Source organism: Pseudomonas sp. R4-34-07 (assembly GCF_003852375.1).
Lineage (GTDB): Bacteria > Pseudomonadota > Gammaproteobacteria > Pseudomonadales > Pseudomonadaceae > Aquipseudomonas.
This window is the reverse complement of the sequence record NZ_CP027760.1, coordinates 3,549,955-3,661,387: the sequence shown is the minus strand read 5'-3', so window position 1 is coordinate 3,661,387 and position 111,433 is coordinate 3,549,955. Positions and strand designations below refer to the sequence as shown.

The following is a 111,433-nucleotide window of genomic DNA, read 5'->3' as shown; positions in this document are numbered from 1 at the left end:
CTCGGACGCTACCAACATGGCCGCCCGCGCCGAACGCCAGGGCGATGAATGGGTGATCAACGGCAAGAAGTGGTGGACCTCCGGCGCCTGCGACCCGCGCTGCAAGATCCTGATCTTCATGGGCCTGAGCAACCCGGATGCGCCACGCCACCAACAGCATTCGATGATCCTGGTGCCGGTGGACACCCCCGGCGTAAAAATCCTGCGCCCGCTGCCGGTGTTCGGCTACGACGACGCGCCCCACGGTCACGCCGAAGTGCTGTTCGACAACGTGCGCGTGCCGTACGAAAACGTACTGCTGGGTGAAGGTCGTGGGTTTGAGATCGCCCAGGGCCGCCTCGGCCCTGGCCGTATCCACCACTGCATGCGCTCCATCGGCATGGCTGAGCGCGCGTTGGAATTGATGTGCAAGCGCTCGGTCAGCCGCAGCGCATTCGGCAAGCCGCTGGCGCGCCTGGGGGGCAATATCGACAAGATCGCCGACTCGCGCATGGAGATTGATATGGCGCGGCTGCTGACCTTGAAAGCGGCGTACATGATGGACACCGTGGGCAATAAAGTCGCGAAAAGCGAAATCGCCCAGATCAAGGTGGTCGCGCCGAACGTGGCGCTGAAGGTGATCGACCGTGCGATCCAGATTCACGGCGGTGCCGGTGTGTCCAATGACTTCCCGCTGGCCTATATGTACGCCATGCAACGCACCCTGCGCCTGGCCGACGGCCCGGACGAAGTGCACCGCGCGGCGATCGGCAAGTTCGAGATTGGCAAGTATGTGCCCAAGGAGTTGATGCGCGGCGGGCAGTAGCACCGCGTCGCCTGCCATCGGGAGCAAGCCCCCTCCCACACTTAGATTTGTGAATACAGTCAAAATGTGGGAGGGGGCTTGCTCCCGATGAGGCCAGTCCAAGCACCACAAACCCCAAGATTCAGTACACCCAAACCTCCACCCGCCGATTCTTGATCCGTCCCTCATCCTCGGTATTTGCCGCCACCGGCATCTGCGCGCCAAACCCGCGAATATCGCGCAGCACCACGCCGCTTTTCACCAGTTCCCTGCGTACCGCCATGGCCCGCAACTTGGACAGCAAGGCCGCCCGCTGCGGATCATTCTTGGCATCGCCGAAGCCCACCAGCGTCACCTGCTTGTGCAGTTTGTCGTGGCTTTGCAGATACGCCACCACCCGCTGCACATCCTGGCGCGCCTTGTTGTCCAGGCTGGCGCTGCCTTCCTCGAAGCGAAAATTCACCGTCAAGCGCTGGGCGTTGCGCGCAATCGCCTGATACGCCTCGGGCATCGAGGCGCGTGGGGCTACGCCAATCGCCTGCACGTGCTGGGCTACAAAGCCGTTGGCCGCCACGATCGCCTGGCCCTGATCGCTCTGGGCAAAGTCCACCAAGGCTTTGGCCCAAGGATTACGCGTCGCCGGTGGCAGATAAAAGTACAGCCGCCGTGACAGCGGGTAATCCTCGGTGGCGATCAGGCTGTTCAGCGCCGGCATCGGTTGCGAGTCGCCATCGACAATCGCCACGGCCTTGGCTTGGCGGACGTAGGGCAGGCCGATGAAACCGATGCCTTGGGGGTCTTGGCTGACCGCATCGGACAACGCTTCGCTGGACTCGAAACGCTGGGCTGACGCGGCCAGCGGTTTGCCGCGTCGGTTCAGCACCAGCTCCTTGAAAGTGTCATAGGTGCCGGACTGATCGTCCCGCGCATACAGATGAATAGCTGCGCCACTGCCGCCGAGTGTTTCCCAGGTGCTGATCTCGCCATTGAAAATCTGCGCCAGTTGCTCGGTGTTGAGGCTGTTCAGCGGATTACGCGGGTTAAGGATGATCGCCAGGCCATCAATGGCAATCACGTGTTCGGCGCCGGGGCTTTTCAGGTCGCCGAGGGGCGCGAGGTCTAGCCGTTCGCTGTCCTTGATCGGGCGGGACGAGGCGGCCAAGTCAGCGCTGTGGTTTTTCAGCGCGGCAAACCCGGTGCTGGAACCATGGGCGGCGACGTCGACCCTCACGGTCTTGCCCTCATGGGTCTTGCCGGTCACACGCTGTTCATTGGCGCTCTCGGCGGGTTCGCTCTGCACGCCTTGCAAACCCTGCTGCTCCATCAAGCCCCTGACCAATGCCGGGACCAAACCCGCGCCAATGGTGTTGGAGCCCTGGATACGCAATGCCGGGCCTTGGTCAGGCAGGGGCAGCGGGGCGGACACTGCGAAGAAAGGGAAAAGGGCCAGCAGTAATAGAACGCGCAGCATCATGCCGACACCTTCGTCAGCCAAAGGGAGTGCCGCGAGATTAAGTCAGTTGGATTGCAGCAATGTGACTGACACACCATGGGGCAAAATGTGGGAGGGGGCTTGCTCCCGATGGCGGTGTATCAGCTACAGATCAGCTGGCTGACACACTGCTATCGGGAGCAAGCCCCCTCCCACATTGACCGAGTAGAGTCAGAGAAATCAGCTCAGCTCCAACCAGATCGGCGCATGGTCCGACGGTTTTTCCAACGCGCGCAAATCGTAATCCACTCCCGCGTCCTTGAGCCGAGGCACCAGGCCGTTGGAGGCCATGATCACGTCGATGCGCAGCCCGCGCTTGGGCTCATCCTCAAAGCCACGGCTGCGGTAATCGAACCAGCTGAAGCGGTCGGTCACCTCAGGGTTCAAGTGCCGGAAGCTGTCCACCAGGCCCCAGTTTTTCAGACGGGCCATCCATTCGCGCTCTTCCGGCAGGAAGCTGCACTTGCCGGTTTTCAGCCAGCGTTTGGCATTGTCGGCGCCGATGCCGATGTCGCAGTCCTGCGGGGAAATATTCACGTCGCCCATCACCACCAGTGCCTGGTCATTGCTGAACTGGCTCTCCAACAGCTGTTGCAGGTCTTCATAGAAACGCTGCTTGGCCGGGAATTTGGTGGGGTGGTCACGGCTTTCGCCTTGGGGAAAGTAGCCGTTCATGACAGTGACCGGGTGGCCGTTCTCGTCGGCGAAGGTGCCCCAGATGAAACGGCGCTGGGCGTCTTCTTCATCGCTGGCAAAGCCTTTGTGCAGGCTCAACGCCTCTTTGCGCGACAGCAGGGCCACGCCGTAATGGCCTTTCTGGCCATGGTAATAAACGTGATAGCCCAGCGCCTGGACTTCGGCCAACGGGAACTGGTCATCGTGGACCTTGGTTTCCTGCAGGCCGATGACATCCGGTTGATGCTTTTCAATCAGCGCCGCCAGCTGATGAGGGCGGGCACGCAGCCCGTTGATATTGAAGGAGACGATTTTCATGGTCGGCGGTCCAGTCTGGCAAAAGGGCGATGCTAGCCGACAAGTCGGACGGGGGCCAGCGTGGCGGTAGGGCGTATGCACTGCTAATGTCTGGGAACGACTGGCGCTGCGCAGGTTCGTACCCATAAGAACGCCACCTTTTTGAGTGGCGTCCAGGAGATTGACTGTTATGCCTGACACTTCGACGGCCGCTGCCGAAATCCGTGTGCTCAATAGCGGCTATTCCCGCGAAGCGCGTTCCCTGCTGTACCAGGCCTACCGTCACGAACCGACCTTCGCCTACATCTTCGAAGCCGAGCGCCCCGGTTATGAACAGCGGGTGCGCGCCACCGTGCGCGAGCTGGTCAAGCAGCATTTTTTCCAGAAGCTTCCGGCCATTGGCCTGTTCGTCGACGACCGTCTGGTCGGCGTTGCCCTGATCGCCCCGCCGCAACGGCGCCTGGGCATCACCGAGAGCTGGGCCTGGCAAATCCGCATGTGGCTGAGCACCGGAGTACGCGGCACGCGGCGTTATCTTGAATACCATCAGGCCGTCCTGGCGTGCCTGCCCAGCGAGTCGGTGCATGTGTTGCCATTGCTGGGCATTCACCCGCAATTGCAGGGCCACCACTACGGCGAACAATTGCTTGAAGCGGTTCACAATTGGTGCGCCGAAGACCCGCACTCATCGGGCGTGGTGCTCGACACGGGCAATTCCCGTTACCTGGAGTTCTATAAGCGCCAGGGCTATGAGGAAATCGGTGAAATTGCCGTAGGACCTGTACTGGAGCATGTGTTTTTCCATCCCAACCCCCAGCCGTTAAGTGCTGCAGCGACTTGAGACAGGATTATTCAGACAAATCCGGGTTCAAAGTTCCTCTCTCGCTCGTGTAGCATCCGCGCCTATGAAGTTTCCAGGAAGATTTACCAGCGGCTTGATCCTGCTGTTCACAAGCTGCGGCGCATGGGCGCAAAGCGAATTGGACGTGCGGATCAAGCCCTCTAACGACGCGCTGAAAGCCAACATCGAAGGCTACATCGGCGGGGTGGGCGATCGTGATGAAGAAGCGCTGCTGCGGTTCAGCCGTGGCGCCGAGGAGCAGGCGCGCAAAGCGGCCCAGGCCCTGGGCTTCTATCAGCCACAGATCGCCAGCGATGTGCAGGGCGGCAAGAACCCGCGCCTGATTCTCACCATCGACCCCGGCGAGCCCGTGCATTTGCGCAACGTCACCCTGCGGGTCGACGGCCCGGCGGCGAACCTCAAGGCGTTTCGCGTGCCTGCCAGTGACGATCTCAAGCCCGGCGCGGTGCTCAACCACGGCCATTACGATGATGCCAAGCGTCTGATCCAGAACCAGGCCTCGCGCTACGGCTTTTTCAGCGGGCGCTTTACGCGTCAGACACTCTCCGTCGATCCCCAGGCAGGCGTCGCCGATATCGAGCTGGTTTACGACAGCGGCCCACGCTACAGCATGGGCAAGGTCAGCTTTAGCGGCGACACTCCATTCGATGAAGAACTGCTGCAACGCATGGTGCCCTTTGAAAGTGGCACCCCTTACGACTCCGAACTGATCGCCGAACTCAACCAGAACCTGCAAGGCAGTGGCTTCTTCGACAGCGTGCGCGTGGACGCCAGCCCCACGGCCTCGACCAACGACGTAATTCCGGTGGCCGTGCAACTGGACACGCGCAAGCCACGCACGATGGGCCTGGGCCTGGGTTTTTCGACGGACGTCGGCCCGCGCGGCAAGGCCAACTGGACGCGGCACTGGGTCAATCCCCAGGGCCACAGTTATGGCTGGGAGGCCGAGCTTTCGGCGCCACGGCAGAACGTCGGCCTGTGGTATGACGTTCCGCTCGACCCACCGCTCACCGACAAATTGCGCTTCGCCGGCGGTTACCAGAATGAAGAGCTGGCCAACACCGACACCCTGAGCAAGCTGCTCACCGTCGGGCCCGAATGGCACAGTAAATTGCCCAGTGGCTGGACACGGGTTATCTCGCTCAAATACCAGCGTGAAGAGTACCGCCTGGGCAATGACTCGGGCCTGAGCAACCTGGTGATGCCGGGGATCAGCTACTCCTACCTGCGCAGCGACAATCGCATCGATCCGCACAACGGTTATCGCCTGATGTTCGACAGCAAGGTCGCCAAGGAAGGGCTCGGTTCCGACACCAATCTGCTGTACGGCACGGCCACGATCAAGGGCTTGACCACCTTGTGGGATAACCACCGGTTCCTGGGCCGCGCGCAGGTGGGCGGCAGTGCCACCAACGGCTACAAGTCGGTGCCGCCGTCGCTGCGCTTCTTTGCCGGTGGCGACCAGAGCGTGCGCGGCTATGAATACCAGACCCTGTCACCGGAAAACGATCGCGGTGACCGCATCGGCGGCCGCTATATGGTGGCGCTGAGTGCCGAGTATCAATATTCCATCGCCGACAAATGGCGGATCGCGACGTTTATCGACCAGGGCAACTCGTTCAATACCCTGGAAATGCCCAGCCTGAAAACCGGTGTGGGTGTGGGCGTGCGCTGGGTCTCGCCGGTTGGCCCGATCCGCCTCGACCTGGCCCATGCCCTGGAAGATCCGGGCGGCATTCGATTGCACTTTTCCATGGGGCCTGAGCTGTGATGCGTGGTTTGAAAATAGCGGGGCTGGTCCTGATGGCCATCCTCGCCGTGGTGGTCCTGGCGCTGTGGTCGGTATTGGGAACCCAGGCGGGCAGTCGCTGGACACTGGGCCAGGTGCCGGGTTTGAGCCTGGAAAACTTCCAGGGGCGCCTGAGCGGACAGTGGAGCGCCGATCACCTGCTATGGCAGCAAGACAGCAGCCGCGTCGAACTTGATGCGCCCACGTTTGAGTGGTCGCCGGGGTGCCTGTTGCGTATGACCCTGTGTATCGATCGCCTGGATGTGGAGCGGGTCAGCCTGCAATTTCCCCCCAGCGCCGAAGCGAGCAGCAGCGGGCCCATCGCGTTGCCCGACCTGAAACTGCCGCTGGCCATCCAGTTGGGCGACGTTCGCGTCGGTAGCCTGTTGTTCAACGGCAGTGAAGAACTCAAGGGCCTGCAACTGGCGGCGCACTGGACCTCCGCAGGTATGCAGATCGACGCCGTGCACCTGCAACGGGACGGCCTGGTGCTGGACCTCGCCGGCCTGCTGCAACCCGTCGGCGATTGGCCTTTGACGGCCAGCGGTAATCTCAGCCTGCCTTACGCGCCGGGCGGCGCACCTTGGACGGTGGCCCTCAAGGTCGATGGCGACTTGCTCAAGACCCTCAAGCTCGACGCCGACAGCAGCGGCTATCTGCCGGCCAAGCTCAGTGGCGAGTTGCAGCCGCTGGTGGACAATCTGCCGGCGCAATTGCGCATCACCGCAGACGCCTTCAAACCCAGCGCCGACCTGCCCGACACCCTGCAACTCAATCAATTGGACCTGAGCGCCGAGGGCGACCTGAAACACGGTTACCAATTGCTGGGCAAAGCGGTACTGCCGGCGGAAAAAGGCCCGGTGGACCTGCTGCTGCAAGGCAAGGTCGACGCCAAGGGCGCACAGATCGCCGGCCTGGACCTGACAGCCGGCGACCAGCAAAGCCTCAAGCTCAGCGCCAACCTGGACTGGCAACAAGGCTTCAGTGCCGATGCCAAGGTCGCCTGGCTGGACTTCCCCTGGCATCGTTTGTACCCGCTGATCGACGAACCGCAGGTGACCTTGCGCACCTTCAACGGTGAAGTTTCCTATAAAGACGGCAACTACCTGGGCAACCTCAAGGCCGATCTCGACGGCCCGGCGGGCAAGTTCAACGTGGTTACACCGTTCAGTGGCGACCTCAAGCAAATCTTCCTGCCCGAGCTGAAGCTGACGGCCGGCCAGGGCAAGGCCGAAGGCCGTTTGAACGTACAGTTCGCGGACGGCATCGCCTGGGACACCGCGTTGGATTTGACCGCGTTGAACCCGGCCTATTGGGTCGCCGAATTGCCCGGCACCCTGGCTGGGGCGCTGCGCAGCAAAGGCGAATTCAGAAACGGGCAACTCAAGCTCAACGCCGACCTCGACCTCAAGGGCCGTCTGCGCGGGCAAACCGCCGTGCTGGCCGCCAAGGCCGAAGGCGCGGGCGAACAATGGACCCTCGCCAACCTGGACATCCGCTTAGGCGACAACCGCATCAACGGCAGCGGTAGCCTGCAGCAACGCCTGGCCGGGCAGATCGACATCAAGCTGGCCCGCCTGGCCCAGCTCTGGCCGCAACTGCGTGGGCAGATCAACGGCCGCGTCGATGTCACCGGCACTTTGAAGGCGCCGCAAGGCAAGCTCAACCTCAAGGGCCAGCAACTGGCATTGGCCGACAATCGCCTGCAAAACCTCAGCCTCGACGCGACACTGGACAGCGCCCAGCGCGCCAGGATCGACCTCAAGGGCAGCGGCATCCAGAGCGGCGAGACCCAGGTCGGTACCCTCACCGCCAGCGCCCAGGGTGATATCAAGAGCCAGAAGGTCCAGCTGGATCTGGCCGGTCCTTTGCTCAAGCTGGCCCTGGCCCTGGACGGCAACCTCGATAAAGGCAACTGGCGCGGGCGCCTGGCCAATGGTGACGTGCAAGCGGGTGGCCAGGACTGGAGGCTGCAAGCCCCGGCGAAAATCGAGCGCCTGGCCGATGGCAAGCTGACCTTTGCCGCCCATTGCTGGGTGTCCGGTGGCGCCAGCCTGTGCGGCGAAGACCAGCGCCTGATGCCCGAGCCGAAGCTGCGTTACCACCTCAAGCAATTCCCCCTCGACAGCCTCGCGGCCTTTTTGCCCAAAGACTTCGCCTGGCAGGGCAGGCTCAATGCTGACGTGCAGCTCGATCTGCCGGCCAGCGGCCCCAAAGGCGTGGTGTCGGTGGACGCGGGTGGCGGCACCCTGCGCGTCAAGGACAAGCACCAGTGGCTGGATTTCCCGTACGACACCCTCAAGCTGGAAACCACCCTCAACCCCAAGCGCATCGACACCCAGTTGAACTTCCGTGGCGGCAAGCTCGGCGAGTTGCTGTTGCAGGCGCAGATCAATCCGCTGCCGGCCAACAAGCCGATCACCGGCAATTTCAGTCTCACCGGGCTGGACCTGGCGGTAGCCCGGCCGTTTGTGCCGATGGTGGAAAAACTCAGCGGCAAGCTCAATGGCAACGGGCGGATTTCCGGCGGCTTGCTCGCACCCCAGGTCAACGGCAGCGTCAATCTGGTCGATGGCGAAATCTCCGGGCCCGAGCTGCCAGTGAGCCTGGAAGGCCTGAACGTGCAAGCGCTGATTGCCGGCGAAAGCGTGCAGCTCAATGGCGCCTGGCACAGTGGCAAGGCCGGGCAGGGCAGTCTCAAGGGCCAGATCGACTGGGGCCGCGCGCTGGTGGTGGACCTGAGCCTCAAGGGTTCGCAACTGCCGGTGACGGTCGAGCCCTATGCCGTACTGGAAGTGGCGCCCGACCTGAAGATCAGCCTCAAGGACGACAAGCTGGCGATTGCCGGCAAGGTGCACATCCCGCGCGGCGATATCACCGTGCGCGAGCTGCCGCCGTCGACGGTCAAGGTGTCCGATGACACGGTGATCGTCGGCAGCCAGACCGAAGAGGGCAAGCCGCCGATGGCGATGGCCATGGATATCGACGTGGAAGTGGGCGAAGACCAACTCAACTTCGCCGGCTTCGGCCTCACCGCCAAAGTGCAAGGCCATGTGCATATCGGCGACAACATGGACACCCGTGGCGAACTGTGGCTCAACGATGGCCGTTACCGGGCCTACGGCCAGCGCCTGAATGTGCGCCGTGCGCGCCTGTTGTTCGCCGGGCCGTTGGATCAGCCGTTCCTGGATATCGAGGCGGTACGCGTGACCACCGAGTCCTCCCGCACGGTCACCGCCGGCATTCGGTTGAGCGGCAGCGCCGAGCAGCCGACCACGCAGATCTTCTCCGAGCCCGCCATGGCCCAGGAAGACGCGTTGTCCTACCTGGTGCTGGGGCGTTCGCGCACCAACAACGGTGAAGACAACAACATGCTCGCCGAAGCCGCCCTGGGCCTGGGCCTGATGGGCAGCGCCGGAGTGACCTCGGACATCGCCACCAAGTTGGGCATCCAGGATTTCGACCTGGATACCCAAGGCAGCGGCAACAGCACGGCGGTGGTGGCCAGCGGCAAGATCAACGAAAAACTCAGCCTGCGTTACGGGGTTGGGGTGTTCGAACCGGCCAACACCATCGCGTTGCGCTACCTGCTGAGCAAGAAGGTGTACCTGGAAGTAGCCACGGGCGTCGCCAGTTCGCTGGACATCTTCTACAAGCGCGATTTCTAAACACCGCGTGGTCAAAAATGTGGGAGGGGGCTTGCTCCCGATAGCAGTGTGTCAGTCAGCTAATCTGTACCTGACCCACCGCTATCGGGAGCAAGCCCCCTCCCACATTGGTATGTATTTCACTCAAGTTTTCATGTGATTACCAAGCAACCTAACTATTCCATTTGACATTCGCTGCCTAAGCAGTAATATCTCGTCACACATTCACTGCCTAGGCAGTAATAAGGTGACTTCCGATGCCGCATTTCACCCCTGAAAACTTCCACAACTGCCATCTCGGGCTGTTGCTGGGCCGCGCTGCGATCCTCAAGGACCGCATCATCGACACCCATATGGAACCCCACGGCATTACCGCCGCGCAGTTCAAGGTGTTGATCATCATGGCCCAGTTCGGTGTCGACACACCGGCCGAGCTATGTCGCAACCTGTCCCTGGACAGCGGCTCGATGACGCGCATGCTCGACCGGCTGGAGCAGAAAAAGCTGCTCAGCCGCAAGCGTTCCGACCTGGACCGCCGCCAGGTGCAGTTGGTGCTCACCGCCGACGGCCAGCGCCTGGCAGACATGCTGCCGCAGATCGGTGCCCAGGCCCTTAACCAACTGGCCGGTGTGCTTGAGGCGGGCGAGCTGGAAACCTTGGAGCGGATCCTCAAGAAAATTCTGATAGCTGCGGGTGATCCCATCACCCTTCAGCGGGTAGGACAATGATGAACACACGCGCATTCAGTCTGGTGCTGATGGCGATGACGTTGGCCGGTTGTGCCAACTACAGCGGCCTTGATACCCAAGGCAAACGCCTCGACGCCAATAGCTTGCACACCGGCAAATCCCTGAGCAGTGTGAGCCTTTCCAGCGCCGCCTGGCCGGCCGCCGACTGGTGGAAAAGCCTCGGCGACCCACAGCTCGACGGCCTGATCCAGGAGGCCCTGCAACACAGCCCCGACATGCAGGTCGCCAGTGCCCGTGCGCACCAGGCCGAAGCTGCGGCCTATGCCGCCAACGCCGCGCGCATGCCCACCGTGGATGCCAGCGCTGGTGTCAGCCGTTCGCGGCTGGCCAAGGACCAGGACCCGCGCGGGGAGGGCGATGCCTATTCGACGGTGCGCAACATCGGCGCCAGCTTCAATTACAACTTCGACCTGTGGGGCGGCCAGCGCGCCGCCTGGGAAGCCGCCCTGGGCCAGGCCCGCGCCGCCGAAGTCGACCAGCAGGCCGCGCGCCTGACCCTGGCCGCCAACGTCGCCAAGGCCTACAGCGATCTGGGCCAGGCGCATATCGTGCGTGACCTGGCTGCCGACGACCTCAAGCGCACCCGCCAGATGCTCGACCTGAGCAAGCGCCGCCTGAGTTCCGGCATCGACAGCGAATACCAATACCAGCAAACCGAAAGCCTGGAAGCCAGCTCCCAGTCGCAGTTGATCGATGCGGAAAAACAACTGCAAAGCGCCAAGATCGCCCTGGCCGTGCTGCTCGGTAAAGGCCCGGACCGTGGCAACGAACTGGCGCGCCCGAATGTATTGAAACCCACGGCGGTCGCCGTGCCGTCGGTGTTGCCCGCCGAGCTGCTCGGCCGGCGCCCGGACCTGGTCGCCGCGCGCTGGCGGGTGGAAGCTGCGAGCAAGGACATCACCGCCAGCAAGACCCGTTTCTACCCCAACCTCAACCTGAGTGCGAGCGCCGGCGCCGAATCGTTGTTGGGCGACGCCATGTTCGGTTCGGCCAGTCGCTTCTTCAATATCGCGCCGACGATATCGCTGCCGATCTTCGACGGTGGCCGCCTGCGCGCCGACCTCGACGCCCGCGACGCCGATTACGACCTGGCCGTGGCCCAGTACAACAAAACCCTGGTGCAAGCCCTGGGCGATATCGGCAGCACCCTGTCGCAACTGCGCGACACCGGGCGGCAGATCCAGGCGCAGCAACACGCCGCCGACATCGCCCAGCAGTCTTACGACACCGGTGTGCAGCGCTACAGCTCAGGCATCGGTAACTATCTGGATGTGCTCAGCATCGAGCAGCAATTGCTGCAGGCCCAGCGTCAGTTGGCGACCTTGAATGCTGCGCAGATCGATCTGTCGATTCAATTGATGCAGGCCCTGGGTGGCGGGTTCAACGCCAGCAACGTGGCCGCGACCACCCCAGCCAACCGCACGGAATAATTTGAGGTATTTGTCATGGCCACTGCCGACAGCAACACCGCACCCGAACAAACCAAAGACAACAACCCGCGCAAACGCAAAGTCATGCTGATCGGCCTGGCGCTGATCGTCATCCTTGGCGTCGTCGGCGTCTGGGCCTGGTACGAGTTCTACGGGCGCTTCAACGAAAGCACCGATGACGCCTACGTGAATGGCAACGTGGTGGAAATCACCCCGCTGGTCACCGGCACCGTGGTCAGTATCGGCGCCGATGATGGCGACCTGGTCCACGAAGGCCAGGTGCTGGTGAACTTCGATCCCAACGACGCCGCCGTCGGCCTGCAAAGTGCCCAGGCCAACCTGGCCCGTACTGTGCGCCAGGTTCGCGGTTTGTACAGCAACGTCGATGGGATGAAAGCCCAGGTCAACGCGCAGAAAGCGGACGTGCAGACCGCCCAGGACAACTACAACCGGCGTAAGACCCTGGCTCAGGGCGGGGCGATCTCCCAGGAAGAATTGTCCCACGCCCGTGACAGCCTGACCGCCGCCAAAAACGCCTTGACCAACCTTGAGCAGCAACTCAAAACCAGCAATGCCCTGGTGGATGACACGGTGATTTCGTCCCACCCGGATGTGCAGGCCGCCGCCGCGCAACTGCGCCAGGCGTACCTGGCCAATGCGCGCAGCACCTTGATCGCACCGGTCACAGGCTATGTGGCTAAGCGCACCGTGCAACTGGGCCAGCGCGTGCAACCGGGTACCGCGCTGATGGCGGTGATTCCGCTGGACCAGCTGTGGATCGATGCCAACTTCAAAGAAACCCAGCTGCGTGATATGCGCATCGGCCAGCCGGTGGATATCGAATCGGACATTTACGGCAGCGATGTGAAGTACAGCGGCACCGTCGACAGCCTGGGCGCCGGCACTGGCAGCGCGTTTGCCTTGCTGCCCGCGCAGAACGCCACCGGCAACTGGATCAAGATCGTGCAGCGGGTGCCGGTGCGCATCCATATCAACGCCGAAGAGCTGGCCAAGCACCCGTTGCGGGTCGGCTTGAGTACTGTGGTCAACGTGGACCTGCATGACCAGAGCGGCCCGGTGCTGGCGCAACAGGCGCCGCAGAAGGCGTCGTTCACCACCAACGTGTATGACCGCCAATTGGCCGAAGCCGATGCCATGATCAACCAGTTGATCCATGACAACAGCGTCGCCGCTCCCAAGGCTGCGCAACGCTGATGAGCAATAACGCCTCGTTCACGCCGCCCAGCCTGGTGATGGCCACCATCGGGCTGTCGCTGGCGACCTTCATGCAGGTGCTCGACACCACCATCGCCAACGTGGCGTTGCCGACCATTTCCGGCAACCTGGGCGTGAGTTCGGAGCAGGGCACCTGGGTCATTACTTCGTTTGCGGTGAGCAACGCCATTGCCTTGCCGCTCACCGGTTGGTTGAGCCGGCGCTTCGGCGAAGTGAAGCTGTTTCTGTGGGCGACCCTGCTGTTCGTGCTGGCGTCGTTCCTGTGCGGTATTTCCACCTCGATGCCCGAGTTGATCGGCTTTCGCGTGCTGCAGGGCCTGGTTGCCGGGCCGCTGTACCCGATGACGCAAACCTTGCTGATTGCGGTGTACCCGCCGGCCAAGCGCGGCATGGCTCTGGCGTTGCTGGCGATGGTCACGGTGGTGGCGCCGATTGCCGGGCCGATCCTCGGCGGCTGGATCACCGACAGCTACAGTTGGCCATGGATCTTCTTCATCAACGTGCCCATCGGCATCTTTGCGGTGATGGTGGTGCGTTCGCAGCTCAAGAAACGCCCGGTGCAGACCAGCCACCAACCGATGGATTACGTCGGGCTGCTCAGCCTGATCGTCGGCGTCGGCGCCTTGCAGATCATCCTCGACAAGGGCAATGACCTGGATTGGTTCGAGTCCAACTTCATCATCATCGGTGCGGCCATTTCGGTGATCGCCCTGGCGGTATTCGTCATCTGGGAAATGACCGACAAGCACCCGGTGGTCAACCTGCGCTTGTTTGCCTACCGCAACTTCCGTATCGGCACCATTGTGTTGGTCGGCGGCTATGCGGGTTTCTTCGGCATCAACCTGATCCTGCCGCAATGGCTGCAGACCCAGATGGGCTACACCGCCACCTGGGCCGGCTTGGCGGTGGCGCCGATCGGTATTCTGCCGGTGCTGATGTCGCCGTTCGTGGGCAAGTACGCGCACAAGTTCGACCTGCGCCTGCTGGCGGGGCTGTCATTCCTGGCGATGGGCTTGAGCTGTTTCATGCGTGCGAGCTTCACCAACGAGGTGGATTTCCAGCACATCGCCCTGGTGCAGTTGTTCATGGGTATCGGCGTGGCGCTGTTCTTCATGCCGACCTTGAGCATCCTGATGTCCGACCTGCCGCCGCAGCAGATTGCCGACGGCGCCGGTCTGGCGACCTTCCTGCGGACCCTGGGCGGCAGCTTTGCGGCGTCGCTGACCACCTGGATCTGGATTCGCCGGGCGGACCAGCACCATGCCTACATGAGCGAGAACATGACCGTCTATGACTCGACCACGCGCGATGCCGTGCAGGCGCTGGGTGGGGCAGGGCACAAGGCCTATGCGCAACTGGACCAGATTCTCACCAGCCAGGCGTACATGATGTCTACCGTGGATTACTTCACGTTGATGGGGTGGGTCTTCGTGGGGTTGATGCTGCTGGTGTGGCTGGCCAAGCCGCCGTTTGGCGCCAAGGCCGGGCCGGAGGCGTCCGGGCATTGACCCGCAGAGGTTGGAATGCAATCCAATGTGGGAGGGGGCTTGCTCCCGATAGCGGTGGGTCAGTTACAGATTGGCTGACTGACCCGCTGCTATCGGGAGCAAGCCCCCTCCCACATTTTGATCTCTGTTTAAATCAATAGGTGGTGTTTGACGTTTAGGCGCCAGGCAATGCCAACTGCGGGTTGACGAAGTCAAACGCCGCCAGTTGAAAGCCTTGCCCATCCACCTGCAGCGCCCACCCTTGCTTGTCCCAATCCCCCAGCACAATGCGCCTGGCCGCCTGGTCACCAATCTGCAGCTTATGAATGGCGGGGCGGTGGGTGTGGCCGTGAACGAGGGTGCGTACGCCAAAGTGTTGCATGACCCGTGGCACTTCCTCGGGGGTCACATCGACAATGTCGTTGGCCTTCATGCGCGTTTGCGCCCGGCTTTCACTGCGCAGCTTGCGTGCCAGCCGGTGGCGGGTGCGCAGGGGCAGGTGGCGCAGGATGAACAGCACCATCGGGTTGCGCAGGATGCGCCGCAGCTTCATATAGCCGAGGTCGCGGGTGCAGAGGCTGTCGCCGTGCATCAGCAGCACGGGTTCGCCGGCGAGCTGCACGACACTCGGGTCCTTGAGCAGCGTTGCGCCTGCCGCTTTGCAGAACGCCTTGCCGATCAGGAAATCGCGGTTGCCGTGCATGATGAAAATCGGGGTGCCGCTGTCGCTCAGTTCGCGCAGTGCGGCGCAGATCGAGCGCTGGAACGGTGTCATCCCATCGTCGCCAATCCAGGCTTCGAAGAAGTCGCCCAGAATGTACAACGCCTGGGCGCCACGGGCGCGGCCGTGGAGCAGATCCAGAAACGCCCGGGTGATGTCCGGGCGCTCCTCTTCCAGATGCAAATCTGAAATCAGCAATATCACGCTTCGATGATCTCGGCTTTCTCGACGATCACGTCTTCGGCTGGAACGTCCTGGTGGCCGGCCTTGGAGGTGGTCGACACACTTTTGATCTTGTCGACAACGTCGGTGCCTGCGGTGACTTTACCGAACACCGCGTAACCCCAACCCTGCACGTTCTTGCCGCTGTGGTTGAGGAAGGCGTTGTCGGCCACGTTGATGAAGAACTGCGCGGAGGCCGAATGCGGCTCCATGGTACGGGCCATGGCGACGGTGTACTTGTCGTTGGAAAGGCCGTTGTCCGCTTCGTTCTGGATGCTTGGACGCTTGTCTTTCTTCTCTTTCATGCCGGGCTCGAAACCGCCGCCCTGGATCATGAAGTTGCCGATGACACGGTGGAAAACGGTGTTTTCGTAGTGGCCGGCTTTGACGTACTCGATGAAGTTGGCGACGGTGATCGGCGCTTTCTCGGCGTTCAGCTCGATGACGATGTCACCGTGGTTGGTGGTCAGTTTGACTTGAGTCATGTTCACTACTCTTTTCAGGGAATTCGTGGGGTTGGGCGAATAAACGCTTTACCTGCCTGGCTAAACGGCGGCCAAGTCGCGCAGTTTAGCGTGCCCTGCAGGAATTTCGAGGTGGTTTTTTACCGCCAAGACAATTAAAGCAGCAGTTTTTGACCGCGCTCTGTCAGGCGGTTGACAGGTTCGGCTATGATAAGCCCTTTGTTTTATCTGGCCTCACCCGGCCACGAACCTGTCTGTTCAAGGATCCTATGAGCAAGCCCACTGTCGACCCTACCTCGAATTCCAAGGCCGGACCTGCCGTCCCGGTCAATTTCCTGCGCCCGATCATCCAGGCGGACCTGGATTCGGGCAAGCACACGCAGATCGTCACCCGTTTCCCGCCAGAGCCCAACGGCTACCTGCACATCGGTCACGCCAAGTCGATCTGTGTGAACTTCGGCCTGGCCCAGGAATTCGGCGGCGTCACGCACCTGCGTTTCGACGACACCAACCCGGCCAAGGAAGACCAGGAATACATCGACGCCATCGAAAGCGACGTGAAGTGGCTGGGTTTCGAATGGTCCGGTGAAGTGCGCTATGCCTCGCAATATTTCGACCAGTTGCACGACTGGGCCGTCGAGCTGATCAAGGCCGGCAAGGCCTACGTCGATGACCTGAGCCCGGAACAGGCCAAGGAATACCGCGGCACCCTGACCGAGCCGGGCAAGAACAGCCCGTTCCGCGACCGTTCGGTAGAAGAGAACCTCGACTGGTTTGCCCGCATGCGTGCGGGTGAGTTCCCGGACGGCGCCCGCGTGCTGCGCGCCAAGATCGACATGGCCTCGCCGAACATGAACCTGCGCGACCCGATCATGTACCGCATCCGCCATGCCCACCACCACCAGACCGGTGACAAGTGGTGCATCTACCCCAACTATGACTTCACCCACGGTCAGTCGGACGCCATCGAAGGCATCACTCACTCCATCTGCACCCTGGAGTTCGAAAGCCACCGTCCGCTGTACGAGTGGTTCCTGAGCAACCTGCCGGTGCCGGCACAGCCGCGCCAGTACGAGTTCAGCCGCCTGAACCTGAACTACACCATCACCAGCAAGCGCAAGCTCAAGCAACTGGTGGATGAAAAGCACGTATTTGGCTGGGACGACCCGCGCATGTCGACGTTGTCTGGCTTTCGCCGTCGCGGCTACACCCCGGCGTCGATCCGCAATTTCTGCGAGATGGTCGGCACCAACCGTTCCGACGGCGTGGTCGACTTCGGCATGCTCGAGTTCAGCATCCGCCAGGACCTCGACGCCAATGCCCCGCGTGCCATGTGCGTGTTGCGTCCGTTGAAGGTCGTGATTAGCAACTACCCGCAAGACCAGGTCGAAAACCTCGAACTGCCGCGTCATCCGCAGAAAGAAGAGCTGGGCGTGCGCAAGTTGCCATTCGCCCGTGAAATCTACATCGACCGCGATGACTTCATGGAAGAGCCGCCAAAGGGCTACAAACGCCTGGAACCCAACGGCGAAGTGCGCCTGCGCGGCAGCTACGTGATCCGTGCCGATGAGGCCATCAAGGACGCCGATGGCAACATCGTCGAACTGCGCTGCTCGTACGACCCGGACACCCTGGGCAAGAACCCCGAAGGCCGCAAGGTCAAGGGCGTGGTCCACTGGGTCCCGGCCGCTGCCAGCATCGAGTGCGAAGTGCGCCTGTACGATCGGCTGTTCCGCTCGCCGAACCCTGAGAAAGCCGAAGACAGCGCAAGCTTCCTCGACAACATCAACCCAGATTCGCTGCAAGTCCTCACGGGTTGTCGTGCCGAGCCATCGCTTGGCGACGCACAGCCGGAAGACCGGTTCCAGTTCGAGCGCGAAGGTTACTTCTGCGCGGATATCAAGGACTCCAAACCTGGTGCGCCGGTATTCAACCGTACCGTGACCTTGCGTGATTCGTGGGGCCAGTGATTCTCTAAGGAAGCCGTTGTGCTAACGATCTACAACACACTCAGCAAGACCAAAGAAGTCTTCAAGCCGCTCGATGGCAACAAGGTGCGCATGTACGTGTGCGGCATGACCGTGTACGACTACTGCCATATCGGCCATGGCCGCAGCATGGTTGCCTTCGACCTGGTGACCCGCTGGTTGCGTTTCAGCGGCTACGACTTGACCTATGTGCGCAACATCACCGACATCGACGACAAGATCATCAACCGCGCCAATGAAAACGGCGAGGCGTTCGACGCGCTGACCGAGCGCATGATCGCCGCCATGCATGAGGACGAGGCGCGCCTCAATATCCTCAAGCCGGACATGGAACCGCGCGCCACGGACCACATCCCTGGCATGCACGCGATGATCCAGACCCTGATCGACAAGGGTTACGCCTACGCCCCGGGCAACGGCGACGTGTACTACCGCGTCGCCAAGTTCATGGGCTACGGCAAGCTGTCGCGCAAGAAAATCGAAGACCTGCGCATCGGCGCGCGCATCGAAGTCGACGAGGCCAAGCAGGACCCGCTCGACTTCGTGCTGTGGAAAGCCACCAAGCCCGGCGAGCCGAGCTGGGAGTCGCCGTGGGGCGCCGGGCGTCCGGGCTGGCACATCGAATGCTCGGTGATGTCTACCTGCTGCCTGGGCGAGACCTTCGACATTCATGGCGGCGGCAGCGACCTGGAGTTCCCGCACCACGAAAACGAAATCGCCCAGAGCGAAGCGGCCACCGGCAAGACTTACGCCAATGCCTGGATGCACTGCGGCATGATCCGCATCAATGGCGAGAAGATGTCCAAGTCCTTGAACAACTTCTTCACCATCCGCGACGTGCTGGAAAAGTACCACCCGGAGGTTGTGCGTTATTTGCTGGTGTCCAGCCACTACCGCAGCGCGATCAACTACTCGGAAGACAACCTCAAGGACGCCAAGGGCGCCCTGGAGCGGTTCTACCATGCGTTGAAAGGCTTGCCTGCCGTGGCCCCCGCCGGCGGCGAAGCGTTTGTGGCACGGTTTACCGAAGTGATGAACGACGACTTCGGCACGCCGGAAGCCTGTGCGGTGCTGTTCGAGATGGTGCGTGAGATCAACCGCTTGCGTGAGACTGATCTCGACGCGGCGGCGGGTCTGGCGGCGCGCCTGAAAGAACTGGCGAGCGTGCTGGGCGTGTTGCAGATGGAGGCCGATGACTTCCTGCAAGCCGGCGCCGAAGGGCGTGTGGATGCGGCGCAGGTGGATGCGTTGATCCAGGCGCGTCTGGCGGCGCGTACCAATAAGGACTGGGCGGAATCCGACCGTATCCGCGACCAACTGACCGCGATGGGTGTGGTGTTGGAAGACGGGAAGGGCGGGACTACTTGGCGGTTGGCTGATCAGGCCTGATCGGTAAACGCTGAACGAAAAACGCCCCGACTGGTTCGGGGCGATCGTTCCCATGCTCCGCGTGGGAATGCATCCCGTGACGCTCTGCGTCACCCGTACGCATAGAGGGACGCGGAGCGTCCCAGGCGGCATTCCCACGCAGAGCGTGGGAACGATCAATTGTGTGAGCAGGCTTTGATACTTGGGCCTGCCTCATACTTACTTTGCAGTAAGCCCATTACCTTTTCGTGCGTTCTTGTGGCGAGTCGTGCCGGTTTCTATGCTGGAGTCCTATCCAATCTTCAGGAATACCCACCATGACCCTCGCGCTTGCCCCAGCCATCGCCCTTTACTTCGCCGCCGACGCCGCCAAAACAGGCGATTTCAGCGAATGTTTCACCGCCGACGCGGTGGTGAAGGATGAGGGCCATACTTATATTGGGTTGCCAGCTATCCAGGCCTGGAAGGACGGCACCGCCGACAAGTACACCTACACCAGCGAACCCTTCGCCTGTGAAGTACAGGGCGACAAAACCGTGGTCACCAGCCATCTGGTCGGCGACTTTCCTGGAAGCCCGCTGGACTTGCGGTATGTCTTCGGCCTGGAAGACGACAGGATCGCTGTATTGGAGATTCTGGTATGAGTTCGACCGCTGCGGGGTGCGCGGTCACTACAATCAGCGGCACCGAGTACGTGATCGACGGCGGTACCGTGCCCACGGTCTAAATCGCCGGCTTGACCGCCTGCCATTTGAGCAGGCCATCGAGCACCGGGCACAGGCTCTGGCCCCATTCGGTCATGCGGTATTCGACCTTGGGCGGCACCACCGGGTAGACCGTGCGGTGCACCAGGCCGTCGGCTTCAAGCTGGCGCAGTTGTTGAGCGAGCATCTTCTGCGAGATATCCGGGATCAGCCGCTCCAGGTCGGAATAGCGCTGTACCTGGCCACCGAACAAGTGGAACAGGATGATCAGCTTCCAGCGCCCGCCGAGCCAGGCGAGGGTGGTTTCGACGTCGGCTGCGGCGGTGGCGGGGGTGTAGGCGTTGCTCATCGCTCGATTCCTGGAAGGTGGCAAAATGGGCGGCACGAATGCGATCCATCGCCTGGCATCGATTGCACATTTTACATCAGGCGTAAAAAACGCCCGCTACCCAGGTGCGGGCATTATGCGCTCGGAGTTTAACCGGGCCGCGAAACGCGGTCGATGAATTTGCAGCAACCGCCGAAGGGTGTGCAGCCATTTTCCAAGCAACACCCTAAACACTCTCGGAACTGACTGGCGGTCAAAATGTTGACTTTCGCTTTGATTATAGTCTTGCCGAATTAACCCGAGGTTTCAGAGTTTCCTTACAGTCTCCCCTCAAGCAGGGCAGCTAATGTTTTGTCTATTACTTGTCGTTGTAAGAAGGGAAACTATATGCAAATGCTTACAGAAACCAGAGACGCGGGTTCAGGCTTGCCGCCGCATGGCGGTAAGTTGATCGTCGGCCTCGCCAGTACATCAGAGCAACTGCGAGAAGTACAAGCCCTTCGTTATAAAGTATTCAATGAAACTTTTCAGGCGCCAGCACTTACGAACGCGCAAGGTTTGAATGCCGATGCGTTTGATGATTATTGCGACCATCTTATAGTACGGGACATCACGACTGGCTGTGTGGTCGGTACCTATCGTTTAATGAGTCCTACGGCAGCCCGACACCTGGGATACTACTCGGAAAAGGAATTCGACCTGAGCCGATTGGATCATTTGCGCGATCGTATTACCGAAGTGGGGCATGCCTGCGTGCACCCTGACTACCGCAGCGGCAGCGTGATCATGATGCTGTGGTCGGGCTTGATAGCCTACATGCAACGTAAAGGATGTGATTATTTAATGGGGTGCGCCAGCGTCAGTTTGGCCGATGGCGGTTACCAAGCGTCGGCCATTTATCGTGCAATTACACCCAAACAATTCGCGCCGTCTGAATACCGTGTTACCCCTCATATACCCTTTGCACTTCATGACGTTAAAAATGAAAAACCTGTGCCCATGCCACCCTTATTAAAAGGTTATTTGCGCGGTGGTGCCTGGGTATGTGGCGACCCGGCCTGGGACTGTGATTTTCATACGGCTGACTTCTTTGTGTTGATGCCGTTATCGAATATAGATCAGCGCTATGCGCGCCATTACGTGAAGTAAATAAGCCGCCACTCCGTTAGTGTGAATCGGGATGCTGCATGAACCATCGAAGGGGTTAACGCTATGTTGTTGACAGAAGAACGAACCACTGCATTTGAACTGCTACCGCAATTGGCAGCCTTTCTTGAGTCCGCATCGCTTTTGGAACTGGAACAGGGCCCGTCCCAACGACTGGCCGATCTGTTTCGCACCGTTGGCCGGCCTGGGCTTGCCATTGCCGAAGCGCTGGGTGGTGGGGGTGTCAGTGCACGCCAATTGGCGCAGTTGCACACGTGGGTCGGCGCACATTGCCCTTCACTGGCAGTGATGATGACCATGCACCACCACACCATCGCCGGCATGATGGCCGCCAGTTATTTCTTTCCTGATCTTGAGAAGTTGTTGAGCCTGGTTGCACGCAACGACTTGTTGGTGGCGTCCGGGTTCGCCGAAGGGCGTGCGCATTCGGATATTCTGGCCTCGACCATGACCGTGGAAAAAACCGCCGACGGCTATGTCGTGAATGGCAGTAAGAAACCCTGCACGATGACCCATCACTTCGACGTGATCACGTTTGGCGTCAATTACATCGATCCAGAAGGCCGCACGCATCTTGGCATCGGCGCGGGGTTGGCGGGTGATCCACGTATCGAGCGTAAGAAGTTCTGGGGCGTTCCTCATCTGCAAGCGGCGGACAGCCATGAGGTCATCTTCAATAACCTGGTGGTTCCCGAGTCCATGATGCATTTCAGCAACACGGTGGATGAGCAGCTCGATGAGGATCAACAGGGGATGGGTAACCACCTGTTTGCGATCTGGTTCCAGCTGCTGGCTGCGGCGTCCTACCTGGGCATGGCGTCCGCGTTGGTCTCGCGTGCTTTGACGGCGGGTAAAGGTTCGCCGGAAGACCGGGCACTGTTGCTGATCGACCTGCAAGGGGCGACGATGGCGTTGCAGGGGTTGGCCACTTCGATAGACGAAAACCGCTTCTTGCGCGCCGACCTGGCGCGTGCACAGGCCACACGCTTCTCGGTGCAGGAAGCGGTCAATCGTATCGGCACGCGTGCCTTCGAACTCATGGGCGGCATGGCGTTCATCTCGTCGGAAGAAGTCGCCTATCTGCTGGTGGCAACGCGTGTGTTGGCGTTCCACCCGACTTCCAGGGTCGCCAGCAGCGCATTTCTATGTGAGCAACTGGGCTAAAAAGGTTGGGGGGAACCAGATCTTTCGCCTGACACAAAACCAAATGTGGGAGGGGGCTTGCCCCCGATGGCGGAGTGTCAGTCACAGAGGGTCTGACTGAACCACCGCCATCGGGAGCAAGCCCCCTCCCACATTTTAAATCAACGGCGGCTGCTGACCTCGGCGGGCACGTCGTCACCGGCCATGCGCTTGCGGAACAGCGCGGTGCGGGCCAGCAGCAAGGTGGTCACCGGCACGGTGATCGACAACAGAATCGGGATCAACCAGCCGTGCAACACCGGCCCGGACTTGAGCACCGAAAAGTAGATGATCGAGGCCAACGCCACGCACCACGCCCCAATGGTTGAGGCAAGGGCTGGCGGGTGCATGCGCTGGAAGAAGTCTTTCATCCTCAGCAAGCCAATCGCTCCGATCAACGCAAACACGCTACTGAGCACCAGCAGTATCGCCACGACGATTTCCATCCACAACGGCATCATTCAATCACCTCCCCACGCAGCAGGAATTTGGCCAGGGCGAACGAGCCGACGAAGCCGAACAGCGCGATCAACAGCGCCGCTTCAAAGTAGGTGTCACTGGCATAGCGAATGCCCAGCACCAGCATCATCAGCATCGCCAGGATGTACAGGTAATCCAGAGCCAGTACCCGGTCCTGGGCCGAGGGGCCTTTGAACAGGCGGATCAAGGTCAGCACCATGGCCAGGCTGAACAGGAACAGGCTGAACAGGATCGCGTTGGAGAGCAGGGCGCTCATTCGAAGATCTCCATCAGGGGCCGCTCATAGGTGGCTTTGAAGTGCTCGATAAACGGCGCCTCCTCGTCCAGGTCGAACACGTGCAAGAGCAGGATGCTGCGGTCCAGCGCCAGTTCGGACCAGATGGTGCCGGGGATCACCGTGGTGATCATCGACAGCGCCGCGAGGCCGTTGGGGCTGCGCAGGTCCAGGGGGATCTTGATAAAGCGCGAACGCGGCGCGCGTGAGCCACAGGTCAAGACGCCCCAGGCCACTTGCAGGTTGGACACAATCACGTCGCGGCCCACCAGCAGGAACAGGCGCAGGATCACGCCGGGACGGCGCAGGCTGATCGGTTGCGGGCGCAGTGGCGCCATCATCAACGGCGCAAGCACGCCCAGCAGCGCACCGAGCAGCAGGTTGCCGGGGCTGATGGACAGGTTCAGCACCAGCCATAAGCCCAATAACGCCAGCGACAGCCACGGCGCGGGAAACAGGCGTTTCATGGCTGCACCTCCAGGGCCGCGGCCTTGGCTTCAGGGCTGAGGACCGGACGCGTCGCCATCACTGCCATTACGTAATGCTCAGGGTTATTCAGGCTGTTGGCGGTGGCCAGGGTGTAGCGCATCAGGGGCTCGGCCTTGAAGGTCAGCGCAATGCTCAGGCCCAGCAGCAGGAAGATCGGTATACATTCGTAACGGCGCAGCAGGGGCGATGGGCGCTCTTCGGGTGTCCAGAAGCGCTGGATGCCGAGCCGTGCGAAGGCGATCAGCGAGGCCAGGCCAGACAGGATCAACAGCGCCACCAGGCCCCAGGCCGCCGGGCGAATGGGTTCATCCAGCGCATTTCCCAGGCCCAGCGGGTTGACCAGCGCGCTTAACAAACTGAGCTTGCCGATAAACCCGGACAGCGGCGGCATGCCGATGATCAGCAGCGCGCAAGCGACAAAGCTCAAGCCCAGGAACGCCATGGTCCAAGGGATCACCTGGCCGACCACGGCTTTCTGTTCATCGTCGAGGTTGACGCCGGGCCGTGGATGCAAGGATTCCATGGCCTTGGGCAGTGCGTCGATCTCTTCATCCAGCGGCAGGTCATTGGCCGAGCGCGAACGTTCGATCAATTCAGCCAGCAGGAACAGCGCGCTCAGCGCCAGGGTGGAGCTGACCAGATAAAACAGCGCACCCGCCGTCAGGCTCGGCTGGGCAAAGCCCACCGCCGACAGCAGGATGCCGGCCGAGACCAGAATGCTCAGGCTCGCCATGCGTTCCAGGCGCTGCGCCGCGAGCATTGCCAGCGCCGCGCAGACAATCGTGGCCATGCCGCCGTACACCAGCCAGTCACCGCCGAACAACGCCGAAGCGCCGGCCTGGCCGGAAAACAGCAGCGTCCACAAGCGCAGCACGGTGTACACGCCCACTTTGGTCATGATCGCGAACATCGCCGCCACCGGAGCACTGGCCGAGGAGTAGGCCGGGGCCAGCCAGAAGTTCAGCGGCCACATACCGGCCTTGGCCAGGAATGCGGTGGCCAGGATCGCCGCACCGGCGTGCAGCAGGCCGCGATCGGCCTCCGGCACCAGCGGGATTTTCAGCGCCAGGTCAGCGAAGTTCAGCGTGCCGGTGACCCCGTAGATCATCGCCGCGCCGATCAGGAACAGCGACGACGCCAGCAGGTTGATTGCGATGTAATGCAGCCCCGACGACACCCGCGCGCGGCCCGAACCGTGCAGCATCAAGCCGTAGGACGCCGCCAGCAGCACCTCGAAAAACACGAACAGATTGAACAGGTCAGCGGTGAGGAAGGCGCCGTACAGGCCCATCATCTGCACCTGGAACAGCGCATGGAAACTGGTGCCGGCACGGTCCCAGCGGGCCATGGCGAACAGCAGCGCGCTCACGCCGATAATCCCGGTCAGCACCAGCATCAGCGCCGACAGTTGGTCCACCACCAGCACGATGCCGAACGGCACTTGCCAGTTGCCCGGCAGGTACACGCCGATCGAGCCGGGGCCGCCTTTTTGCGTCCAGTACAACAGCAGCACGGCGATGCCCAGCCCCAGCATGCTCGAAACCAGATTGATTTTCGCCTTCAGCGGGCGGCGTTTCTCGCCGAGCATCAGCATCAGCGCGGCGGTCAGCAAGGGCAGCAGGATCGGCGCAACGATCAGTTGATTGACCCAATTCATGCCTTGGGCTCCCGGCCATCCACATGGTCGGTACCGGTCAGGCCCCGGGAGGCCAGCAGCACCACCAGGAACAACGCGGTCATGGCGAAGCTGATCACGATCGCCGTGAGCACCAGCGCCTGGGGCAAGGGGTCGGTGTAGTTGAGCAGGTCCTGGGGCACGCCGTCCTTGATGATCGGCTCCTTGCCGATAAACAGGCTGCCCATGCTGAAAATGAACAGGTTGACGCCGTAGGACAACAGGCACAGGCCCATCACCACCTGGAATGTCCGTGGCCGCAGGATCAACCAGACGCCGGAGGCCGCCAGCACCCCAATGGCAATTGCAATGACTTCTTCCATCAGGCGGCAGCTCCTTGTGGGTTGGCGACGGCTTTGAGCTGGTTGCTCGGTTTGTGCGCGCGCACCGATTGGTGACCGAGGGCGGTGAGCATCAGCAGGGTCGAACCGACGACCATGGCGTAGACGCCGACGTCGAAAAACAATGCGCTGGCGACATGGATATCGCCCAGCACCGGCACGCTCAGGTGCCAGGTATGGGTGGTGAGGAACGGGTACCCGGCGAACAACGCACCAAGCCCGGTGAGGGTCGCCGACAGCAGGCCGAAGCCCATCCAGCGCATCGGCCGCAGGCTCATCTGCGCCTCGACCCACTGCGTGCCGGCCACCATGTATTGCAGGATGAACGCCACCGACATCACCAACCCCGCGACAAAGCCGCCGCCCGGTTGGTTATGGCCGCGCATGAACAGGTAGAACGACACCACCAGCGCTATCGGCAACAGCAGGCGCACCAGCACCGCCGGCACCATCATGAAGCCCAGGGCGGTGTCGCTGGCCTGGCGCGGGTTGACCAGGTCGGTGGCGACATCGGGCGCGAGCTGGCGCTGTTGAGGCGGCAGTTCCATGCTTTCTTTCGACGGGCGGAAGCGCCGCAGCAGCGCGTACACGGTCAGCGCCACCGCGCCGAGCACGGTGATCTCGCCAAGGGTGTCGAAGCCGCGGAAGTCCACCAGCATCACGTTCACCACATTGCTGCCGCCGCCCTCGGGCAGGGCGCGGCTGAGGTAGAACGAGGAGATATCGTTGGGCGTCTGGCGGGTCAGCATCGCGTAAGACAGCAGCGCCATGCCGCCGCCCACCACGGTGGACAGCAGAAAGTCGCGCAGGCGCCGGATACGCGCCTTGCGCAGCGAGCTGGGCAGCGGCGAGACTTCTTCGATCCGCCGTGGCAGCCAGCGCAGGCCGAGCAGGATCAGCACGGTGGTCACCACTTCCACCACCAGTTGGGTCAGCGCCAGGTCCGGCGCCGAGAACCACACAAAGGTAATGCAGGTCATCAGGCCGCATACGCTGACCATGGTCAGGGCCGCCAGCCGGTGGTACTTGGCCTGCCAGGCGGCGCCCAGCGCGCAGGCAATCGCCAGCAACCACAGGGTGACGAACACGATGGAACCGGGGATTTTCGGCCGGTCGCCCCAGCTCAGGCCGCTGTTGAACATGGGGATCATGGCGCCGATCACCGCGACGATCACCAGCAGGAACAATTGGGTTTGCAGGCGCTTGGTGCTGATGCGTTTTTCCAGGCGACGCACGCCGCGCATCATCAGCACCAGGCAGCGCTCGAAGCCACGCTTGCCGTTGAAATAGCCGACCAGGGGCGGGTAGGCGAAGCGGCCACGCTTGAGTTGTTTGCGCAGCATCAGGTACAGCACCACACCGCCGCACATGGCCACCAGGCTCATGATCAACGGTGCGTTCCAGCCGTGCCAGATCGCCAGGCTGTACTCGGGCAGCACGCCGCCCACCACGGGCAACGCGGCGGCGGCGAGGATCGAGCCGACCATCTGGGCCGGGAAGATCCCCACCAGCAGGCAGGTGAACACCAACAGTTCAACCGGCGCGCGCATCCAGCGCGGGGGTTCGTGGGGCGTGTGGGGCAAGTCGGTGGCAGGCGGACCGAAGAACACATCCACGGTAAACCGCAACGCATAGGCAACGCTGAAGGTGCCGGCGATGGTTGCGATCAACGGCAGGGTGATTTCCACCCATTTTGTCGCCGAGATAAACACCGTTTCGGCGAAGAACATTTCTTTGGACAAGAAACCATTGAGCAACGGTACGCCGGCCATCGAGGCGCTGGCCACCATCGCCAGGGTCGCGGTGAACGGGATCAGGCGCACCAGCCCACTGAGCTTGCGGATATCCCGCGTGCCGCTTTCGTGGTCGATGATGCCCGCCGCCATGAACAACGAGGCCTTGAACGTGGCGTGGTTGAGGATGTGGAACACTGCCGCGACAGCCGCCAGCGGGCTATTGAGGCCCAGCAGCAGGGTGATCAGCCCCAGGTGACTGATGGTGGAATAGGCCAGCAGGCCCTTCAGATCGTTTTGAAACATGGCGCAGTAAGCGCCGAGGAGGAGGGTGACGGCGCCGGCGCCGCCGACGATCCAGAACCATTCTTCGCTGCCCGACAGCGACGGCCACAGGCGGGCCAGCAGGAACACGCCGGCCTTCACCATCGTGGCCGAGTGCAGGTAGGCCGAAACCGGCGTTGGCGCCGCCATGGCGTGGGGCAGCCAGAAGTGGAAGGGGAACTGCGCGCTTTTGCTCAAGGCGCCGATCAGCACCAGGGCCAGCATCGCCGGGTACAGCGAGTGCGCGCGAATCTGTTCGCCCGCCGCCAGCACCTGGTCCAGGTCATAACTGCCGACGATATGCCCCAGCAACATCACGCCCGCCAACAGGCACAAGCCGCCCGCGCCGGTGACCATCAGCGCCATATAGGCCCCACGGCGCGCATCGGCGCGGTGGTGCCAATAGCCGATCAGCAGGAACGAGAACAGGCTGGTCAGTTCCCAGAAGAACACGATCTGGATCAGGTTGCCGGAAATCACCAGGCCGAGCATGGCGCCCATGAACGCCAGGAAAAACGCGAAGAAACGCGGCACCGGGTCGTCCGGCGACATGTAGTAACGCGCATACAGCGACACCAGCGCACCGATGCCCAGCACCAGCATCGAGAACAGCCAGGCGAAGCCATCCAGGCGCAGCACGAAGTTCAGGCCCAGGCTGGGCAACCACATGAATTCTTCACGGATAACGCCGCCATGGGCGATCTGGGGGTAAAGCATGGCGACTTGTACGGTGCCGACCAAGGCCACCAGGCCAGCCAGCAGGGATTCGGTGTTACGCGCGTTGTGCGGCAGCAAGGCCGCCAGACAGCTGCCAACGAATGGCAGAAGCAGTAGAACTATCAGGGACATAGGCTTCTAATCTGCGGGAGTTTGGGATGCATCATACGTGCCGCTTTCTTGATCACCAAACGGCAAGATGTGGCAGGATCCTACAAGAGCAATAGAATACAGCTACAACGTGGACGCGGAGCGTCCAGGTCGGCGTTACCACGCGGAGCGTGGGAACGATCAATCATCCGACCTTAGCCCTGGCGCTCCTGTTCCATCTCATCCTGCGCTTCGAAAGCCTTCTGCCCCTTGATTTTCATCTCACTCACAATCACCGCCAGCACAATCAACGCCGCTCCTACCATCGCAATCGGCGGGAAGCGCTCGCCGGCAAGCCGCCCGACCACGCCCGCCCACACCGGCTCGCCGGCATAAATCAGGGTAGCCCGGGTCGGCGAAACACTCTGCTGCGCCCAGTTCATCGCCACCTGGATCACCGCGCTGGTCAAGCCCAGGCCCACCGCACTGAACAACAGCAACCACGAAAAGCCCGGCAATGCCTCGCCCATCGGCACCACCATCAGGAACGACAACAGCGACGCCGTGGCCAGCTGCACCACGGTTACCCGACGCACATCCACTTGCCCGGCATACGCGCTGATCAGAATGATTTCGGCGGCTACCGCCATTGCGCAGATCAGCGTGGCGATTTCACCGGGGCTGAAATTGAAAGAAGCGCCGGCCGGCCCGGTCAACAGCATCAACCCGGTAAACGCCAGCATGATGCCAATACTCGGCAGCAGTGCCGGGCGCCGCCCCAGTACCAGCCATTGCAATAACGGCACGAACGGCACATACAACGCGGTGATAAACGCCGACTGACTGCTCGGAATGCTCTGCAGGCCAATAGTCTGCAAGCCGTAGCCGAACATGATCGCCACGCCGATGAACACCCCGGCCTTCAACTCGAACAGGGTCAGGTCGCGCAAAGTACGCAAGGAAAAAAAGCCGACCACAATAGCCGCCGCCGCAAATCGCAGGCCGACGAAAAACATCGGTCCGCTGACGGTCATGGCATGCTGCACCAGCAAGAAGGTGGCGCCCCAGATCATAGTGATCACCACCAGGATGCATTCAGCTTTGCTGAAGCGATTGAAACGCGAAAGAGAGTTCGGGGCAGTCATGGCGGCTCGGTCTTGCAAGGGAAAGGCACGGACCGCACAATGCGCCGCACGCTGGGCAGTATACTGCGCACACCCACCCATTGAGCAATATAGTGCACAAAGAAAATCCACACCGGGCTTCGGTCCTGCAACACGTCAGCCAGAACGTGCGTCGCCTGCGTCATGCCGCCGACCTGAGCCAGACCGCGCTGTCGGAAAAGTCCGGGGTCAGCCGGCGCATGCTGGTGGCGATCGAGGCGGGGGAGAAGAATGTCAGCCTGTCGACCCTTGACCGCGTGGCCGAAGCGCTGGAGGTGGCTTTCAGCGACTTGGTCCAGGCGCCGGATGCGCCCGACCACAGCCGCATCAACGAACTGGCCTGGGCGGGCGAGATCGACGGCAGCAAGGCGGTTTTGCTCGCCAGAGCTCACGCCCGTCGCGAAGTCGAGCTGTGGGAAATGCGTCTGGAGCCGGGAGATCGCTACAGCCCCGAGCCGGACCCGGAAGGCTGGAGCGTGCAGGTGTTCGTGTTCGAAGGCAGCTTGACGTTGGTGGTGGGCGAGCAGGAAAACGCCATCGATGCCGGCGAATTCTTCATGTTTCCCAGCCACCAGCCTCATTCTTATCGCAACACAGAGGGTGTGGTAGTGCGGTTCGTGAGAAATATAGTGATCTGATTTTCACTTTTATTTATATCTGTCAACTGTCAGATTTCACAGCTTATATTCTTTGGGGAATGGAACTAGAGTCGGTGCTGCCACTCGATAAGTTGATTCATGCCAAACCAGTGAATGTTGGGTGGTTTTTATCATTTTATGGAGAAAATACTGATGAAATCCAAATACCTATCCAATGAAGAGCTGTTACTCGCTCCGCAAATTAGACCATCCGATGGCAAAAATGTGAAGTACAGCGAGGTGATCGGTGGCAACGGTCGGATTGTTATTCTACAATATTCAGGGATATGTGTAGGGCATACGGTTTTCTGGCGTGTGAGAGGGGACGGTACTGAACTTTCCTCCTTTGTAGTTGAGAAGTTGGAACCCGAATATGAGGTTGTTCTACGTTTTGATAGGGTATTCGATAAGGAGTCCGTGGTTGCCAGTTATACAGTTAGGGACACTAATGATAAAGTCTTTGGTTACTCTGAGGAACGTCGATATAAGGTGTTGAGGTAATCCTTGCTTACTATAGGCTGTGTTTTCAATACTCGGGGCCATCGCCCTGAGTATTCAAGTTGGGTATCGAATGAATCGGAACAAGGTCGTCGTCTTTCGAAAGGTCCAACTGTTTGTCCGGCAACAGTGGATGCACACTTTGCTGGTTTGAACCGCGCTATACGGGGTTAGTTACCAGCAATCTACTGATTTTACTGATGATTAAATTCAGGCACGACTCCTGCAAACACTCCTGTATCCCATCGGAGCCTGGAGTCGGCCCATGTCAGCCCACCCTCAACACCCTGCCCATCTCATCCGCTCGGACGCGGAGGCCATCGAGGTCGCCACTCGCCTGGCCGAACGCTTTGCCGTCGACGCCAGCGTACGTGACCGTGACCGTCGCCTGCCCGTTGCCGAACTCGACGAATTTTCCGCCAGTGGCCTGTGGGGCATCACCGTTCCCAAGGCCTATGGCGGCGCTGGGGTGTCCTATGTGACGGTGGCCGAGGTGATCAAGTTGATCTCCGCCGCCGACCCGTCCCTGGGGCAAATCCCGCAGAACCATTTGGGCGTGGTGGACATCCTCTTGCAAACCGCCACCGAGGAACAAAAACGTCACTATTTCGGCAAAGTCCTGGCCGGCTATCGGTTCGGTAACGCCTTTTCCGAAGCCAAGAGCAAAAACGCCGGCACCTTCGATACCCAGATTCGCTTTCATGGCGACACCGCGCAAATCAATGGCGAAAAGTTCTACTGCACCGGCGCGCTGTTCGCCCATATCGTGCCCACCGTCGGCAACAACGAACACGGCCAGGCGTTTATTGCCTTCATCGAACGCGATGCGCCCGGCCTCAGTGTGATCGACAGCTGGGATGGCTTCGGCCAACGCACGACCGCCAGTGGTGGCGTAACCCTCGACGGTGTGAGCGTGCCCTCGAGTGCGGTCATCCCCGCACACCTGGCGTTCGATCAACCCACCGCCAACGGCCCGATCTCGCAGATTATCCAGGCCTCAGTCGACACCGGCATCGCGCTGGGAGCTCTGGAGCAGGCGAAGATTCACGCCCGCCAGGCACGACCCTGGATCGACAGCCAGCAGGAGCACGGCTGGCAGGACCCGTTCACTATTGCCGCCATCGGCGACCTGGAGTGGCGCGTGCACGGCACCGAAGCGATCCTCGCCAAGGCCGGCAGAGCGGTCGACCTGGCCCTCGCCGAACCGACTGAAGACACCGTCGCCCATGCCTCCGTGGTCGTTGCCCAAGCCAAGGTGCTTTCCGCCGAAACGGCGTTGCTCGCCAGCAGCCAACTCTTCGAACTGGCCGGCACCCGCTCGGTGACCGGCAAGCACAACCTCGACCGCTTCTGGCGCAACGCACGCACCCACACCCTGCACGACCCGGCGCGCTGGAAGTACCACCTGATCGGCAACTTCGTGCTCAACGGCGTGAAGCCTGCGCGCCACGCCTGGAACTGAGGAACCCTGCCCATGACCGCACTGAATCAGGCGCGCCAACTGCTGGAAAGTACCCGACGTTTTGTCGCAAAAAGTGATGACCCTTACGTAATCAGCCGCTTCGGTGATTTGCAGATTCGCGTCGACGTGGCCGCCGCTTTGTTTGAACGCGCCGAAACCCATCCGAGCCCGGTCGCCTTGGCCGAAGCGCAAATCGCGGCTGCCGAAGCCCTCATCGTCGCCAGTAATGCCGAATTCGAACTGACCGGTCAACGCACCGCGCTGCCACCCACACTCGATGACCCGCTGCGTTGGAAATACCAGATTGTCGGCAACTACCACCTCAACGGAGTGCTTTGATGTCCCGTGAAATCCGCTTGAATGCCTTCGACATGAACTGTGTCGGCCACCAATCCCCCGGCCTGTGGGCGCACCCGCGTGACCGCTCGTGGCAATACAAAGACCTGGAATACTGGACCGACCTGGCGAAGATCCTTGAGCGCGGCAAGTTCGACGGCCTGTTTATCGCCGACGTGCTGGGCATCTATGACGTGTACAACGGCAACGGCGACGCGGCGATTCGCCAGGCGACCCAGGTGCCGGTCAATGATCCGTTATCGCTGATCACGCCGATGGCGCTGGTCACGGAGCACCTGGGTTTCGGTCTGACGGCGTCATTGTCGTTCGAGCATCCGTATCCGTTCGCCCGCAGGCTTTCCACCCTCGATCACCTGACCAAGGGCCGCATCGGTTGGAACATCGTTACCTCCTACCTGGAAAGTGGCGCCAAGAATCTCGGCCAGAAAGCCCAGACCGAACACGACGCACGTTATGACTACGCCGAGGAATACCTGGAAGTTTGCTACAAACTCTGGGAAGGCAGCTGGGAAGAGGGCGCCGTGCTGCGTGACCGCGAACGCCGGATTTTCAGCGACCCGAGCAAGATCCACGAAATCCGCCACGTCGGCAAACACTTCCAGGTACCCGGCATTCACCTGTGCGAGCCGTCGCCGCAACGCACGCCAGTGCTCTACCAGGCCGGGGCATCCAGCCGTGGCAAGCAGTTCGCCGCCGAACAGGCCGAGTGCGTATTCGTGGCGGCGCCGTCCAAGGTGCTGCTGAAAAAGACCGTGGCCGATATTCGCCGGCGCGCGACCGAGGCCGGGCGTGATCCGCGCAAAATCCTGGTCTTCAACCTGCAGACGGTGATCGTCGGCGAGACTGATGCGCAGGCCAAGGCCAAGTTCGACGACTACAAGTCCTATGTCAGCTACGAAGGCGCGATGGCGCTGATCTCCGGCTGGACCGGTATCGATTTCAGCCGCTTCAGGCCCGACGAACCGCTCAAGCATGTGCATACCAACGCCATCCAGTCGGCGGTGGAAGCCTTCTCCACGGCGGATCCGAACAAGGTCTGGACGCCGAATGAACTGGCCGACTGGGTCGGCATCGGTGGCTTTGGCCCGCTGTTTGTCGGCGGGCCGCAGACGGTCGCGGACCTGCTCCAGGAATGGGTGGAAGAGACCGATGTGGACGGCTTCAACCTGGCCTATGCGCTGACCCACGAAACCTTCATCGACGCGGTGGATTTGTTGGTGCCGGAGTTGCAGAAGCGCGGGGTGTACAAGACCGAATACGCCCAGGGCACCTTGCGCGAGAAGTTGTTTGGCGAGGGGCCGAGGTTGGGCGCCAATCACCCCGGCGCCGGCTACCGCGACCTCTCTACCCTACACAAAACCAATGTGGGAGGGGGCTTGCTCCCGATAGCAGTGGGCCAGTCAAAGGTGGTTTAACTGAACCACCGCCATCGGGAGCAAGCCCCCTCCCACAGTTGATTTGCATTGCCTGATAGAACCCAGCCAGCGGACCACCGCACGCCCACCCCTGATAGGAGCATCACCCCTATGAGCGTGCCCGAACCCAAAGCCGCCCTGGAACGCCTGCACCACTGGGCACAGCTCACGCCGTTGCACATCGCCCTGCGCCACAAGCGCCAGGGCCAATGGCATGCCTGGCGCTGGATCGACGCGTTGCGCGACGTCGAACGCGTGGCTGACGGATTGCGCCAGCAGGGCTTCAGCGAACAGTCGCGGCTGGCACTCAGCGGCGCATTTGAGCCGAACCTATTGTTGCTGGCGCTGGCCGCCCAATCCGTGGGCGGGCAGGTGCTGACGCTGGCCGACAGCCTGGAGCCCCAGGCCTTGCAGCAACAGCTGTGGCGCATTCGCCCCAGCCACGCCTACGTGCAGGGTCGCCAACCCGATTGGGAGTTCACCCAGCGGTTGGACTTCGCCCAGTTGCTTGGCCCCGTAGACCCCGCGCAACGCATCAGCCGCTGGTGGCACCCCAGCGGCGAAACCCTGCTGTGGAGCGAGGAGGGCACCCACTGGCAAGGTGGCCTCGCGGTGGTGTTGGAACAATGGCTGAACAGCGGCCACGGTCTGGCCTTCCCGGAAAGCCTGGCCTCGGCGCGGCGTGATCGCAGCGAAGTCGCCCCCACCGGTCTGCTGCTGTCGCCCGAACGCTTGCAGCACCTGGCCGACGACATCGAAAACCGCCTTGCCCCACGCGGCACCTGGCGTCGACGCCTGTGTGACTGGGCCATCGCCCATCCGCAAAGCGGCCTGCGCCGGTTGCTGAAGAATCGTGTGCGTACGCTGCTGGGCTTCCAGCGCCTGGGCTACATCTGGCAACCGCTTAAAGCCACTGCCGAGCCTACCTGGCTGGCCGAATTCAAACGGGACATTGCATGAGCCAGGCCATTCTCCAAGTGCGTGATATTTCGCTGTCGTTCAAAGGCGTCAAGGCCATCAACGCGTTGTCTTTCGAGGTGCGGCGCGGTGAGATCTGCGCGCTGATCGGCCCTAACGGCGCCGGCAAAAGCTCGCTGCTTAACGTGCTCAATGGTGTGTATCGCTTCGATGCCGGCGAGATCCTGTTCGAGGCGCAACGCTTGCATCGCATCGACCCGCTGAGCGCTGCGCGCAGAGGCATTGGCCGTACGTTCCAGAACAATGCGCTGTTCAAGAAAATGAGCGTGCTGGACAACCTTCTCACCGGCCTGTCGCGGCATATGCGCAGCACCTTCATCGAACAGGCCCTCGGCTTGCCCCGCGCGCGGCGTGAAGCCGAAGCGTTCCGTGAGCGCGCCCAGGGCATCCTGGACTTCCTGGAGTTGCAAGCCCATCGCGAGGTGCTGGTGGGCAACCTGTCCTATGGCTTGCAAAAGCGCGTGGAACTGGGCCGAGCGTTGATCGCCGGGCCCAGCCTGTTGTTGCTGGATGAGCCCATGGCCGGGATGAACGCCGAGGAAAAACAGGAAATGGCGCGCTTCGTCGCCGACGTGAACCGTGACCTGGGCACCACCGTGGTGTTGATCGAGCACGACATGGGTGTGGTCATGGGCCTGTCCGACCATGTGGTGGTACTCGATTACGGGCGCAAGGTCGGCGACGGCACACCCGCCGAGGTGCAGGCTAATCCCGAGGTGATTGCGGCCTACCTGGGAGTGACACATTGATGACCTTCTTCTTCGAAACCCTGCTCGGCGGCCTGCTCGCCGGCACCTTGTATTCGCTGGTCGCCATCGGTTTTGTGCTGATCTACAAGGCCAGTGGCGTGTTCAACTTTGCCCAGGGCGCGATGCTGCTGTTTGCCGCGCTGACATTCGTCAGCCTGCATGACCAGGGCGTACCGTTTGCCTTGGCGTTGCTGCTGACAGTGATCGTGATGGTCGTCGGCGCCTTGCTCATCGAACGCCTGGTGCTGCGGCCGCTGGTGAACCGTTCGCAGATCACCCTGTTCATGGCCACCCTCGGCCTGTCATTCATCATCGAGGGCCTGGCGCAAGGCTTGATGGGCTCGCAGGTGCGCGCGCTGGACCTGGGCATCGATGACGTGCCGCTGTTCGTCGGCCCGCTGATGCTCAGCCAGTTCGACCTGATCGCTGCGGCCACCGCCGTGGTGCTGGTGACGGTGCTCGCGCTGCTGTTCAACAAGACCCGTATCGGTGTGTCGTTGCGCGCGGTGGCGGATGACACCACGGCGGCGTTGTCCATTGGCATCAACCTCAACCGCATCTGGCAGATCGTCTGGGCAGTGGCCGGCATCGTCGGGCTGGTGGCCGGGCTGTTGTGGGGCGCGCGTCAGGGCGTGCAATTCTCCTTGTCGCTGGTGGTGCTCAAGGCCTTGCCGGTGCTGATCATCGGCGGCTTCACCTCGATTGGCGGGGCGATTGTCGGCGGGCTGATTGTCGGCGCGGCGGAGAACCTCGCCGAGGTGTATATCGGCCCGTGGATCGGCGGCGGCATCACGCCGTGGTTCGCCTATGTCGTGGCCCTGGCCTTCCTGTATATCCGTCCCGCCGGCCTGTTTGGCGAGCGCGCTATCGAGCGAGTCTGAAGCCATGTCGACCTCTGTTGCACAACCCACCGCGCCGCTGCTGCTGGTGCCGCGTCGCTTGCCCTGGGGCCTGTTCGCCTGGCTGGCGCTGGCGTTTATCGCGGTACCGCTGTGGGGCAATGATTATTGGCTCAATGCGATTCTGGTGCCCTTCCTGGTGCTGTCGCTGGCCGGGCTGGGCCTGAACCTGCTCACCGGTTACACCGGGCAGACATCGGTCGGCGCGGCGGGCTTCATGGCGGTCGGGGCCTTCGCCACCTACGGTTTTCTACTGCGCCTGCCGGAGTTGGGCTTGCCAGTGGCGTTGCTCGGCGGCGGGATTATCAGCGCGCTGGTGGGCCTGTTGTTCGGCCTGCCCAGCTCGCGGATCAAGGGTTTCTACCTGATGGTGACGACGCTGGCGGCGCAGTTTTTCCTTGAATGGTTGTTCGTCAAATTCCCCTGGTTCTATAACTACGGCTCTTCCGGGACTATTTCCGCCCCGCAGCTGACGCTGTTCGGCCACGACCTCAATACCCCGTTGGGCCGCTACTGGCTGACCCTGGTCACGGTGCTGCTGTTGACCTGGACCGCCGTCAACCTGGTGCGCAGCCAAGTGGGGCGCAACTGGATGGCGATCCGCGACATGGACACCGCCGCCGCCGTGGTCGGCATTCCGGTGGTGCGCTACAAGCGCCTGGCGTTCGCGATCAGCTCGTTCTATTTAGGCGTAGCCGGTGCGCTGTGGGCTTTCGCCTACCTGGGCACGGCCAGTGCCAGCAGTTTCGATATCAACCGCTCGTTCCAGATCCTGTTCATCATCATTATCGGTGGCATGGGCAGCATCGCCGGCAACTTCGTGGGCGCGGCCTTTATCAGCTTGCTGCCGATTCTGCTCAGCCACGCCGGGCAGGCGCTGTTCGGCGGCGCGGTGGATGCGGGGCAGTTGCAGAACCTACAGAAAATCATCTTTGGCGTGTTGATCATCGTGTTCCTGATCAAGGAACCCGAGGGCCTGATTCGCCTGTTGCACAACCTGCGTGAGCGTCTGCGGCAGTGGCCGCTGCGCTTCTAACCTTCCCTCAAGAGAATCTCCATGCGTGCATCCCTGAAACGTTCCCTGGTCGGCACCGCATTCGCGCTGGCGGCCTTGACCGGCGCCGTGCCCCAGGCCATGGCTTCGCCCGACCAGCAATTCATTCCCCTGGCCACCTACCGGGTCGGCGCCTATGCCTCCAGCGGCGTGCAGGTGTGGGCCGGGATGATCGACTACCTGCGCTATATCAATGAAGTCGAAGGCGGCATCAACGGCGTGAAGCTGGTGTGGCAGGAGTGCGAGACCGAATGGACGGCGGAGAAGGGCATCGAGTGCTACGAGCGCTTCAAGAATGGCTTGGACGGCGCGCCGGTCGCGGTGTACCAGCCCAACGGCGCGCCGGCGGCCTACGCACTCAGCGAACGGGCGGAAGTCGACAAGATCCCGCTGATCACCTTGGGTTACGGGCGCACCGAAGCCACCGATGGCACGGTATTTCCCTACAACTTCCCGGTGATGCTGACCTTCTACAGCGAGGCCTCGACCCTGGTGAACTACATCGCCGAGCGCGAAGGCGGCTTCGACAAACTCAAGGGCAAGAAGATCGCCACGGTCTATCACGACTCGGCCTACGGTCGCGAAACCCTTGGCCCATTGAAGCTGCTTGCTGAAAAGTACGGCTTTGAAAATATCCAGATCCCGGTGGCCGACCCCGGCAACGAGCAGTCGGCGCAGTGGCGCCAGGTCCGCCAGGCCAATCCGGATTGGGTATTCCTGCGCACCTGGGGCGTGTCGACCCCGGTGGCGGTGAAGACGGCGGCGCGCTTCGGCTTCCCGGTCGACCATATCATCGGCGATATCTGGGCCAGTTCCAGCGAGGACGTGTTACCCGCCGGCGTCGCCGCCAAAGGCTACCTGGCGCTCACGCCGTACCCTGCAGGCAGCGACTTCGAGATCCACAAACGCCTCAAGCAATACGTCCTCGACAAGGGCCACAGCGACCTCAAGGACCTGAAAAACTTCGGCAGTGTTTACTACAACTCAGGCCTGGTGAACGCCGCTGTGGCGGTGGAGGCGATCCGCACGGGCCAGGCCCGCTTCGGCAAGCGCCCGCTCAATGGCGAAGAGGGCCGCTGGGGCCTGGAACACCTGAATATCGACGATGCGCGCCTCAAAGACATGGGCTACCTGGGCCTGATGCAGAACCTCAAGCTGTCCTGCCGCGACCACGAGGGCGGCGGCTCGGCGCGGGTGCAGCAGTGGGACGGTGCCAACTGGGCGCTGATCAGCGACTGGATCGCCGCTGACCGTGCGCTGTTGCGTCCGCTGATCGATGAAAAATCCGCCGCGTTCGCCAAGGAAAAACACCTGACGCCACGCACCTGCAACGGGGATGAATAAACCATGAACCAGCCTGCCATCGAGCCAGGGCGCCCGGCGCTGCTGACGGTCGACGACATCGAGGTGATCTATGACGGTGCGATCCTGGCGGTGGCCGGGGTGTCGCTGAGTGTGCCCAAGGGCGCCATCGTTGCGTTGCTCGGCGCCAATGGCGCCGGCAAGAGCACCACCCTCAAGGCCATTTCCGGGTTGGTGCGGGCCGAGCGCGCCGAAGTCAGCCGTGGCCGCATCGAATACGCCGGCCACGACCTGGCGGGTGTGGACCCCAGCCAGCGCGTGCGCCAGGGCATGGTGCATGTGCTGGAAGGCCGTCATGTGTTCGGCCAGCTCACGGTGGAAGACAACCTGCGCAGCGGCGGCTTCGTGCGGCGCTTGAGTCGCAAGGAACTGGCCAGCGACCTGGAGCGCATCTACACCTGGTTCCCCAGGCTCAAGACCAAGCGCCACACCCGCGCCGGGCTGACTTCCGGGGGCGAGCAGCAGATGGTCGCGATTGGCCGGGCATTGATGACCCGTCCTGCGTTGGTGCTGCTCGACGAGCCATCGATGGGGTTGGCGCCGATGATCGTGCAGGAGATCTTCGCGATCATTGCGCAGCTCAACCGCGACGAGCAGGTGAGCTTTCTGATCGCCGAGCAGAATATCAACGTCGCGCTCACCTATGCGTCCCAGGGCTACGTGCTGGATACTGGGCGAGTGGTGCTGAGTGGCAGTGCCGCCGAGCTGTTGGCACGGGGTGATTTGCATGACATTTATCTGGGTAAACGCTAAGGGCGAACGTGCATGAGTGAATCCATCCGCAACGCTGATGTACTGACCGTCGGCGGCGGCCTGAGCGGTACGATGCTGGCGGTGCAGTTGCTGCGCCTGCCAGGCCGGCGGCGCATCCTGGTGATTGAGCCGCGCGCGGAACTGGGGCGGGGCGAGGCCTACAGTGCGGTCGAGCTGGGCCACACCTTGAACGGCAATGCGGCGCGCATGAGTGTCGACCCGGACAATGCCGATGACCTGACCCAATGGCTCACCGCCTACATTGGCGCCGGGGGGTGGCCGGAATCGGCCCAACAGCCCGTGCCCATCAGCGAACTGTTCCCGCCACGCGGGATTTTTGGCCTGTACGCGCAGCAGCGCCTGGCTGAGGCCAAGGCGCTGTCGGCTTCCACGGTCGAGCATGTCCGTGCAGAGGTGGTCGACTTACAGGTTGAGGCTGCCGGCACCTTGGTGTCCCTGGATAACGGCGAACGCCTGCGTGGCACCTTTGCGGTATTGGCCACCGGCATGTTCCCGGCGGCCCGCACGCCGCAGACCGAATCCAGCGGACTGAACGCTGCGGCGCTGGACCCGTGGGACGTGCAGGCCATGACCCAGCTCGACCCGCATGCGACCGTGCTGATCATCGGTTCCGGGCTGACCATGGTGGATGCCGTGGTGTCCCTTGAACAAGCCGGGCACCGTGGGCCTATCGAGGTGTTTTCGCGTCACGGTCTGTTGCCCCATGTGCGCCGCCAGCCGCCGGGCTGGGACGATTTTCTTGGCGCTGATCAGCGGCTGCGCAGCCCTCGGCAACTGGTGCGTGAGGTGCGGCGGCAATGCCGCATCGCGCTCGAGCAGGACGTCGATTGGCAGGCGCCGCTGGACACGGTTCGGGTGCATATTGCCAGGTTGTGGAGCCAGGCCAGCGACCGCGAGAAACGCCAGTTCGTGCGGCATGTGCGGCCGTGGTGGGAAAGCCATCACCACCGTTCGCCGCCGTTGAGTGCGCAGTTGGTGGAACGCTTGCACGCGCAAGGGCGCCTGCAGATTCACGCGGCGTCGTTCAAGGGGCTGGTGCCTTCGGCCAGCGGTGTGGCGATTCGCCTGCGCCATCGCGGCGAGCAGGCGCTCACCCAGGTGCACGGAGCGGCGCTGATCAACTCCAGCGGCATCGAATACGACTGGCGCCGCGTAGCCCGGCCGTTGCCGCAACAACTGCTCAAGCGCGGGTTGATCCGGCCGGGGCCGTTGGCGCTGGGGATTGCGGCGGATACGTCTGGCGCAGTGCTGGATGCCCAAGGCCAGGTGAGTGAGCGGCTGTTCGCCATGGGCCCGCCGTTGCGGGGTATGTGGTGGGAGAGCACCGCCGTCACGGACGTGGCGATTCAGGCCAAGGCACTGGCCTTGAAACTGACCCAAATCTAAATGTGGGAGGGGGCTTGCTCCCGATGGCGGTGGGTCAGTTAAAGCATGTGTGACTGATTCACCGCTATCGGGAGCAAGCCCCCTCCCACAGTTGGATCTTCATTTATCTTGAGGTCTTCACAAATCCTGGCTTGAGGCCGAACACCTCGACGCCTTGCGGCGTTGATTGCCCGGTCGTCACCTTCACCCGCTCCAATGGCTGGTCCATCGCCGCTCGGTACTCGACGGTGCTGTCCGGGCCGAGTGCCTCGCTCGGCACCACAATCGCCTGCGCATTGTTGTAAGTCACAATGGTCAACCGCGCGCTCATTCCCAGCCGCACCCGCTGCAATTGCTGCGGCGTGAGCCTGGGGATCGACAAGGTCACCGCAAACTGCGCGCTGCCCTGGCTGTCGTTGGCGATCGCCAGGCCACTGACCACGCTTACCGAACCGGTCAGGCGCTCACCGTCAAACCCATCGCCCATAACTTCCACCGCCTGCCCTTGATGCAGTTGGTTGATGTCCAGTTCAGAGACCTTCGCGACGATTTTCAAACGCTCGATATTGGCCAGGCCGAACAGCACCTGGCCCTGGCTGACCTTGCTGCCGGCTTGTACCGGTGCGTTGTTAGTGCTGCCGCCCTGGGACGAGGTGCTGATGCCGGGCGCGGGCACCACGATGCCGGAGAAGGGCGCCTTGACCTCCTTGCCTTCGAGCAGGGTGTGCAGGGCGTCATATTTGACCGTGGCGTTGGTCAGCTCCATATCGGCGATCTGCCGGTATACGCCCTTGCCCTGCTCCAGCGCCTGTTGCAGTTCACTGCGCGCCGCTGTCAGGTCCAGCTGTTGCTGCTGGGTCTGTTGCTTAAGGTCGTCGAGCTCGTTGCGCGGGATGATGCCGCGCTTGAACAGGTTTTCGCTTTCAGTGAGTTTGCGCTGGGTATTGCCGGCGGTCATTTCTGCGGTGCGCAGGCTGCGCCGGGCCCGGCTGACGGCGGCGCTGCTGTCCCAGTCCTGCATTTCCTGCACGGTGCGCCGGGCCTTGAGCTGGGCCGAAAGGGCTTCGCGCAGTTGCACTTCCAAGGTGGCCGGGTCCATGCGCAACAGCACCTGGCCGGCCTCGACGCGTTGGCCTTGCTCGACCAGGTTGGCCAAGACATTGCCGTCGAACGGCGCGGTGAGCGTAACGGTGGTGTCGGGCTCGATCTTGCCCACCAGGCCGATCTGGTGCACCAGCGGGTCGGGCTTCACCGCCAGCCATTGTTCACGGGTGGCCGGCCCTTCGGCCGGGCTGCGCAGCGCCAGCCCCACCGCTGCCAGCAGCACGATCAACACAGCACCCAGCAGGCGTTTGCGATTAGTAGTCATTGAGGGCGATTTCCCAGCTTTCCAGGGTCATGCCCAGCGTCAAGTCAAGCTGGGTCTGAGCGTTCAAATAGGCGATCAGCGCATTGAGGCGCGCGTTTTCGGCGTTGCGCAGGTCAGTCTCGAAGCTCAGCACCTGAAAGTTGGTGGAGCGCCCGGCGCTGAGTTTTTCCCGTTCGATCTCGATCTTGCGCCGCGACAGCTCCACGGCGCGCTGGGAGATTTCATATTGGCGCCAACGGGTGCCGAGGTCGCGCACCACGTCGTTGACGTTGCGTTCCAGTTCCTGGCGGGCGTCGGTGATGCGAATTTCCTGGTCCTCGACATTCACCCGCGCGCGTACTTCTGCCTGGCGCGTGCTGATGTCACCGATGGGGATCTGCACCTGTACCCCGGCGTAGCTGTCCCAGGTGCGGTTATTGGTACGGCCGTTATCGTTATCGTAGGCGTCGCGCACCTGATTCGCACCGGCCACCAGGTCCACTTGCCAACGCCCGGAATCCTTGGCGATCACCAGGTTCAGGTCGGCTTGCTGGCTGCCCAGCAGCGCGGCGAGGTATTCCGGTTGCTGGGTTTGCGCGAGGTTGAACGCCTGGCGCCTGTCGATTTCCATGGGCCTGGCCTCCAGGGCTTCGGTGGCGCGAATCGGCGTGGACAGGTCCAGGGCCAGCAGGCGCAGCAGGGCCAGGCGACTGGTATCGAGTTGGTTCTGCGCTTCTTCGACGCCCAATTGCTGGGTGGCGATGTCGGCTTCGGTCTGCACGATCTCGAACTCGGCCATGCGCCCGGCGCTGATCAATGCTTTGTTCACCTCCAGCAGGGTGTTGGAACGCTTGAGCGCATCTTGGACGATCACCTGTTGTTCCTGGGCCCGCAGCAGCTCGCGGTAGGCCGCGATGATCTGGCTGATGGTTTGCGCCACGGTAGCCTTGAGGTTGAGGCGGTTGGCCTGCTCCGCCAGGCGCGACAGGCGCAGCGGCGCCGTGGTGGCGTCCCAGCCGGCGCCGCGCATCAGCGGCTGGATGACGGCCAGGTCAAGGCCGTCGCTGCGGTAACGGCCGGCACGGTCGGCGTTGTTCAGTTGCTGGGTCCAGGCCATGCTCAAACGGGTGCCGTATTCGCCGAGCAGGCTGGTGGACGGTGCGAGGTTGGCGTTGCGCGCGCTGTCCTGGGAACCGCGTGTGCCACGGTAATAACTGTTGAGGGTGAGCTTGGGGTTGAACACGTCTTCGGCGACCCGCAGGTCGAACTTCTGCGCGACCCGCTGCAGGTAAGCGCTGCGGATCGCCGGGTTGTTGCGCAGGCCCAGGTACACGGCGTCGCCCAGGGTCAAGGTCGTCACCTGGGCGTTCAGCGATACGCCGCGGTCATAGCCGCTGCGGGTGCTGCTGGGCGCCGAGGGTTTGACGACCACGTCGGCCGCCATGCCGGGCAGGCTGACCAGCGCCAGCAGCAGTAGCCCCTTATTCATCGCGCAAGGCCTCCACCGGTTGCAACCGTGAGGCCGAGACCGCCGGGTAGATGCCGAAGAACAGACCCACCAGCAACGTACTGCCGACGCCCAGGGGCAGGGCGGCCACCGCCAGGGAAAATGCCCAGCCCGACAGCCACGCGTAGAACCAGGCGGCGGTCATGCCCAGTACCGCGCCGCACAACGCGCCGACGGCGGTCAAGGTGACGGCTTCGAGCAGGAACAGGTTGCGGATATCCCGCTGGCGCGCGCCCAGGGCCATGCGAATGCCGATCTCACGGCGCCGCTCCGATACGTTCATCAGCATCACATTCATCACCCCGACACCGCCGCCCACCAGCGAAATCGCGCCGAGGGCCAACAGCAGATAGGCGAAGGTGCGGCTTTGGCGGGTCATGCCATCGATCATTTGCTGGGGTACGGTGATGTCGACCGTGTGCTCGGTCAATTGCGGTTGCAGCGCGGCGGCGGCGTCCCGCGCCACACGTTCCATGTCTTGTCCAGGCTGGGCGCGGATGATCACATTGTTGATCTGCGGGCTGGCGAGGATACGCCGCATGCCCTCGACGGGAATGAACAGCGATTCATTGGCTTGTACCGGCATCAGCATCGCGCGGGGCTGGTTGTGCAGGATGCCGATGATCAGGAACAGGTAGTCGTTGATGCGCACGCGGTCGCCCAGTTTGAGCGGCTCACCGGGTGCGCCGAGCGCCTGGGCGACCTGGTCACCGATCACACCATAGGTTTCATTGGCATCGAAGGCGGACAGGAAACGCCCCTCGCGCAGCGCCAGGCGCATGGCGGCGTGTACATCCGGGGTGCTGCCGACGAAGTTGGCATTGGCGCTGCGGCCATGGAACACGATGGGCCCGCTGAACAGGCTGAGCGCGCCGATATGGGCGATGCCCGGCACAGCCTGGCGCACCGGTTCCAGGTCGATCTGGCTGCGCATCGCTACGTTGCTGGTGCCTTTGGGCGGGAACTGGACGACCAGGGTGTCGGTGCCCATGTCCTTGAAAATCATCGCGGCGTCGGTCGCGGCGTTATGGCCGATATTGATCAACGCCACCACCGATGAGCTGCCGATCACGATACCCAGCAGGGCCAGCACCGAGCGTTTGCCCAGGGTGCGCAGGCTGATGAACGCTTCATGCAGCAGTTGGCTCAGGCTCTGCTCGACCCGCAGGCTCATCGGCGCTGGTCCTCGTGCACCACGCCGTTGCGCACCCGGATCTTGCGCTCCAGCCGCTCGGCGATCTGCGCGTCGTGGGTGACGATGATCAGCGTTACCTGTTGCTCGCGATTGAGGGTGAGGAGCAGGTCCATGATGTCTTGGGCGGTGCTGCTGTCGAGGTTGCCGGTGGGTTCGTCGGCGAGGATGACCGAGGGCTTGCCGACCAGCGCCCGCGCGATGGCGACGCGCTGGCGTTGACCACCGGAGAGGTCAGCGGGACGATGATGGGCGCGCTCGGCCAGGCCGACTTGCTCGAGCATGCGCAAGGCCTGCTCCACCGATTCATGGCGAGATACGCCACGATAACTGAGCGGGAGCGCGACGTTGTCGAGGGCGCTGAGGCGCGGCAGCAGGTTGAAGCTCTGGAATACGAAACCGATCTGCTGGTTACGGATCGCCGCCAGTTCATCCGCCGTGGCGTTGAAAATGTCATGGCCGGCGAAGTGGTACTGGCCGCAGTTGGGCAAGTCCAACAGGCCGAGGATATTGAGCAGGGTGCTTTTGCCGGAGCCGGATGCGCCGAGGATGCCGCAGCTGTCACCGCTGGCGATGGACAGGCACACGTCATTCAGAATCGACAGCTGTTGCCCGGCAAGCTGATAGCTTTTGCCGATGCCTTGCAGGGAAATCAAGCTGGGGTGCGCGGGGGTCTCGGTCATTATGACTACGCCTGCAGTCTCGACGGTCTTGGGTGGCCCTGCAAATCTTTGTAACAAGTTTGCGGGGCTGCCGATGCCGTCACCGACTAGTTTAATTTCTTGTTTTTAAAAAATTGTTTGAATAGTAACCGCGTTCAATCCGCTTCGCCAGCTGTGGATGTAGAGCGGTTTGTTGCGTTGAGATGACGTTTGCGCAGGCCTCGCGAAGGGTTGAAAATCCGTTGGCGACCATGAATATTCTCGCATGCAAGGCTTTTGCTCATATGGCACCGTGTCATTACTTGCTTTCGAACGAAGGCCCCGGTATAAAAAATCAAATTATTTTTTAAAACAATATTTCCCCCGTGGAACCCTTATGGCCGCGAAGAAGCTCAGCGCTCCAAACATTACCAAGACTCGACTGCTGGATGCGACAGAGGCGCTCTTTATTAAGTACGGATATGACGCGGTTTTATTACGGCAGATTACCGAGCGCGCCCAGGTCAACCTGGCTGCGGTGAACTATCACTTCGGGGACAAAGACTCCCTGATGAAAACCCTGCTGATGCAGCGCCTGGAGCCGCTCAACGAGCAGCGCCTGGAATTGCTGGCGCGTTGCGAGGCCGAGTCCGATGGCCCGCTGGACTGCGACACGCTGCTCGGCGTGCTGTTCGCCCCGGCCATGGGCCTGGAACGCAGCGATCCAGCCAGCGGGGAAGGGCGTTCCTTTATCCGTTTTCTCGGTCGGGTGTACAGCGACACCTCGCCGTTTATCCAGGAATACCTCAAGGTGCATTACCAGCCAGTGTTCCAGCGTTTCTTCGAGGCGTTCGCCCTGGCATTGCCGGATTTGCCACGCAATGAACTGGGCGTGCGCCTGCAATTTGCGCTCAAGGCGATTTCCGGGGTGATGGCCGGCACTGAATTGCGCCTGCTGATGAACTCCATGAGCCTCGGGCGCCCGGCGACGGATGCCGAAGTGATGGCCAAGTTGATCACCCTGGTATCGGCGGCCATTCGTGTGCCGCAGCAGAGCGCTGAGGCCGAAACGGCCTTGGCCAAAGTGCTGGAGACCCAGCGGGCGATTCGTGAGCAGGCAACAACGCCTGCCGGCAAGGTTGCGCGCTAGGTCAAATCCAGGGCAAAAAAAAGCCCGCTGGGGCGGCGGGCTTGATATGCAACGTTTGTAACGGATGAGGCTTCACACTACGTCTCGGCTTGTGAATAAAACGTGAAAAATATGTAAGAGAAAGTGTGAATGCGTTAATGCGAGCAAATTTACCCAACGGCCTTCTCTAGATGTTCCAGCGAGGGGCACTTTTCGCCAGCCGCTGGCGCATCTGATCCACGTTATCCGCCAGTTGTACGGTCAACAATCGATAACCATCCAGCGCACTGTATACCGGTGCATCCAGTTTGGTTTGGGTGCCGCTGGCGGTATGGGGGCGTTGCAGACGCTCCGTAACGCCCGATTTCAACGCCCGTGCCATTCCCACCAACTGCACCCGAATCTGCCGATGCTCGGCCTTGAGCATCACGCGCATCCGCGCGCTAGCTTGCTCATCACGCGGGTCCGGTCGGGTATTGCCAAGAATCTCCAGGGTGCTGATGCACATGCGCAGGTGCCGCTGGAGTTTATCCAGCTCGGTCATGGAAATTCGCACTTCCTTGGACACCGACGGCATCAGCGAGCGCAGTTGCAGCATGGCCGCGTTCAAGCGGTTGAGCAGTTTGAGGTGTTCGTCATCGGTGACCGATTGGCCATTGATGATCCGGCTGTAGATCGCTGCACAATCGCGCAAGGCACTGGCCAGGTTGTAGCGCCATGAGTACACCGCGTACAACGGCAGGGCGAAGGAAAACGCCAGGGCCAGCGCGATGCCGATCAGGATGTCGACGGTGCGCCACAACCCATCCGAGATCGGGTTGTCGCCGTGCCCGGCCACGATAAACACCGTGATCGCCGACAGCAGCGCGATATAGCCGCCCTTGCCGATGGCGTGGTAGGAAAAGAACCCACACACCGCCGACATCAATAAGTAGGTGAGCAGCGGCATACCCAGCCAGGCATGTTGCACCACCACCAACAAGCCAACGCTGGCCCCGATCAACGTACCGTAGGCGCGTTCCACGGCTTTCTTGCCGATATTGCCGTGGTGCTGCAACCCGCCGATCACGATCAGCATGGTCACCGACGCCCACTCACCATGGGGCAGGTTGATGCCGGTGGTCAGCAGGATCGTTGCCAGCAAGCCGATGGACACGCGTACCGCGTGGATCAGCTTGGCATGGCGATAGCGCCGGTACGGGTCGAGCACAGGGCGCAGCAGGCGCCGGGCGAGCATAGGCAGGTTCATCGGTAGTAAAGGGGCCTCGATTGCAGGAGCGCGCGCGGTGCGCTCAAAAAATGTAGTCGGTGCTGATGAAGCTCGAGTCACGGTTGCGCAGGATATCGCTGAGCAACGCCTTGTTGCTCTCCTGGAACTTGGTCGCGACCAAGGTGCGGATCGAGAACACACGCAGCGCGTCATGTACCGACAACGTCCCCTCGGCCGAGTTCTTGCGCCCGTTGAAGGGGAAGGTGTCCGGCCCGCGTTGGCACTGAGCGTTGATATTGATCCGGCCGACCTGGTTGGCGAATGTATCCACCAGGCGTCCGACTTCGACGGGGTTGGTACCGAAAATGCTCAACTGCTGGCCGAAATCCGAGTCCAGCACGTAGTCGATCACGGTATCCAGGTCACGGTAGGGCACGATCGGCACGACGGGGCCGAATTGTTCTTCGTGGTACACGCGCATCTGCGGGTTCACCGGGTATAGCACCGCCGGGTAGAAGAACGACCCACGGCTGCTGCCACCTTCGGCGTTGACAACCTTGGCGCCGTGGCGCGCCGCATCGGCCACCAGTTCGTTGAGATAATCCACCTTGCCCACTTCCGGCAGCGGCGTCAGCGCTACGCCATCGTCCCAAGGCATACCGGGCTTGAGCGTCGCTAGCTTGGCGTTGAACTTCTCGATAAAGCTATCGACCACATCCGCGTGCACAAACAGGATTTTCAACGCGGTGCAGCGTTGGCCGTTGAACGACAGCGAGCCGGTGAGCGCTTCGCTGACCGCGTTATCAAGGTCGACCTCGGGCAGCACGATGCCGGGGTTTTTCGCATCCAGGCCCAATGCGGCGCGCAGGCGGTGGGGTTTTGGATGCAGTTTTTTCAGGTCGCTGGCGGCTTTGTTGGTGCCGATGAAGGCAAAGATATCGATCTTGCCGCTGGCCATCAGCGCGCTGACGGTTTCGCGGCCGCTGCCGTAGATCACGTTGATCACCCCGGCCGGGAAGCTGTCGCGGAACGCCTCCAGCAACGGGCGGATCAACAGCACGCCGAGCTTGGCCGGCTTGAACACCACGGTATTGCCCATGATCAGCGCCGGGATCAGCGTGGTGAAGGTCTCGTTGAGCGGGTAGTTATAAGGCCCCATGCACAGCGCCACGCCCAGCGGTACGCGGCGGATTTGCCCCAGGGTGTCCTGTTCCAGTTCGAAGCGGCTGCTGCGCCGGTCGAGTTCCTTGAGGGCGTTGATGGTGTCGGTGATGTAGTCACAGGTGCGGTCGAACTCTTTCTGCGAGTCCTTGAGGTTCTTGCCGATCTCCCACATCAGCAGCTTGACCACCGCGTCGCGCTGTTCGCGCATGCGCCGCAGGAAGGCTTCCACATGCTGGATGCGGTCGGCCACGCGCAGGGTCGGCCATTCACCCTGGCCCCGGTCATATGCGCGCACGGCCGCGTCGAGGGCGGTAAGGGCGGTCTCGGCATCCAGCAGCGGGGTGCTGCCGATGTGCACGCGTTCATCGCCAAGTTGCACCGGGCTTTGGATGCGCGCCAACGGGCCATTCCACACCCGCAACTGGCCGTCGACCAGGTAATCACGCTGTTCAATCGGCGCGCCCAGGCGAAATGGCTCGGGAATGTCGGCGGTGGAGGCGGGAAACAACTGGGCGAGCAGGTTACTGGTGGTCATGGCGCTACCCCTGGAATAGTTGCAAAACATGACTAGAGAGTCACCCATACCAGGGTTCTATGGCAAGGCTTGCGCGCTTTCCCCTGCGCATTCCGGGTGCTTCGGGATAAACTGCGCGGCTTTCTTGAAGGAGTTCACATGAGTCAGTACCAGCCGGGCATTCTTGCCGCACCGGTGCCGTTGCAGGCACGCCATCTGTTTTTTGCCATTGAGTCCCTGGACGCCTTGCCCGCTGCGCTGGACGCACTGGTGCAGTTGACGGACTCCGCGGCGGTGGTCGGTTTCGGTGAGCCGCTGGTAAACGCATTGGGTGCACGCATCGAAGGGCTGCGTAGCTTCCCGGCCCTCAGCGGCCCGGGCGCGCATAACCCCTCCACCCAGCAGGCCCTGTGGGTGTGGCTGCATGGCGTGGACCGGGGTGAGTTGTTGCTGCGCAGTCGCGCGTTCGAAAAAGCCCTGGCGCCGGCGTTGCGCCTGGTACAAATGACCGAAGGCTTTCGCTACAAGACCGGTTTCGACCTGACCGACTACGAAGACGGCACTGAGAACCCTCACGACGACGCGGCCGTTGAAGCGGCCCTGACGGACAGCGGCGCCAGCTTCGCCGCTATCCAGCAATGGCAGCACGACCTCGACGGTTTCGCCGCGCTGCCGGCCCAGGAGCGCGACCACATCATCGGCCGCCGCCATGGCGACAACGAAGAGCTCGACGACGCCCCCCAATTTGCCCACACCAAGCGCACCGCACAGGAAAGCTTCACCCCGGAGGCCTTCGTGGTGCGTCGTTCGATGCCATGGGCCGAGAACGGCCAGGCGGGGCTGATGTTTCTCGCGTTCGGGCATTCCTTCGATGCATTCGAAGCGCAACTGCGCCGCATGAGTGGCCTGGAAGACGGGATTGTCGATGGCTTGTATCGCATCAGCACACCGTTGACCGGCGGCTACTATTGGTGCCCGCCGTTGAAACAGGGGCATTTGGACCTGAGCGCGATTACCCCGGCTACGCCGATCCACAGGTGACAGCTTGCCCCCTGAAGCCTTGGAACTGACCGATAGTCGCTGGCCACAGAACAGCGACCTCGGCAAACTTCCAGGAGCACTTAACCATGCTGATCTCAAGCATTTGCGTGTCGCACGTTTCACCGGCACGTCCGTCCCCCGGCAATTACTCGAAGATGTCGGATTCGGATCTGGCCAAGGCGTTTGGTGACAACTTCCAGGCGTTCAAGCACCCGACGACTCCGAATGCAACCACGGACAAAATCCGTGAAGTGGCGGGACGTTCGCTGACGGGCGACGCGCAAAAAGACAATGAAACCCAACTGGCCCGCGAAGTACTCAAACGTGACAACGTCCTGAAGGCACTGGATTCAGTGGATGACAACGGCAAGCGCGACGGCGTGATCGGCCCTTGGAATCCGCAGATGGCGGCTGATCAGTTAGCCTGTAATCACTGCATGAGCCCGTCCGTTACCACCGTCCAAATCACCTATTGAGCCGGGCCAGGCCAGGCCTCGGCGAACATGAAAAAATTGACAGCCACGCCAATGACCGCTGAAAAAAATCTGCACTGGTCGTAATCTAAGCGCCCTTGCCACCCGTGCGGATCGTTCATGTCTTCTGTTGCCGATGGGCTGCCCCTCAATAAACGCTTGCCGGCCGTGATTGCCCTGTCCTTGGGGATCGGCATGGCGACCCTCGACACCGCCATCGTCAATACCGCCTTGCCGACGCTGGCGGAGGGTATTGGCACTGACTCGGCTTCGGTGATCTGGGTGGTCAACGCCTACCAGTTGGCGATTGTCGCGACGGTGCTGCCGTTCGCGGCGCTGAGCGATGTACTGGGGCATCGCCGCGTGTACCTGGGCGGGTTGCTGCTGTTCATTGTTTCGTCGTTGTTGTGCGGGCTGGCCGATTCGCTGCTGACCCTGACTGCCGCACGGGTGGCGCAAGGCCTGGGGGCGGCGGCGCTGATGAGCGTCAACACCGCGTTGCTGCGGCATATCTACCCCGCAAACATGCTCGGGCGTGGCCTGGGCTATAACTCGCTGGTGGTGGGGCTGGCGTTCACCTTGGGCCCCACCGCCGCATCGGCGATCCTCTCGGTCGCCACCTGGCACTGGCTGTACCTGATCAATGTGCCGTTGGGGCTGCTGGCCCTCGGCCTGGGCCTGCGATCGTTACCCGTGCTGCCAATCATGGGGCACGCCTTCGACCGGTTGGCGGCGCTGTTGTGCGCAGGCTTGTTCGCCTTGCTGGTCCTGGGTTTGGGCGCTGCCGTGCATGGCGCACAGGGCACGCTGACCCTGGGGCTGATCGCGCTGGCGCTGGTGTTCGGCGCGTTGCTGCTGCGCCGCGAGGCCGGGCACCCGGCGCCGATGCTGGCGGTGGATTTGTTCAAGCGCCCGGTGTTTGCATTGTCTTCGCTGACCGCGATCTGTGCCTTCAGTGCCCAGGGCCTGGCGTTTGTGGCGCTGCCGTTTCTGTTGCAATCGACGCTGGGCCACAGCCAAGTGGAAACTGGTTTTCTGATGACACCGTGGCCGGCCGTGGTGGCGGTCATGGCTTTGATCGCAGGTCGCCTGGCCGATCGTGTGTCACTGGGCCTGCTGTGTGGCATTGGTTTGTTGATGCTCAGCGTCGGCATGGCTGCGCTGGCCACCTTGGGCACTGACGCCTCGGCCTTCGAGATCGGCTGGCGCATGGCCCTCTGCGGCGCCGGTTTCGGCTTTTTCCAATCGCCCAACCTCAAGGCCTTGATGACCAGCGCACCGTTGGCTCGCAGCGGCGGGGCCAGTGGCATCGTGGCGATCTCGCGGCTGCTGGGGCAGACGCTGGGCGCATCGTTGGTAGCGTTGTGTTTTCATCTGTTCGTGGACAGTGGCCCGCAATACGCACTGTGGCTGGGGTGCGTGTTCGCGCTGGCCGGGGCCGTGGCCAGCGGCCTGCGTTTATTGCCCTATAAACGTACGGATCAGTCTTTATAGCTGTAGCCACGCCGGATCGAGGCGGGTCTGTTCGGTATCGATGCCCAGTGCCTGCATTTTCGCCGCATGCGCGTCGATCTCATCGGCCAGTTGCGCCTGGGCGCTGGAGTTGGCATCCAGGGCATGCATCTGCGTCAGGCCCAGGTGGTAGAAGCGCAGCAGCTTGATCGCGCTGGGGTCATTGGCCTGGACTCGTTCGCTGACCTTATGCATCACATTGGTCACGCTCATCAGGCTACGCTTGAGCTGCCAGCCGTATACCGCCGGCGCCAACCACGCCTGGTTCCAGAACGGGCCGCGCACCAGGGCGACGGTGATCAATACCCCGGCAAACACCCCGCCGACATTGAAGCGTAAGTTATCACCGCCCGGTTCACCGAACAGCATCACCGCCAGGCTCGACAGCAGCATCGCCAGGGCCAGGAACACCACAGCGACGATCAGCGTGCTGCGGCGGGTCTGCTGTCGGTAGACAGCCGGGTCACAGGGTTTGAGTTCGAACATTCGGGTCAGGTCTCCAGCACGGGAGGGCATCTTCTCATGCTTGAAGCAATCAAGTTGAACGATGGCCACAAGGGGTTCCTCTAAATCCGTGAAGTCCCCATGAGGTAAGCCATCATGTCCGAACACAAGCAACCGCCGCCTGGCACGCCTGATCCTGATCGCACGCCCGGTGAAGAGGAGCGCGATAACGATGCACTGCGCCCCAATGATCCGGCGGAGCGTCAAGACAACGACGATGTGGAGCGGGTCGAACACGACCTGGAAAACCTTCACGACAAAGCCCGCCCGCTGTAAGCAAGGAGGTCTTCATGAGCAATCCCCCGAACGGCCCGCGTTCCGACGAACACGCCAGCGGTAACGATGAGTTGGGATTCGATCCCGATTCGCCTGATTTGGCTGACCCGCAGGTCGACCCCGTCGGCCCGGCCATCGCGCCGCTGGACAAGCAAAAGCCGCCGGAAAAAAAGCCGCCCTACGATCCGCTGGGCGACTTGAAGAAGTGAACCAGGCCCCGCACTTTGCGGGGCTTTGTTTATTTGGAGGGGGTTATTTTGGAGGGTTCCAGCTCACGTCAGTGATGCCGTACTTTTCAGCCCAGGGCCGGGTGGTTTTCTTTACTTGCTCGTGCCCCACGCGGCCGATGCGGCTGACGTGCGCGATGTCGGCATCGACGGCCGCCCAATGCCAGGCTTCGGTGCTGTTCATCACCTCGGCGCGTACCACGAAAGACTTGGGTTTACCGTGTAGTTGATAGTGGATGGTGTAGATCTTAGCGGTACTCATGTTGCCTCCCTGTCTTGTTATAGATGGATAGGTAGGCGCGCGGAAAGGTTCATTCAAAATCACAATTCGCAGCGGCACTTGCGCGGTGACTTGAACACTGGCTCCTGGCCGATAGCGAAGAGTATTGACCTAGAGCCTTCGCTGAACCGTTTTTTGTCCATTTTGGTGCAAATCCGTTCGAACTTTTTGTAAACGCCGAGGTTCGAACCGATTCCTGAATACTTTGCCCACTCAAAAATGGAGATGTAAACGATGTCCAGACTATTCGGAAAATTTCTCAAGAACACCTCGTTGCTGGCCCTGGTGGCCGCGCCAACCGTGGTGTTCGCTGCGCCGTCCACCGACCCGATTTCCACCTTCGGGATTCTCGGCAGCTATAACGACTTCAAACTTGAAGGCGGTAGCGACAGCGACAAGGAGCACATGCCCGAGGCGGGCCTGTTCTACAACTTTGGCAACAAGCTCACCGCTGAATCCGGCTTTATCTACCAGGCCGGTATCGAAGCCAAGTACGGTGAGAAAAGCGACAACAAACTCAAGGAAGGCCAGGCCGACCTCGACCTCGGCTGGCGTGCCGCGCTGGATGCGCGCAACTTCGTCGACGTGATTGTCGGCGGTGGCTACACCTGGACCCGTTATGAGCCGGACACCAATGGCTACGACATGAAGCTCACCAATAAGTCGCCGTTCGCCAAGGCGGCCCTGGGCTACAACCACCAGTTCGATGACATGACCCTGCGCGTTGAAGCCGGCGCCCGTCATACCATTGATGGTCGCGCCAAACTCAAGGTGGATGGCGTCGGCAGCGACAGCGTGGACCTCAAGGACCGCACCAACCCTTATGCCGAAGTCAGCCTGCTGATGAACCAGAAGGGCGACCTGCCGGTAATGGCGGGCCTTTACTACACCCGCACCGAGTATAAGCTCGATGACGACTCCTATGTGGCCGACAACACCAAGCTCAAGCGTGATGAGTATGGCTTCAAGGTCGGTATCGCGTTCTGACGCTGTAGCCCTGTAAAAAAACGCCCCGAACATTCGGGGCGTTTTTTTTGCAGCTGTTTCAGATCAGCCCAGTTGATCGTTCCCCCGCTCCGCGTGGGAATGCATCCCGTGACGCTCCGCGTCACCCTTGCGCAAGTGCCGGATCTTGCGCTTAAAGCAGGACGCGGAGCGTCCCGGGTGGCATTCCCACGCAGAGCGTGGGAACGATCATAAAAACGCTCCGATATGGGTCGGGGCGTTTTTTTGCCCGTGGCCGTTAGCCCAGAGTATCTCTCCCTGTATTGAGTCAGACAGTTTTGTCGCGAAGCCCTAATGCCAGTCAGTTAAGCGTACACCGCCGTCTGTAGGAGCGAGCTTGCTCGCGAAAAGCGTCAACGATAACGCGTGCTTTCTGAATGAACGCGGTGGCTGTGAGTTTTTCGCGAGCAAGGGCTAGCCGCCCGCCTCGTTCCTACAAAAAGCCTTAACTGACTGGCATTAGCAGGGCAAGCCCACTTCCCCTAGGGGAGTGCATTCCAAATGTGGGAGTGGGCTTGCCCGCGAAGACGATAGTGGTTGCACTGCATCTCTATTGTTTCACTCTGAGACGCAAAAACGGCGCCCGAAGGCGCCGTTCTGTTTACTGCATCAACTTAAGCGATCAAACCCCCAGCACCGCATGCTGCACCAGCGTCAGCAACGGTTGCGGGTACACGCCCAGGAAGAAGGCGAGCAGGGCGATGGCCAGCAGCATCACGCCGCCTGCCTTCTGTTCCCAATGCAGCTCGGCATCCACACGGCGCAGGTTCGGCTCGATCAGGTACAGAGTGACCATCACGCGCAGGTAGTAGAACACGCCGATGGCGCTGCCCAGGACCAGGGACGCGACCAGCCACCACTGGTGGGCCTCGACGCCGGTGGCGACGATGTAGAACTTGCCGATAAAGCCGGCAGTCAGCGGGATACCCGCCAGGGACAGCATCATCACGGTGAGTACGGCGGTCAGGTACGGACGGCGCCAGAACAGGCCGCGGTATTCGTACAGGGCATCGGCGTCACGGCCTTTGTACGGCGAGGACATCAGGGTGATCACCCCGAATGCGCCAAGGCTGGTGATCACGTAGGTGACCAGGTACACGCCGATGGCCTCCACGGCCAGGCCTTTGCTCGCCACCAGGGCGATCAGCAGGTAGCCGAAGTGAGCGATGGACGAGTAACCGAGCAGACGCTTGAGGTTGTTCTGGGTCAGCGCCAGCAGGTTGCCGAACAGGATCGACGCGATGGCGATCACAGTCAGTACATTGCTCAGCACGCCGGTATTGGCGGCAGGCGAGATCTGGAACAGACGCACCATCACCGCAAACACGGCCACTTTCGACGCAGTGGCCAGGAACGCGGCCACAGGCGCCGGGGCGCCTTCGTACACGTCCGGGGTCCACAGGTGGAACGGCACCAAGGAGAGCTTGAACGCCAGGCCGATCAGCATCATCGCCAGGCCCAGTTGGGCAATCGGCGCCGGGCTGTTGGTGGCGGCCAGGGCGTGGCCGATACCGGTGAAGCTCAAGCTGCCGGCTTCGGCGTAGAGCAGGGCCATGCCGAACAACAGGAACGCGGAACCGGCAGCCGACAGCACCATGTACTTGATGCCGGCTTCCAGGGAGCGCTTGTTGAAGAAGGCATACGCCACCAGGCCGTAGGTCGGGATCGACAGCAGCTCCAAGCCGATGAACAAGCCGGCCAAGTGCTGCGCGCTGACCAGCACGATACCGCCGGCCGCTGCCAGCAGGATCAGCAGGTACAGCTCTTCCTTGTTGCCTGGGTAGCCGGTGCCGCCTTCGCCGAGGTAGGCGTGGGCGAGAGTGACGCAGGCCAGGGTCGCGACCAGGATCAGCGCGATATACAGCAGCGCGAAGTCATCGACCATCATCAATGGCGTGACCGCCAGTGGCGCGACCTTGAGGGCCGGGATGATCGACAGCAGGGCCAGGTTCAACCCGGCGCAGGACAGCAGGAACGTTTGCGAATGATTGCGGCGCCAGGCGATCGCCAGCATCACCACCACGATGGTGAGGCTGGTGATCAGCAGCGGCGCAAGCGCGATAAAGTGTTGGATCGTGAATTCCATAGCGCTCTTACCGGGCCGAAGCGAGTTGAGAGAAGGCGGTGCCGAACCACTGCTGCACGCCATGCATCGTTGCGGCAGAAGTGTCCAGGAACGGCTGTGGGTATACGCCGATGTAGATCAGCAGTACCGCCAGGCCGAGCACCATGATCAGTTCGCGCGCATCCATCCCTTGCAGGACGGTGTCGGACTTGGCCGGGCCGAAGTAGGCGCGGTGGATCATGATCAGCGAGTAGACCGAACCGAACACCAGACCGGAGGTAGCAATGGCGCTGATCCACGGCGTCTGCACGAAGGCACCCATCAGGATCAGGAACTCGCCGATGAAGTTGCCGGTACCCGGCAAGCCCAGCGATGCAGCGGCGAAGAACAGGCTGATTGCCGGCAAGTACGCGATGCGCGACCACACCCCACCCATTTCACGCATGTCACGGGTGTGCAGGCGCTCATACAGCTGGCCACTCAGGATAAAGAGTGCAGCGGCCGAGACACCGTGGGCCAACATCTGGATCACCGCGCCCTGCAGCGCCAGTTGGCTGCCGGAGTAGATGCCGATCAGTACGAAACCCATGTGGGAAACGGACGAGAAGGCGATCAGACGCTTGATGTCGGTTTGCGCGAAGGCCAGGAACGCACCGTAGAAGATCCCGATCAGACCCAGGGTCATGGCGATCGGCGCGAACTCGGCCGAGGCATTCGGGAACAGCGGCAGGGCGAAACGCAGCAGGCCGTAGGCAGCGGTTTTCAGCAGGATACCGGCCAGGTCCACGGAGCCGGCGGTCGGCGCCTGGGCGTGGGCGTCAGGCAACCAGGAGTGGAACGGCACCACCGGCAGCTTCACCGCGAAGGCGATGAAGAAGCCCAGCATCAGCACGTACTCGGTGGTCAGGGACATCTTGGTTTTCAACAGGTCGGCGTAGTTGAAGGTAATCACGCCGGTGTTGTTGAAGTTGACCAGTACCAGGCCCAGGATCGCCACCAACATGATCAGGCCGGAAGCCTGGGTGAAGATGAAGAACTTGGTCGCCGCGTAGATCCGGGTTTTCTTGCCGTCCGAAGAACTGTGACCCCAGAGCGCGATGAGGAAGTACATCGGCACCAGCATCATTTCCCAGAAGAAGAAGAACATGAACAGGTCCAGCGCCAGGAACACGCCGACCACGCCGCCCAGGATCCACATCAGGTTCAGGTGGAAGAAGCCCACGTGACGCTGGATTTCTTTCCAGGAGCAGAGTACCGAGAGGATACCCAGCAGGCCGGTCAGCAGGATCATCAACAGCGACAGGCCGTCGAGGGCCAGGTGAACGTTGATGCCGAAGCGCTGGATCCATACGTGCTTGAATTCAAGCGCGAAGGTCGGATCGACACCCGGAGCGGGGGCGAATGAATAGTCGCCATGGGCCCACAGCCAGAGGCCGAGCGCGAGTTCCAGGGACATGGTCAGCAACGCAATCCAGCGGGGGAGGGTGGCGCCGAAGCGTTCACCCATCCAGCAGAGCAGGCCGCCGATAAAGGGGATCAGGATTAGCCAGGGCAGAATCATGACGGGCTCGTTTCCTTTCGCAAGTTCGCAAAGTACGCAGTGCACTTAAACATAGTCAGACCGCTACCACGACGATGGCGCCGATCACCAGCACGGCACCCACTGCCATGGACGCCGCATACCAACGCAACTGGCCGGTCTCGCTGCGGCTCAGGGCGGTGTGACCGGCCTTGGCGGCGCGCGGGATCAAACCGATGGTCTGGTCGAGCGGGTCTTTGCGCAGCACGTGGCTGATCGCAAGGTAAGGTTTGACGAACAGTTTGTCGTAGATCCAATCGAAGCCCCAGGCAGCGAACCACCAGGCCGACAGGAAGCGGCCAATGCCACTGTTGGCCACGGCGGTGACGAAGCGACGCTTGCCGAGGAACAGCAGGGCCGCCAGCAGGATACCGGCGATGGCAATGGCGCCGGAGGCGATTTCCAGGCTGTGCTTGGCTTCGCCGCCGGCATGGCCGACGCTTTCCGGCAGTACACCGGCCAGTGGCGGAGTGATCAGGGCGCCGATGAAGGTCGACAGGATGATCAGCACCGACAGTGGCAACCAGTGGGAGATGCCGTGGCCGGCGTGCGCTTCGGTCTTGGCTTCACCGTGGAAGGTGATGAAGATCAGGCGGAAGGTGTACAGCGAGGTCATGAACGCACCCACCAGGCCTGCGTACAGCAGGTTCTGGTTACCGCTGGCAAAGGCTTCCCAGAGGATCTCGTCTTTGGAGTAGAAACCGGCGGTCACCAGCGGCAGGGCGGCGAGCGCGGCACCACCGACGATGAAGCTGGCGTAGGCCAACGGCAGTTTCTTCCACAGGCCACCCATCTTGAAGATGTTCTGCTCGTGGTGGCAGGCCACGATCACCGCACCGGAAGCAAGGAACAGCAGGGCCTTGAAGAAGGCGTGGGTCATCAGGTGGAAGATCGCCGCGTCCCAGGCGCCAACGCCCAGGGCCAGGAACATGTAGCCGATCTGGCTCATGGTCGAGTAGGCGAGGATACGCTTGATGTCGGTCTGCACCAGCGCGGCGAAGCCGGCCAGTACCAGGGTCACGCCACCGACGATGCCTACCAGATGCAGGATGTCCGGCGCTAGGGTGAACAGGCCGTGGGTACGCGCGATCAGGTAGACACCGGCGGTCACCATGGTAGCGGCGTGGATCAATGCCGATACCGGGGTAGGACCAGCCATCGCGTCCGCCAGCCAGGTTTGCAGTGGCAGTTGCGCGGATTTACCCACGGCGCCGCCCAGCAGCATCAGGGTGGCCAGGGTGATCCAGAAATCGCCGACCTGGAATTTCTGCGGCGCCAGCACCAGCAGTTCCTGGATGTTCAGCGTGCCCACCTGTTGGAACAGGATGAACAGGCCAATGGCCATGAACACGTCGCCGATCCGCGTGACGATAAACGCCTTGAGTGCTGCGTTACCGTTGTTGCGGTTGCTGTAGTAGAAACCGATCAACAGGTACGAGCACAGGCCCACGCCTTCCCAGCCGAAGTACAGGAACAACAGGTTATCGCCGAGCACCAGGAACAACATGCTGGCGATGAACAGGTTGGTGTACGAGAAGAAGCGCGAGTAGCCCGCTTCACCGCGCATGTACCAGGACGCGAACAGGTGGATCAGAAAGCCTACACCCACCACCACGCCGAGCATGGTGATCGACAGGCCGTCGACGTAGAGGGCGAAGTTGGGCTTGAAGCCTTCCACCGACATCCACTGCCACAGCACCAGGGTGTAGTGACCGCCTTCCGGCGGCGCTACGTTGAATTGCCAGATGACGTAAGCGGCCACGATGGCCGACAGGCCGATCGAGCCGACGCCGATCAGGGCCGAGAGGTTTTCCGACCAGCGTCCGCGAGAGAACGACAGCAGCAGGAAACCGATCAGGGGAAATACGAAAGTCAGAAAGATCATGTTCATCCGCGCATCTCACTGGCAGCGTCGATATCAAGCGTGTGGAAGCGACGATACAGTTGCAGCAGGATCGCCAGGCCGATACTGGCCTCGGCGGCTGCCAGGCTGATCACCAGGATGAACATGACTTGTCCATCCGGCTGGCCCCAACGCGCACCCGCCACGATGAACGCCAGTGCGGCAGCGTTCATCATGATTTCAAGGCTCATCAACACGAACAGAATGTTACGGCGAACCATCAGGCCGACCAGGCCAAGGCAGAACAGGATGCCGGCAACCGCCAGACCATGCTCCAAAGGGATAGCAGGCATCGTCATTGCTCCTTGGCTTCGTTGCGGCCCAAGTGGAAGGCGGTGATGGCTGCGGCGAGCAGCAGCATCGAAGCCAGTTCGACCACCAGCAGGTACGGGCCGAACAGGCTGACGCCCACGGCTTTCGCGTCTACGGTGGTGTGGCCGATGGCCTGGCCGCTCTGGTGAGCGAACAGCACATACAGCAGTTCACCCAGCAGCAGCGCTGCCAGCACGACCGGGCCGAGCCAGATGCCGGGCTTGAGCCAGACGCGTTCCTGGGCGACCGAGGCCGGCCCGAGGTTGAGCATCATCACCACAAACACGAACAGCACCATGATGGCGCCGGCGTAGGCGATCACTTCCAGCACACCGGCGAACGGTGCGCCGAGGGCGAAAAAGGTCATGGCCACGGCGATCAGCGAAATGATCAGGTAGAGCAGGGCGTGCACGGGGTTGGTGTTGGTGATCACGCGAAGCGTGGACACCACTGCAATACCCGATGCGAAATAGAAAGCGAATTCCATCTTTCTTCCTTAAGGCAGCAAGCTCTTCACGTTGATCGGCTCGGCTTCGTTTTGTGCGGCGCCCTTGGGCTTACCGGCAACGGCCATACCTGCAACACGATAGAAGTTGTAATCAGGGTTTTTACCGGGACCGGAAATCAAAAGATCTTCTTTCTCGTACACCAGGTCCTGACGTTTGAACTCGGCCATCTCGAAATCCGGTGTGAGCTGGATCGCGGTGGTCGGGCAAGCTTCCTCGCAGAGGCCGCAGAAAATGCAGCGCGAGAAGTTGATACGGAAGAAGTCCGGGTACCAGCGACCGTCTTCGGTTTCAGCTTTCTGCAGGGAGATGCAACCCACCGGGCACGCCACGGCGCACAGGTTGCAGGCTACGCAACGCTCTTCGCCATCGGGATCGCGGGTGAGCACGATGCGGCCGCGATAGCGCGGCGGCAGGTATACCGCTTCTTCCGGGTATTGCAGGGTGTCGCGTTTGCGAAAGCCGTGACCGAACACCATCACCAGGCTTCGCAACTGGGTACCGGTACCCTTAACGATGTCGCCAATATATTTGAACATGGGTCAAATCCTCACTGAACCGCGGCTGCTGGCGTGTTCAACAACACGACGGCGGCCGTCACCAGCAAATTGATCAGGGTCAGCGGCAGGCAGAATCTCCAGCTGAAATCCATCACCTGGTCATAGCGCGGGCGCGGAATCGAGGCGCGCAGCAGGATGAACAGCATGATGAAGAACGCGGTCTTCAAGAAGAACCAGAAGAAGGCCAACTGCGGCAGGATGCCGAACGGACCGTGCCAGCCGCCGAAGAACAGCGTGACCAGCAGGGCCGAGATCAAGATGATGCCGATGTACTCACCGACGAAGAACATGCCCCATTTCATGCCGGCATATTCAATGTGGTAACCGTCGGCCAGTTCCTGCTCCGCTTCCGGCTGGTCGAAGGGGTGACGGTGAGTCACAGCCACGCCGGCGATGAAGAAGGTGCAGAAGCCAAAGAACTGCGGAATGATGAACCACAGGTTCTGCGCCTGGTACTCGACGATATCGCGCATGTTGAACGAACCAACCTGCACCACGATGCCCATCAGCGCCAACCCCATGAACACTTCATAGGAGACGGTCTGCGCCGAGGCACGCAAGCTGCCCAGCAGGGCGAACTTGTTGTTGCTCGACCAACCGGCGAACAGCACCGCGTACACAGACAGGCCAGCCATGGCGAAGAAGAACAGCAAGCCGATGTTCAGGTCCGCCACGCCCCAGGTCGGGGTGATCGGAATGATCGCGAAGGCGATCAGCAAGGCGCTCATGGCCACCACCGGTGCCAGGGTGAAGATCACCTTGTCGGCAAACGGCGGGGTCCAGTCTTCCTTGAAGAACATCTTCAGCATGTCGGCGGCGATCTGGAACATGCCGAACGGGCCAACGCGGTTCGGACCGTAACGGTCCTGCCACCAGCCCAGCAGGCGACGTTCGACGAAGCTGAGCAGGGCGCCCGCGACGACCACGGCCAACAGGATCACGATGGCCTTGACGACCGAGATGATCACGTCGATCACTTCAGGGGTGAACCAGGTCATTGCGCTGCCTCCTGCAGACCGTCAACGGTTTGGCCAAAGATCGCTGGAGGAATACCGGCGATGCCTTTAGGCAGTGCAACCAGGCCGGCACCCAGCTCGTCATTGATGCGCAGCGGCAGGCGCAAGGTCTGGCCGGCCACGTTCAGGCTGAGCAGGGCACCGTCGTTGACGCCCAGGCGGTCGGCTTCGGATTTGGCCAGGGCCACGTAGGCGGTTGGAATGCGTTCTTGAACCGGCGCGGCCTTGGAAGAAGTCTCTTCGCTGCCGAACAGGTGGAAGAACGGCACCACTTGCCAGGTACCCGGGGCCGGGTTGAACGGACGCGGTACGGCAGCGAACCAGTTCAGCGAGTCACCGCTGCTCTCGATCAGGCGGGTGCCCGGGTCGCCAGCGCGGATATGCCCACCGACTTCGTCCTGGAACTTGTTCCAGGCCTGCGGCGAGTTCCAGCCCGGCGACCAGGCGAACGGCACCTGCTGACGCGGTTCGGCCGAACCCGAATAGCCTTCCATGGAGAAGGCGAACGCGGTGTCGATGTCTTGCGGGGTCCGCGGTTCATGCACGCTGATGTCGGCGCGCATGGCGGTACGCCCGGAATAACGCAGCGGTTCACGGGCCAGCTTCAGGCCCTTGATGCGGAACGAGGCGGACGGTGCGGCATCGACAATCCGCGCCAGTTGCGGTGCGCTTGCAGCGGTAGCGGCGGTGACGTGGTCGAGCTGGGTCCAGTCGATCGGCTGGTTCAGCAGGGTCGCGCGCAGGGCATGCAGCCAGCGCCAGCCTTCGTGAACCAGGATGCTGGCGTCCATGTACTTCGGATCGAACACCTGGAAGAAGCGCTGGGCGCGGCCTTCCTGGCTGACCAGGGTACCGTCGCCTTCGGCGAAGGTGGCCGCTGGCAGCACCAGGTCGGCACGCTCGCTGGTGGCGGTTTTCTGGTGATCGGCCACGATCAGCACCTTGGCGGCGTTGAGCGCAGCGTCAACCTTGGCCGCATCAGTGCGGGTGTACAGGTCGTTTTCCAGCACCACGATGGCGTCGGCGTTGCCGTCGGTCACCGCTTGCAGAGCGGCGTCCAGGGACTCGCCACCGAGCATGGCCAGGCCGAGGCTGTTGGCTTCCGGTACCACCAGGCTGATGGAGCCGTTCTTGTCGCGCAGCTTCAAGGCCTTGGCGATGTTGGCGGCGGCTTCGATCAGCGCCTTTGAACCCAGCGAGGTGCCGGCGATGATCAATGGGCGTTTGGCGGCCAGCAGGGCGCCGGCGATACGCTGGGCCAGTGCCACGGCTTCGGCGTCCAGGCCGTCGACGGCAGGCGCGCTGGCGTCAAGGGCGTGGGCCACGGCGAAACCGATGCGCGCCAGGTCGTCCGGTGCAGCGTGGACGCATTCTTCGGCGATGTCGTCGAGCTTGGTTTCAGCCAGGGAGGCGATAAACAGCGGGTTCAGCGCGTGCTGGCCGATGTTTTTCACTGCGGCGTCGAGCCAAGGCTGCACGCGCATGGCGTCGGCCATGGCTTCGGCCTTGCCTTTGACCGACTGGCGCAGCGACAGCGCGATACGCGCAGCGGTCTGGGTCAGGTCTTCACCGAGCACGAAGATCGCATCGTGGTCTTCGATGTCGCGCATGTTCGGCACTGGCAGCGGGCTGTCGTTCAGCACTTGCAGGACCAGGCGGATGCGCTCCAGCTCGCCGGCTTCGATGCCGCTGTAGAAGTGCTCGGCGCCGACCAGTTCGCGCAGTGCGAAGTTGCTTTCGAGGCTGGCGCGCGGCGAACCGATACCGACGATGTTACGGCCGCGCAGCAGGTCGGCGGCTTTATCCAGCGCCGCGTCCAGGCTCAGCTTGGCGCCATCGGCCAGCAGTGGCTGGCGCGGGCGGTCTTCGCGGTTGACGTAGCCGTAGCCAAAGCGGCCACGGTCACACAGGAAGTACTGGTTGACCGAGCCGTTGAAGCGGTTTTCGATACGACGCAGTTCACCGTAGCGCTCGCCCGGCGAGATGTTGCAACCGCTGGAGCAGCCATGGCAGATGCTCGGGGCGAATTGCATGTCCCACTTGCGGTTGTAGCGCTCGGAGTGAGTCTTGTCGGTGAACACACCGGTCGGGCAGACCTCGGTGAGGTTGCCGGAGAATTCGCTCTCGAGCACGCCGTCTTCAACGCGACCGAAGTACACGTTGTCGTGGGCGCCGAACACGCCGAGGTCGGTGCCGCCGGCGTAGTCCTTATAGAAACGCACGCAACGGTAGCAGGCGATGCAGCGGTTCATTTCGTGGGAGATGAACGGGCCGAGGTCCTGGTTCTGGTGGGTACGCTTGGTGAAGCGATAGCGGCGCTCGTTGTGGCCGGTCATCACCGTCATGTCTTGCAGGTGGCAGTGACCGCCTTCCTCACAGACCGGGCAGTCGTGGGGGTGGTTGGTCATCAGCCATTCGACGACACTGGCGCGGAACGCCTTGGATTCATCATCGTCGATGGAAATCCAGGTGTTGTCGGTAGCTGGGGTCATGCAGGACATGACGATACGACCACGGGTGTCGTTTTCGTCGGTGTACTGCTTGACCGCGCACTGGCGACAGGCACCGACGCTACCGAGCGCGGGGTGCCAGCAGAAATACGGGATGTCGAGGCCGAGTGACAGACATGCCTGTAACAGGTTGTCTGCCCCATCGACTTCGAGCGCTTTGCCGTCTACGTGGATAGTGGCCATGGTTCAAAGTTCTTCGTTGGCCCATTGTCAGCGGGCGTGGCTAATGGAATCTTGTTATTCATGTGCATCTACACAGCCATCAAGGCGTCCGCACATGAGAAAAGCGAAGGGCACGAACCCTTCGCTTCTTTAAGCGTTACGCACCGACCATGGTCGGTGATACCACCTGAGTGAGTTCGCCCGCGCGGGTTGGCGCGATGCCGGCCTCGAATTCAGGGCGGAAGTATTTGATTGCGCTGCCCAATGGCTCCACGGCGCCCGGTGCGTGAGCACAGAAGGTCTTGCCTGGGCCGAGAAAACCGACCAGCCCGAGCAGGGTTTCGATGTCTCCCTCGCGGCCTTCACCGTTTTCCAGGGCCATCAGCAGCTTGACGCTCCACGGCAGACCGTCACGGCACGGGGTGCAGAAGCCGCAGGATTCACGGGCAAAGAACTGCTCCATGTTGCGCAGCAACGAGACCATGTTCACCGTGTTGTCCACCGCCATCGCCAGGCCGGTCCCCATGCGGGTGCCCACCTTGCCGATGCCGCCGGCATACATCTGTGCGTCGAGGTGCTCGGGCAGCAGGAAGCCGGTGCCGGCGCCGCCTGGCTGCCAGGCTTTCAAGGTGTAGCCGTCGCGCATGCCGCCGGCGTAGTCCTCGAACAGCTCGCGCGCGGTCACGCCGAACGGCAGCTCCCACAGGCCAGGGTTCTTGACCTTGCCGGAGAAGCCCATGAGCTTGGTGCCCATGTCTTCACTGCCTTCGCGGGCCAACGATTTGTACCAGTCCACGCCGTCGGCGATGATCGCCGGCACGTTGCACAGGGTCTCGACGTTGTTCACACAGGTCGGCTTGCCCCACACGCCCACGGCGGCAGGGAAGGGCGGCTTGGAGCGCGGGTTGGCGCGGCGGCCTTCGAGGGAGTTGATCAGTGCGGTTTCTTCACCGCAGATATAACGCCCGGCGCCGGTGTGCACGAACAGCTCGAAGTCAAAACCCGAACCGAGGATGTTCTTGCCCAGCAGGCCCGCCGCCTTGGCTTCGGCCACGGCACGGTTGAGGTGCTTGGCGGCGGTGGTGTATTCACCGCGCAGGAAGATATAGCCACGGTAAGTTTTCAGCGCGCGGGCACTGATCAGCATGCCTTCGATCAGCAGATGGGGCAGTTGCTCCATCAGCATGCGGTCTTTCCAGGTGTTGGGCTCCATTTCATCCGCGTTGCACAGCAGGTAGCGGATGTTGATGGATTCGTCTTTGGGCATCAGGCCCCACTTCACGCCCGTGGGAAAACCTGCGCCGCCACGGCCTTTGAGGCCGGCGTCTTTCACGGTCTGGACGATGTCGTCCTGGGCCATGTCGGCGAAGGCTTTGCGCGCGGCTGCATAGCCGTTCTTGGCCTGGTACTCGTCGAGCCACACGGGCTCGCCGTCGTCACGCAGGCGCCAGGTCAGCGGGTGGGTCTCGGCCGAACGCTTGATCAGGTTGGCCGGGCCGAAGGAAGTCAGGGTCATGGGTAGCCCTCGAGCAATTGGGTCACGCCAGCAGGCTGCACGTCACCGAATGTGTCGTCGTCGATCATCAACGCCGGCGCCTTGTCGCAGTTGCCCAGGCAGCACACCGGCAGCAGCGTGAAGCGGCCGTCGGCGGTGGTCTGGCCCAGGCCGATGCCCAGCTTGGCCTGGATTTCACTGACCACGGACTCGTGGCCACCGATGTAGCACACCATGCTGTCGCATACGCGAATGATGTGGCGGCCGACCGGCTGGCGGAAGATCTGGCTGTAGAACGTCGCCACCCCTTCAACGTCGCTGGCGGGGATGCCGAGGATCTCGCCGATGGCGTAGAGGGCGCCGTCCGGCACCCAGCCACGTTCCTTCTGGACGATCTTCAAGGCTTCGATCGACGCCGCGCGCGGGTCTTCGTAGTGATGCAGCTCGTGCTCGATGGCCGAGCGCTCGGTTTCACTCAAGGTGAAACGGTCTGTCTGGATAAGCGTGCTGTTCATGCTTAGCGGTCCACGTCGGCCATAACGAAATCGATACTACCCAGGTACGCAATCAAGTCCGCGACCATCTCGCCTTTGATCACCGAAGGGATCTGCTGCAAGTGCGGGAAGCTTGGAGTACGAATCCGGGTGCGGTAGCTCATGGTGCCGCCATCGCTCGTCAGGTAATAACTGTTGATGCCCTTGGTCGCTTCAATCATCTGGAAGGACTCGTTGGCCGGCATCACCGGGCCCCACGAGACTTGCAGGAAGTGCGTGATCAGGGTTTCGATGTGCTGCAGCGTGCGCTCTTTGGGCGGCGGCGTGGTCAGCGGGTGATCCGCCTTGTACGGGCCGGCCGGCATGTTGCGCATGCACTGCTCGATGATCTTCAGGCTCTGGCGCATTTCTTCGACGCGCACGATGCAACGGTCGTAGGCATCGCCGTTGGCCGCCAACGGCACTTCAAACTCAAAGTTTTCGTAGCCGGAGTAAGGGCGCGCCTTGCGCAAGTCGAAGTCCAGGCCGGTCGCGCGCAGGCTTGGGCCCGTGACGCCCCATTCCAGCGCTTCCTTGGTGTTGTACTGGGCGACGCCGATGGTACGACCCTTGAGAATGCTGTTGTCCAAGGCGGCTTTCTGGTATTCGTCCAGGCGCTTGGGCATCCAGTCGATGAATTCCTTGACCAGGCGTTCCCAGCCGCGCGGGAGGTCGTGCGCAACGCCGCCGATGCGGTACCAGGCAGGGTGCAGCCGGAAACCGGTGATCGCTTCGATCACGGTGTAGGCTTTCTGGCGGTCGGTAAAGGTGAAGAACACTGGCGTCATGGCGCCCACGTCCTGGATGTAGGTGCCCAGGAACAGCAGGTGGCTGGTGATCCGGAAGAACTCGGCCATCATGATGCGGATGGTGTCGACGCGGTCCGGTACCTTGATGCCGGCCAGCTTCTCGACCGAGAGCACGTACGGCAGGTTGTTCATCACGCCGCCGAGGTAGTCGATGCGGTCGGTGTACGGAATGTAGCTGTGCCACGACTGGCGCTCGCCCATCTTCTCGGCACCACGGTGGTGGTAGCCGATGTCCGGTACGCAGTCGACGATTTCTTCACCGTCCAACTGCAGGATAATACGGAAGGCACCGTGGGCCGAAGGGTGGTTCGGGCCCAGGTTGAGGAACATGTAGTCCTCGTTGGTGCCGGAACGCTTCATGCCCCAGTCTTCCGGGTTGAAGCGCGCAGCTTCTTCCTCAAGCTGTTGCTTGGCCAGGGTGAGGCTGAAAGGGTCGAACTCGGTGGCGCGCGCCGGGAAGTCCTTGCGCAGCGGGTGACCTACCCAGGTCGGCGGCATCATGATGCGGGTCAGGTGCGGGTGCCCCGGGAAGTCGATGCCGAACATGTCCCAGACTTCACGCTCGTACCAGTTGGCGTTCGGCCAGATTCCGGTGACGGTCGGTACGCTCAGGTCGCTCTCGCTCAGGGCAACCTTGAGCATCACGTCGCTGTTACGTTCCAGCGACATCAAGTGGTAGAACACGGTGAAATCGGCGCCGCTCGGCAACCCCTGGCGCTTGGTGCGCAGACGCTCGTCCACGCCATGCAGGTCATAGAGCATGACGTAGGGCTTGGGCAGGTTGCGCAGGAAGGTCAGGACTTCGATGAGCCTGGCGCGGGCAACCCACAGCACGGGCATGCCGGTGCGGGTCTCCTGGGCGGTGAACGCCTCGGCGCCAAAACGGTTGTTCAGTTCGACGACCACGTCCTGGTCGTTTGCCTTATAAGGCGGGATGTACAGAGCACTGCCTGTAGTCATGGTTTTTTATCGCTTTCGGTCAACGTAAAGAATGAAGCCAGGTTTTCGTTCTATAAAAGAAGCGGGCTGGATCAGACTTCGTCGGGGCTGCGCAGATTGGTGACTGCGATTCGCTGTTCGCGGCGCTGTTCCTTTTGGGACGGCATCTCGGCGCGGTACACGCCTTGATCACCGACGACCCAGGAAAGCGGGCGACGCTCCTTGCCAATCGATTCCTGCAACAGCATCAAACCTTGCAGGAAAGCTTCGGGACGGGGCGGGCAGCCGGGCACGTAGACATCCACGGGGAGGAACTTGTCGACCCCCTGCACTACGGAATAGATGTCGTACATACCGCCGGAATTGGCACAGGCGCCCATGGAAATGACCCATTTGGGTTCCAGCATCTGTTCATACAGGCGCTGGATAATGGGGGCCATTTTCAGGAACGGCGTACCGGCGATAACCATGAAATCCGCCTGGCGCGGTGATGCCCGGATGACTTCGGCGCCAAAGCGCGCGATGTCGTGGGGCGCCGTGAAGGCGGTGGTCATTTCCACGTAGCAGCACGAAAGACCGAAGTTGTACGGCCACAGGGAGTTTTTGCGCCCCCAGTTGACCGCGCCATTCAGCACGTCTTCCAGCTTGCCCATGTAGATGTTTTTGTGGACTTGGTCTTCTAACGGGTCGGAAACGGTTTCGCGTTCGCCGATGGGGTACTGCTCGTTAGGAGCGTCCGGGTTGATCCTGGTGAGATTGTATTGCATCGCCAAAGCCTCATTGTTTCAGCTTCGCTTGCCGCTTGCGACGAGCTTCCGGAGCCCAGTCAAGGGCGCCCACTCGGAACAGGTAGACAAGACCTGCCAACAGAATTGCTATGAAAACGAGAGCTTCGACGAATCCGGTCCAGCCGCTTTCGCGGACGGACACAGACCAGGCAAAGAGAAAGAGGGCTTCGATATCGAAGATCACGAAGAGCATCGCGACCAGATAGAATTTGGCTGAGAGCCGCAAGCGGGCGCCACCTGTAGGTAGCATGCCCGACTCGAACGGTTCGTTTTTGCTGCGGCCCCAGGCTTTTGACCCGAGGAGGCTGGAGACGCCGAGCATGAAAGCGCAAAGGCCTACAACACCGAGGAGGAAAATGGCAAAGCCCCAGTTGTGGGCCATGAGTCCTGTCGCGTCGGTCATGCTGGAAATCCTTAACAGAGAGCAAAGGTCTCTGAGCTCGAAAAAGTAACGATGCAGTGACGATATGTCGCACTGCAATCAATCGCGGTGATTTTATGGCTAAACACCGGGCAAGTAAAATTCCTGTGGCGAAATTATTCGATGGAATAAGCACATAGTGCACCGTTGTGGGGCTGTAGCCCTTGCAGCATGGGCATTAGCGGGCTTTTGAACAATTGCGTTTTGTTTGACCGGTAAGAAAGTTTTCATGGTTTAAATGATAATGAATATTGTTTGCGCAGGGTTTAAGCGAATGTTTCTCGTGTGGCGGGGGAAGTTGCCGTTACTTGTGTGATTGTCGCCGGTTGATGGAACGGATTTTGTAACCGATTTATCTGCAGCGAATACCGCTCTGGATCAAGGTTTTGCACAAAATCTTCAGGCTGATCGCATTCCAATGTGGGAGGGGGCTTGCCCTAATGCAAGTCAGCTAAGCGTACACCACCGTCTGTAGGAGCGAGCTTGCTCGCGAAAAACGTCAACGATAACGCGTGCTTTCTGAATGAACGCGGTGCCTGTGAGTTTTTCGCGAGCAAGGGCTAGCCGCCCGCCTCGCTCCTACAAAAAGCCTTAACTGACTGGCATTAGGGCTTGCCCCCGATGGCGGTGGATCAGCAACAGATGTGCTGACTGGCACTCAGCAATCGGGAGCAAGCCCCCTCCCACAGTTGATTTTGGGTGTGACTGAAACAAAAAAAACGCCCCGAACCAGTCGGGGCGTGATGTTGTGCGGCACTGCGGTTAGGTCTTCCCTGGGGCCGCAATGGCCGGGTACTCAGTCACTCAGTGGAACTGCTCTTCTTCGGTCGAACCGGTCAGCGCGGTCACGGACGAGGTGCCGCCCTGGATCACGGTGGTCATGTCGTCGAAGTAGCCGGTGCCCACTTCCTGCTGGTGCGCCACAAAGGTATAGCCTTTGGCGGCGTCAGCGAACTCCTGCTCCTGCAGCTTCACGTAGGCGGTCATGTCGTTGCGGGCGTAGTCGTGCGCCAGGTTGAACATGCTGTGCCACATGTTGTGAATGCCGGCCAGGGTGATGAACTGGTGCTTGTAGCCCATGGCCGACAGTTCACGCTGGAACTTGGCAATGGTCGCGTCGTCCAGGTTCTTCTTCCAGTTGAAGGAAGGCGAGCAGTTGTAGGACAGCAGCTGGTCCGGGTATTCCTTTTTGATCGCTTCGGCGAAGCGGCGGGCTTCGTCCAGGTCCGGCTTGGCGGTTTCGCACCAGATCAGGTCGGCGTACGGTGCGTAGGCCAGGCCGCGAGCGATCGCCTGGTCGAGGCCGGCGCGTACTTTGTAGAAGCCTTCCTGGGTGCGTTCGCCGGTCACGAACGGTTGGTCGTACGGGTCGCAGTCCGAGGTCAGCAGGTCGGCGGCGTTGGCATCGGTGCGCGCCAGGATGATGGTCGGCGTACCGGCAACGTCAGCGGCCAAGCGGGCAGCGGTCAGCTTCTGTACAGCTTCCTGGGTTGGGACCAGTACTTTGCCGCCCATGTGGCCGCATTTTTTCACCGAAGCCAGCTGGTCTTCGAAGTGAACGCCGGCGGCGCCCGCCTCGATCATGCTCTTCATCAGCTCGTAGGCGTTGAGTACGCCACCGAAACCGGCTTCAGCGTCAGCCACGATCGGCGCGAAGTAATCGATGTAGCCTTGGTCGCCCGGGCCTTTACCGGCTTTCCACTGGATCTGGTCGGCGCGACGGAACGCGTTGTTGATGCGCTTGACCACGGTTGGCACCGAGTCCACCGGGTACAGCGATTGGTCGGGGTACATGGATTCAGCGGAGTTGTTATCCGCTGCCACTTGCCAGCCGGACAGGTAGATCGCCTGGATGCCGGCTTTTACCTGTTGCACTGCCTGGCCGCCTGTGAGGGCGCCCATGCAGTTGACGAAATCTTTGTCGGGACGGAAGGACGGCTTGGCGCCTTGGGTGACCAGGTTCCACAGCTTCTCGGCGCCGAGTTTTGCAAAGGTGTGCTCGGGTTGGACCGAGCCACGCAGGCGGACGACGTCAGCAGCGGAATAAGCGCGGGTCACGCCTTTCCAGCGTGGGTTTTCAGCCCAGTCTTTCTCAAGGGCTGCAATTTGCTGTTCACGTGTCAGTGCCATGTAGATAAACCTCGTCGTCGCGTCTTGTAGGGTTCGAAGGCCCTTGCCAGGGCCCCTGATAAGCGGGAGCGAGGCCATCATGCACAGCCTTTTTGAGGGCGTCAAATGTTTTGTAGTGCTTTTTTTCTGGCACTACATATTTGTTCTTGGACGACTCGGCAGTCAGTTTTTGGTGCTTCAGTTCAGCGTGTCGACCTTGACCCGCAAAGTCAGGTCATCGCGGCCCTGAGTAGAGTAGCTGCGGGTTGTAGAGGATTTGTCGGCTTGGGTTTCGCGGTTGACGCCGGCCAGGGAGATCCACTCGCCCAGGCGCCCGCTGACGCTTGTGTCGGTACTTTGCACGTTCACTACATCGGGACGTTCCTGGCTCATGCGGTCACGGTTGGTACTGATGGCGAGGTGAACGGTCTCGCCGGTGACGCTGGCGGTCACGTAGAAACCCTGGGTGACGTTGCGATACTGGGTCTGGTTCTGCAGGCGCCCGTAGCTGTCCTGCTGGGTGGTGGTCAGCGGTACGCTTTGACCGACCTGGATCAGCGCGGGTACGCCTTCGCTGGCCTGGATCTGCTGGATGCCGCCGTCGCGGCTGGTAGTGCCGTAGCTGATGATGCGGGTCTGGCTGTCGCCGCTGTTCTGCTGGTTGTTTTCGTTGGTGTCGACGGTGATCAGCAGGCGTTTGGCGGGGGTGTCGAGTTGAGAGAGCAGGGTGCGCAGGTTCTGGATCTTGCCGGGGTCGGCGTTAATGATCAGTTGATTGCCGTAGGCACTCACGGTGCCGTCCTTGCCGATGAAGTTCTGCGCCACGGGCAGCAGGTCGGCGCTGGTGCGGTTGCTCAGGTTGACCACTTCGGTGTCGGCCATGGCCGATGCGCTGGCGGCCAGGAGGAGGGCGGTGAGCAGGGTGCGTAGGAACATGTCCGTGATCTCGGCGAGTCAAAGGCTGGATAGTGCCAGTTTGTCGGCCTGGCGGGTCGCAAGTTGAATACTAGACGGCAAAATGCCCTGGCAAGGCAGGGCATTTGGGGTGTTGCTGAAATAGCCATCGGGGGCAAGCCCCCTCCCACATTTTGACCTGTGAACCCAATCAAGTGTGGGAGGGGGCTTGCCCCGATGGCAGCGCTGCGGTCTCGGCTCAGCCCTCGCGCACCATATCAACATGCGGAATCCCGACTTCAAGGAATTCATCGCTGATGATCTTGAAGCCCAGTCGCTCATAAAACGGTGCCGCGTACACCTGCGCACTGAGGAATTGCCGGGTCTGGCCACGCTTCTCGGCTTGGCCGATCACCGCTTCCATCAGCTTGTCGCCGACTTTAAGCCCGCGCCAGTCCTTGAGCACCGATACGCGTCCGATTTCGCCACTGGGCAGCAAGCGAGCGGTGCCAATCGGAAAGTCGCCTTCGAATGCCAGGAAATGCATTGCGCCGGCGTCGTCCGCGTCCCACTCCAGCTCCGGTGGGACCGATTGTTCAGCGATGAATACCGCTTCACGAATGCGCCGAATCTCGTCGATATCCTTTCGCCAGTCCGCGACACTTACGTGAATCTTATTCATCCGCAAACCCCAGGCTGCCTTGCTTGACCAGTTCGCACAGCAGGTCGCGACCGTCTTCGTCCGCCAGCCAAACGCCCAGATTTTCGTTGTGCAGGGCGTCTGCCGAGCACACCAGTTTCAACAGTTCGCGCAGTTTGCCCGGCAGGTAACGGCTCTGGCCGCTGGCGAACAGCAGCACATCGTCGTCCACTTCCGACCAGGCCAGGCGCGCGCTCGGGTTGCGTACCAGGATCGCGCCGTCTTGCAGGCTGCTGATGAAATCGTCCTCGCCCAACTCTTCACCTGCCACCAGCTCCGGGTAGCGCGGTTCGGTCATGAACTGGCCGAACCAGGTCAGCAGCATGCGCTCGTCGCTCATGTGCTCGGCCAACAGGCTCTTGAGGCGGTCCAGGGCGTCGCTCTGGATCTGGTGCGGGTCGCTGACCGGTTGGGCGTCGGCGTCGGTGTAACGCTCTTCGTCGGTCAGGTATTGGCTGAGGAAGTCGGTGAAGTGGGTCAGCACTTCGGCGGCGCTTGGGGCGCGAAAGCCCACCGAGTAAGTCATGCAGTCGTCTTCGGCGATGCCGAAGTGTGCCAGGCGCGGCGGCAGGTACAGCATGTCGCCCGGTTCGAGCACCCATTCGGCACTTTCTTCGAATTCGGCGAGGATGCGCAGGTCGGCGTGCTGCAGCAGCGCGCTTTCAGAGCTGCACATCTGGCCGATCTTCCAATTGCGCTTGCCCTGGGCTTGCAGCAGGAACACATCGTAGTTGTCGAAGTGCGGACCGACGCTGCCACCCGGCGCGGCGAAGCTGATCATCACATCGTCGATGCGCCAGCTTGGCAGGAAGCGGAAATGCTCGAGCAATTCGGCAACTTCCGGCACGAACTGGTCGACCGCCTGCACCAGCAGGGTCCACTCACGCTCGGGCAGGGTGCTGAAGGCATCTTCGGCGAACGGGCCGCGACGCAGTTCCCACGGACGCTCGCCGTGTTCGATCACCAGGCGCGATTCGACTTCCTCTTCCAGCGCCAGGCCGGCCAGTTCGTCGGCGTCGATCGGGCTTTCGAAATCAGGGATGGCCTGGCGGATCAACAGCGGTTTTTTCTGCCAGTAGTCGCGCAGGAATTCCCGTGCCGTGATGCCGCCCAGAAGTTGAAGAGGGATATCAGGATTCATGTGTAACCTATTGAAAAAAAGCACTTTTAAGACAGGAATAAAAACGCCCGGCGCGGCCGGGCGTCTCAAAGGGTCGTGCGATGGTCAGATGCGTTTGGCTTGCTCTACGGCGTTACCGATGTAGTTGGCCGGGGTGAGCAGTTTCAGCTCGGCCTTGGCAGCGGCTGGCATGTCCAGGCCATCGATGAAAGTTTGCAGCGCGTCGGAGGTAATCCCCTTGCCGCGCGTCAACTCTTTGAGCTTCTCGTAGGGGTTTTCGATGTTATAGCGGCGCATTACGGTCTGGATCGGCTCGGCCAGCACTTCCCAGCAGGCGTCCAGGTCAGCGGCGATTTTCTGCTCGTTGAGTTCCAGCTTGCTGATGCCTTTGAGGCTGGCTTCGTACGCGATCACGCTGTGGGCAAAGCCCACGCCGAGGTTGCGCAGTACGGTGGAGTCGGTCAGGTCGCGCTGCCAGCGCGAGATCGGCAGCTTGCTGGCCAGGTGCTGGAACAGGGCGTTGGCGATACCCAGGTTACCTTCGGAGTTTTCGAAGTCGATCGGGTTGACCTTGTGCGGCATGGTCGACGAACCGATTTCACCGGCAATGGTGCGCTGCTTGAAATAGCCCAGGGAGATGTAGCCCCAGATATCGCGATCGAAGTCGATCAGGATGGTGTTGAAGCGCGCGATTGCGTCGAACAGCTCGGCAATGTAGTCGTGGGGTTCGATCTGCGTGGTGTAGGGGTTGAAGCCCAGGCCCAGCTCGTCTTCGATGAAGGCGCGAGCGTTGGCTTCCCAGTCGATCTCGGGGTAGGCCGACAGGTGGGCGTTGTAGTTGCCCACGGCGCCGTTGATCTTGCCCAGCAATGGCACGGCGGCGACTTGAGCGATCTGGCGCTCCAGGCGGTACACCACGTTGGCCAGTTCTTTGCCCAGGGTGGTCGGCGAGGCCGGCTGGCCGTGGGTGCGCGAGAGCATCGGCACGGCGGCGAAACGGATCGCCAGCTTGCGGATGGCCTCGGCGGTCTGGCGCATCAGCGGCAGCATCACCTCATCACGGCCTTCGCGCAGCATCAGGGCGTGGGACAGGTTGTTGATGTCCTCGCTGGTGCAGGCAAAGTGGATGAACTCGCTGACCTGGGCCAGTTCCGGCAGCTTGGCCGCCTGCTCCTTGAGCAGGTACTCGATGGCTTTGACGTCGTGGTTGGTGGTGCGCTCGATCTCTTTCACACGCTCGGCGTGCTCCAGGGAGAAGTTTTCCGCCAGGGTGTTCAAGACAGCGTTGGCTTCGGCGGAAAACGCCGGCACTTCGCTGATGGCAGGGTGAGCGGCCAGGCGCTGGAGCCAGCGCACTTCAACCAGGACGCGGGCACGGATCAGGCCGTACTCGCTGAAAATAGGGCGCAGGGCCTGGGTTTTGCCGGCGTAGCGGCCGTCAACAGGGGAAACCGCAGTGAGCGAAGAAAGCTGCATGGGGTGTTCTCGGACAGTCGGGCAACGAAATGGGGCGCGTATCATACATGAAAACATTCGCCGGTCCGTCGCCAACTGACCGGCGTATTACGCGTAACAGCTTGAAAAAGGTCTGCTGGTGCGACTTATTCGTTGCGCATCAACGGGTAAAGCTCTTTGAGCAATTTGCGCCGGCTGATCACCAGTTGCCAGCGATGGCCACCCAACTGGCGCCACAACCGCGCCGAACGAATACCCGCCAGGAGCAGGGCGCGGATTTTCGAGGCGTTGTTCGGTTGCTGCAGGTTGCGCATGTCGCCGTGCACCTGAATGCGCTGGCGCAAGGTGCTCAGAGTGTCCTGGTACAGCGCGCCACAGGCGGCGATCACGTTCTCGTGGGCCGGGCCGAAGTGCTCCACCTGGGACTGGATCTGCGGCAGGCGCTTGCCAATGGTTTCCAGCAGGTCGTCGCGCTTGGCCAGTTGACGCTCCAGGCCGAGCATCGACAGGGCGTAGCGCAGGGGTTCGCGCTGCAGGGTGCTGGGGTCGCGTTCCAGGGCGCCGATCAGGGCGCGGTAACCTTCACGCAGCGCCAGGTCGTCGCCACCGTAGACTTCCAGGGTGTCCTTGGGGTCGCGGATCAGCAGGCTGCCGAGCATGCAGGTCAGGCCCGCCTCGGTGACCTGGCCGGTCTTGGCGATCTTGTCCACCAGCACCGCCGCAAGGAAAACCCCGCCCAGTGCGGTCAACTGCTCCTGGGTCGGGCTCATGCCGGGTTGCTCCAGGCTTGCGCAACTTCAATCACGCCGCCGCCCAGGCAGATGTCGCCGTCATAGAACACCACGGATTGGCCAGGGGTGACTGCGCGCTGCGGGTCATCGAAGGTGGCACGGTAGCCGGTAGCGGTTTTTTCCAGGGTGCAGGGCTGGTCGCTCTGGCGATAGCGCACTTTGGCGGTCAGGCGGCGCGGGGTGCTCAGGTCGATGGGGTTGACCCAATAGATTTCTGAAGCGAGCAGGGCGCCGGAGAACAGCAAGGGATGCTCATTGCCTTGGCCGACGATCAGCACATTGTTTTCCAGATCCTTGACCAGCACGTACCACGGCTCTTCGCCGGCATCTTTCAAGCCGCCGATGCCCAGGCCCTGGCGCTGACCAATGGTGTGGTACATCAGGCCGTGGTGACGGCCGATCACTTCACCGTCGGTGGTCTTGATCTCGCCCGGTTGTGCCGGCAGGTATTGCTTGAGGAAATCGCTGAAGCGGCGCTCGCCGATAAAGCAGATTCCGGTGGAATCCTTCTTCTTGGCGGTGGCCAGGCCGTGTTGTTCGGCGATCCTGCGCACTTCGGGCTTTTCCAGCTCGCCCACCGGGAACAGGGTCTTGGCGATCTGTTCACCGCCCACGGCGTGCAGGAAGTAGCTCTGGTCCTTGTTCGGGTCCAGGCCCTTGAGCAGTTCGGTGCGGCCATCGATATCGCGGCGGCGCACATAGTGGCCGGTGGCAATCAGGTCGGCGCCGAGCATCATCGCGTAGTCGAGGAACGCCTTGAACTTGATCTCGCGGTTGCACAGGATATCCGGGTTCGGCGTGCGCCCGGCCTTGTATTCGGCGAGGAAGTGCTCGAACACATTGTCCCAGTACTCGGCGGCGAAGTTGGCGGTGTGCAGCTTGATACCGATCTTGTCGCACACGGCCTGGGCGTCCGCGAGGTCGTCCATGGCGGTGCAGTATTCCGTTCCATCGTCTTCTTCCCAGTTCTTCATGAACAGGCCTTCCACCTCATAACCCTGCTCCATGAGCAGAACGGCGGAAACGGAAGAATCCACGCCGCCGGACATACCGACGATGACGCGCTTCTTTTGTGTGTCAGAAGGGGCTGGATCACGCATAGGGTTTCAACGGGTGTCTTGAAAAAGGACGCGATTCTAGCAGGCCTGGGCCCGCAAGGCTAAAGAGAAGGACGGATCAATTCCAGGCTGTGACGCTGGCCGGCCAGATAATCATCGATACAGCGGATGATCAGCTCGCTGCGCCAGTCGTCGCGCAGTTCCATCAGTTCGTCACGGGTCAGCCAGCGGGCGCGCAGGATGCCTTCGTCGAGTTGGTACTCCGGGTGGTGTTTCAGGGCCTTGGCGATGAAGCAGACCCGTTGATAGGTCACGCCATTGCTCGGGGCTGTGTACAGGTAGATGCCGACGATGCCGGTGGCTTCGACGTCCCAGCCGGTCTCCTCGAGGGTTTCACGCACCGCGGCTTCGGTCAGGCTTTCGTTCGGGTCGAGATGGCCGGCCGGCTGGTTGAGCACAGCGCGACCGCCCTTGAGTTCCTCGACCATCAGGAAACGGCCATTGTCTTCGACGATCGTGGCGACAGTGATGTGGGGGAGCCAGGTCATGAAAGCCTCTCGATTCAGGATACAACGCGCTCTTCAAGCAGAATTGCGGTCAGTGTGGGAGGGGGCTTGCTCCCGCTAGCGGTATGTCAGCCAGTACATTGGCGGCTGACACGCCGCGATCGGGGCAAGCCCCCTCCCACATTTGGATTCGGTTTCTTCAGAGCTGATGCATAAGCAATCTACATGATACATCTGACATTTTATGATTTTACCGATTTCAGCGCATGGCGCAGCTTATCTCTCCAGGACTATCAGTTTGGAGAGTGTCATGAACCCGGTTGCTCATAAACGCTACCAAGTGCGCCTCACATCGCCGCTGCCCATAACCTTCATTCTGCTGTGGAGTTCCGGCTACATCGGCGGTGCGTTCGGTGTGCGTTATGGCGAGCCCTTCACCATGACGTTCTATCGATTTGCCTTGGCTGCCCTCGTGTTCCTGGGGGTGGCGCTCGTCATCAAGGCGCAGTGGCCCCGGCGGCTTACGCCTTACCTTCATGCGGCGGCAGTCGGCCTGCTTTTGCAAGCCCTGCAATTCGGCGGTCTCTACACCGGGATAAGTCAGGGCGTCCCAGCTGGGCAGGCGGCGTTGATCGTCGGGCTGATGCCGGTGTTCGTCGTGATCGGTGCCTATTTCTGCTTGGGTGAACAATTGAGTTGGCGCGATCTGCCGGGTTCGATCCTGGGTGTTGGCGGCGTGGCCATCGTCGTGGCCAGCAGTTTTTTTGGCTCCGAGGCGTCAGTTGGCGGTTACGGCGCGGTGGGCTTAGCGCTATTGGGTATCACGCTTGGCACGCTCTATCAGAAGCGTTTTCTTGGCGGGGTGAATCTATGGGTGGGTTGTTTCATACAGATGGTTACCGCGTCACTGGTCATGTTGCTGTTGGCATATACCACCGAAACCATGCAGGTGACTGAGTGGGCTCCGTTCGCAGCATCGGTAGCCTGGATCACGCTGATGAACTCCGTGGGTGCGCTGACGCTGCTCTATTTGATGATTCGGCGCGGGGAGGCGAGCAAAGCGACGAACTTGTTTCATGTGATTCCAGCGGTCACGCAGATTATGGCGTCGTTGGTGTTGGGTGAGGTGCCGGGTGTGATTGCGATTGTGGGATTTGTTGTTTCAGGAATGGGGGTTTATTGGATGAATCATGCGCGTGCCAGGTAGGCGGCCTTGACAGCCATAGCAGGCGCCTTGCACTAATGGCGCGGAATATTTACTCACGCGCATGGGTGTGTCATGAGAGTCAATCTTGATATCCAGTCGCTGCGCAGTTTCCTCAAAGTCGCGGAGCTGGGCAGTTTCACACGGGCCGCGCAGGCGTTGAGCCTGACCCAGCCGGCAATCAGCCAGCAGGTTCGACGACTTGAGGATTTGCTGGGTGTCGAGCTTTTTGCCCGCGACAACCGTCAGGTGTTGCTCACCCTTGAAGGGGAGCGCCTGACCGGCTATGCCCAGCAGATGGTCAACGTTAACGACAAGGTGGGGAGCCTGTTTGATGTCAGCCGCACTCAAGAGTCCGTGACGCTGGGTATGCCCGAATATTTCAGCGAGGAAATCCTGCAGCGCGTTATTCCTGCTGTGGCGCTCGAGTTGCCTTCAGTGCGAATTGTGGTCAAGGTCGCGCGTTCCATGCTGCTCTCGGAGGTGTTCAGTGAAGGAAGAATCGATATTGGCCTGATGATCGATGAGTTGCCAAAAGTTGCCGGCGTGCCTTTGCATGCACTTTCATTGGCGTGGCTGGGTGGCGAGCGTGCGGTAGCCCCCCTGGAAGGCCAGGAAATTTCGCTGGCCTTGTTCAAGGCACCCTGCATCTTCAGGAGCCTGGCGATTCGGCGCTTAGAGGAGAGTGGGATCAGGTGGCGCTGTGTGTATGAGTCTGAAGACTTGATGTCGTTGCGTTCAGCTGTCCAGGCAGGCGTCGGCGTGACGCTTTTGCCCTGGTTTGCCCAAGTGCCGGGCTTGAAAAACGTCGAAGCGCTCGCGCATTTGCCCGCGCTGCCGGGGTTTGGCGTCGAACTCAAGCAGAGGTCGGGCTGGGGGCCTTGGTACGCGTCGCAATTGCTGGCGATTATCGAGGCTGCGTGGCGCGAGGAATACGGCGTTGCATAAGCCCTGAAAACACAAACCCCGGCACATGGCCGGGGTGTGTGATGCATCCTTACAACCTTACTTCAACTTGGCAATCGCCGCATTCAGCGTATTGCTTGGGCGCATGGCCTTGCTGGTCAGCTCCGGGTTCGGCGCGTAGTAGCCGCCGATGTCCACTGGCTTGCCCTGTACGGCGTTGAGCTCGGCAACGATGGTTGCTTCGTTCGCGGCCAGGGTCTTGGCCAGTTCGCCGAACTGCGCTTGCAGTGCCGTGTCTTCGGTCTGGGCGGCCAGGGCCTGGGCCCAGTACAGTGCCAGGTAGAAGTGGCTGCCGCGGTTGTCGATGTTGCCGACTTTGCGCGATGGCGACTTGTTGTTGTCGAGGAACTGGCCGGTGGCCTGGTCCAGGGTCTTGGACAGGACCAGGGCTTTCGGGTTGTTGTACGTCACGCCCAGGTGCTCGAGGGACGCGGCCAGGGCCAGGAACTCGCCCAGGGAATCCCAGCGCAGGAAGTTTTCTTCCAGCAGCTGCTGCACGTGTTTCGGTGCCGAACCGCCGGCGCCGGTTTCGAACAGGCCGCCGCCGTTCATCAGCGGCACGATCGACAGCATCTTGGCGCTGGTGCCCAGCTCCATGATCGGGAACAGGTCGGTCAGATAGTCGCGCAGTACGTTACCGGTCACCGAGATGGTGTCCAGGCCCTTGCGGGTGCGTTCCAGGGTGAACTTCATCGCGTCGACCGGGGCCATGATGCGGATGTCCAGGCCTTCGGTGTTGTGGTCTTTCAGGTAGGCCTGAACTTTCTCGACCACCACGCCATCGTGAGCGCGCTGAGGGTCCAGCCAGAAGATGGCCGGGGTGTTGCTGGCGCGGGCACGGTTGACGGCGAGCTTGACCCAGTCCTGGATCGGCGCGTCTTTGGTCTGGCACATGCGGAAGATATCGCCGGCTTCGACGATCTGTTCCATCAGCAGGTTGCCCTTGCTGTCGGTGACGCGGACTACGCCGTCAGCCTTGATCTGGAAGGTCTTGTCGTGGGAGCCGTACTCTTCGGCTTTCTTCGCCATCAGGCCAACGTTTGGCACGCTGCCCATGGTGGTGGGATCGAAGGCGCCATTGGCCTTGCAGTCTTCGATGACCGCCTGGTAGATGGTGGCGTAGCAGCGATCCGGGATCACGGCCTTGGTGTCGTGCAGTTGGCCGTCGGTGCCCCACATTTTGCCGGAGTCACGGATCATGGCTGGCATCGAGGCGTCGACGATCACGTCGCTCGGCACGTGCAGGTTGGTGATGCCTTTGTCGGAGTTGACCATCGCCAGCGAAGGGCGAGCGGCATAGACCGCCTGGATGTCCGCTTCGATCTGCGCTTGTTGCTCGGCAGGCAGGGCCTTGATGCGCGCGTACAGGTCGCCGATGCCGTTGTTCAGGTTGAAGCCGATCTGCTCCAGCACGGTCGCGTGCTTGGCCAGGGCGTCTTTATAGAATTCGGCAACGATCTGGCCGAACATGATCGGGTCGGAGACCTTCATCATGGTCGCTTTCAGGTGAACCGACAGCAGCACGCCTTGCTTCTTGGCGTCTTCGATCTCGGCGGCGATGAACGCGCGCAGGGCTTTCTTGCTCAGTACGGCGGTGTCGATGATCTCGCCAGCCTGTACCGAGGTCTTTTCTTTCAGGACGGTGGCGGTGCCGTCTTGAGCGATCAGCTCGATTTTGACAGCGTCAGCGGTTTCGATCTGTACGGCTTTTTCGCTGCCGTAGAAGTCGCCATTGCTCATGTGGGCAATGTGCGACTTGGAGTCGGCAGACCAGGCGCCCATCTTGTGGGGGTGCTTGCGTGCGTAGTTCTTGACCGACAGCGGTGCGCGGCGGTCGGAGTTGCCTTCGCGCAGGACCGGGTTCACGGCGCTGCCCTTGACCTTGTCGTAACGGGCACGGGTTTCTTTTTCCGCGTCGGTAGTTACGGTTTCCGGGTAGTCCGGCAGGGCGTAGCCCTGGGCCTGCAGTTCCTTGATCGCGGCTTGCAGCTGCGGGGTCGAGGCGCTGATGTTAGGCAGCTTGATGATGTTGGCTTCAGGCGTAACGGCCAGGTCGCCCAGTTCGGCGAGGTGGTCCGGGATAGCCTTGTCGCCCAGTTGCTCGGGGAAGCTTGCGAGGATGCGCCCGGCGAGGGAAATATCGCGGGTTTCCACGGCAATATCAGCGGAAGCGGTGAAGGCCTCTACGATAGGCAGCAGTGAATAGGTGGCGAGGGCTGGGGCTTCGTCGGTGAAGGTGTAGATGATCTTCGAGCGGGTGGGCATATTCGGATTAACTCTCTTCTTTGCTGAAAGCGTGCGCAGAAACTCGAGATGCGCCGGGTGGAGCGCGTTCGTTCAAAGTCATCCATGAGCGAAATGTCGAGGTTTCTTCGCGGTGATGTTGGGTTGCATCAGTCGAGCGTCAAGCGTTTGGACTATTGTAATAGTCCTGCTTTCTGGCTGAAGGCTACTGTCTAGAGCGGTCAACCGTCGTGACTCTTTGGTCAGCGGCGGCATTATACATAGGTCGCTATGCTTACGCTGAGCCTTCATACAAAAGGTGGGTCGTCCATTGGTCTAAAGGTCGCAGGCAGCGCCTGTGCGGCTAAAGTCGCACGGGGTGCTCAAGATTGGCGATTTTGCCTTTGCTTTCAGGCTTGTAGGCGACAATTTATGCTGTTTTCGATGCAAATGAGCATGGCGCAAGGTTTCAGTCGCCATTTATCTGGAGTAGGCTCGAACGCAGCCAGATGTTCAATCCATAGATGGAGTTCAGCATGGGATACAAGAAGATTCAGGTTCCGGCAGTCGGCGACAAAATCACCGTCAATGCAGACCATTCTCTCAATGTTCCTGACCAACCGATCATCCCCTATATCGAAGGTGACGGTATTGGCGTCGACATCAGCCCGGTGATGATCAAGGTGGTCGACGCAGCTGTTGAAAAGGCCTACGGCGGCAAGCGCAAAATCTCGTGGATGGAGGTGTACGCCGGCGAGAAGGCCACCCAAGTCTACGACCAGGACACCTGGCTGCCTCAGGAAACCCTGGATGCGGTCAAGGATTACGTGGTGTCCATCAAGGGCCCGCTGACCACCCCGGTCGGCGGCGGCATCCGTTCGCTGAACGTGGCCCTGCGCCAGCAACTCGACCTCTATGTATGCCTGCGCCCGGTGCGCTGGTTCGAAGGCGTGCCCAGCCCGGTCAAGAAGCCGGGGGATGTGGACATGACCATCTTCCGTGAGAACTCCGAGGATATTTACGCCGGCATCGAGTGGAAGGCCGGTTCGCCTGAGGCGATCAAGGTGATCAAGTTCCTCAAGGAGGAGATGGGCGTTACCAAGATCCGCTTCGACCAGGATTGCGGCATTGGTATCAAGCCGGTATCGCTGGAAGGCACCAAGCGCCTGGCGCGCAAGGCCCTGCAATATGTGGTGGATAACGACCGCGACTCGCTGACCATTGTCCACAAAGGCAACATCATGAAGTTCACCGAAGGTGCCTTCAAGGAATGGGCCTACGAAGTGGCGGCCGAGGAGTTCGGCGCGACCCTGCTCGATGGCGGGCCGTGGATGCAGTTCAAGAACCCGAAGACCGGCAAGAACGTAGTGGTCAAGGATGCGATTGCCGATGCGATGCTCCAGCAAATCCTGCTGCGTCCGGCTGAATATGACGTGATTGCGACACTTAACCTGAACGGCGATTACCTGTCTGACGCCCTGGCGGCAGAAGTGGGCGGCATCGGTATCGCGCCGGGGGCCAACCTGTCCGATACCGTGGCCATGTTCGAAGCTACCCACGGCACGGCACCGAAGTACGCGGGCAAGGATCAGGTCAACCCGGGCTCATTGATTCTGTCGGCGGAAATGATGCTGCGGCATATGGGCTGGGTAGAGGCGGCTGATTTGATCATCAAGGGCACCAACGGTGCGATTTCGGCCAAGACCGTGACCTATGACTTTGAACGCCTGATGGAAGGGGCGACATTGGTGTCGTCGTCAGGCTTTGGTGAGGCGTTGATCAAGCATATGTAAGCAGGTGCATGAAAACCGGCCATCCGATGACTGGAGTGGCCGGTTTCTTTGCCCGACGGGGAATCAGGCAGTTTCTTTTTTTTCTGCTTGAGTGGCCAGTGCCACAGACGCTTCGGTTGCAGGGCTCATGGACGCAAAAACGCCCTCGGCTTGCTTTCCTTTCCGTCCTTCAACAATTTTTTCGAACTGTACTGACTGGCCCGCTTTCAGCGTTTTATACCCATCCATTTTTATCTGCGAGAAATGCACGAAAATATCTTCTTCGTAGCCTTCTACCCTAAGGAACCCGAATCCTTTGGCGTTGTTGAACCAGCTGACCTTACCACTAGTCATTCCCTTATCCCTCTGCACCAGACTCCATCACTGGAGTATCATCCCGTTTATCCGTCCTAACCCGAATAAATAAGGTTGACTGCGCGGACCTTTTTTACCCACTGTGGGCTCTATTGGTTGTAACACCGATTTGCCGATAGTCAAGGCGACCGAAGGGTCAGAGTTGAAATTCTGACAGCTCGCCCCCACCACTGTATTTGAACCACTGACGAACCTTTCTTTCCATGCATGCAAATAGCCAGATTCGACTAACATTCAATCAGGATCGCCCGGATCAGGAACATGACGACGACGGTTCTGCAGGCATTGCTGTTCAGGAGGCCAAGCCTGCTTTACAGGCGCCGCCGATGTACAAGGTGGTTTTGTTCAATGATGACTACACACCGATGGATTTCGTGGTCGAAGTGCTCGAGGTGTTTTTTAACCTGAACCGCGAGTTGGCGACCAAGGTAATGCTGGCCGTTCACACAGAAGGACGGGCAGTATGTGGAGTGTTTACCCGCGACATCGCCGAGACAAAGGCCATGCAGGTCAACCAGTACGCCAGGGACAGCCAGCATCCGCTACTCTGTGAAATCGAGAAGGACGGTTAACGCCGACCACTTGGGTATGAGGTGAAGCTATGTTAAACCGCGAGCTCGAAGTCACCCTCAATCTTGCCTTCAAGGAGGCTCGTTCGAAGCGTCATGAATTCATGACCGTCGAACACCTGCTGCTGGCACTTTTGGATAACGAAGCTGCCGCCACCGTTCTACGTGCGTGCGGCGCCAACCTCGACAAACTCAAGCATGACCTGCAGGAGTTTATCGACTCCACCACGCCACTGATCCCCGTGCATGACGAGGACCGTGAGACCCAGCCGACCCTGGGCTTCCAGCGGGTATTGCAGCGTGCAGTATTCCACGTACAGAGCTCCGGTAAGCGTGAAGTCACGGGCGCCAATGTGCTGGTGGCGATTTTCAGCGAACAGGAAAGCCAGGCCGTATTTCTGCTCAAGCAGCAGAGCGTTGCCCGTATTGATGTCGTCAACTACATCGCCCACGGTATCTCCAAGGTGCCGGGGCACGGCGATCATTCCGAGGGTGAGCAGGATATGCAGGACGACGAGGGCGGTGAGTCTTCTTCTTCAAGCAATCCGCTGGATGCCTATGCCAGCAATCTCAATGAGTTGGCGCGCCAGGGGCGGATCGATCCGCTGGTGGGGCGTGAGCTCGAGGTTGAACGTGTAGCGCAGATCCTCGCGCGCCGTCGCAAGAACAACCCGTTGCTGGTGGGTGAAGCGGGCGTGGGGAAAACCGCGATCGCCGAGGGCCTGGCCAAGCGTATCGTCGACAATCAGGTGCCGGACCTGCTGGCCAACAGCGTCGTCTACTCCCTGGACCTGGGCGCGCTGCTCGCCGGGACCAAGTACCGTGGTGATTTCGAGAAGCGCTTCAAGGCGCTGCTCGGCGAGCTGAAAAAACGCCCGCAGGCGATTCTGTTCATCGACGAAATCCACACCATCATTGGTGCCGGCGCCGCGTCCGGCGGGGTGATGGACGCGTCCAACCTGCTCAAGCCGCTGCTGTCGTCGGGTGATATCCGCTGCATTGGCTCGACCACGTTCCAGGAATTCCGCGGGATCTTCGAAAAAGACCGTGCCCTGGCGCGTCGTTTCCAGAAAGTCGACGTGTCCGAGCCCTCGGTTGAAGACACCATCGGCATCCTGCGCGGGCTCAAGGGCCGGTTTGAAGCGCATCATGGCATCGAGTACACCGATGAGGCCTTGCGTGCGGCGGCTGAGCTGGCGTCGCGCTACATCAATGACCGGCACATGCCGGACAAGGCGATCGATGTGATCGACGAGGCGGGGGCCTACCAGCGCCTGCAGCCGGTCGAGAAACGTGTGAAGCGCATCGACGTGCCTCAGGTCGAGGACATCGTGGCGAAGATCGCGCGTATTCCGCCTAAACACGTCAACAGCTCCGATAAAGAGCTGCTGCGTAACCTGGAACGTGACCTCAAGCTGACCGTGTTTGGCCAGGACGCGGCCATCGATGCGTTGTCCACCGCGATCAAGCTGTCGCGAGCGGGCCTCAAGTCGCCGGACAAGCCCGTGGGTTCGTTCCTGTTCGCCGGCCCCACCGGTGTCGGCAAAACCGAGGCGGCGCGCCAATTGGCCAAAGCCATGGGGATCGAGCTGGTGCGCTTCGACATGTCCGAATACATGGAGCGACACACCGTCTCGCGCCTGATCGGTGCGCCACCGGGTTATGTCGGCTTCGACCAGGGCGGCCTGCTGACCGAGGCGATCACCAAGCAGCCGCATTGCGTATTGCTGCTCGATGAAATCGAGAAGGCGCATCCGGAAGTCTTCAACCTGCTGTTGCAGGTGATGGACCACGGCACCCTGACCGACAACAACGGGCGCAAGGCGGATTTCCGCAACGTGATCGTGATCATGACCACCAACGCCGGCGCTGAAACCGCTGCGCGGGCGTCGATCGGCTTTACGCATCAGGATCACTCCTCCGATGCGATGGAAGTGATCAAGAAGAGCTTCACGCCGGAGTTCCGCAACCGCCTGGACACCATTATCCAATTTGGTCGCCTCAGCCATGAGGTCATCAAAAGCGTGGTGGACAAGTTCCTCACCGAGCTTCAGGCGCAGTTGGAAGACAAGCGCGTGCAACTGGATGTGACGGAGGCAGCGCGCAGCTGGATTGCGGAAGGCGGCTACGACGCGGCAATGGGCGCTCGCCCGATGGCGCGTCTGATCCAGGACAAGATCAAGCGGCCGTTGGCCGAAGAGATCCTGTTCGGCGAGCTTTCCGACCATGGTGGCGTGGTGCATATCGATCTGAAGGACGGCGAACTGACCTTCGACTTCGAAACCACCGCTGAAATGGCCTGACCGTTCCTGCAATAACACAAAGGCGCCGAAAGGCGCCTTTTTGCTGGAATGCCATTACCAAAACGATGTGTTTCCAATGTGGGAGGGGGCTTGCTCCCGATAGCGGTATATCAGTCACCCATCTACTGGCTGAACCACCGCTATCGGGGGCAAGCCCTCTCCCACATTTGGTCATTGATGGCCCAAAAAATCCCACGCACACAAAAACGCCCGGCAGAACCGGGCGTTTTGTATTGACTTGCTTAGCGAGCGCGGTAAGTGATGCGCCCTTTGCTCAAGTCATAGGGCGTCAGCTCGACGCGCACTTTGTCACCGGTAAGAATACGAATGTAGTTCTTGCGCATCTTGCCGGAGATATGCGCGGTTACGACGTGCCCATTTTCCAACTCCACACGAAACATGGTGTTGGGCAGGGTGTCGACGACAGTGCCTTCCATTTCGAAGCTGTCTTCTTTCGACATGCAGTAAAGCCCTCGGTATCCAGTGAATGGCCCGGTGCAACTGCGCCAGGCAAAAGCGGCGTGCATTGTGCCCGAAAAAGGGTGTTCAAGCCAAGGGGTTCTAGTTAAGCGTTACCCATCTTTGATTAATCAGCAGTTCAATGGGCCGATATTGGGTCTTGTAGTTCATCTTTTTGCAGTTCTTGATCCAGTATCCAAGGTACACCGCCTCCAGTTCCAGGCGCAGTGCTTCACCTATCTGCCAGAGAATGGCAAAGCGTCCCAGGCTGCGGCGCTCTTCGGCGGGTTCATAGAAGGTGTACACCGCCGACAGGCCGTTGGGCAGCAAGTCGGTGACCGCCACCGCCAGTAGCCGTCCGTCGAGGCGGAATTCGTAGAAGCGCGAAAAAGGCAGGTCGCGCACCAGGAAGGTGGAAAACTGATCGCGGCTGGGCGGGAACATATCGCCGTCGGCGTGGCGCTGTTCGATATAGCGTTGATAAAGATCGAAATATTCTTCGCTGTACTGCGGTTTGACCGCGTTTACCGTCAGGTCGGCGTTGCGCTTGAGAATGCGCTTCTGGTTGCGATCCGGCACAAATTGCGCCACCGGAATCCGCGCCGGCACGCAAGCGTTGCAATTTTGGCAGTGAGGCCGGTACAGGTGATCGCCGCTGCGCCGAAAGCCCATCTCCGACAGGTCGGCGTACACATGCACGTCCATCGGTTGGCTGGGATCGAGGAACAGCGTAGTGGCCTGCTCGTCGGGCAGATAGCTGCAAGAGTGGGCTTGAGTGGCATAGAACTTCAAGCGCGCCAGCTCGGTCATGATCAACCCTCGGGATAAGCTTTGAAATAAGTGTAAGCCAGGTACGCGAATGGCGCCTAAGAAACCCACGGCCCAGAGCTGGGCACGTCCAGATGATTGCGCAGCCACTGCGCGAACTCACTGCGCGGTATGGCGCGTGCGCCCAGGCTGTGCAGGTGGTCGTTGGGCATCTGGCAGTCAATCAGCACAAAGCCCCAGGCCTGCAATTGCCGGGTCAGCGTGGCGAAGCCGAATTTGGAGGCGTTGTCGGCGCGGCTGAACATGGATTCGCCAAAAAACAACTGGCCCATCGCCAGGCCGTACAGGCCTCCGACCAGCTCCCCCTGGTCCCACACCTCTACCGAGTGGGCGTAACCACGCTGATGCAGCTCCAGGTAGGCGCTCTGGATGCCTTGCGTGATCCAGGTGCCATCGGCATAGGCGCGTGGCGCCGCACAGCCCTGAATAACCGCAGCGAAGTCCTGGTCGAAGGTCACGCTATAGCGCTGCTGGCGCAATAATTTGCCGAGGCTGCGCGAGACGTGCAGCTCGTCGGGGAATATCACTGTGCGTGGGTCCGGCGACCACCAGAGAATCGGCTGGCCTTCGGAGAACCAGGGGAAGCAGCCGTGACGATAGGCCTGGATCAACCGTTCGGCTGACAGGTCGCCGCCGGCGGCAAGCAGGCCGTTGGGTTCGCGCATGGCCTTGGCCAGTGGCGGAAAGGTGAGGGTGTCGCGTTGTAACCAGGTCAGCATGGCATCCAGGCTTACGGAAGGGGAGGGGAGTGGCAGGTTATTGGGCGCCTGCCCCAAGCGGTGATTATTGTCGACACAGCGCTACGGGGCCAGCCCGAATAGGTTTTCGGCGCGGATTAGCGTGTAAGGGTGTTTCTGCAACTCTGTGCATAAGGCGCGGTCGTAATCGGGTCTGGCCAGTGCAGGCACTTTGCCAAGCTTGTCTGGTTTGCTAAATACAGCGCATAAGCCTTTGTCAGCAAAGACAATGCATGCTCAAATTGAACAGGCTGCAACACCTGGAGGGTTCACGCTGCAGGGTGATGGGCAAGTGCGTGGCATCGCGCACGCAAACCCGTACAATGCGGCGATCGTGGCGTTATCGCCATTTCGCCGATGCGTTACGCAGTGTTAAAAGTAGATTCAGCAACATTCGTCATTTTTCAGCTGCTCGGGACAGGGCAGCCGTGTGCAGTCATTCAACAGATGGACGCGCTAAAAGGCGCAGGAAAAGACCCGTTTTGAAGAAATCCGCCGCAACACCCAAAGCAGCAGTCGTGCCGGCCTGGCGTCAGCACCTGCATTACCGACTCAAGGAAGGTGCGCTGATCGCTATCGGCGCGCTGTGCCTGTTCCTGATGATGGCCTTGCTCACCTATGGCAAGGACGATCCTGGCTGGAGCCATAACAGCAAAATCGACGACGTGCAGAATTTCGGTGGCCCCGTGGGTTCCTACAGCGCCGATATCCTGTTCATGATTCTCGGTTATTTCGCGTACATCTTCCCGCTGCTGCTGGCGATCAAGACTTGGCAGATCTTCCGCCAGCGGCATGAGCCGTGGCAGTGGAGCGGCTGGCTGTTCTCCTGGCGCCTGATCGGGCTGGTGTTCCTGGTGTTGTCCGGCGCCGCCCTGGCGCATATCCATTTCCACGCGCCCACCGGTTTGCCGGCGGGTGCGGGCGGGGCGCTAGGCGAAAGCCTGGGTGACCTGGCGCGCCGTACCCTGAATATCCAGGGCAGCACCCTGATGTTCATCGCGCTGTTTCTGTTCGGCCTTACGGTGTTCACCGACCTGTCTTGGTTCAAAGTGATGGACGTGACCGGCAAGATCACCCTCGATCTGTTCGAGTTGTTCCAGGGTGCCGCCAACCGCTGGTGGGCGGCGCGTGTCGAGCGCAAGCAAATGGTTGCGCAGCTGCGCGAAGTGGACACCCGCGTCAACGAAGTGGTGGCTCCCAGCACGCCGGACCGCCGCGAGCAGGCCAAGGTCAAGGAGCGCCTGATCGAGCGCGAGCAGGCCCTGAGCAAGCACATGTCGGACCGCGAGAAGCAGGTGCCGCCGGTGATCGCTCCCGCGCCGCCCAAGGCGCCCGAGCCAAGCCATCGCGTGCAGAAAGAGAAACAGGCTCCGCTGTTCATCGACAGCGCGGTCGAAGGCACCTTGCCGCCGATCTCGATTCTCGACCCGGCGGAAAAGAAACAGCTCAACTACTCGCCCGAATCCCTGGCGGCCGTCGGCCACCTGCTGGAAATCAAGCTCAAGGAATTCGGGGTCGAAGTGTCGGTAGACTCGATTCACCCAGGCCCGGTGATTACCCGTTACGAAATCCAGCCGGCGGCGGGCGTCAAGGTCAGCCGTATTTCCAACCTGGCCAAAGACCTGGCCCGTTCCCTGGCCGTGACCAGCGTGCGCGTGGTGGAAGTGATTCCCGGCAAAACCACCGTGGGCATCGAGATTCCCAACGAAGACCGCCAGATCGTGCGGTTCTCCGAGGTGCTGTCGACCCCGGAATATGACAATTTCAAATCGCCGGTCACCTTGGCCCTCGGCCATGACATCGGCGGCAAGCCGGTGATCACCGACCTGGCGAAAATGCCGCACCTGCTGGTGGCCGGTACCACCGGTTCCGGTAAGTCGGTGGGCGTGAACGCAATGATCCTGTCGATCCTGTTCAAATCCGGCCCGGACGACGCCAAGCTGATCATGATCGACCCGAAGATGTTGGAATTGTCGATCTATGAAGGCATCCCGCACCTGCTGTGCCCGGTGGTCACCGACATGAAGGACGCCGCCAACGCCCTGCGCTGGAGCGTCGCCGAGATGGAGCGTCGCTACAAGCTGATGGCGAAGATGGGCGTGCGTAACCTGTCTGGCTTCAATGCCAAGGTCAAGGAAGCCCAGGACGCCGGCACACCGCTGACCGATCCGCTGTACAAGCGCGAAAACATTCACGACGAAGCGCCGCTGCTGACCAAGTTGCCGACCATCGTGGTGGTGGTCGACGAATTCGCCGACATGATGATGATCGTCGGCAAGAAGGTCGAAGAACTGATCGCGCGTATTGCCCAGAAGGCCCGTGCGGCCGGGATCCACTTGATCCTCGCAACCCAGCGGCCGTCGGTGGATGTGATCACCGGCCTGATCAAGGCCAACATCCCCACGCGCATGGCGTTCCAGGTGTCGAGCAAGATCGACTCGCGGACCATCATCGACCAGGGCGGCGCCGAGCAACTGCTGGGCCACGGTGACATGCTCTACATGCCGCCCGGCACCAGCCTGCCGATTCGTGTGCACGGTGCCTTCGTGTCCGACGATGAAGTGCATCGCGTGGTGGAAGCCTGGAAACTGCGTGGCGCACCTGAATATAACGACGAGATCCTTGCCGGCGTTGAAGAGGCCGGTAGCGGCTTCGACGGCGGCAGCGGCGGTGGCGACGATGACGCCGAAACCGACGCGCTGTACGACGAGGCCGTGGCGTTCGTGCTGGAAAGCCGTCGCGCCTCGATTTCTGCGGTGCAACGCAAGCTGAAGATTGGCTACAACCGCGCAGCCCGCATGATCGAAGCCATGGAAAACGCTGGCGTCGTCACCGCAATGAACACCAACGGCTCGCGTGAAATCATTGCCCCCGGGCAGATGCGCGACTGATCCCGCGCCGCGTGGCAGCACGCGGCGCGCCCTGATTACTCAATGAGGATTCCCATGCGCATTATCCGCATGCTGTTGTTGCCGGTACTGGCCCTGACCGCCGCTTCGGCTCACGCTGACCCGGCTTCGGTGGCCAGCCTGAAGAACCTGCTGGACAAATCCCAGACCCTGACCGCGCGCTTTTCCCAGCTGACCCTCGACGCGGGCGGCACACAGTTGCAGGAAACCGCAGGTGAAATGGCCGTGCAGCGTCCTGGCCTGTTCTACTGGCATACCGAAGGCAAGGCCGAACAGACCATCGTTTCCGATGGCCAGAAAGTCACGCTGTGGGACCCGGACCTGGAGCAGGCGACCATCAAGAAGCTCGACCCACGGTTGAACCAGACGCCAGCGCTGCTGCTGTCGGGCGATGTATCGAAGATCAATGACAGTTTCGATATCACCTCCAAGCAAACCAGCAACGTGATCGAATTCACCCTCAAGCCCAAATCCAAGGACACGCTGTTTGACAGCCTGCAACTGTCGTTCGGCAACGGCGTGATCAATAACATGCGCCTGATCGACAGCGTCGGCCAGCGCACCGATATCCTGTTCTCCGGGGTCAAGGCCAACCAGCCGGTGCCCGCCTCCAAGTTCAAGTTCGACATCCCCAAGGGTGCCGACGTGATCCAGGAATAAACTCCCCCAGAGGTTTCAAACGCTGCCCATGGATCTGTTTCGAAGTGACCCGATTGCCCAGCCTCTGGCCGCGCGCCTGCGCTCGACCAACCTGGACGAGTACGTCGGTCAGGAACACCTGCTCGCTCGCGGCAAGCCCCTGCGTGAAGCCCTGGAGCAGGGTGCGCTGCACTCGATGATTTTCTGGGGGCCGCCGGGAGTGGGTAAAACCACCCTGGCGCGGCTGCTGGCCAAGGTCTCGGATGCGCACTTCGAAACGGTCTCCGCCGTGCTGGCCGGGGTCAAGGAGATCCGCCAGGCGGTGGAAATCGCCAAGCAGCAGGCCGGGCAATACGGCAAGCGCACCATCCTGTTCGTCGACGAAGTGCATCGGTTCAACAAGTCCCAGCAGGATGCGTTCCTGCCGTACGTCGAAGACGGCACGCTGATCTTTATCGGCGCCACCACCGAGAACCCTTCGTTCGAATTGAATAACGCGCTGCTCTCGCGGGCGCGCGTCTACGTGCTCAAGAGCCTGGACGAGGCGGCGATGCAGAAGCTGTTGCAGCGCGCCTTGAACGAAGACAAGGGGCTTGGCAAGCGCCAGCTGAGCGTCAGTGAAGAGGGCTTCAAGATCCTGCTCACCGCCGCCGATGGTGATGGCCGGCGGTTTCTCAACCTGCTGGAGAACGCCTCGGACCTTGCCGAAGATGGCGGCGAGATTGGCGTCGACCTGCTGCAAAGCCTGCTGGGTGACACACGTCGGCGTTTCGATAAGGGCGGCGAAGCGTTCTATGACCAGATATCGGCGCTGCACAAATCCGTCCGTGGCTCCAACCCGGACGGTGCGCTGTACTGGTTTGCGCGCATGATCGACGGCGGCTGCGATCCGTTGTACCTGGCACGCCGCGTGGTGCGCATGGCCAGCGAAGACATCGGCAATGCCGACCCGCGCGCCCTGAGCCTGTGCCTGGCCGCCTGGGACGTGCAGGAGCGCCTCGGCAGCCCGGAAGGCGAGCTGGCGGTGGCCCAGGCCATTACTTACCTGGCGTGCGCGCCCAAGAGCAACGCGGTGTACATGGGCTTCAAGTCGGCGATGCGCGCGGCGGCCGAACACGGTTCGCTCGAAGTGCCGATGCACTTGCGCAACGCACCGACCAAATTGATGAAACAACTGGGTTACGGTGATGAGTACCGCTATGCCCATGATGAGCCGGACGCTTACGCGGCCGGTGAGGACTACTTTCCCGATGAGCTGGAACCGTTGCCGCTCTATCAGCCGGTGCCCCGTGGCCTGGAGCTGAAGATCGGTGAGAAGCTCAATCACCTGGCCGCACTCGATCGTTTAAGTCCCAGGCAGCGGAGAAAATCATGATTCCTTTAGTGGTCGCCGTCTCGGCGGGCGGTATCGCGGGTACACTGCTGCGCTTTGCGACGGGTAACTGGATCAACGCGAATTGGCCCAAGCACTTCTATACCGCGACGCTGGCCGTTAATATCGTGGGCTGCCTGTTGATCGGTGTTTTATACGGCCTGTTCCTGGTGCGTCCCGAAGTACCGATTGAGGTGCGCGCCGGACTGATGGTTGGCTTCCTTGGCGGCCTGACGACCTTTTCATCATTTTCACTGGATACCGTACGCCTGCTGGAAAGCGGGCAAGTGCTGCTGGCGATTGGCTATGCAGCTATCAGCGTATTCGGCGGGCTGCTCGCCACCTGGGCCGGCCTGTCCTTGACCAAACTTTGATAAACGAGAGACCGACATGCTCGATTCCAAACTGTTACGTAGCAACCTTCAGGACGTAGCGGACCGCCTGGCATCCCGTGGCTTTGCCTTGGATGTTGCGCGCATCGAAGCGCTGGAAGAACAGCGCAAGACCGTCCAGACCCGCACCGAAGCACTGCAGGCTGAGCGGAATGCGCGTTCCAAGTCCATCGGTCAGGCCAAGCAGCGCGGCGAAGACATCGCGCCGTTGATGGCGGACGTCGAGCGCATGGGTACCGAGCTGTCCGACGGCAAAGCCGAGCTGGACAAGATCCAGTCCGAGCTGGATTCGATCCTGCTGGGCATCCCCAACCTGCCCCACGAATCCGTGCCGATTGGCGCGGACGAAGACGGCAACGTTGAAGTGCGCCGCTGGGGTACGCCAAAAGCCTTCGATTTTGAAATCAAGGACCACGTCGCCCTGGGCGAATTGACCGGCGGCCTGGATTTCGAAACCGCCGCGAAAATGTCCGGCGCGCGTTTCGCCCTGTTGCGTGGCCCGATTGCGCGCATGCATCGTGCCCTGGCGCAGTTCATGATCAACCTGCACACCGCCGAGCACGGTTACGAAGAGGCCTACACCCCGTACCTGGTGCAGGCGCCGGCGTTGATGGGCACCAGCCAGTTGCCGAAATTCGAGGAAGACCTGTTCAAGATCAGCCGCGACGGTGAAGCCGACTTGTATCTGATCCCGACCGCGGAAGTGTCGCTGACCAATATCGTCGCCGGAGAAATCCTCGATGCCAAGCAACTGCCGTTGAAATTCGTCGCCCACAGCCCGTGCTTTCGCAGTGAAGCCGGCGCCTCGGGGCGCGACACCCGTGGCATGATCCGCCAGCACCAGTTCGACAAGGTCGAGATGGTCCAGGTGGTCGAGCCGTCCAAATCGATGGAAGCGTTGGAAGGCCTGACGGCCAACGCCGAGCGCGTCCTGCAGTTGCTGGAGCTGCCGTATCGCGTGCTGGCGTTGTGCACCGGTGACATGGGTTTCAGCGCCGTGAAGACCTACGACCTCGAAGTGTGGGTGCCGAGCCAGGACAAGTACCGCGAGATTTCGTCGTGCTCCAACTGCGGCGATTTCCAGGCCCGACGCATGCAGGCGCGTTTCCGCAACCCGGAAACCGGCAAGCCGGAACTGGTGCACACCCTCAACGGTTCGGGCCTGGCAGTAGGCCGTACGCTGGTGGCAGTGCTGGAAAACTACCAGCAGGCCGACGGTTCGATTCGTGTGCCTGAGGTGCTCAAGCCCTACATGGCGGGCGTCGAGGTCATCGGCTAAATGGAATTTCTGCCGCTGTTTCATAACCTGCGCGGCAGTCGTGTGCTGGTCGTCGGCGGCGGGGAGATTGCCTTGCGCAAATCCCGGCTGCTGGCCGATGCCGGGGCGTTGCTGCGGGTGGTTGCTCCCCAGATCGAAGACCAGTTGCGTGAACTGGTGCTGGGCAGTGGCGGGGACCTGATGTTGCGCGGTTATCAGGAGACGGACCTCGACGGTTGCGTGCTGATCATCGCGGCCACCGACGACGAGCCACTGAACGCGCAAGTGTCCAGTGATGCCAAGCGGCGCTGTGTACCGGTCAATGTGGTGGATGCGCCGGCCCTGTGCAGCGTGATCTTCCCGGCGATCGTCGACCGTTCGCCATTGGTGATCGCGGTGTCCAGCGGCGGCGATGCGCCGGTACTGGCGCGCTTGATCCGGGCCAAGCTGGAAACCTGGATTCCGTCCACCTATGGCCAGTTGGCCGGGTTGGCGGCGCGTTTTCGTGCCCAGGTCAAAGGTTTGTACCCGGATGTGCAGCAGCGACGGGCGTTCTGGGAAGAAGTGTTCCAGGGCCCGATTGCCGACCGGCAACTGGCCGGGCAGGGCGATGAGGCTGAGCGCCTGTTGATCGAGAAGGTCAATGGCGCGCCGCCTTACGCGCCGGGTGAGGTGTACCTGGTGGGAGCAGGCCCGGGCGACCCGGACCTGCTGACCTTCCGCGCCTTGCGCCTGATGCAGCAAGCCGACGTGGTGTTGTATGACCGGTTGGTGGCACCGGCGATCCTGGAACTGTGCCGCCGGGATGCCGAGCGCGTGTACGTCGGCAAGCGTCGCGCCGACCATGCCGTGCCGCAGGACCAGATCAACCAGCAACTGGTGGACCTGGCCAAGCAAGGCAAGCGCGTGCTGCGCCTCAAGGGCGGCGATCCGTTCATTTTCGGGCGTGGCGGTGAAGAGATAGAGGAATTGGCGGCCCATGGCATCCCGTTCCAGGTGGTACCGGGGATCACGGCAGCCAGTGGTTGCGCGGCGTATGCGGGCATTCCGCTGACGCACCGTGACTACGCGCAGTCGGTGCGGTTTATCACCGGCCACTTGAAGAATGGCACCTCGGACCTGCCCTGGCAGGACCTGGTGGGACCGTCACAGACCCTGGTGTTCTACATGGGCTTGATTGGCTTGCCGATTATCTGCGAGCAATTGATCAAGCACGGGCGCGCGGCGGATACGCCGGCGGCGTTGATTCAGCAGGGCACCACCGCCAACCAGCGCGTATTCACCGGCACCCTGGCCGACTTGCCGCGCATGGTGGCGGAGCATGAAGTGCATGCGCCGACGCTGGTGATTGTGGGTGAGGTGGTGGTGTTGCGCGAGAAGCTTAAGTGGTTTGAGGGCGCCCAGGCCCAGGTCTGAGACCAATTGATCGTTCCCACGCTCTGCGTGGGAATGCCACCTTGGACGCTCCGCGTCACGCGGTACAGCTCAATGTGGACAAGTGACGCAGAGCGTCACGGGGTGCATTCCCACGCAGAGCGTGGGAACGATCAGTGTGGGAGGGGGCTTGCCCCCGAAGAGGCCATCAGCTTCAGCTCATCATCCGGATCAGCTCCACACACCTTTGCCATTCAACCGCTTCCGATCATGCCCAACATCAAACCGCTGCAGCGGCCCCTTCGGCACAATCCCCGTCGGATTGATGGTGCGGTGGCTGGCGTAGTAATGCCCCTTGATGTGCTCAAAATCCACCGTCTCGGCCACCCCCGGCCACTGATACATTTCCCGCAACCAATTCGACAGATTTGAATAATCGGCAATCCGCCGCAGGTTGCATTTGAAGTGGCTGTAATACACCGCATCAAAACGAATCAGCGTGGTGAAGAGCCGCACATCCGCCTCGGTCAGGTACTCGCCGGCCAGGTAGCGATGCTCGCCCAGGTGCTGTTCCAAATGGTCCAGCTCGGCAAACACGTCATCGAACGCACCTTCATAGGCCTGCTGCGAGGTGGCGAACCCCGCGCGGTACACGCCGTTGTTCACGGCCGGGTAGATGCGTTCGTTCAGCGCATCGATGGTCGGGCGCAGTGCGTCGGGATAGAAATCCAGGGTATTACCGGTCAGCTCATCAAATGCGCTATTGAACATGCGGATGATTTCCGCCGACTCATTGCTGACGATGCGTTTGAGCTTTTTGTCCCATAACACCGGCACCGTGACACGCCCGGTGTAGTCAGCGGTATCAGCGGTGTAGCGCTGGTGCATGAAGTCGAAACCGTCGAGCGCATCGCCGCTGGAGCCGTGGGCTTTGTCAAAGGTCCAGCCGTTTTCCAGCATCAGCCAACTGACCACCGAGACGTCGATCAGGCTTTCCAGGCCCTTGAGCTTGCGCAGGATCAAGGTGCGGTGGGCCCAGGGGCAGGCCAGAGAGACGTAGAGGTGATAGCGACCCGCCTCGGCCTTGAAGCCGCCTTCGCCACTCGGGCCGGGCTGGCCGTCGGCGGTCACCCAGTGGCGGCGTTGCGCCTGTTCACGCTGGAACGCGCCGTCTGCGCTACTTTCGTACCATTGGTCTTTCCAGTGTCCTTCGATCAGCAAACCCATGACTGGCTCCTTGGCTATTAAGCGTTGGAGCCCAGTCTAAAGGGATGAGTTCGAACTAAAAGCGCAAAGACCCGAGGTGAATGATCGATTAAATCGATTTGTCGCGCGCATCCCAATACTGCTGGGCCAGTTCAAATGCCTGCTCCCGGGTGTGTCCGAGGCCGCGCAAAGCCAGGGCCATGGTCGCGATCAGTGCCAGTTGCGGGTAGCTGTCCTCGACCTCGCCACGCCACAGGGCTTTGAGATGCTCAGGCGCAAGGCTCGCCGGTTTGACGTGGCGCTGGGCGGAGAGGGCGGGCCATTCTTCGTCCCAGCTCTGGCCCCCGGTGGTGCCATACAGGTGACTGAGGGTGTCGGGGTTGATTTCCACTTCGCCGCCATCGCCCTTGACCACAATCACGTTGTCGCCCAGCAGGCCGCTGGCATCGCGGTGCACGCCCTGGTAACCCGGGTGGAAGATGCTTTGCAGGCCGCAACGGGCATTCAGCGGGTTGAGCAAGCGGGCCAGGGAGTGGATCGGCGAGCGCAGGCCCAGGGTGTTGCGCAGGTCGATCATGCGCTGCAACTGAGGCGCCCAGTCGCCCAGCGGGATAAACGCCAGGTTGCCTTGTTCATACGCCGCCTCGACCTGCTGCCAATTGCGGCACAGCGGTATCTGCAAACGCTCCAGCAATTGCTCGGTGTACAGGCGGCCCGCCGTATGCGCGCCGCCGCCGTGCATGAGGATGCGCACGCCGTTTTGCGCCAGGCATTTGGCCGCCAGCAGGAACCACGGCAAATGACGCTTTTTGCCGGCGTAGGTCGGCCAGTCGATATCCACCTTCAAGGCGGGCGGGTTCAAGCGCTCGCGCACCGCTTCGGTGAAACCGGCGAGCTCTTCCGGGCTTTCTTCCTTGTGACGCAACAGCATGAGAAAGGCGCCCAGTTGGGTGTCTTCGACTTTTTCATCGAGCAGCATGCCCATGGCTTCCCGCGCTTCCTCACGGGTGAGGTTGCGCGCGCCGCGCTTGCCTTTGCCGAGGATGCGCACGAACTGCGCAAAAGGGTGCTCTTCAGGCGTTGAGAGGGTCAGTGGGGCAAAGTCGGTCATAAGCAATTCGTCGGCCTGGGCAGGCCCGCCAGCTTGGCGGCAAGTTTGGCGGGAGTGCCGTTGAACAGTTTATTGAGGTGCAGGCTGTTGCCCTTGTCCGGGCCGAGCTTCAAGGCGGCGTACTTGATCAGCGGGCGCGTGGCCGGCGACAGCTGATATTGCGCGTAAAAGCCGCGCAGCAGTTCGAGGATTTCCCAATGGTCCGGGGTCAGTTCCAGCGATTCGGCGGCGGCCAGGGCGTTGGCAATCTCGGCAGACCACGCGTCGAGGTCGACCAAGTAGCCGTCCTTGTCCAGTTCGAGGGTGCGTGTGCCAACGGTCAGCGTATTCATAACCAGCTGTTGACCTTGTCATAGTCGATCGACAGCTGCACGAAGCCCGGATAATCCACGCTGTCGGCCCAGTCCGGCAAAGGCAGGTTGCGCGCCTGCATGTCTTCAGCCAGCACGAACACCTTTACGCCTTTGGTGTGCAGCGCCGGGTGGCGCAGGCCGTAGGCGCCGTCGCCGCACAGCAGGATCGCATCCGCGCTGGCACAGACGCGCAGGCAGCTGTCGAGGCGGCTGTCGGTAAAGGGGGAGTGGGACACCACATGTAGAGTCGACATCAGAGGGTAATCACCTGGTCGTAACGTTCAATCAGTTGGGAAATGGCGGCAGGGGCCAACGGCTGCGCGCTGGCCGGCACACCCAGCCCGCGTTCGGCCAGGCTGTGGCTGCAGGCGAACACGTCATCGATGCCGAACAGCCCCAGGGCTTGCAGGTTGGCGCTCAAATCCTTTTGTTGCACGGCCTTGGCGTCCTGGTGCGATGCGAGCTGGAACACGCCGTCGTCCAAAAACAGCAGGCCGATCGGCAGATCGAACGCGCCACCGGCCAGCACGATATCCAGCGCTTCTCGCGCACTGGGGCCGGACCACGGTGCCTGGCGGCTGATCACCAGCAATGACTTGGCCATGTCATGAACCTCCAAAACAGATCAGGCGGTCGGCGTCCTGGATCGCGTCATGCAGTTGCCCCAGCCCCGACAGCGCCCAGGGCGCCTCCAGGTTCACCGCGCTGCGTTGATAGCGCATGGCTTCCTCGGCGTTGAGCACGCCACGGCGCAGGGCTGCAGCGATGCACACGACGCCGTCGAGCTGGTGGGCACTGACGAACTCGCGCCATTGGCGCGCGATGTCTTGCTCGTCCTGGGGCGCGACGATGTTATTGGACGCGCTGTACACGCCATCCTGATAAAAAAACAGCCGCACAATCTCATGCCCACCGGCCAGCGCCGCCTGGGCGAACAACAGGGCGCGGCGCGAGGAGGGCGCGTGGGCGGCGCTGAACACTGCAATCGCGAACTTCATGGAACACTCTGCCAATAAAACGTGGGCCAATGATAAAGCCGTGGCGACGAAAAAGCCCGCCGTGATCAAAACGGTCAGGGGGGGTGATCGTTCTGACGATTGCCGTCGACGCTCAAGGCTGACTACGCTGTGAACCGTCGAATCGGAAACGGAGTTTGTATGTCAGGCCCCTTGGCGTCCCTCAAAGTGCTGGATTTTTCCACCCTGTTGCCAGGCCCCTTCGCCTCACTGATGCTGGCGGACATGGGCGCCGAGGTGCTGCGCATCGAATCGCCGACGCGCATGGATTTGTTGCGCGTCCTGCCGCCCCATGATCAGGGCCCCTCGGCGAGCCATGCCTACCTCAATCGCAACAAGCGCAGCCTGGCGCTGGACCTCAAGCGGGCCGAGGCGCTGCAGATTGTGTTCGAGCTGGTCAAGGGCACCGACATCCTCATCGAGCAATTCCGCCCCGGCGTGATGGAGCGCCTGGGCCTGGGGTATGCGGCCTTGAACGCGATCAACCCGAGGCTGATCTACCTGTCGATCACCGGCTACGGCCAGACCGGCCCTTACAGGGATCGCGCCGGCCACGATATTAACTACCTGGCCGTGGCCGGTGTGGCCAGCCACACCGGGCGGCGCGACAGCGGGCCGTTGCCGTTGGGGGTGCAATTGGCGGATATCGGCGGCGGGTCGTTGCATGCGGTGGTGGGCTTGCTCGCGGCGGTCATCTCGCGGCAGCAGAGCGGCGTCGGCCAGTATCTGGATGTGAGCATGACCGACTGCGCGTTCAGCCTGAACGCCATGGCCGGTGCGGGTTACCTGGCCTGCGGGGTGGAACCGGCGTGGGAAAACCATGTGCTCAATGGCGGCAGTTTTTACGATTATTACCGCACCCGTGATGGGCGCTGGATGTCGGTGGGCAGCCTGGAACCGGCCTTCATGCAGCAATTGTGCGAAGCACTGGGGCGACCGGAGCTGGCGCTGCACAGCCTCAAGCCTGAGCAGCAGCCGGCCCTCAAGCAGGCGCTGCAGGTGGAATTCGAAAAACGCAGCTTTGATGAAGTGTGCGCGTTGTTTGCTGGAGTGGATGCGTGCGTGGAACCGGTGTTGAACTTGAGTGAAGCGGTAGCGCATCCGCAGCTGCAGGCGCGCGGGCTGATCAGCCAGGTGCCCAGGGGCGATGGCTCGACCCAGGCGCAGATTGCCTGCCCGCTGAAGTTTTCCGAGGGGTTGCCGGCGCCACGGCATATTGGTGCCGCCGTAGGGGCGCACAGTGATGAGGTGCTGGTGGAGTTGGGGTTCAGTGCTCAGCGGATAGGGGAATTGCGCCAGGCCAAGGTTGTGGGGTGACAGTTCTGACCCCATCGGGGGCTTGCTCCCGATGAGGCGCTCATTCCACCCGCGTTTCCCCAGTAAACACCAAGGTCTGCCGACACCGTCGACACAAATACCGCCGCCCCTGGCCTACCAGCCCATGGCGCTGCGGCGAAAACGGGAAGTCGCTGTCGGCACACGGGCACCGGTAGATATAGCGCGTCACCTGGCGCCGCTTGACTTCATAGGTGTGGCAACGGTCCGGCGGCAGTTCGTAAACTCCACGCATGATCAACTGCCATTCCTCACCATGGGGCTGGATGCGCTCGCCAAACAGTTGGTGGGCGATCAGGTGCGCCACTTCGTGGGCCACGGTTTGTTTGAGGAAATGTTGGCTGTTTTCACGGTAAAGCTGAGGGTTGAAACGCAGCAGGTTTTCGTGCAAATGCGCGACACCGGCTTTCTGGCCCCGCAGCTTGAGACTGACCTTGGGGCGTTTGAAGCTTCGTTTGAAAAAGGATTCGGCTTGCAGGAAACAATCTTCGACGCGGGTATTGAGTTGCTCGGGCATGCTGTACATATCTCCAGAGACGTCCAGTATGCCGCAAAGCAGGGTGTTTCCGAATCTGTCAGGCGCCGAATGGTCATGCATAACGCACAAAGCCACCTTGTGGTGGCTTTGCCTGCGGTAAAAAAGGCTTAACTGGTGTAGATCGGCCCAACGCCCAGGCCCCAGACGATCACGGTAAACGCCATGATCGCCACCAGCACCACCAGTCCTACAGCCAGTACCGAGCTGGAAAACAGGAAGCCTTCATCCGGGTCGATGCTCATGAAGGTCGGCAGCCCCACATACAGCAGGTATACCGTGTAGCAGATCGCCGCCGTGCCCACGACCATGCCCAGCCACATGTGCGGATAAAGCGCCGCCAGCCCGCCAATAAACAGAGGCGTCGCTGTGTAGGTGGCGAAGGCCACGCAACGCGCCATGCTGGGGTTGGCGTCGTAGGTGCGGGCCATCCAGTGAATGAACGCACCCATCACCGCCACGCCGCCGAGCATTGCAGCGTAGGACATCAGGGTCATCCACAGCGCGCTTTCCTGGGTCAGCATGACCGGTGCGCGGTTGCCGATGACCCAGCCGACCTGGGTGGTACCGATAAATGCAGAGACGGCGGGAATCGCCGCGAGAACCAGGGTATGGGTGAGGTACATGTGGCTGATGCTTTCTTCTTTATCGCCACGAATTTCGCGCCATTCCTGATCGGGATGGGTAAAAAGCCCCACGACGTGATGGATCATGCCAGTCACTCCTGTCGTTATTACCATCGCCCCCCAGCGGAGCGCTACCGGCCAAATGGCCTGCAAGGTCCGGATAGTTGTGCGACCTCTAGTCGCAGTATAGGAAGTGATGTCCTGGAAAACTGTAGGGCCTTTAGAGTAAATCGCGCTGTAAACATAGGTGCTAATCGCGGCACGGTCTGTAGCGGGCAATGGATTCAAGGTGGGAGGGGCTTGCTCCCACATTGAATCCGAGGCGCTCAGGTCGCTAAAATACCCCGCTTTTCGTCACACACTTGCAGCGGATCCAAGCGCCATGGGCACTCTTACGGTCAACCAGAACAAACTGCAAAAACGCCTGCGTCGCCTGGCCGGTGAAGCGGTCGCCGATTTCAACATGATCGAGGAGGGCGACAAGGTCATGGTCTGCCTTTCCGGCGGCAAAGACAGCTATACCCTGCTCGATGTGCTGCTGCACCTGCAAAAGGTCGCGCCGATCAAGTTCGAGATCGTCGCCGTCAACATGGACCAGAAACAGCCAGGTTTTCCCGAGCACGTGCTGCCGGCCTATCTCAAGGAACTGGGCGTCGAGTACCACATCGTCGAGAAAGACACTTATTCGGTGGTCAAGCAGTTGATCCCCGAAGGCAAGACCACCTGCTCGCTGTGCTCGCGCCTGCGGCGTGGCACGCTCTATACTTTTGCCGATGAGATCGGCGCGACCAAGATGGCCCTGGGGCATCATCGCGACGATATCGTCGAAACCTTCTTCCTCAACATGTTCTTCAACGGCTCGCTCAAGGCCATGCCGCCCAAGCTGCGTGCCGATGACGGGCGCAACGTGGTGATCCGCCCGTTGGCGTATTGCAATGAGAAAGACATCCAGGCGTATGCCGACTTCAAGCAATTTCCGATCATTCCGTGCAACCTGTGCGGCTCCCAGGAAAACCTGCAGCGCCAGGTGGTCAAGGACATGCTGTTGGAGTGGGAACGCAAGACGCCGGGCCGCACCGAAAGCATCTTCCGCAGCCTGCAGAATGTGATCCCGTCGCAATTGGCCGACCGCAACCTGTTCGACTTCACCAGCTTGAAAATCGATGAAACCGCCGCGTCGCGTTTCGTCAATGTAGTGAACCTCTAACGCTCTACAACGCTCTGAAAGACGGCGCTCACGGGCGCCGTTTTCATTTCACCTGCCAGGAGAGGGCATGCGCGATTACAAGTGGCTGCACGAATATTGTCTGAACCGTTTTGGTTCAGCGGCCCAGTTGGAAGCCCATCTGCCGGTGCCCAAGACCCCGGCGCAATTGCGCAGGATCAGCGCTGACCGCTACCTGTCGACCCTGGCGCTGCGCGTGTTCCGTGCCGGCTTGAAGCACAGCGTGGTGGACGCCAAATGGCCGGCGTTCGAACAGGTGTTCTTCGGCTTCGACCCGGAAAAAGTCGTGCTGATGGGCGCCGAGCATTTGGAACGCCTGATGCAGGACACCCGTATCATCCGTCACCTGGGCAAGCTCAAGAGCGTGCCGCGCAATGCGCAGATGATCCTGGATATCACCCAGGAGAAGGGCAGCTTCGGCGCGTTTATCGCTGAGTGGCCAGTCACCGATATCGTTGGGCTATGGAAATACCTGAGCAAGCACGGTCACCAGTTGGGCGGCCTGTCGGCACCGCGCTTTTTGCGCATGGTGGGCAAGGACACTTTTGTGCCGAGCTATGACGTGGTGGCGGCATTGAATGCGCAGAAGATCGTCGACAAGGTGCCCACCAGCCTGCGCGACCTGGCGACGGTGCAGGGCGCCTTCAACCAGTGGCATGCCGATAGTGGGCGGCCGATGTGCCAGTTGTCGATGATGCTGGCTTACACCGTCAACCATTGATCGTTCCCACGCTCTGCGTGGGAATGCTGCCCAGGACGCTCTGCGTCCCAGGCCTTGCTGTATCAGGCTGCCGCCAACCGCCGATTCAATTGGTGCCGCCAGCGCACATACAACAACGCCGTACAAAACAGCGCCAGGCTAGCCACCATCTCAAGCACCCCGAACCCTTGGCGGTTCGGGTCATACGCTGCCAGCGCGCCCTTGATGAAATACAGGTTCACCACAAAGCACATCCACGAATGCCCGCGTGCGCTGCCCAGGATCATGCCTGGCGCCAGCACCAGCAGCGGCACCAGTTCGATCAGCAGGATCACCCACGGACGCGCGCCGTGCAGGTCGGCGACGAACAGGTAGTACACGCACAACAAGCCCACCAGGCCAAAAAACGCCAGAAGGCTCAATGCGCGCGCGAGCTTGACCCGCGGCTCCAGCCACGCCTGGGGCGGCAGGACCTTAGGCTGCCTGGCCACGGCCGTTCTCCAGCAGTGTGGCGGTTTTTGCCAGGCGCAGGCCCAGGGCGCGGCACAGGGTGATTTCATGCGGGTCGAGCATGCGCTTGCCATCAGGCCCGGCATGGTGGCTGGCGCCATACGGCGTACCGCCGCCCTGGGTGTCGAGCAGCGCCTGCTCGCTGTAGGGCAGGCCGGTGATCAGCATGCCGTGGTGCAACAGCGGCAGCAGCATCGACATCAGCGTGGTCTCCTGGCCACCGTGCAGGCTGGCGGTGGAGGTGAACACGCCAGCAGGTTTGCCGACCAGAGCGCCGGTGAGCCACAGGTTGCTGGTGCCATCGAGGAAGTACTTGAGCGGTGCGGCCATGTTGCCAAAACGCGTCGGGCTGCCGAGGGCCAGGCCCGAGCAGTTTTTCAGATCATCCAGGCTGGCATACAGCGCGCCTTCGTCCGGAATACTCGGCGCCACGGCTTCGCACTCGGTGGAGATCGCCGGCACGGTGCGCAGGCGGGCTTCCATGCCGCCTTGCTCGATACCCCGGGCAATCTGCCGGGCCATTTCGCTGACCGAGCCATTGCGGCTGTAATACAACACCAGCACATAGGGGGTCGTCACGGCAGCAGCTCCAGTATGTTTTCCGGCGGACGGCCAATGATGGCTTTATCGGCGGTTTCCAGGATGGGACGTTCCATCAGCTTGGGGTGTTCGGCGATGGCGGCGATCAACTGCGCTTCGCTGAGGCTGGCGTCGGCCAGGTTGAGGCTTTTGTATTCCTCTTCGCCGCTGCGCAACAATTGGCGGGCGCTTAGACCAAGTTTGATCAGCAGGGCTTGTAGTTGCGCCGCGTTCAGTGGGGTTTCCAGGTAGCGCACCACGGTAGGCGTGAGGCCGCGGGCTTCCAGCAGTTCAAGCGCACCGCGGGATTTCGAGCAGCGCGGGTTGTGATAAAGCGTCAGATCGGTCATGTGCGGGTCGCATCTTGCGTAAGGTGGCGGGTATTCTACCTGCGCTGCGGGCCGTCCTTAAACCGTAAGAGGCGATAGGCCGCAGCCAACGTTCATTTTTACGAAGGATTACCCCATGACAAGGCGACTGATCGGTGCATTGGCGATCATCACAACCCTGCTGCTCAGTGGCTGCGGTAACGATTACGGCGTTGACCAGTATGGCCAGAAAATACCGGCCGAACGCCTGGACAAGCAGTGGCTGGTGGTCAATTACTGGGCTGAATGGTGTGGCCCGTGTCGCACGGAAATCCCCGAGCTCAACGCCTTGGCCGAGCAACTCAAAGCGCAGAACGTGGGCGTGTTCGGGGTCAATTTCGACAATGTGCAGGGTGAGGAGCTCAAAGCCGCCAGCGACAAGCTGGGCATCAAGTTCACCGTGCTGGCGCAGAACCCGGAAGGGATCTTCGATATTCCACGCAGCGAGGCGCTGCCGGTGACCTATATCATCGATGACAAAGGCAAGGTGCGCGAACAACTGATGGGTGAGCAGACGGCGCAAGGGGTGTTGGCCAAGCTCAAGGCCCTGCGCGGTTAAAGCATCAACTCAGAGCCAATGTGGGAGGGGGCTTGCTCCCGATTGCGGTGGGTCAGTTGAATAACTGCTGGCTGATACACCGCTATCGGGGGCAAGCCCCCTCCCACATTGGGAACCCCATCAATTTACAGTTTGGAGACTCAGCCTTCTTCCAGCCACAAGCGGATCGGCTTGCCTTCGGCCGGCCAGAAGCGGGTCTGTTCGATCGGCGAGATGTCCCAGCGCTGTACGCCCTGCAGGGCCTGGAAGAAGCGGTGCTCCTGTTCCATCAACGCCTCGGCGCACATTTTGCGGGTGCTGCCGATCGGGCCGAAGCTGAGCTTGTCGCCTTCGAGGGTGTACGGCGCAAACCAGTGGTTGCAGCCGCCATTGCCATAGGCGCGCCCATCGGCACCGAGGGTCACGGTCAGGTGCGCGTAGTCCATCAAGGGCCGCTCGCCTATCCACTCCACCACATAGCTGTGATCCTGCTTGAGCTTGGCCGCATCGCCGGCGCAGCCACTCAGGGCCGCGCCCACGGCGGCGAGCAGCAGCAGGCCTTTCATTGTGCGGCCCGCTGGCATTTCGGGCAGCGGTGCTGGTCGCCTTCGCTGGCCCAGCCGAGTTCTTTGATACGTGCGTTGGCGGCCGGCTGCAGCGGTTCTTTGGTCAGCTTGGTTTCCACCGCGAATTCAAACTCCAGCACGCTGTCGCAGCTGTCGCAATTGACCTTCCAGGTGTGAATCTCCAACTCGCCGAATTTCGGCCCCAGGGCCATGGCGACCCATTGGCCTGCCGGGCGGATGGAGTAGCGCGCGTCACCTTCCACGGTCAGGCGCATCGACAGGGTTTTGCTGCCGCGCAGGGTGACGATCAGCACGTCGCCATGCTTGATCGAACCACCGTTGCCGGTGACTTGATAACGGCCCGGCACCAGGGCGCGGCATTCGATCAGGGTGTGTTGCGGGCTCAGCAAGCTGAAGCGGAAATCGTGTTCGGCCATGGATCCTCCAAATAGGCGCGGCATCCTATCACGGGTGCCGGCTCATCATGAGCCCGGTATGTGACCGCTGATCATCCCTCGACGAGGTTCTGCGCGCGGCCATCGGCCCACGCCGCAATATTGGCCAGCGTCGTGCCGGCAATCGCCGCCAGCGCCTCGCGGGTCAGGAAGGCCTGGTGGGCGGTGATGATCACATTGGGAAAGGTCAGCAGGCGGGCGAGCACGTCGTCTTGCAGGGGCAGGTCCGAGCGGTCCTCGAAAAACAGCTGCGCCTCTTCCTCATAGACATCCAGCCCCAGGTAACCGAGTTGGCCGTTCTTGAGCGCCTCGACCAGTGCCGGCGTGTCGACCAGGCCGCCGCGACCGGTATTGATCAGCATGGCACCCGGTTGCATGTGTGCCAGGGCGCGGGTGTCGATCAGGTGTTTACTCTCGGCGGTCAGCGGGCAATGCAGGCTGATGATCTGCGCCTCGGCGAGCAATTCGGGCAGGCTCACGTAGCGCGCGCCCATGGCTTGCACCTGAGGGTTGGGGAAGGGGTCGTAGGCCAGCAACTGGCAGCCAAAACCGGCCATGATCCTGGCGAAGGTGGCGCCGATCTGCCCGGTGCCGACCACGCCGACGGTTTTGCCGACCAGATCGAAACCGGTGAGCCCGTGCAAGCTGAAATCGCCATCGCGGGTGCGGTTGTAGGCGCGGTGCAGGCGCCGGTTCAGGGCGAGAATCAGGGCCACGGCATGCTCGGCCACGGCGTGGGGCGAGTAGGCCGGTACGCGCACCACGCTCAGGCCCAGGCGCTTGGCGGCGCGCAGGTCGACATGGTTGTAGCCGGCCGAGCGCAACGCAATCAGGCGCGTACCGCCACTGGCCAGTTGCTCGAGCACCGGGGCGCTGAGGTCATCGTTGATAAACGCGCAGACCACCTCGTGCCGTTCGGCCAGGGCGACGGTGTCGAGATTGAGGCGGGCGGGTTGGAATCGCAGCTCGATGCCCTGAGGGCGCGGCTCACCGAGAAAACTCTCGCGGTCGTAGGCCTGGCTGCTGAAAAGAATCACGCGCATTAAAAGGCTCCCTGCAATTTACGAATTGAAATGCGAGCTGAATGTGGGAGGGGGCTTGCCCCCGATAGCGGTGTATCAGTGACAGATATTTCGACTGACACATCGCCATCGGGAGCAAGCCCCCTCCCACATTTTGATTGGCGTCGTCCATAAAATCGGGTTAGGCGCTAACCCTGGCTTCACTGGCCAGCCGCGCAATCGCCA

108 protein-coding genes (2 of these 108 running past the window's edge) are annotated in these 111,433 nt (G+C 61.3%); 47 read left to right on the top strand and 61 right to left on the bottom strand.

Going from position 1 to position 111,433, the window contains the following annotated elements; all coding sequences use genetic code 11:
- Positions 1-805, top strand: the 3' portion of a protein-coding gene (locus C4J85_RS16835) for an acyl-CoA dehydrogenase (protein WP_124363349.1). The gene continues 425 nt to the left of window position 1, outside the view; only the last 805 of its 1,230 coding nucleotides appear in the window; its start codon lies off the left edge, out of view; the stop codon is at positions 803-805.
- 121 nt (positions 806-926) lie between these two features.
- Here C4J85_RS16835 and C4J85_RS16830 read toward each other — a convergent pair whose 3' ends face one another.
- Entirely contained in the window at positions 927-2,258 is a 1,332-nt protein-coding gene (locus C4J85_RS16830; RefSeq protein WP_124410262.1) for a substrate-binding domain-containing protein, read from the bottom strand.
- Positions 2,259-2,456: 198 nt separating this feature from the next.
- Positions 2,457-3,269, bottom strand: a complete 813-nt coding sequence (gene xthA / locus C4J85_RS16825; RefSeq protein WP_124410261.1) for an exodeoxyribonuclease III — start codon at positions 3,267-3,269, stop codon at positions 2,457-2,459.
- A gap of 169 nt (positions 3,270-3,438) precedes the next feature.
- On the opposite strand from xthA, the gene C4J85_RS16820 reads away from it, so the two are divergent.
- From C4J85_RS16820 to C4J85_RS16790, 7 genes are all read left to right on the top strand, one after another.
- The gene (locus tag C4J85_RS16820; RefSeq protein WP_124407588.1) at positions 3,439-4,089 is read left to right on the top strand and encodes an N-acetyltransferase; all 651 of its coding nucleotides are present in this window, start codon (positions 3,439-3,441) and stop codon (positions 4,087-4,089) included.
- Between the two features lie 64 nt (positions 4,090-4,153).
- Positions 4,154-5,881, top strand: a complete 1,728-nt coding sequence (locus C4J85_RS16815; RefSeq protein ID WP_124367472.1) for an autotransporter assembly complex family protein — start codon at positions 4,154-4,156, stop codon at positions 5,879-5,881.
- Positions 5,881-9,567, top strand: coding sequence for a translocation/assembly module TamB domain-containing protein (locus C4J85_RS16810; RefSeq protein ID WP_124410260.1), 3,687 nt, complete (start codon positions 5,881-5,883; stop codon positions 9,565-9,567). Before C4J85_RS16815 ends, C4J85_RS16810 begins: the two co-directional genes overlap by 1 nt.
- A 236-nt stretch (positions 9,568-9,803) precedes the next feature.
- A complete protein-coding gene (locus C4J85_RS16805; RefSeq protein ID WP_124371113.1) occupies positions 9,804-10,274 on the top strand; it encodes a MarR family winged helix-turn-helix transcriptional regulator in 471 nt (156 codons plus the stop codon).
- Positions 10,274-11,725: an efflux transporter outer membrane subunit gene (locus C4J85_RS16800; RefSeq protein ID WP_124410259.1), complete on the top strand. Its 1,452-nt coding sequence runs from the start codon at positions 10,274-10,276 to the stop codon at positions 11,723-11,725. Before C4J85_RS16805 ends, C4J85_RS16800 begins: the two co-directional genes overlap by 1 nt.
- Positions 11,726-11,740: 15 nt before the next feature.
- Positions 11,741-12,940, top strand: coding sequence for an efflux RND transporter periplasmic adaptor subunit (locus C4J85_RS16795; protein WP_124363341.1), 1,200 nt, complete (start codon positions 11,741-11,743; stop codon positions 12,938-12,940).
- Complete coding sequence (locus C4J85_RS16790) at positions 12,940-14,469, top strand: DHA2 family efflux MFS transporter permease subunit (protein ID WP_124410258.1); 1,530 nt, start codon at positions 12,940-12,942, stop codon at positions 14,467-14,469. Before C4J85_RS16795 ends, C4J85_RS16790 begins: the two co-directional genes overlap by 1 nt.
- Before the next feature lie 154 nt (positions 14,470-14,623).
- On the opposite strand, the gene lpxH is transcribed toward C4J85_RS16790, so the two are convergent.
- Both lpxH and C4J85_RS16780 read right to left on the bottom strand, forming a co-directional pair.
- The gene (gene lpxH / locus C4J85_RS16785; protein WP_124410257.1) at positions 14,624-15,373 is read right to left on the bottom strand and encodes a UDP-2,3-diacylglucosamine diphosphatase; all 750 of its coding nucleotides are present in this window, start codon (positions 15,371-15,373) and stop codon (positions 14,624-14,626) included.
- Positions 15,370-15,876, bottom strand: a complete 507-nt coding sequence (locus C4J85_RS16780; RefSeq protein ID WP_124410256.1) for a peptidylprolyl isomerase — start codon at positions 15,874-15,876, stop codon at positions 15,370-15,372. The genes lpxH and C4J85_RS16780 overlap by 4 nt, the downstream gene beginning before the upstream one ends.
- A 248-nt stretch (positions 15,877-16,124) precedes the next feature.
- On the opposite strand from C4J85_RS16780, the gene C4J85_RS16775 reads away from it, so the two are divergent.
- The 3 genes from C4J85_RS16775 (at position 16,125) to C4J85_RS16765 (ending at position 19,855) form a co-directional block, all read left to right on the top strand.
- A complete protein-coding gene (locus tag C4J85_RS16775; RefSeq protein ID WP_124410255.1) occupies positions 16,125-17,825 on the top strand; it encodes a glutamine--tRNA ligase/YqeY domain fusion protein in 1,701 nt (566 codons plus the stop codon).
- Between the two features lie 18 nt (positions 17,826-17,843).
- Complete coding sequence (gene cysS, locus C4J85_RS16770) at positions 17,844-19,232, top strand: cysteine--tRNA ligase (RefSeq protein WP_124407583.1); 1,389 nt, start codon at positions 17,844-17,846, stop codon at positions 19,230-19,232.
- A 296-nt stretch (positions 19,233-19,528) separates the two neighbouring features.
- Positions 19,529-19,855 carry a nuclear transport factor 2 family protein gene (locus C4J85_RS16765; protein WP_124410254.1) on the top strand — a complete coding sequence of 109 codons (327 nt, stop codon included), beginning with the start codon at positions 19,529-19,531 and terminating at the stop codon, positions 19,853-19,855.
- Positions 19,856-19,934: 79 nt separating this feature from the next.
- Here the strand turns inward: C4J85_RS16765 and C4J85_RS16760 are convergent, their stop codons facing one another.
- Positions 19,935-20,264, bottom strand: a complete 330-nt coding sequence (locus C4J85_RS16760) for a helix-turn-helix domain-containing protein (RefSeq protein ID WP_124367459.1) — start codon at positions 20,262-20,264, stop codon at positions 19,935-19,937.
- Positions 20,265-20,630: 366 nt separating this feature from the next.
- Between C4J85_RS16760 and C4J85_RS16755 the strand changes: the two genes are divergently transcribed.
- On the top strand, positions 20,631-21,392 hold the full coding sequence (locus C4J85_RS16755) for a GNAT family N-acetyltransferase (protein WP_124410253.1): 762 nt from the start codon (positions 20,631-20,633) through the stop codon (positions 21,390-21,392).
- 63 nt (positions 21,393-21,455) lie between these two features.
- A complete protein-coding gene (locus tag C4J85_RS16750) occupies positions 21,456-22,574 on the top strand; it encodes an acyl-CoA dehydrogenase family protein (protein ID WP_124410252.1) in 1,119 nt (372 codons plus the stop codon).
- A 140-nt stretch (positions 22,575-22,714) separates the two neighbouring features.
- On the opposite strand, the gene C4J85_RS16745 is transcribed toward C4J85_RS16750, so the two are convergent.
- The 7 genes from C4J85_RS16745 to C4J85_RS16715 all read right to left on the bottom strand — a co-directional run bounded on the left by C4J85_RS16745 (position 22,715) and on the right by C4J85_RS16715 (position 29,860).
- Positions 22,715-23,053, bottom strand: coding sequence for a Na+/H+ antiporter subunit G (locus tag C4J85_RS16745; RefSeq protein ID WP_124363333.1), 339 nt, complete (start codon positions 23,051-23,053; stop codon positions 22,715-22,717).
- Complete coding sequence (locus C4J85_RS16740; RefSeq protein ID WP_005789171.1) at positions 23,050-23,328, bottom strand: K+/H+ antiporter subunit F; 279 nt, start codon at positions 23,326-23,328, stop codon at positions 23,050-23,052. The genes C4J85_RS16745 and C4J85_RS16740 overlap by 4 nt, the downstream gene beginning before the upstream one ends.
- Positions 23,325-23,813, bottom strand: a complete 489-nt coding sequence (locus C4J85_RS16735; protein ID WP_124371101.1) for a Na+/H+ antiporter subunit E — start codon at positions 23,811-23,813, stop codon at positions 23,325-23,327. The genes C4J85_RS16740 and C4J85_RS16735 overlap by 4 nt, the downstream gene beginning before the upstream one ends.
- Positions 23,810-25,492 (bottom strand): monovalent cation/H+ antiporter subunit D, encoded by a 1,683-nt coding sequence (locus C4J85_RS16730; protein ID WP_124410251.1) that lies wholly within the window; start codon positions 25,490-25,492, stop codon positions 23,810-23,812. The genes C4J85_RS16735 and C4J85_RS16730 overlap by 4 nt, the downstream gene beginning before the upstream one ends.
- On the bottom strand, positions 25,489-25,833 hold the full coding sequence (locus tag C4J85_RS16725) for a Na+/H+ antiporter subunit C (RefSeq protein ID WP_124363330.1): 345 nt from the start codon (positions 25,831-25,833) through the stop codon (positions 25,489-25,491). The genes C4J85_RS16730 and C4J85_RS16725 overlap by 4 nt, the downstream gene beginning before the upstream one ends.
- Positions 25,833-28,757, bottom strand: coding sequence for a monovalent cation/H+ antiporter subunit A (locus C4J85_RS16720; RefSeq protein WP_124407578.1), 2,925 nt, complete (start codon positions 28,755-28,757; stop codon positions 25,833-25,835). The genes C4J85_RS16725 and C4J85_RS16720 overlap by 1 nt, the downstream gene beginning before the upstream one ends.
- A gap of 173 nt (positions 28,758-28,930) precedes the next feature.
- A complete protein-coding gene (locus C4J85_RS16715) occupies positions 28,931-29,860 on the bottom strand; it encodes a DMT family transporter (RefSeq protein ID WP_124410250.1) in 930 nt (309 codons plus the stop codon).
- 92 nt (positions 29,861-29,952) lie between these two features.
- Here C4J85_RS16715 and C4J85_RS16710 point away from each other — a divergent pair, with 92 nt between their 5' ends.
- From C4J85_RS16710 to C4J85_RS16655, 12 genes are all read left to right on the top strand, one after another.
- The gene (locus C4J85_RS16710) at positions 29,953-30,516 is read left to right on the top strand and encodes a helix-turn-helix domain-containing protein (RefSeq protein WP_124410249.1); all 564 of its coding nucleotides are present in this window, start codon (positions 29,953-29,955) and stop codon (positions 30,514-30,516) included.
- Positions 30,517-30,669: 153 nt separating this feature from the next.
- Entirely contained in the window at positions 30,670-31,017 is a 348-nt protein-coding gene (locus C4J85_RS16705; RefSeq protein WP_124410248.1) for a hypothetical protein, read from the top strand.
- A 262-nt stretch (positions 31,018-31,279) separates the two neighbouring features.
- Positions 31,280-32,476: an SfnB family sulfur acquisition oxidoreductase gene (locus C4J85_RS16700; protein ID WP_124410247.1), complete on the top strand. Its 1,197-nt coding sequence runs from the start codon at positions 31,280-31,282 to the stop codon at positions 32,474-32,476.
- Positions 32,477-32,488: 12 nt separating this feature from the next.
- Positions 32,489-32,815, top strand: a complete 327-nt coding sequence (locus tag C4J85_RS16695; protein ID WP_124367447.1) for an acyl-CoA dehydrogenase — start codon at positions 32,489-32,491, stop codon at positions 32,813-32,815.
- Entirely contained in the window at positions 32,815-34,248 is a 1,434-nt protein-coding gene (locus tag C4J85_RS16690; protein WP_124410246.1) for an LLM class flavin-dependent oxidoreductase, read from the top strand. The genes C4J85_RS16695 and C4J85_RS16690 overlap by 1 nt, the downstream gene beginning before the upstream one ends.
- 111 nt (positions 34,249-34,359) lie before the next feature.
- A complete protein-coding gene (locus C4J85_RS16685) occupies positions 34,360-35,208 on the top strand; it encodes an AMP-binding protein (protein ID WP_124410245.1) in 849 nt (282 codons plus the stop codon).
- Positions 35,205-35,975, top strand: coding sequence for an ABC transporter ATP-binding protein (locus tag C4J85_RS16680; RefSeq protein ID WP_124371091.1), 771 nt, complete (start codon positions 35,205-35,207; stop codon positions 35,973-35,975). The genes C4J85_RS16685 and C4J85_RS16680 overlap by 4 nt, the downstream gene beginning before the upstream one ends.
- Positions 35,975-36,856 carry a branched-chain amino acid ABC transporter permease gene (locus tag C4J85_RS16675; protein ID WP_124367443.1) on the top strand — a complete coding sequence of 294 codons (882 nt, stop codon included), beginning with the start codon at positions 35,975-35,977 and terminating at the stop codon, positions 36,854-36,856. Before C4J85_RS16680 ends, C4J85_RS16675 begins: the two co-directional genes overlap by 1 nt.
- 4 nt (positions 36,857-36,860) lie before the next feature.
- Positions 36,861-37,910 carry a branched-chain amino acid ABC transporter permease gene (locus C4J85_RS16670; protein WP_124407570.1) on the top strand — a complete coding sequence of 350 codons (1,050 nt, stop codon included), beginning with the start codon at positions 36,861-36,863 and terminating at the stop codon, positions 37,908-37,910.
- Between the two features lie 21 nt (positions 37,911-37,931).
- On the top strand, positions 37,932-39,272 hold the full coding sequence (locus C4J85_RS16665; RefSeq protein ID WP_124407569.1) for an ABC transporter substrate-binding protein: 1,341 nt from the start codon (positions 37,932-37,934) through the stop codon (positions 39,270-39,272).
- Between the two features lie 3 nt (positions 39,273-39,275).
- Positions 39,276-40,043, top strand: coding sequence for an ABC transporter ATP-binding protein (locus C4J85_RS16660; protein WP_124371088.1), 768 nt, complete (start codon positions 39,276-39,278; stop codon positions 40,041-40,043).
- A 12-nt stretch (positions 40,044-40,055) separates the two neighbouring features.
- On the top strand, positions 40,056-41,450 hold the full coding sequence (locus tag C4J85_RS16655) for an FAD/NAD(P)-binding protein (protein WP_124410244.1): 1,395 nt from the start codon (positions 40,056-40,058) through the stop codon (positions 41,448-41,450).
- Positions 41,451-41,553: 103 nt separating this feature from the next.
- Here the strand turns inward: C4J85_RS16655 and C4J85_RS16650 are convergent, their stop codons facing one another.
- Genes C4J85_RS16650 through C4J85_RS16635 form a run of 4 tightly spaced genes read right to left on the bottom strand, consistent with a single transcriptional unit; the run spans position 41,554 to position 46,159 of the window.
- A complete protein-coding gene (locus tag C4J85_RS16650; RefSeq protein ID WP_124410243.1) occupies positions 41,554-42,798 on the bottom strand; it encodes an efflux RND transporter periplasmic adaptor subunit in 1,245 nt (414 codons plus the stop codon).
- On the bottom strand, positions 42,788-44,266 hold the full coding sequence (locus tag C4J85_RS16645) for a TolC family protein (protein ID WP_124410242.1): 1,479 nt from the start codon (positions 44,264-44,266) through the stop codon (positions 42,788-42,790). The genes C4J85_RS16650 and C4J85_RS16645 overlap by 11 nt, the downstream gene beginning before the upstream one ends.
- Positions 44,259-45,458 carry an ABC transporter permease gene (locus C4J85_RS16640; protein WP_124367436.1) on the bottom strand — a complete coding sequence of 400 codons (1,200 nt, stop codon included), beginning with the start codon at positions 45,456-45,458 and terminating at the stop codon, positions 44,259-44,261. Before C4J85_RS16640 ends, C4J85_RS16645 begins: the two co-directional genes overlap by 8 nt.
- The gene (locus tag C4J85_RS16635) at positions 45,455-46,159 is read right to left on the bottom strand and encodes an ABC transporter ATP-binding protein (protein WP_124410241.1); all 705 of its coding nucleotides are present in this window, start codon (positions 46,157-46,159) and stop codon (positions 45,455-45,457) included. Before C4J85_RS16635 ends, C4J85_RS16640 begins: the two co-directional genes overlap by 4 nt.
- A 355-nt stretch (positions 46,160-46,514) precedes the next feature.
- Here C4J85_RS16635 and C4J85_RS16630 point away from each other — a divergent pair, with 355 nt between their 5' ends.
- Complete coding sequence (locus tag C4J85_RS16630; RefSeq protein ID WP_124367434.1) at positions 46,515-47,267, top strand: TetR/AcrR family transcriptional regulator; 753 nt, start codon at positions 46,515-46,517, stop codon at positions 47,265-47,267.
- Between the two features lie 166 nt (positions 47,268-47,433).
- On the opposite strand, the gene C4J85_RS16625 is transcribed toward C4J85_RS16630, so the two are convergent.
- Entirely contained in the window at positions 47,434-48,495 is a 1,062-nt protein-coding gene (locus tag C4J85_RS16625; protein ID WP_124410240.1) for an FUSC family protein, read from the bottom strand.
- Positions 48,496-48,538: 43 nt separating this feature from the next.
- Complete coding sequence (locus C4J85_RS16620; RefSeq protein ID WP_124407563.1) at positions 48,539-50,155, bottom strand: NADP-dependent glyceraldehyde-3-phosphate dehydrogenase; 1,617 nt, start codon at positions 50,153-50,155, stop codon at positions 48,539-48,541.
- Positions 50,156-50,293: 138 nt separating this feature from the next.
- Here C4J85_RS16620 and C4J85_RS16615 point away from each other — a divergent pair, with 138 nt between their 5' ends.
- The 3 genes from C4J85_RS16615 to C4J85_RS16605 all read left to right on the top strand — a co-directional run bounded on the left by C4J85_RS16615 (position 50,294) and on the right by C4J85_RS16605 (position 53,142).
- On the top strand, positions 50,294-51,175 hold the full coding sequence (locus C4J85_RS16615; protein WP_124410239.1) for a Dyp-type peroxidase: 882 nt from the start codon (positions 50,294-50,296) through the stop codon (positions 51,173-51,175).
- An 86-nt stretch (positions 51,176-51,261) separates the two neighbouring features.
- Positions 51,262-51,651 carry a hypothetical protein gene (locus C4J85_RS16610; protein WP_124410238.1) on the top strand — a complete coding sequence of 130 codons (390 nt, stop codon included), beginning with the start codon at positions 51,262-51,264 and terminating at the stop codon, positions 51,649-51,651.
- A 117-nt stretch (positions 51,652-51,768) separates the two neighbouring features.
- Positions 51,769-53,142 (top strand): MFS transporter, encoded by a 1,374-nt coding sequence (locus C4J85_RS16605; RefSeq protein ID WP_124410237.1) that lies wholly within the window; start codon positions 51,769-51,771, stop codon positions 53,140-53,142.
- Here the strand turns inward: C4J85_RS16605 and C4J85_RS16600 are convergent.
- Positions 53,137-53,646, bottom strand: a complete 510-nt coding sequence (locus C4J85_RS16600; RefSeq protein ID WP_124363307.1) for a DUF3087 family protein — start codon at positions 53,644-53,646, stop codon at positions 53,137-53,139. The genes C4J85_RS16605 and C4J85_RS16600 overlap by 6 nt on opposite strands.
- 114 nt (positions 53,647-53,760) lie before the next feature.
- Between C4J85_RS16600 and C4J85_RS16595 the strand changes: the two genes are divergently transcribed.
- Positions 53,761-53,940 (top strand): hypothetical protein, encoded by a 180-nt coding sequence (locus C4J85_RS16595; protein ID WP_124363306.1) that lies wholly within the window; start codon positions 53,761-53,763, stop codon positions 53,938-53,940.
- Between the two features lie 14 nt (positions 53,941-53,954).
- Positions 53,955-54,149: a DUF6021 family protein gene (locus C4J85_RS16590; RefSeq protein ID WP_124407560.1), complete on the top strand. Its 195-nt coding sequence runs from the start codon at positions 53,955-53,957 to the stop codon at positions 54,147-54,149.
- A 43-nt stretch (positions 54,150-54,192) separates the two neighbouring features.
- On the opposite strand, the gene C4J85_RS16585 is transcribed toward C4J85_RS16590, so the two are convergent.
- Positions 54,193-54,429: a DUF6555 family protein gene (locus C4J85_RS16585; RefSeq protein WP_124363304.1), complete on the bottom strand. Its 237-nt coding sequence runs from the start codon at positions 54,427-54,429 to the stop codon at positions 54,193-54,195.
- A 252-nt stretch (positions 54,430-54,681) separates the two neighbouring features.
- Here C4J85_RS16585 and C4J85_RS16580 point away from each other — a divergent pair, with 252 nt between their 5' ends.
- The gene (locus tag C4J85_RS16580; RefSeq protein WP_124367426.1) at positions 54,682-55,434 is read left to right on the top strand and encodes an outer membrane beta-barrel protein; all 753 of its coding nucleotides are present in this window, start codon (positions 54,682-54,684) and stop codon (positions 55,432-55,434) included.
- A gap of 640 nt (positions 55,435-56,074) precedes the next feature.
- Here the strand turns inward: C4J85_RS16580 and nuoN are convergent.
- The 21 genes from nuoN to C4J85_RS16475 form a co-directional block, all read right to left on the bottom strand.
- A complete protein-coding gene (nuoN, locus tag C4J85_RS16575) occupies positions 56,075-57,538 on the bottom strand; it encodes an NADH-quinone oxidoreductase subunit NuoN (protein WP_124367423.1) in 1,464 nt (487 codons plus the stop codon).
- A gap of 7 nt (positions 57,539-57,545) precedes the next feature.
- Positions 57,546-59,078: an NADH-quinone oxidoreductase subunit M gene (gene nuoM / locus C4J85_RS16570; RefSeq protein ID WP_025858974.1), complete on the bottom strand. Its 1,533-nt coding sequence runs from the start codon at positions 59,076-59,078 to the stop codon at positions 57,546-57,548.
- 55 nt (positions 59,079-59,133) lie between these two features.
- Positions 59,134-60,987: an NADH-quinone oxidoreductase subunit L gene (nuoL, locus tag C4J85_RS16565; RefSeq protein WP_124367422.1), complete on the bottom strand. Its 1,854-nt coding sequence runs from the start codon at positions 60,985-60,987 to the stop codon at positions 59,134-59,136.
- Positions 60,984-61,292, bottom strand: coding sequence for an NADH-quinone oxidoreductase subunit NuoK (gene nuoK / locus C4J85_RS16560; RefSeq protein WP_003174727.1), 309 nt, complete (start codon positions 61,290-61,292; stop codon positions 60,984-60,986). The genes nuoL and nuoK overlap by 4 nt, the downstream gene beginning before the upstream one ends.
- Positions 61,293-61,294: 2 nt before the next feature.
- Positions 61,295-61,798, bottom strand: a complete 504-nt coding sequence (gene nuoJ / locus C4J85_RS16555; RefSeq protein WP_065884950.1) for an NADH-quinone oxidoreductase subunit J — start codon at positions 61,796-61,798, stop codon at positions 61,295-61,297.
- A gap of 9 nt (positions 61,799-61,807) precedes the next feature.
- On the bottom strand, positions 61,808-62,356 hold the full coding sequence (nuoI, locus tag C4J85_RS16550; protein ID WP_003174725.1) for an NADH-quinone oxidoreductase subunit NuoI: 549 nt from the start codon (positions 62,354-62,356) through the stop codon (positions 61,808-61,810).
- Between the two features lie 11 nt (positions 62,357-62,367).
- A complete protein-coding gene (gene nuoH, locus C4J85_RS16545; RefSeq protein ID WP_003174724.1) occupies positions 62,368-63,375 on the bottom strand; it encodes an NADH-quinone oxidoreductase subunit NuoH in 1,008 nt (335 codons plus the stop codon).
- Positions 63,372-66,086, bottom strand: a complete 2,715-nt coding sequence (gene nuoG / locus C4J85_RS16540; protein WP_124410236.1) for an NADH-quinone oxidoreductase subunit NuoG — start codon at positions 66,084-66,086, stop codon at positions 63,372-63,374. The genes nuoH and nuoG overlap by 4 nt, the downstream gene beginning before the upstream one ends.
- A gap of 136 nt (positions 66,087-66,222) precedes the next feature.
- Positions 66,223-67,581: an NADH-quinone oxidoreductase subunit NuoF gene (gene nuoF, locus C4J85_RS16535; protein WP_057024316.1), complete on the bottom strand. Its 1,359-nt coding sequence runs from the start codon at positions 67,579-67,581 to the stop codon at positions 66,223-66,225.
- A complete protein-coding gene (nuoE, locus tag C4J85_RS16530; RefSeq protein WP_003232080.1) occupies positions 67,578-68,075 on the bottom strand; it encodes an NADH-quinone oxidoreductase subunit NuoE in 498 nt (165 codons plus the stop codon). The genes nuoF and nuoE overlap by 4 nt, the downstream gene beginning before the upstream one ends.
- A gap of 2 nt (positions 68,076-68,077) precedes the next feature.
- Positions 68,078-69,862: an NADH-quinone oxidoreductase subunit C/D gene (nuoC, locus tag C4J85_RS16525; RefSeq protein ID WP_124367419.1), complete on the bottom strand. Its 1,785-nt coding sequence runs from the start codon at positions 69,860-69,862 to the stop codon at positions 68,078-68,080.
- Positions 69,863-69,933: 71 nt separating this feature from the next.
- Positions 69,934-70,608 (bottom strand): NADH-quinone oxidoreductase subunit B family protein, encoded by a 675-nt coding sequence (locus C4J85_RS16520; RefSeq protein ID WP_124367418.1) that lies wholly within the window; start codon positions 70,606-70,608, stop codon positions 69,934-69,936.
- Between the two features lie 10 nt (positions 70,609-70,618).
- Positions 70,619-71,032 (bottom strand): NADH-quinone oxidoreductase subunit A, encoded by a 414-nt coding sequence (locus C4J85_RS16515; RefSeq protein WP_003192109.1) that lies wholly within the window; start codon positions 71,030-71,032, stop codon positions 70,619-70,621.
- Positions 71,033-71,854: 822 nt separating this feature from the next.
- Positions 71,855-73,180, bottom strand: a complete 1,326-nt coding sequence (gene aceA, locus C4J85_RS16510; RefSeq protein ID WP_124367417.1) for an isocitrate lyase — start codon at positions 73,178-73,180, stop codon at positions 71,855-71,857.
- Between the two features lie 177 nt (positions 73,181-73,357).
- Positions 73,358-74,095, bottom strand: a complete 738-nt coding sequence (locus tag C4J85_RS16505) for a secretin N-terminal domain-containing protein (RefSeq protein WP_124410235.1) — start codon at positions 74,093-74,095, stop codon at positions 73,358-73,360.
- 217 nt (positions 74,096-74,312) lie between these two features.
- Entirely contained in the window at positions 74,313-74,735 is a 423-nt protein-coding gene (locus C4J85_RS16500) for a GNAT family N-acetyltransferase (RefSeq protein ID WP_124410234.1), read from the bottom strand.
- Entirely contained in the window at positions 74,728-75,894 is a 1,167-nt protein-coding gene (locus tag C4J85_RS16495; RefSeq protein WP_124407556.1) for a cupin domain-containing protein, read from the bottom strand. The genes C4J85_RS16500 and C4J85_RS16495 overlap by 8 nt, the downstream gene beginning before the upstream one ends.
- Before the next feature lie 84 nt (positions 75,895-75,978).
- Positions 75,979-77,349 (bottom strand): adenylosuccinate lyase, encoded by a 1,371-nt coding sequence (gene purB, locus C4J85_RS16490; protein WP_124410233.1) that lies wholly within the window; start codon positions 77,347-77,349, stop codon positions 75,979-75,981.
- 125 nt (positions 77,350-77,474) lie between these two features.
- Entirely contained in the window at positions 77,475-78,098 is a 624-nt protein-coding gene (hflD, locus tag C4J85_RS16485) for a high frequency lysogenization protein HflD (protein WP_017137510.1), read from the bottom strand.
- A complete protein-coding gene (gene mnmA, locus C4J85_RS16480; protein ID WP_124367413.1) occupies positions 78,095-79,219 on the bottom strand; it encodes a tRNA 2-thiouridine(34) synthase MnmA in 1,125 nt (374 codons plus the stop codon). The genes hflD and mnmA overlap by 4 nt, the downstream gene beginning before the upstream one ends.
- A 59-nt stretch (positions 79,220-79,278) precedes the next feature.
- Positions 79,279-79,725, bottom strand: coding sequence for an NUDIX hydrolase (locus tag C4J85_RS16475; RefSeq protein WP_124410232.1), 447 nt, complete (start codon positions 79,723-79,725; stop codon positions 79,279-79,281).
- 268 nt (positions 79,726-79,993) lie between these two features.
- Between C4J85_RS16475 and C4J85_RS16470 the strand changes: the two genes are divergently transcribed.
- Together C4J85_RS16470 and C4J85_RS16465 are read left to right on the top strand one after the other, a co-directional pair.
- Positions 79,994-80,890 (top strand): DMT family transporter, encoded by an 897-nt coding sequence (locus C4J85_RS16470; RefSeq protein ID WP_124410231.1) that lies wholly within the window; start codon positions 79,994-79,996, stop codon positions 80,888-80,890.
- 72 nt (positions 80,891-80,962) lie between these two features.
- A complete protein-coding gene (locus C4J85_RS16465; protein WP_124410230.1) occupies positions 80,963-81,835 on the top strand; it encodes a LysR family transcriptional regulator in 873 nt (290 codons plus the stop codon).
- Between the two features lie 57 nt (positions 81,836-81,892).
- On the opposite strand, the gene C4J85_RS16460 is transcribed toward C4J85_RS16465, so the two are convergent.
- On the bottom strand, positions 81,893-84,118 hold the full coding sequence (locus C4J85_RS16460) for an NADP-dependent isocitrate dehydrogenase (RefSeq protein ID WP_124367411.1): 2,226 nt from the start codon (positions 84,116-84,118) through the stop codon (positions 81,893-81,895).
- Positions 84,119-84,612: 494 nt separating this feature from the next.
- On the opposite strand from C4J85_RS16460, the gene icd reads away from it, so the two are divergent.
- On the top strand, positions 84,613-85,869 hold the full coding sequence (gene icd, locus C4J85_RS16455) for an NADP-dependent isocitrate dehydrogenase (protein ID WP_124367410.1): 1,257 nt from the start codon (positions 84,613-84,615) through the stop codon (positions 85,867-85,869).
- A gap of 63 nt (positions 85,870-85,932) precedes the next feature.
- Here icd and C4J85_RS16450 read toward each other — a convergent pair whose 3' ends face one another.
- A complete protein-coding gene (locus tag C4J85_RS16450) occupies positions 85,933-86,202 on the bottom strand; it encodes a cold shock domain-containing protein (protein ID WP_124367409.1) in 270 nt (89 codons plus the stop codon).
- Between the two features lie 224 nt (positions 86,203-86,426).
- On the opposite strand from C4J85_RS16450, the gene clpS reads away from it, so the two are divergent.
- Positions 86,427-86,795, top strand: a complete 369-nt coding sequence (gene clpS, locus C4J85_RS16445) for an ATP-dependent Clp protease adapter ClpS (RefSeq protein ID WP_124363288.1) — start codon at positions 86,427-86,429, stop codon at positions 86,793-86,795.
- A gap of 29 nt (positions 86,796-86,824) precedes the next feature.
- Complete coding sequence (gene clpA / locus C4J85_RS16440) at positions 86,825-89,095, top strand: ATP-dependent Clp protease ATP-binding subunit ClpA (RefSeq protein WP_124367408.1); 2,271 nt, start codon at positions 86,825-86,827, stop codon at positions 89,093-89,095.
- A 242-nt stretch (positions 89,096-89,337) separates the two neighbouring features.
- Here clpA and infA read toward each other — a convergent pair whose 3' ends face one another.
- From infA to aat, 3 genes are all read right to left on the bottom strand, one after another.
- Positions 89,338-89,556: a translation initiation factor IF-1 gene (infA, locus tag C4J85_RS16435; RefSeq protein WP_002553999.1), complete on the bottom strand. Its 219-nt coding sequence runs from the start codon at positions 89,554-89,556 to the stop codon at positions 89,338-89,340.
- Positions 89,557-89,656: 100 nt separating this feature from the next.
- Entirely contained in the window at positions 89,657-90,364 is a 708-nt protein-coding gene (locus C4J85_RS16430; protein ID WP_124363286.1) for an arginyltransferase, read from the bottom strand.
- Between the two features lie 56 nt (positions 90,365-90,420).
- Complete coding sequence (gene aat, locus C4J85_RS16425; protein WP_124410229.1) at positions 90,421-91,101, bottom strand: leucyl/phenylalanyl-tRNA--protein transferase; 681 nt, start codon at positions 91,099-91,101, stop codon at positions 90,421-90,423.
- Between the two features lie 500 nt (positions 91,102-91,601).
- Between aat and C4J85_RS16420 the strand changes: the two genes are divergently transcribed.
- Genes C4J85_RS16420 through cysG form a run of 6 tightly spaced genes read left to right on the top strand, consistent with a single transcriptional unit; the run spans position 91,602 to position 99,105 of the window.
- On the top strand, positions 91,602-94,010 hold the full coding sequence (locus tag C4J85_RS16420) for a DNA translocase FtsK (protein WP_124363284.1): 2,409 nt from the start codon (positions 91,602-91,604) through the stop codon (positions 94,008-94,010).
- Positions 94,011-94,064: 54 nt separating this feature from the next.
- On the top strand, positions 94,065-94,688 hold the full coding sequence (lolA, locus tag C4J85_RS16415) for an outer membrane lipoprotein chaperone LolA (protein ID WP_124363283.1): 624 nt from the start codon (positions 94,065-94,067) through the stop codon (positions 94,686-94,688).
- Positions 94,689-94,716: 28 nt separating this feature from the next.
- Positions 94,717-96,042 carry a replication-associated recombination protein A gene (locus tag C4J85_RS16410; RefSeq protein WP_124410228.1) on the top strand — a complete coding sequence of 442 codons (1,326 nt, stop codon included), beginning with the start codon at positions 94,717-94,719 and terminating at the stop codon, positions 96,040-96,042.
- Positions 96,039-96,413: a fluoride efflux transporter CrcB gene (gene crcB / locus C4J85_RS16405; RefSeq protein WP_124363281.1), complete on the top strand. Its 375-nt coding sequence runs from the start codon at positions 96,039-96,041 to the stop codon at positions 96,411-96,413. Before C4J85_RS16410 ends, crcB begins: the two co-directional genes overlap by 4 nt.
- A 16-nt stretch (positions 96,414-96,429) precedes the next feature.
- Positions 96,430-97,710, top strand: coding sequence for a serine--tRNA ligase (gene serS / locus C4J85_RS16400; protein WP_124410227.1), 1,281 nt, complete (start codon positions 96,430-96,432; stop codon positions 97,708-97,710).
- Positions 97,711-99,105, top strand: a complete 1,395-nt coding sequence (cysG, locus tag C4J85_RS16395; RefSeq protein ID WP_124367403.1) for a siroheme synthase CysG — start codon at positions 97,711-97,713, stop codon at positions 99,103-99,105.
- Between the two features lie 189 nt (positions 99,106-99,294).
- Here cysG and C4J85_RS16390 read toward each other — a convergent pair whose 3' ends face one another.
- From C4J85_RS16390 to tusD, 6 genes are all read right to left on the bottom strand, one after another.
- Complete coding sequence (locus C4J85_RS16390) at positions 99,295-100,290, bottom strand: glutathione S-transferase family protein (protein ID WP_124410226.1); 996 nt, start codon at positions 100,288-100,290, stop codon at positions 99,295-99,297.
- A gap of 88 nt (positions 100,291-100,378) precedes the next feature.
- The gene (locus C4J85_RS16385) at positions 100,379-101,380 is read right to left on the bottom strand and encodes a glycosyl transferase family protein (protein ID WP_124410225.1); all 1,002 of its coding nucleotides are present in this window, start codon (positions 101,378-101,380) and stop codon (positions 100,379-100,381) included.
- On the bottom strand, positions 101,377-101,712 hold the full coding sequence (locus C4J85_RS16380; protein WP_124410224.1) for a TusE/DsrC/DsvC family sulfur relay protein: 336 nt from the start codon (positions 101,710-101,712) through the stop codon (positions 101,377-101,379). The genes C4J85_RS16385 and C4J85_RS16380 overlap by 4 nt, the downstream gene beginning before the upstream one ends.
- Positions 101,709-101,987 carry a sulfurtransferase complex subunit TusB gene (tusB, locus tag C4J85_RS16375; protein WP_124410223.1) on the bottom strand — a complete coding sequence of 93 codons (279 nt, stop codon included), beginning with the start codon at positions 101,985-101,987 and terminating at the stop codon, positions 101,709-101,711. The genes C4J85_RS16380 and tusB overlap by 4 nt, the downstream gene beginning before the upstream one ends.
- Entirely contained in the window at positions 101,987-102,337 is a 351-nt protein-coding gene (gene tusC, locus C4J85_RS16370) for a sulfurtransferase complex subunit TusC (RefSeq protein WP_124407546.1), read from the bottom strand. Before tusC ends, tusB begins: the two co-directional genes overlap by 1 nt.
- A 1-nt stretch (position 102,338) precedes the next feature.
- On the bottom strand, positions 102,339-102,731 hold the full coding sequence (tusD, locus tag C4J85_RS16365; protein WP_124367398.1) for a sulfurtransferase complex subunit TusD: 393 nt from the start codon (positions 102,729-102,731) through the stop codon (positions 102,339-102,341).
- 159 nt (positions 102,732-102,890) lie between these two features.
- On the opposite strand from tusD, the gene C4J85_RS16360 reads away from it, so the two are divergent.
- Positions 102,891-104,066: a CaiB/BaiF CoA-transferase family protein gene (locus C4J85_RS16360; RefSeq protein WP_124410222.1), complete on the top strand. Its 1,176-nt coding sequence runs from the start codon at positions 102,891-102,893 to the stop codon at positions 104,064-104,066.
- A gap of 40 nt (positions 104,067-104,106) precedes the next feature.
- Here the strand turns inward: C4J85_RS16360 and C4J85_RS16355 are convergent, their stop codons facing one another.
- Both C4J85_RS16355 and C4J85_RS16350 read right to left on the bottom strand, forming a co-directional pair.
- A complete protein-coding gene (locus C4J85_RS16355) occupies positions 104,107-104,601 on the bottom strand; it encodes a SprT family zinc-dependent metalloprotease (protein ID WP_124367396.1) in 495 nt (164 codons plus the stop codon).
- Positions 104,602-104,729: 128 nt separating this feature from the next.
- A complete protein-coding gene (locus tag C4J85_RS16350; RefSeq protein WP_124371051.1) occupies positions 104,730-105,332 on the bottom strand; it encodes a Yip1 family protein in 603 nt (200 codons plus the stop codon).
- A gap of 295 nt (positions 105,333-105,627) precedes the next feature.
- Here C4J85_RS16350 and ttcA point away from each other — a divergent pair, with 295 nt between their 5' ends.
- Together ttcA and C4J85_RS16340 are read left to right on the top strand one after the other, a co-directional pair.
- The gene (gene ttcA / locus C4J85_RS16345) at positions 105,628-106,452 is read left to right on the top strand and encodes a tRNA 2-thiocytidine(32) synthetase TtcA (RefSeq protein ID WP_124363269.1); all 825 of its coding nucleotides are present in this window, start codon (positions 105,628-105,630) and stop codon (positions 106,450-106,452) included.
- A 67-nt stretch (positions 106,453-106,519) separates the two neighbouring features.
- Positions 106,520-107,191, top strand: coding sequence for a DNA-3-methyladenine glycosylase I (locus tag C4J85_RS16340; protein ID WP_124410221.1), 672 nt, complete (start codon positions 106,520-106,522; stop codon positions 107,189-107,191).
- Positions 107,192-107,253: 62 nt separating this feature from the next.
- On the opposite strand, the gene C4J85_RS16335 is transcribed toward C4J85_RS16340, so the two are convergent.
- Genes C4J85_RS16335 through arsC form a run of 3 tightly spaced genes read right to left on the bottom strand, consistent with a single transcriptional unit; the run spans position 107,254 to position 108,609 of the window.
- Entirely contained in the window at positions 107,254-107,661 is a 408-nt protein-coding gene (locus C4J85_RS16335; RefSeq protein WP_124410220.1) for a DUF2069 domain-containing protein, read from the bottom strand.
- Positions 107,645-108,259, bottom strand: a complete 615-nt coding sequence (gene wrbA, locus C4J85_RS16330; protein WP_124367392.1) for an NAD(P)H:quinone oxidoreductase — start codon at positions 108,257-108,259, stop codon at positions 107,645-107,647. The genes C4J85_RS16335 and wrbA overlap by 17 nt, the downstream gene beginning before the upstream one ends.
- Positions 108,256-108,609, bottom strand: a complete 354-nt coding sequence (gene arsC, locus C4J85_RS16325; protein WP_124410219.1) for an arsenate reductase (glutaredoxin) — start codon at positions 108,607-108,609, stop codon at positions 108,256-108,258. Before arsC ends, wrbA begins: the two co-directional genes overlap by 4 nt.
- Before the next feature lie 115 nt (positions 108,610-108,724).
- Between arsC and C4J85_RS16320 the strand changes: the two genes are divergently transcribed.
- The gene (locus tag C4J85_RS16320; RefSeq protein WP_124363264.1) at positions 108,725-109,186 is read left to right on the top strand and encodes a TlpA disulfide reductase family protein; all 462 of its coding nucleotides are present in this window, start codon (positions 108,725-108,727) and stop codon (positions 109,184-109,186) included.
- Positions 109,187-109,326: 140 nt separating this feature from the next.
- Here C4J85_RS16320 and C4J85_RS16315 read toward each other — a convergent pair whose 3' ends face one another.
- The 4 genes from C4J85_RS16315 to C4J85_RS16300 form a co-directional block, all read right to left on the bottom strand.
- The gene (locus C4J85_RS16315; RefSeq protein WP_124367390.1) at positions 109,327-109,731 is read right to left on the bottom strand and encodes an META domain-containing protein; all 405 of its coding nucleotides are present in this window, start codon (positions 109,729-109,731) and stop codon (positions 109,327-109,329) included.
- Positions 109,728-110,168: a hypothetical protein gene (locus C4J85_RS16310; protein WP_124371049.1), complete on the bottom strand. Its 441-nt coding sequence runs from the start codon at positions 110,166-110,168 to the stop codon at positions 109,728-109,730. The genes C4J85_RS16315 and C4J85_RS16310 overlap by 4 nt, the downstream gene beginning before the upstream one ends.
- A gap of 71 nt (positions 110,169-110,239) precedes the next feature.
- The gene (locus C4J85_RS16305) at positions 110,240-111,229 is read right to left on the bottom strand and encodes a 2-hydroxyacid dehydrogenase (RefSeq protein ID WP_124410218.1); all 990 of its coding nucleotides are present in this window, start codon (positions 111,227-111,229) and stop codon (positions 110,240-110,242) included.
- Between the two features lie 160 nt (positions 111,230-111,389).
- Positions 111,390-111,433, bottom strand: the 3' end of a protein-coding gene (locus C4J85_RS16300; protein ID WP_124410217.1) for a response regulator. It continues 2,710 nt past the right edge of the window; only the last 44 of its 2,754 coding nucleotides appear in the window; the start codon falls outside the window, past its right edge; it ends in the stop codon at positions 111,390-111,392.

Bases quoted from the DNA above. Each gene is read 5' to 3' on its own strand.
- C4J85_RS16660 (WP_124371088.1), top strand. From the start codon at position 39,276: ATGAACCAGCCTGCCATCGAGCCAGGGCGCCCGGCGCTGCTGACGGTC.
- hflD (WP_017137510.1), bottom strand. From the start codon at position 78,098: ATGAGCCCGACCCAGGAGCAGTTGACCGCACTGGGCGGGGTTTTCCTT.
- C4J85_RS16450 (WP_124367409.1), bottom strand. From the start codon at position 86,202: ATGACTAGTGGTAAGGTCAGCTGGTTCAACAACGCCAAAGGATTCGGG.
- C4J85_RS16515 (WP_003192109.1), bottom strand. From the start codon at position 71,032: ATGACCGACGCGACAGGACTCATGGCCCACAACTGGGGCTTTGCCATT.
- C4J85_RS16655 (WP_124410244.1), top strand. From the start codon at position 40,056: ATGAGTGAATCCATCCGCAACGCTGATGTACTGACCGTCGGCGGCGGC.
- xthA (WP_124410261.1), bottom strand. From the start codon at position 3,269: ATGAAAATCGTCTCCTTCAATATCAACGGGCTGCGTGCCCGCCCTCAT.
- C4J85_RS16640 (WP_124367436.1), bottom strand. From the start codon at position 45,458: ATGAGCCTGCGGGTCGAGCAGAGCCTGAGCCAACTGCTGCATGAAGCG.
- nuoN (WP_124367423.1), bottom strand. From the start codon at position 57,538: ATGGAATTCACGATCCAACACTTTATCGCGCTTGCGCCGCTGCTGATC.
- C4J85_RS16610 (WP_124410238.1), top strand. From the start codon at position 51,262: ATGCTGATCTCAAGCATTTGCGTGTCGCACGTTTCACCGGCACGTCCG.
- C4J85_RS16625 (WP_124410240.1), bottom strand. From the start codon at position 48,495: ATGAACCTGCCTATGCTCGCCCGGCGCCTGCTGCGCCCTGTGCTCGAC.
- nuoL (WP_124367422.1), bottom strand. From the start codon at position 60,987: ATGAACATGATCTTTCTGACTTTCGTATTTCCCCTGATCGGTTTCCTG.
- C4J85_RS16680 (WP_124371091.1), top strand. From the start codon at position 35,205: ATGAGCCAGGCCATTCTCCAAGTGCGTGATATTTCGCTGTCGTTCAAA.
- C4J85_RS16695 (WP_124367447.1), top strand. From the start codon at position 32,489: ATGACCGCACTGAATCAGGCGCGCCAACTGCTGGAAAGTACCCGACGT.
- C4J85_RS16465 (WP_124410230.1), top strand. From the start codon at position 80,963: ATGAGAGTCAATCTTGATATCCAGTCGCTGCGCAGTTTCCTCAAAGTC.
- C4J85_RS16580 (WP_124367426.1), top strand. From the start codon at position 54,682: ATGTCCAGACTATTCGGAAAATTTCTCAAGAACACCTCGTTGCTGGCC.
- infA (WP_002553999.1), bottom strand. From the start codon at position 89,556: ATGTCGAAAGAAGACAGCTTCGAAATGGAAGGCACTGTCGTCGACACC.
- C4J85_RS16720 (WP_124407578.1), bottom strand. From the start codon at position 28,757: ATGTCCCTGATAGTTCTACTGCTTCTGCCATTCGTTGGCAGCTGTCTG.
- C4J85_RS16305 (WP_124410218.1), bottom strand. From the start codon at position 111,229: ATGCGCGTGATTCTTTTCAGCAGCCAGGCCTACGACCGCGAGAGTTTT.
- C4J85_RS16745 (WP_124363333.1), bottom strand. From the start codon at position 23,053: ATGATGCCGTTGTGGATGGAAATCGTCGTGGCGATACTGCTGGTGCTC.
- C4J85_RS16500 (WP_124410234.1), bottom strand. From the start codon at position 74,735: ATGAATAAGATTCACGTAAGTGTCGCGGACTGGCGAAAGGATATCGAC.
- C4J85_RS16700 (WP_124410247.1), top strand. From the start codon at position 31,280: ATGTCAGCCCACCCTCAACACCCTGCCCATCTCATCCGCTCGGACGCG.
- clpS (WP_124363288.1), top strand. From the start codon at position 86,427: ATGCATGCAAATAGCCAGATTCGACTAACATTCAATCAGGATCGCCCG.
- C4J85_RS16740 (WP_005789171.1), bottom strand. From the start codon at position 23,328: ATGAGCGCCCTGCTCTCCAACGCGATCCTGTTCAGCCTGTTCCTGTTC.
- tusD (WP_124367398.1), bottom strand. From the start codon at position 102,731: ATGAAGTTCGCGATTGCAGTGTTCAGCGCCGCCCACGCGCCCTCCTCG.
- C4J85_RS16755 (WP_124410253.1), top strand. From the start codon at position 20,631: ATGCAAATGCTTACAGAAACCAGAGACGCGGGTTCAGGCTTGCCGCCG.
- nuoG (WP_124410236.1), bottom strand. From the start codon at position 66,086: ATGGCCACTATCCACGTAGACGGCAAAGCGCTCGAAGTCGATGGGGCA.
- C4J85_RS16800 (WP_124410259.1), top strand. From the start codon at position 10,274: ATGAACACACGCGCATTCAGTCTGGTGCTGATGGCGATGACGTTGGCC.
- serS (WP_124410227.1), top strand. From the start codon at position 96,430: ATGCTCGATTCCAAACTGTTACGTAGCAACCTTCAGGACGTAGCGGAC.
- C4J85_RS16320 (WP_124363264.1), top strand. From the start codon at position 108,725: ATGACAAGGCGACTGATCGGTGCATTGGCGATCATCACAACCCTGCTG.
- C4J85_RS16390 (WP_124410226.1), bottom strand. From the start codon at position 100,290: ATGGGTTTGCTGATCGAAGGACACTGGAAAGACCAATGGTACGAAAGT.
- C4J85_RS16355 (WP_124367396.1), bottom strand. From the start codon at position 104,601: ATGCCCGAGCAACTCAATACCCGCGTCGAAGATTGTTTCCTGCAAGCC.
- C4J85_RS16315 (WP_124367390.1), bottom strand. From the start codon at position 109,731: ATGAAAGGCCTGCTGCTGCTCGCCGCCGTGGGCGCGGCCCTGAGTGGC.
- C4J85_RS16430 (WP_124363286.1), bottom strand. From the start codon at position 90,364: ATGACCGAGCTGGCGCGCTTGAAGTTCTATGCCACTCAAGCCCACTCT.
- C4J85_RS16475 (WP_124410232.1), bottom strand. From the start codon at position 79,725: ATGACCTGGCTCCCCCACATCACTGTCGCCACGATCGTCGAAGACAAT.
- C4J85_RS16650 (WP_124410243.1), bottom strand. From the start codon at position 42,798: ATGACTACTAATCGCAAACGCCTGCTGGGTGCTGTGTTGATCGTGCTG.
- C4J85_RS16360 (WP_124410222.1), top strand. From the start codon at position 102,891: ATGTCAGGCCCCTTGGCGTCCCTCAAAGTGCTGGATTTTTCCACCCTG.
- C4J85_RS16775 (WP_124410255.1), top strand. From the start codon at position 16,125: ATGAGCAAGCCCACTGTCGACCCTACCTCGAATTCCAAGGCCGGACCT.
- C4J85_RS16765 (WP_124410254.1), top strand. From the start codon at position 19,529: ATGACCCTCGCGCTTGCCCCAGCCATCGCCCTTTACTTCGCCGCCGAC.
- nuoC (WP_124367419.1), bottom strand. From the start codon at position 69,862: ATGACTACAGGCAGTGCTCTGTACATCCCGCCTTATAAGGCAAACGAC.
- C4J85_RS16410 (WP_124410228.1), top strand. From the start codon at position 94,717: ATGGATCTGTTTCGAAGTGACCCGATTGCCCAGCCTCTGGCCGCGCGC.
- C4J85_RS16665 (WP_124407569.1), top strand. From the start codon at position 37,932: ATGCGTGCATCCCTGAAACGTTCCCTGGTCGGCACCGCATTCGCGCTG.
- C4J85_RS16460 (WP_124367411.1), bottom strand. From the start codon at position 84,118: ATGCCCACCCGCTCGAAGATCATCTACACCTTCACCGACGAAGCCCCA.
- C4J85_RS16595 (WP_124363306.1), top strand. From the start codon at position 53,761: ATGTCCGAACACAAGCAACCGCCGCCTGGCACGCCTGATCCTGATCGC.
- C4J85_RS16730 (WP_124410251.1), bottom strand. From the start codon at position 25,492: ATGAATTGGGTCAATCAACTGATCGTTGCGCCGATCCTGCTGCCCTTG.
- C4J85_RS16675 (WP_124367443.1), top strand. From the start codon at position 35,975: ATGACCTTCTTCTTCGAAACCCTGCTCGGCGGCCTGCTCGCCGGCACC.
- C4J85_RS16340 (WP_124410221.1), top strand. From the start codon at position 106,520: ATGCGCGATTACAAGTGGCTGCACGAATATTGTCTGAACCGTTTTGGT.
- C4J85_RS16735 (WP_124371101.1), bottom strand. From the start codon at position 23,813: ATGAAACGCCTGTTTCCCGCGCCGTGGCTGTCGCTGGCGTTATTGGGC.
- C4J85_RS16620 (WP_124407563.1), bottom strand. From the start codon at position 50,155: ATGACCACCAGTAACCTGCTCGCCCAGTTGTTTCCCGCCTCCACCGCC.
- aat (WP_124410229.1), bottom strand. From the start codon at position 91,101: ATGCTGACCTGGTTACAACGCGACACCCTCACCTTTCCGCCACTGGCC.
- nuoI (WP_003174725.1), bottom strand. From the start codon at position 62,356: ATGTTCAAATATATTGGCGACATCGTTAAGGGTACCGGTACCCAGTTG.
- C4J85_RS16600 (WP_124363307.1), bottom strand. From the start codon at position 53,646: ATGTTCGAACTCAAACCCTGTGACCCGGCTGTCTACCGACAGCAGACC.
- C4J85_RS16520 (WP_124367418.1), bottom strand. From the start codon at position 70,608: ATGCAATACAATCTCACCAGGATCAACCCGGACGCTCCTAACGAGCAG.
- C4J85_RS16805 (WP_124371113.1), top strand. From the start codon at position 9,804: ATGCCGCATTTCACCCCTGAAAACTTCCACAACTGCCATCTCGGGCTG.
- cysG (WP_124367403.1), top strand. From the start codon at position 97,711: ATGGAATTTCTGCCGCTGTTTCATAACCTGCGCGGCAGTCGTGTGCTG.
- nuoM (WP_025858974.1), bottom strand. From the start codon at position 59,078: ATGATTCTGCCCTGGCTAATCCTGATCCCCTTTATCGGCGGCCTGCTC.
- C4J85_RS16685 (WP_124410245.1), top strand. From the start codon at position 34,360: ATGAGCGTGCCCGAACCCAAAGCCGCCCTGGAACGCCTGCACCACTGG.
- C4J85_RS16810 (WP_124410260.1), top strand. From the start codon at position 5,881: ATGCGTGGTTTGAAAATAGCGGGGCTGGTCCTGATGGCCATCCTCGCC.
- C4J85_RS16820 (WP_124407588.1), top strand. From the start codon at position 3,439: ATGCCTGACACTTCGACGGCCGCTGCCGAAATCCGTGTGCTCAATAGC.
- C4J85_RS16635 (WP_124410241.1), bottom strand. From the start codon at position 46,159: ATGACCGAGACCCCCGCGCACCCCAGCTTGATTTCCCTGCAAGGCATC.
- C4J85_RS16715 (WP_124410250.1), bottom strand. From the start codon at position 29,860: ATGACTGCCCCGAACTCTCTTTCGCGTTTCAATCGCTTCAGCAAAGCT.
- C4J85_RS16790 (WP_124410258.1), top strand. From the start codon at position 12,940: ATGAGCAATAACGCCTCGTTCACGCCGCCCAGCCTGGTGATGGCCACC.
- C4J85_RS16585 (WP_124363304.1), bottom strand. From the start codon at position 54,429: ATGAGTACCGCTAAGATCTACACCATCCACTATCAACTACACGGTAAA.
- aceA (WP_124367417.1), bottom strand. From the start codon at position 73,180: ATGGCACTGACACGTGAACAGCAAATTGCAGCCCTTGAGAAAGACTGG.
- C4J85_RS16750 (WP_124410252.1), top strand. From the start codon at position 21,456: ATGTTGTTGACAGAAGAACGAACCACTGCATTTGAACTGCTACCGCAA.
- C4J85_RS16385 (WP_124410225.1), bottom strand. From the start codon at position 101,380: ATGACCGACTTTGCCCCACTGACCCTCTCAACGCCTGAAGAGCACCCT.
- C4J85_RS16495 (WP_124407556.1), bottom strand. From the start codon at position 75,894: ATGAATCCTGATATCCCTCTTCAACTTCTGGGCGGCATCACGGCACGG.
- C4J85_RS16780 (WP_124410256.1), bottom strand. From the start codon at position 15,876: ATGACTCAAGTCAAACTGACCACCAACCACGGTGACATCGTCATCGAG.
- C4J85_RS16350 (WP_124371051.1), bottom strand. From the start codon at position 105,332: ATGATCCATCACGTCGTGGGGCTTTTTACCCATCCCGATCAGGAATGG.
- crcB (WP_124363281.1), top strand. From the start codon at position 96,039: ATGATTCCTTTAGTGGTCGCCGTCTCGGCGGGCGGTATCGCGGGTACA.
- C4J85_RS16645 (WP_124410242.1), bottom strand. From the start codon at position 44,266: ATGAATAAGGGGCTACTGCTGCTGGCGCTGGTCAGCCTGCCCGGCATG.
- C4J85_RS16630 (WP_124367434.1), top strand. From the start codon at position 46,515: ATGGCCGCGAAGAAGCTCAGCGCTCCAAACATTACCAAGACTCGACTG.
- C4J85_RS16705 (WP_124410248.1), top strand. From the start codon at position 30,670: ATGAAATCCAAATACCTATCCAATGAAGAGCTGTTACTCGCTCCGCAA.
- C4J85_RS16815 (WP_124367472.1), top strand. From the start codon at position 4,154: ATGAAGTTTCCAGGAAGATTTACCAGCGGCTTGATCCTGCTGTTCACA.
- tusB (WP_124410223.1), bottom strand. From the start codon at position 101,987: ATGTCGACTCTACATGTGGTGTCCCACTCCCCCTTTACCGACAGCCGC.
- C4J85_RS16830 (WP_124410262.1), bottom strand. From the start codon at position 2,258: ATGATGCTGCGCGTTCTATTACTGCTGGCCCTTTTCCCTTTCTTCGCA.
- nuoJ (WP_065884950.1), bottom strand. From the start codon at position 61,798: ATGGAATTCGCTTTCTATTTCGCATCGGGTATTGCAGTGGTGTCCACG.
- C4J85_RS16670 (WP_124407570.1), top strand. From the start codon at position 36,861: ATGTCGACCTCTGTTGCACAACCCACCGCGCCGCTGCTGCTGGTGCCG.
- nuoF (WP_057024316.1), bottom strand. From the start codon at position 67,581: ATGACCCTGACTTCCTTCGGCCCGGCCAACCTGATCAAGCGTTCGGCC.
- arsC (WP_124410219.1), bottom strand. From the start codon at position 108,609: ATGACCGATCTGACGCTTTATCACAACCCGCGCTGCTCGAAATCCCGC.
- C4J85_RS16470 (WP_124410231.1), top strand. From the start codon at position 79,994: ATGAACCCGGTTGCTCATAAACGCTACCAAGTGCGCCTCACATCGCCG.
- C4J85_RS16505 (WP_124410235.1), bottom strand. From the start codon at position 74,095: ATGTTCCTACGCACCCTGCTCACCGCCCTCCTCCTGGCCGCCAGCGCA.
- clpA (WP_124367408.1), top strand. From the start codon at position 86,825: ATGTTAAACCGCGAGCTCGAAGTCACCCTCAATCTTGCCTTCAAGGAG.
- icd (WP_124367410.1), top strand. From the start codon at position 84,613: ATGGGATACAAGAAGATTCAGGTTCCGGCAGTCGGCGACAAAATCACC.
- purB (WP_124410233.1), bottom strand. From the start codon at position 77,349: ATGCAGCTTTCTTCGCTCACTGCGGTTTCCCCTGTTGACGGCCGCTAC.
- C4J85_RS16725 (WP_124363330.1), bottom strand. From the start codon at position 25,833: ATGGAAGAAGTCATTGCAATTGCCATTGGGGTGCTGGCGGCCTCCGGC.
- C4J85_RS16690 (WP_124410246.1), top strand. From the start codon at position 32,815: ATGTCCCGTGAAATCCGCTTGAATGCCTTCGACATGAACTGTGTCGGC.
- C4J85_RS16310 (WP_124371049.1), bottom strand. From the start codon at position 110,168: ATGGCCGAACACGATTTCCGCTTCAGCTTGCTGAGCCCGCAACACACC.
- mnmA (WP_124367413.1), bottom strand. From the start codon at position 79,219: ATGCGTGATCCAGCCCCTTCTGACACACAAAAGAAGCGCGTCATCGTC.
- C4J85_RS16760 (WP_124367459.1), bottom strand. From the start codon at position 20,264: ATGAGCAACGCCTACACCCCCGCCACCGCCGCAGCCGACGTCGAAACC.
- lolA (WP_124363283.1), top strand. From the start codon at position 94,065: ATGCGCATTATCCGCATGCTGTTGTTGCCGGTACTGGCCCTGACCGCC.
- tusC (WP_124407546.1), bottom strand. From the start codon at position 102,337: ATGGCCAAGTCATTGCTGGTGATCAGCCGCCAGGCACCGTGGTCCGGC.
- nuoK (WP_003174727.1), bottom strand. From the start codon at position 61,292: ATGCCTGCTATCCCTTTGGAGCATGGTCTGGCGGTTGCCGGCATCCTG.
- C4J85_RS16615 (WP_124410239.1), top strand. From the start codon at position 50,294: ATGAGTCAGTACCAGCCGGGCATTCTTGCCGCACCGGTGCCGTTGCAG.
- ttcA (WP_124363269.1), top strand. From the start codon at position 105,628: ATGGGCACTCTTACGGTCAACCAGAACAAACTGCAAAAACGCCTGCGT.
- nuoH (WP_003174724.1), bottom strand. From the start codon at position 63,375: ATGACCTGGTTCACCCCTGAAGTGATCGACGTGATCATCTCGGTCGTC.
- C4J85_RS16590 (WP_124407560.1), top strand. From the start codon at position 53,955: ATGAGCAATCCCCCGAACGGCCCGCGTTCCGACGAACACGCCAGCGGT.
- nuoE (WP_003232080.1), bottom strand. From the start codon at position 68,075: ATGAACAGCACGCTTATCCAGACAGACCGTTTCACCTTGAGTGAAACC.
- C4J85_RS16605 (WP_124410237.1), top strand. From the start codon at position 51,769: ATGTCTTCTGTTGCCGATGGGCTGCCCCTCAATAAACGCTTGCCGGCC.
- C4J85_RS16380 (WP_124410224.1), bottom strand. From the start codon at position 101,712: ATGAATACGCTGACCGTTGGCACACGCACCCTCGAACTGGACAAGGAC.
- C4J85_RS16795 (WP_124363341.1), top strand. From the start codon at position 11,741: ATGGCCACTGCCGACAGCAACACCGCACCCGAACAAACCAAAGACAAC.